Source organism: Candidatus Accumulibacter propinquus, from assembly GCF_056856495.1.
On record NZ_JBSEHC010000001.1, the window covers coordinates 288,358 to 403,026 of the forward strand.

At 62.3% G+C, this 114,669-nt stretch carries 101 protein-coding genes, 1 tRNA gene, 3 pseudogenes and 1 riboswitch (2 of these 106 cut by a window edge); of the genes and pseudogenes, 57 read left to right on the forward strand and 48 right to left on the reverse strand.

Translation table 11 applies throughout. From position 1 onward, the window contains the following. A protein-coding gene (locus tag AC15MQ_RS01290; protein ID WP_287669416.1) for a serine/threonine protein kinase crosses the window boundary here: on the forward strand, positions 1-228 show its end. Its footprint begins 2,187 nt before the window's first position; the window shows 228 of its 2,415 coding nt (coding positions 2,188-2,415); the start codon falls outside the window, past its left edge; the stop codon is at positions 226-228. Between the two features lie 36 nt (positions 229-264). On the opposite strand, the gene AC15MQ_RS01295 is transcribed toward AC15MQ_RS01290, so the two are convergent. Then, positions 265-1,059 carry an outer membrane protein assembly factor BamD gene (locus tag AC15MQ_RS01295; RefSeq protein WP_287669414.1) on the reverse strand — a complete coding sequence of 265 codons (795 nt, stop codon included), beginning with the start codon at positions 1,057-1,059 and terminating at the stop codon, positions 265-267. 1 nt (position 1,060) lies between these two features. Here AC15MQ_RS01295 and rluD point away from each other — a divergent pair, with 1 nt between their 5' ends. After that, the gene (rluD, locus tag AC15MQ_RS01300) at positions 1,061-2,200 is read left to right on the forward strand and encodes a 23S rRNA pseudouridine(1911/1915/1917) synthase RluD (RefSeq protein ID WP_287669685.1); all 1,140 of its coding nucleotides are present in this window, start codon (positions 1,061-1,063) and stop codon (positions 2,198-2,200) included. 49 nt (positions 2,201-2,249) lie between these two features. Beyond that, positions 2,250-3,074 (forward strand): peptidoglycan editing factor PgeF, encoded by an 825-nt coding sequence (gene pgeF / locus AC15MQ_RS01305; RefSeq protein WP_287669412.1) that lies wholly within the window; start codon positions 2,250-2,252, stop codon positions 3,072-3,074. On the opposite strand, the gene AC15MQ_RS01310 is transcribed toward pgeF, so the two are convergent. Beyond that, positions 3,075-3,296 carry a hypothetical protein gene (locus AC15MQ_RS01310; protein ID WP_287669410.1) on the reverse strand — a complete coding sequence of 74 codons (222 nt, stop codon included), beginning with the start codon at positions 3,294-3,296 and terminating at the stop codon, positions 3,075-3,077. Positions 3,297-3,695: 399 nt separating this feature from the next. Between AC15MQ_RS01310 and phbB the strand changes: the two genes are divergently transcribed. Together phbB and phaR are read left to right on the forward strand one after the other, a co-directional pair. After that, complete coding sequence (phbB, locus tag AC15MQ_RS01315; protein ID WP_287654228.1) at positions 3,696-4,439, forward strand: acetoacetyl-CoA reductase; 744 nt, start codon at positions 3,696-3,698, stop codon at positions 4,437-4,439. Between the two features lie 142 nt (positions 4,440-4,581). After that, on the forward strand, positions 4,582-5,160 hold the full coding sequence (gene phaR, locus AC15MQ_RS01320) for a polyhydroxyalkanoate synthesis repressor PhaR (RefSeq protein WP_287669407.1): 579 nt from the start codon (positions 4,582-4,584) through the stop codon (positions 5,158-5,160). 169 nt (positions 5,161-5,329) lie between these two features. Here the strand turns inward: phaR and AC15MQ_RS01325 are convergent, their stop codons facing one another. From AC15MQ_RS01325 to AC15MQ_RS01345, 5 genes are all read right to left on the reverse strand, one after another. Next, positions 5,330-6,535 (reverse strand): sodium ion-translocating decarboxylase subunit beta, encoded by a 1,206-nt coding sequence (locus AC15MQ_RS01325; protein WP_287669405.1) that lies wholly within the window; start codon positions 6,533-6,535, stop codon positions 5,330-5,332. A 91-nt stretch (positions 6,536-6,626) separates the two neighbouring features. Then, complete coding sequence (locus AC15MQ_RS01330; protein ID WP_483079090.1) at positions 6,627-7,022, reverse strand: acyl-CoA carboxylase biotin carboxyl carrier protein subunit; 396 nt, start codon at positions 7,020-7,022, stop codon at positions 6,627-6,629. Between the two features lie 19 nt (positions 7,023-7,041). After that, positions 7,042-7,371: a hypothetical protein gene (locus AC15MQ_RS01335; RefSeq protein WP_332336389.1), complete on the reverse strand. Its 330-nt coding sequence runs from the start codon at positions 7,369-7,371 to the stop codon at positions 7,042-7,044. A 23-nt stretch (positions 7,372-7,394) separates the two neighbouring features. After that, positions 7,395-8,948, reverse strand: coding sequence for an acyl-CoA carboxylase subunit beta (locus AC15MQ_RS01340; protein ID WP_287654214.1), 1,554 nt, complete (start codon positions 8,946-8,948; stop codon positions 7,395-7,397). Between the two features lie 417 nt (positions 8,949-9,365). Then, positions 9,366-9,452: transfer RNA gene (locus tag AC15MQ_RS01345), tRNA-Leu, on the reverse strand. 39 nt (positions 9,453-9,491) lie between these two features. Between AC15MQ_RS01345 and rnr the strand changes: the two genes are divergently transcribed. Together rnr and AC15MQ_RS01355 are read left to right on the forward strand one after the other, a co-directional pair. After that, a complete protein-coding gene (rnr, locus tag AC15MQ_RS01350; RefSeq protein ID WP_483079091.1) occupies positions 9,492-11,663 on the forward strand; it encodes a ribonuclease R in 2,172 nt (723 codons plus the stop codon). Between the two features lie 180 nt (positions 11,664-11,843). Further along, complete coding sequence (locus AC15MQ_RS01355) at positions 11,844-14,669, forward strand: AMP-binding protein (RefSeq protein ID WP_483079092.1); 2,826 nt, start codon at positions 11,844-11,846, stop codon at positions 14,667-14,669. Between the two features lie 131 nt (positions 14,670-14,800). On the opposite strand, the gene AC15MQ_RS01360 is transcribed toward AC15MQ_RS01355, so the two are convergent. Further along, positions 14,801-14,944 carry a hypothetical protein gene (locus AC15MQ_RS01360; protein WP_287654218.1) on the reverse strand — a complete coding sequence of 48 codons (144 nt, stop codon included), beginning with the start codon at positions 14,942-14,944 and terminating at the stop codon, positions 14,801-14,803. A gap of 262 nt (positions 14,945-15,206) precedes the next feature. Here AC15MQ_RS01360 and AC15MQ_RS01365 point away from each other — a divergent pair, with 262 nt between their 5' ends. The 6 genes and pseudogenes from AC15MQ_RS01365 to AC15MQ_RS01390 all read left to right on the forward strand — a co-directional run bounded on the left by AC15MQ_RS01365 (position 15,207) and on the right by AC15MQ_RS01390 (position 24,371). Then, positions 15,207-16,367 (forward strand): efflux RND transporter periplasmic adaptor subunit, encoded by a 1,161-nt coding sequence (locus AC15MQ_RS01365; protein ID WP_332356998.1) that lies wholly within the window; start codon positions 15,207-15,209, stop codon positions 16,365-16,367. Between the two features lie 6 nt (positions 16,368-16,373). Beyond that, the gene (locus tag AC15MQ_RS01370) at positions 16,374-19,580 is read left to right on the forward strand and encodes an efflux RND transporter permease subunit (protein WP_483079093.1); all 3,207 of its coding nucleotides are present in this window, start codon (positions 16,374-16,376) and stop codon (positions 19,578-19,580) included. Further along, entirely contained in the window at positions 19,573-21,003 is a 1,431-nt protein-coding gene (locus AC15MQ_RS01375; protein WP_287669395.1) for an efflux transporter outer membrane subunit, read from the forward strand. Before AC15MQ_RS01370 ends, AC15MQ_RS01375 begins: the two co-directional genes overlap by 8 nt. Before the next feature lie 128 nt (positions 21,004-21,131). Beyond that, positions 21,132-22,023: pseudogene (ppk2, locus tag AC15MQ_RS01380) on the forward strand (polyphosphate kinase 2). Positions 22,024-22,102: 79 nt separating this feature from the next. Then, positions 22,103-23,629, forward strand: a complete 1,527-nt coding sequence (malQ, locus tag AC15MQ_RS01385) for a 4-alpha-glucanotransferase (RefSeq protein WP_483079094.1) — start codon at positions 22,103-22,105, stop codon at positions 23,627-23,629. 70 nt (positions 23,630-23,699) lie between these two features. Further along, entirely contained in the window at positions 23,700-24,371 is a 672-nt protein-coding gene (locus tag AC15MQ_RS01390; RefSeq protein WP_287669393.1) for a response regulator, read from the forward strand. A 72-nt stretch (positions 24,372-24,443) separates the two neighbouring features. On the opposite strand, the gene AC15MQ_RS01395 is transcribed toward AC15MQ_RS01390, so the two are convergent. Then, on the reverse strand, positions 24,444-26,354 hold the full coding sequence (locus AC15MQ_RS01395) for a PAS domain S-box protein (RefSeq protein WP_483079095.1): 1,911 nt from the start codon (positions 26,352-26,354) through the stop codon (positions 24,444-24,446). A 398-nt stretch (positions 26,355-26,752) separates the two neighbouring features. Between AC15MQ_RS01395 and AC15MQ_RS01400 the strand changes: the two genes are divergently transcribed. Next, positions 26,753-27,484 carry a Crp/Fnr family transcriptional regulator gene (locus AC15MQ_RS01400; RefSeq protein WP_483079096.1) on the forward strand — a complete coding sequence of 244 codons (732 nt, stop codon included), beginning with the start codon at positions 26,753-26,755 and terminating at the stop codon, positions 27,482-27,484. 94 nt (positions 27,485-27,578) lie between these two features. Here AC15MQ_RS01400 and fabR read toward each other — a convergent pair whose 3' ends face one another. Then, complete coding sequence (fabR, locus tag AC15MQ_RS01405) at positions 27,579-28,379, reverse strand: HTH-type transcriptional repressor FabR (protein WP_483079097.1); 801 nt, start codon at positions 28,377-28,379, stop codon at positions 27,579-27,581. 188 nt (positions 28,380-28,567) lie between these two features. On the opposite strand from fabR, the gene AC15MQ_RS01410 reads away from it, so the two are divergent. Continuing rightward, positions 28,568-30,391 carry an acyl-CoA dehydrogenase C-terminal domain-containing protein gene (locus AC15MQ_RS01410; protein WP_483079098.1) on the forward strand — a complete coding sequence of 608 codons (1,824 nt, stop codon included), beginning with the start codon at positions 28,568-28,570 and terminating at the stop codon, positions 30,389-30,391. A gap of 306 nt (positions 30,392-30,697) precedes the next feature. Here AC15MQ_RS01410 and cobT read toward each other — a convergent pair whose 3' ends face one another. Further along, positions 30,698-31,732, reverse strand: coding sequence for a nicotinate-nucleotide--dimethylbenzimidazole phosphoribosyltransferase (cobT, locus tag AC15MQ_RS01415; RefSeq protein ID WP_287653165.1), 1,035 nt, complete (start codon positions 31,730-31,732; stop codon positions 30,698-30,700). 65 nt (positions 31,733-31,797) lie between these two features. Here cobT and cobU point away from each other — a divergent pair, with 65 nt between their 5' ends. The 3 genes from cobU to AC15MQ_RS01430 all read left to right on the forward strand — a co-directional run bounded on the left by cobU (position 31,798) and on the right by AC15MQ_RS01430 (position 34,004). After that, positions 31,798-32,343 (forward strand): bifunctional adenosylcobinamide kinase/adenosylcobinamide-phosphate guanylyltransferase, encoded by a 546-nt coding sequence (gene cobU / locus AC15MQ_RS01420; RefSeq protein WP_483079099.1) that lies wholly within the window; start codon positions 31,798-31,800, stop codon positions 32,341-32,343. Positions 32,344-32,422: 79 nt separating this feature from the next. Beyond that, on the forward strand, positions 32,423-32,887 hold the full coding sequence (locus AC15MQ_RS01425; protein WP_287670594.1) for a universal stress protein: 465 nt from the start codon (positions 32,423-32,425) through the stop codon (positions 32,885-32,887). 631 nt (positions 32,888-33,518) lie between these two features. Continuing rightward, positions 33,519-34,004, forward strand: coding sequence for a hypothetical protein (locus tag AC15MQ_RS01430; RefSeq protein WP_287653162.1), 486 nt, complete (start codon positions 33,519-33,521; stop codon positions 34,002-34,004). Between the two features lie 93 nt (positions 34,005-34,097). Here AC15MQ_RS01430 and AC15MQ_RS01435 read toward each other — a convergent pair whose 3' ends face one another. The 4 genes and pseudogenes from AC15MQ_RS01435 to AC15MQ_RS01450 all read right to left on the reverse strand — a co-directional run bounded on the left by AC15MQ_RS01435 (position 34,098) and on the right by AC15MQ_RS01450 (position 35,537). Continuing rightward, positions 34,098-34,628 carry an HDOD domain-containing protein gene (locus tag AC15MQ_RS01435; protein WP_483079100.1) on the reverse strand — a complete coding sequence of 177 codons (531 nt, stop codon included), beginning with the start codon at positions 34,626-34,628 and terminating at the stop codon, positions 34,098-34,100. After that, the gene (locus AC15MQ_RS01440; RefSeq protein WP_483079232.1) at positions 34,552-34,716 is read right to left on the reverse strand and encodes a hypothetical protein; all 165 of its coding nucleotides are present in this window, start codon (positions 34,714-34,716) and stop codon (positions 34,552-34,554) included. Before AC15MQ_RS01440 ends, AC15MQ_RS01435 begins: the two co-directional genes overlap by 77 nt. A gap of 25 nt (positions 34,717-34,741) precedes the next feature. Continuing rightward, a pseudogene (locus tag AC15MQ_RS01445) lies at positions 34,742-35,053 on the reverse strand (HDOD domain-containing protein); the annotation flags it as partial. After that, positions 34,935-35,537 carry an adenylate/guanylate cyclase domain-containing protein gene (locus AC15MQ_RS01450; protein ID WP_483079101.1) on the reverse strand — a complete coding sequence of 201 codons (603 nt, stop codon included), beginning with the start codon at positions 35,535-35,537 and terminating at the stop codon, positions 34,935-34,937. The gene AC15MQ_RS01450 and the pseudogene AC15MQ_RS01445, both read right to left, overlap by 119 nt. 403 nt (positions 35,538-35,940) lie before the next feature. Here AC15MQ_RS01450 and acnA point away from each other — a divergent pair, with 403 nt between their 5' ends. Continuing rightward, positions 35,941-38,658, forward strand: a complete 2,718-nt coding sequence (gene acnA / locus AC15MQ_RS01455; RefSeq protein ID WP_483079102.1) for an aconitate hydratase AcnA — start codon at positions 35,941-35,943, stop codon at positions 38,656-38,658. An 82-nt stretch (positions 38,659-38,740) separates the two neighbouring features. Here acnA and AC15MQ_RS01460 read toward each other — a convergent pair whose 3' ends face one another. Next, positions 38,741-39,988: a glucose-1-phosphate adenylyltransferase gene (locus AC15MQ_RS01460; RefSeq protein WP_287670601.1), complete on the reverse strand. Its 1,248-nt coding sequence runs from the start codon at positions 39,986-39,988 to the stop codon at positions 38,741-38,743. 332 nt (positions 39,989-40,320) lie between these two features. Here AC15MQ_RS01460 and AC15MQ_RS01465 point away from each other — a divergent pair, with 332 nt between their 5' ends. The 5 genes and pseudogenes from AC15MQ_RS01465 to rimO all read left to right on the forward strand — a co-directional run bounded on the left by AC15MQ_RS01465 (position 40,321) and on the right by rimO (position 46,187). Next, positions 40,321-41,490, forward strand: a complete 1,170-nt coding sequence (locus AC15MQ_RS01465; RefSeq protein ID WP_287670603.1) for a GNAT family N-acetyltransferase — start codon at positions 40,321-40,323, stop codon at positions 41,488-41,490. Positions 41,491-41,511: 21 nt separating this feature from the next. After that, positions 41,512-43,002 carry a wax ester/triacylglycerol synthase family O-acyltransferase gene (locus tag AC15MQ_RS01470; protein WP_350496325.1) on the forward strand — a complete coding sequence of 497 codons (1,491 nt, stop codon included), beginning with the start codon at positions 41,512-41,514 and terminating at the stop codon, positions 43,000-43,002. Further along, complete coding sequence (locus AC15MQ_RS01475) at positions 42,999-43,946, forward strand: alpha/beta fold hydrolase (RefSeq protein ID WP_483079103.1); 948 nt, start codon at positions 42,999-43,001, stop codon at positions 43,944-43,946. The genes AC15MQ_RS01470 and AC15MQ_RS01475 overlap by 4 nt, the downstream gene beginning before the upstream one ends. Positions 43,947-44,043: 97 nt before the next feature. Continuing rightward, a pseudogene (locus AC15MQ_RS01480) lies at positions 44,044-44,643 on the forward strand (hypothetical protein); the annotation flags it as partial. 218 nt (positions 44,644-44,861) lie between these two features. After that, positions 44,862-46,187: a 30S ribosomal protein S12 methylthiotransferase RimO gene (gene rimO / locus AC15MQ_RS01485; protein ID WP_483079104.1), complete on the forward strand. Its 1,326-nt coding sequence runs from the start codon at positions 44,862-44,864 to the stop codon at positions 46,185-46,187. A gap of 409 nt (positions 46,188-46,596) precedes the next feature. Here the strand turns inward: rimO and AC15MQ_RS01490 are convergent, their stop codons facing one another. The 7 genes from AC15MQ_RS01490 to AC15MQ_RS01520 all read right to left on the reverse strand — a co-directional run bounded on the left by AC15MQ_RS01490 (position 46,597) and on the right by AC15MQ_RS01520 (position 53,968). Beyond that, positions 46,597-47,742, reverse strand: coding sequence for a nucleotidyltransferase domain-containing protein (locus tag AC15MQ_RS01490; RefSeq protein ID WP_483079105.1), 1,146 nt, complete (start codon positions 47,740-47,742; stop codon positions 46,597-46,599). Next, a complete protein-coding gene (locus AC15MQ_RS01495; RefSeq protein WP_287670611.1) occupies positions 47,735-48,652 on the reverse strand; it encodes an HprK-related kinase A in 918 nt (305 codons plus the stop codon). Before AC15MQ_RS01495 ends, AC15MQ_RS01490 begins: the two co-directional genes overlap by 8 nt. After that, positions 48,649-48,939 (reverse strand): HPr-rel-A system PqqD family peptide chaperone, encoded by a 291-nt coding sequence (locus tag AC15MQ_RS01500; protein ID WP_287653152.1) that lies wholly within the window; start codon positions 48,937-48,939, stop codon positions 48,649-48,651. Before AC15MQ_RS01500 ends, AC15MQ_RS01495 begins: the two co-directional genes overlap by 4 nt. A gap of 93 nt (positions 48,940-49,032) precedes the next feature. Continuing rightward, a complete protein-coding gene (locus AC15MQ_RS01505; protein ID WP_287653151.1) occupies positions 49,033-49,617 on the reverse strand; it encodes a hypothetical protein in 585 nt (194 codons plus the stop codon). A gap of 404 nt (positions 49,618-50,021) precedes the next feature. Then, positions 50,022-52,610, reverse strand: coding sequence for a [protein-PII] uridylyltransferase (locus tag AC15MQ_RS01510; protein ID WP_483079106.1), 2,589 nt, complete (start codon positions 52,608-52,610; stop codon positions 50,022-50,024). Further along, positions 52,610-53,410: a type I methionyl aminopeptidase gene (map, locus tag AC15MQ_RS01515; protein WP_287653149.1), complete on the reverse strand. Its 801-nt coding sequence runs from the start codon at positions 53,408-53,410 to the stop codon at positions 52,610-52,612. Before map ends, AC15MQ_RS01510 begins: the two co-directional genes overlap by 1 nt. Before the next feature lie 201 nt (positions 53,411-53,611). Beyond that, positions 53,612-53,968, reverse strand: coding sequence for a hypothetical protein (locus AC15MQ_RS01520; RefSeq protein WP_287670617.1), 357 nt, complete (start codon positions 53,966-53,968; stop codon positions 53,612-53,614). Between the two features lie 155 nt (positions 53,969-54,123). On the opposite strand from AC15MQ_RS01520, the gene gmk reads away from it, so the two are divergent. The 11 genes from gmk to frdD all read left to right on the forward strand — a co-directional run bounded on the left by gmk (position 54,124) and on the right by frdD (position 64,369). Continuing rightward, complete coding sequence (gene gmk, locus AC15MQ_RS01525) at positions 54,124-54,732, forward strand: guanylate kinase (RefSeq protein WP_287653147.1); 609 nt, start codon at positions 54,124-54,126, stop codon at positions 54,730-54,732. Between the two features lie 18 nt (positions 54,733-54,750). Then, a complete protein-coding gene (rpoZ, locus tag AC15MQ_RS01530) occupies positions 54,751-54,957 on the forward strand; it encodes a DNA-directed RNA polymerase subunit omega (RefSeq protein WP_287653146.1) in 207 nt (68 codons plus the stop codon). A gap of 74 nt (positions 54,958-55,031) precedes the next feature. Beyond that, on the forward strand, positions 55,032-57,194 hold the full coding sequence (locus AC15MQ_RS01535; RefSeq protein ID WP_483079107.1) for a RelA/SpoT family protein: 2,163 nt from the start codon (positions 55,032-55,034) through the stop codon (positions 57,192-57,194). Further along, positions 57,191-58,426 (forward strand): D-amino acid dehydrogenase, encoded by a 1,236-nt coding sequence (locus AC15MQ_RS01540; protein WP_483079108.1) that lies wholly within the window; start codon positions 57,191-57,193, stop codon positions 58,424-58,426. The genes AC15MQ_RS01535 and AC15MQ_RS01540 overlap by 4 nt, the downstream gene beginning before the upstream one ends. A 19-nt stretch (positions 58,427-58,445) precedes the next feature. Then, complete coding sequence (locus AC15MQ_RS01545) at positions 58,446-59,240, forward strand: enoyl-CoA hydratase/isomerase family protein (protein ID WP_287653144.1); 795 nt, start codon at positions 58,446-58,448, stop codon at positions 59,238-59,240. 9 nt (positions 59,241-59,249) lie between these two features. Then, positions 59,250-60,038, forward strand: coding sequence for a TatD family hydrolase (locus AC15MQ_RS01550; protein WP_483079109.1), 789 nt, complete (start codon positions 59,250-59,252; stop codon positions 60,036-60,038). A 223-nt stretch (positions 60,039-60,261) separates the two neighbouring features. Then, the gene (gene rquA, locus AC15MQ_RS01555; protein ID WP_287653142.1) at positions 60,262-60,984 is read left to right on the forward strand and encodes a rhodoquinone biosynthesis methyltransferase RquA; all 723 of its coding nucleotides are present in this window, start codon (positions 60,262-60,264) and stop codon (positions 60,982-60,984) included. 89 nt (positions 60,985-61,073) lie between these two features. Beyond that, positions 61,074-62,861 (forward strand): fumarate reductase (quinol) flavoprotein subunit, encoded by a 1,788-nt coding sequence (frdA, locus tag AC15MQ_RS01560; RefSeq protein WP_483079110.1) that lies wholly within the window; start codon positions 61,074-61,076, stop codon positions 62,859-62,861. Further along, on the forward strand, positions 62,854-63,609 hold the full coding sequence (locus AC15MQ_RS01565; RefSeq protein WP_287653140.1) for a succinate dehydrogenase/fumarate reductase iron-sulfur subunit: 756 nt from the start codon (positions 62,854-62,856) through the stop codon (positions 63,607-63,609). Before frdA ends, AC15MQ_RS01565 begins: the two co-directional genes overlap by 8 nt. Further along, complete coding sequence (locus AC15MQ_RS01570; protein ID WP_287653139.1) at positions 63,606-64,004, forward strand: fumarate reductase subunit C; 399 nt, start codon at positions 63,606-63,608, stop codon at positions 64,002-64,004. Before AC15MQ_RS01565 ends, AC15MQ_RS01570 begins: the two co-directional genes overlap by 4 nt. Next, on the forward strand, positions 64,001-64,369 hold the full coding sequence (frdD, locus tag AC15MQ_RS01575; protein WP_287653138.1) for a fumarate reductase subunit FrdD: 369 nt from the start codon (positions 64,001-64,003) through the stop codon (positions 64,367-64,369). The genes AC15MQ_RS01570 and frdD overlap by 4 nt, the downstream gene beginning before the upstream one ends. A gap of 104 nt (positions 64,370-64,473) precedes the next feature. Here frdD and AC15MQ_RS01580 read toward each other — a convergent pair whose 3' ends face one another. Beyond that, positions 64,474-65,277, reverse strand: coding sequence for a flagellar brake protein (locus AC15MQ_RS01580; protein ID WP_287653137.1), 804 nt, complete (start codon positions 65,275-65,277; stop codon positions 64,474-64,476). A gap of 73 nt (positions 65,278-65,350) precedes the next feature. Then, positions 65,351-65,677, reverse strand: a complete 327-nt coding sequence (locus tag AC15MQ_RS01585) for an EscU/YscU/HrcU family type III secretion system export apparatus switch protein (protein WP_287653136.1) — start codon at positions 65,675-65,677, stop codon at positions 65,351-65,353. Between the two features lie 264 nt (positions 65,678-65,941). Next, a riboswitch (cyclic di-GMP riboswitch) is annotated at positions 65,942-66,029 on the forward strand. A gap of 73 nt (positions 66,030-66,102) precedes the next feature. Here AC15MQ_RS01585 and AC15MQ_RS01590 point away from each other — a divergent pair. From AC15MQ_RS01590 to AC15MQ_RS01605, 4 genes are all read left to right on the forward strand, one after another. Continuing rightward, positions 66,103-70,641 carry a M10 family metallopeptidase C-terminal domain-containing protein gene (locus AC15MQ_RS01590; RefSeq protein WP_483079111.1) on the forward strand — a complete coding sequence of 1,513 codons (4,539 nt, stop codon included), beginning with the start codon at positions 66,103-66,105 and terminating at the stop codon, positions 70,639-70,641. Positions 70,642-70,746: 105 nt separating this feature from the next. After that, complete coding sequence (locus AC15MQ_RS01595; RefSeq protein WP_483079112.1) at positions 70,747-71,859, forward strand: DegT/DnrJ/EryC1/StrS family aminotransferase; 1,113 nt, start codon at positions 70,747-70,749, stop codon at positions 71,857-71,859. 23 nt (positions 71,860-71,882) lie between these two features. After that, positions 71,883-72,119 carry an acyl carrier protein gene (locus AC15MQ_RS01600; protein ID WP_483079113.1) on the forward strand — a complete coding sequence of 79 codons (237 nt, stop codon included), beginning with the start codon at positions 71,883-71,885 and terminating at the stop codon, positions 72,117-72,119. After that, positions 72,109-72,852, forward strand: a complete 744-nt coding sequence (locus AC15MQ_RS01605; RefSeq protein WP_483079114.1) for an SDR family NAD(P)-dependent oxidoreductase — start codon at positions 72,109-72,111, stop codon at positions 72,850-72,852. The genes AC15MQ_RS01600 and AC15MQ_RS01605 overlap by 11 nt, the downstream gene beginning before the upstream one ends. A gap of 17 nt (positions 72,853-72,869) precedes the next feature. Here AC15MQ_RS01605 and AC15MQ_RS01610 read toward each other — a convergent pair whose 3' ends face one another. From AC15MQ_RS01610 to AC15MQ_RS01675, 14 genes are all read right to left on the reverse strand, one after another. Then, positions 72,870-74,423 carry an amino acid adenylation domain-containing protein gene (locus AC15MQ_RS01610; RefSeq protein WP_483079115.1) on the reverse strand — a complete coding sequence of 518 codons (1,554 nt, stop codon included), beginning with the start codon at positions 74,421-74,423 and terminating at the stop codon, positions 72,870-72,872. An 11-nt stretch (positions 74,424-74,434) separates the two neighbouring features. Further along, positions 74,435-75,109, reverse strand: a complete 675-nt coding sequence (locus tag AC15MQ_RS01615) for an acetyltransferase (RefSeq protein ID WP_483079116.1) — start codon at positions 75,107-75,109, stop codon at positions 74,435-74,437. 23 nt (positions 75,110-75,132) lie between these two features. Next, positions 75,133-76,056 (reverse strand): glycoside hydrolase family protein, encoded by a 924-nt coding sequence (locus AC15MQ_RS01620; protein WP_483079117.1) that lies wholly within the window; start codon positions 76,054-76,056, stop codon positions 75,133-75,135. Between the two features lie 39 nt (positions 76,057-76,095). Continuing rightward, positions 76,096-76,875, reverse strand: coding sequence for a TylF/MycF/NovP-related O-methyltransferase (locus AC15MQ_RS01625; protein ID WP_287653128.1), 780 nt, complete (start codon positions 76,873-76,875; stop codon positions 76,096-76,098). A gap of 12 nt (positions 76,876-76,887) precedes the next feature. Continuing rightward, the gene (locus AC15MQ_RS01630; RefSeq protein ID WP_483079118.1) at positions 76,888-77,901 is read right to left on the reverse strand and encodes a methyltransferase domain-containing protein; all 1,014 of its coding nucleotides are present in this window, start codon (positions 77,899-77,901) and stop codon (positions 76,888-76,890) included. A gap of 4 nt (positions 77,902-77,905) precedes the next feature. Beyond that, positions 77,906-79,012 carry a class I SAM-dependent methyltransferase gene (locus AC15MQ_RS01635; RefSeq protein WP_483079119.1) on the reverse strand — a complete coding sequence of 369 codons (1,107 nt, stop codon included), beginning with the start codon at positions 79,010-79,012 and terminating at the stop codon, positions 77,906-77,908. Further along, positions 79,009-79,740: a WbqC family protein gene (locus AC15MQ_RS01640; protein WP_483079120.1), complete on the reverse strand. Its 732-nt coding sequence runs from the start codon at positions 79,738-79,740 to the stop codon at positions 79,009-79,011. The genes AC15MQ_RS01635 and AC15MQ_RS01640 overlap by 4 nt, the downstream gene beginning before the upstream one ends. Continuing rightward, the gene (locus tag AC15MQ_RS01645; protein ID WP_483079121.1) at positions 79,737-82,622 is read right to left on the reverse strand and encodes a tetratricopeptide repeat protein; all 2,886 of its coding nucleotides are present in this window, start codon (positions 82,620-82,622) and stop codon (positions 79,737-79,739) included. The genes AC15MQ_RS01640 and AC15MQ_RS01645 overlap by 4 nt, the downstream gene beginning before the upstream one ends. Positions 82,623-82,626: 4 nt before the next feature. Continuing rightward, positions 82,627-83,751, reverse strand: coding sequence for a flagellar hook-length control protein FliK (fliK, locus tag AC15MQ_RS01650; RefSeq protein ID WP_483079122.1), 1,125 nt, complete (start codon positions 83,749-83,751; stop codon positions 82,627-82,629). Between the two features lie 4 nt (positions 83,752-83,755). After that, complete coding sequence (locus AC15MQ_RS01655; protein ID WP_483079123.1) at positions 83,756-84,046, reverse strand: flagellar protein FliT; 291 nt, start codon at positions 84,044-84,046, stop codon at positions 83,756-83,758. Beyond that, positions 84,043-84,456 carry a flagellar export chaperone FliS gene (gene fliS, locus AC15MQ_RS01660; protein ID WP_483079124.1) on the reverse strand — a complete coding sequence of 138 codons (414 nt, stop codon included), beginning with the start codon at positions 84,454-84,456 and terminating at the stop codon, positions 84,043-84,045. Before fliS ends, AC15MQ_RS01655 begins: the two co-directional genes overlap by 4 nt. Positions 84,457-84,465: 9 nt before the next feature. Next, positions 84,466-85,884 (reverse strand): flagellar filament capping protein FliD, encoded by a 1,419-nt coding sequence (fliD, locus tag AC15MQ_RS01665; RefSeq protein ID WP_483079125.1) that lies wholly within the window; start codon positions 85,882-85,884, stop codon positions 84,466-84,468. Positions 85,885-85,920: 36 nt separating this feature from the next. Continuing rightward, positions 85,921-86,289: a flagellar protein FlaG gene (locus AC15MQ_RS01670; protein ID WP_483079126.1), complete on the reverse strand. Its 369-nt coding sequence runs from the start codon at positions 86,287-86,289 to the stop codon at positions 85,921-85,923. 87 nt (positions 86,290-86,376) lie between these two features. Continuing rightward, a complete protein-coding gene (locus tag AC15MQ_RS01675) occupies positions 86,377-88,452 on the reverse strand; it encodes a flagellin N-terminal helical domain-containing protein (protein WP_483079127.1) in 2,076 nt (691 codons plus the stop codon). Positions 88,453-88,989: 537 nt separating this feature from the next. On the opposite strand from AC15MQ_RS01675, the gene surE reads away from it, so the two are divergent. The 4 genes from surE to rpoS are packed head-to-tail and all read left to right on the forward strand — an operon-like array spanning position 88,990 to position 92,346. Continuing rightward, the gene (gene surE / locus AC15MQ_RS01680; RefSeq protein WP_483079128.1) at positions 88,990-89,733 is read left to right on the forward strand and encodes a 5'/3'-nucleotidase SurE; all 744 of its coding nucleotides are present in this window, start codon (positions 88,990-88,992) and stop codon (positions 89,731-89,733) included. Continuing rightward, positions 89,733-90,392, forward strand: a complete 660-nt coding sequence (locus AC15MQ_RS01685; RefSeq protein ID WP_483079226.1) for a protein-L-isoaspartate(D-aspartate) O-methyltransferase — start codon at positions 89,733-89,735, stop codon at positions 90,390-90,392. Before surE ends, AC15MQ_RS01685 begins: the two co-directional genes overlap by 1 nt. Beyond that, entirely contained in the window at positions 90,389-91,390 is a 1,002-nt protein-coding gene (locus AC15MQ_RS01690) for a peptidoglycan DD-metalloendopeptidase family protein (protein WP_483079129.1), read from the forward strand. Before AC15MQ_RS01685 ends, AC15MQ_RS01690 begins: the two co-directional genes overlap by 4 nt. 2 nt (positions 91,391-91,392) lie before the next feature. Continuing rightward, positions 91,393-92,346 (forward strand): RNA polymerase sigma factor RpoS, encoded by a 954-nt coding sequence (gene rpoS, locus AC15MQ_RS01695; protein ID WP_483079130.1) that lies wholly within the window; start codon positions 91,393-91,395, stop codon positions 92,344-92,346. On the opposite strand, the gene mltB is transcribed toward rpoS, so the two are convergent. The 4 genes from mltB to AC15MQ_RS01715 all read right to left on the reverse strand — a co-directional run bounded on the left by mltB (position 92,343) and on the right by AC15MQ_RS01715 (position 97,333). Continuing rightward, complete coding sequence (gene mltB / locus AC15MQ_RS01700) at positions 92,343-93,356, reverse strand: lytic murein transglycosylase B (protein WP_287670666.1); 1,014 nt, start codon at positions 93,354-93,356, stop codon at positions 92,343-92,345. The genes rpoS and mltB overlap by 4 nt on opposite strands. A 131-nt stretch (positions 93,357-93,487) precedes the next feature. Then, complete coding sequence (locus tag AC15MQ_RS01705; RefSeq protein WP_483079131.1) at positions 93,488-95,443, reverse strand: transglutaminase TgpA family protein; 1,956 nt, start codon at positions 95,441-95,443, stop codon at positions 93,488-93,490. Beyond that, positions 95,433-96,407: a DUF58 domain-containing protein gene (locus tag AC15MQ_RS01710; RefSeq protein ID WP_483079132.1), complete on the reverse strand. Its 975-nt coding sequence runs from the start codon at positions 96,405-96,407 to the stop codon at positions 95,433-95,435. The genes AC15MQ_RS01705 and AC15MQ_RS01710 overlap by 11 nt, the downstream gene beginning before the upstream one ends. Further along, entirely contained in the window at positions 96,407-97,333 is a 927-nt protein-coding gene (locus tag AC15MQ_RS01715) for an AAA family ATPase (RefSeq protein ID WP_483079227.1), read from the reverse strand. The genes AC15MQ_RS01710 and AC15MQ_RS01715 overlap by 1 nt, the downstream gene beginning before the upstream one ends. Positions 97,334-97,451: 118 nt before the next feature. Here AC15MQ_RS01715 and AC15MQ_RS01720 point away from each other — a divergent pair, with 118 nt between their 5' ends. The 4 genes from AC15MQ_RS01720 to AC15MQ_RS01735 all read left to right on the forward strand — a co-directional run bounded on the left by AC15MQ_RS01720 (position 97,452) and on the right by AC15MQ_RS01735 (position 101,329). Then, positions 97,452-98,378 carry a histone deacetylase family protein gene (locus AC15MQ_RS01720; RefSeq protein WP_287653110.1) on the forward strand — a complete coding sequence of 309 codons (927 nt, stop codon included), beginning with the start codon at positions 97,452-97,454 and terminating at the stop codon, positions 98,376-98,378. A gap of 147 nt (positions 98,379-98,525) precedes the next feature. Further along, positions 98,526-99,404, forward strand: coding sequence for a 4-hydroxy-tetrahydrodipicolinate synthase (dapA, locus tag AC15MQ_RS01725; protein ID WP_287653172.1), 879 nt, complete (start codon positions 98,526-98,528; stop codon positions 99,402-99,404). 15 nt (positions 99,405-99,419) lie between these two features. Further along, on the forward strand, positions 99,420-100,562 hold the full coding sequence (bamC, locus tag AC15MQ_RS01730) for an outer membrane protein assembly factor BamC (protein WP_287653109.1): 1,143 nt from the start codon (positions 99,420-99,422) through the stop codon (positions 100,560-100,562). Continuing rightward, the gene (locus AC15MQ_RS01735; protein ID WP_287653171.1) at positions 100,562-101,329 is read left to right on the forward strand and encodes an MBL fold metallo-hydrolase; all 768 of its coding nucleotides are present in this window, start codon (positions 100,562-100,564) and stop codon (positions 101,327-101,329) included. The genes bamC and AC15MQ_RS01735 overlap by 1 nt, the downstream gene beginning before the upstream one ends. Positions 101,330-101,400: 71 nt before the next feature. On the opposite strand, the gene AC15MQ_RS01740 is transcribed toward AC15MQ_RS01735, so the two are convergent. Further along, on the reverse strand, positions 101,401-101,712 hold the full coding sequence (locus AC15MQ_RS01740; protein WP_287653108.1) for a hypothetical protein: 312 nt from the start codon (positions 101,710-101,712) through the stop codon (positions 101,401-101,403). Positions 101,713-102,075: 363 nt separating this feature from the next. Between AC15MQ_RS01740 and AC15MQ_RS01745 the strand changes: the two genes are divergently transcribed. Beyond that, positions 102,076-103,326 carry a NupC/NupG family nucleoside CNT transporter gene (locus AC15MQ_RS01745; protein WP_287653107.1) on the forward strand — a complete coding sequence of 417 codons (1,251 nt, stop codon included), beginning with the start codon at positions 102,076-102,078 and terminating at the stop codon, positions 103,324-103,326. A 77-nt stretch (positions 103,327-103,403) separates the two neighbouring features. Here the strand turns inward: AC15MQ_RS01745 and AC15MQ_RS01750 are convergent, their stop codons facing one another. After that, positions 103,404-104,282: a polyphosphate kinase 2 family protein gene (locus AC15MQ_RS01750; protein ID WP_287653106.1), complete on the reverse strand. Its 879-nt coding sequence runs from the start codon at positions 104,280-104,282 to the stop codon at positions 103,404-103,406. Between the two features lie 276 nt (positions 104,283-104,558). After that, complete coding sequence (fur, locus tag AC15MQ_RS01755) at positions 104,559-105,032, reverse strand: ferric iron uptake transcriptional regulator (RefSeq protein WP_287653105.1); 474 nt, start codon at positions 105,030-105,032, stop codon at positions 104,559-104,561. A gap of 178 nt (positions 105,033-105,210) precedes the next feature. Here fur and AC15MQ_RS01760 point away from each other — a divergent pair, with 178 nt between their 5' ends. From AC15MQ_RS01760 to AC15MQ_RS01780, 5 genes are read left to right on the forward strand one after another with little or no spacing between them, the layout of a single operon-like run. Further along, a complete protein-coding gene (locus AC15MQ_RS01760; protein ID WP_287653104.1) occupies positions 105,211-105,693 on the forward strand; it encodes an outer membrane protein assembly factor BamE in 483 nt (160 codons plus the stop codon). A 1-nt stretch (position 105,694) separates the two neighbouring features. Next, the gene (dapB, locus tag AC15MQ_RS01765) at positions 105,695-106,501 is read left to right on the forward strand and encodes a 4-hydroxy-tetrahydrodipicolinate reductase (RefSeq protein WP_287653103.1); all 807 of its coding nucleotides are present in this window, start codon (positions 105,695-105,697) and stop codon (positions 106,499-106,501) included. Positions 106,502-106,521: 20 nt separating this feature from the next. Continuing rightward, positions 106,522-107,241, forward strand: a complete 720-nt coding sequence (locus tag AC15MQ_RS01770) for a TIGR04283 family arsenosugar biosynthesis glycosyltransferase (protein WP_287653102.1) — start codon at positions 106,522-106,524, stop codon at positions 107,239-107,241. Further along, positions 107,216-107,869 carry a TIGR04282 family arsenosugar biosynthesis glycosyltransferase gene (locus AC15MQ_RS01775; protein WP_483079133.1) on the forward strand — a complete coding sequence of 218 codons (654 nt, stop codon included), beginning with the start codon at positions 107,216-107,218 and terminating at the stop codon, positions 107,867-107,869. The genes AC15MQ_RS01770 and AC15MQ_RS01775 overlap by 26 nt, the downstream gene beginning before the upstream one ends. Beyond that, entirely contained in the window at positions 107,866-108,645 is a 780-nt protein-coding gene (locus tag AC15MQ_RS01780; RefSeq protein ID WP_483079134.1) for a DUF3047 domain-containing protein, read from the forward strand. The genes AC15MQ_RS01775 and AC15MQ_RS01780 overlap by 4 nt, the downstream gene beginning before the upstream one ends. Before the next feature lie 5 nt (positions 108,646-108,650). Here AC15MQ_RS01780 and AC15MQ_RS01785 read toward each other — a convergent pair whose 3' ends face one another. Together AC15MQ_RS01785 and AC15MQ_RS01790 are read right to left on the reverse strand one after the other, a co-directional pair. After that, a complete protein-coding gene (locus AC15MQ_RS01785) occupies positions 108,651-110,570 on the reverse strand; it encodes a GGDEF domain-containing response regulator (RefSeq protein WP_287670688.1) in 1,920 nt (639 codons plus the stop codon). A 147-nt stretch (positions 110,571-110,717) separates the two neighbouring features. Continuing rightward, positions 110,718-111,074 (reverse strand): cupin domain-containing protein, encoded by a 357-nt coding sequence (locus AC15MQ_RS01790; protein ID WP_332336288.1) that lies wholly within the window; start codon positions 111,072-111,074, stop codon positions 110,718-110,720. Between the two features lie 331 nt (positions 111,075-111,405). Here AC15MQ_RS01790 and pxpB point away from each other — a divergent pair, with 331 nt between their 5' ends. The 4 genes from pxpB to zapE all read left to right on the forward strand — a co-directional run. Beyond that, complete coding sequence (gene pxpB / locus AC15MQ_RS01795) at positions 111,406-112,173, forward strand: 5-oxoprolinase subunit PxpB (RefSeq protein WP_332336287.1); 768 nt, start codon at positions 111,406-111,408, stop codon at positions 112,171-112,173. After that, on the forward strand, positions 112,170-113,207 hold the full coding sequence (locus AC15MQ_RS01800) for a 5-oxoprolinase subunit C family protein (protein WP_483079135.1): 1,038 nt from the start codon (positions 112,170-112,172) through the stop codon (positions 113,205-113,207). The genes pxpB and AC15MQ_RS01800 overlap by 4 nt, the downstream gene beginning before the upstream one ends. Further along, entirely contained in the window at positions 113,207-114,016 is an 810-nt protein-coding gene (locus AC15MQ_RS01805) for a LamB/YcsF family protein (RefSeq protein ID WP_287653095.1), read from the forward strand. Before AC15MQ_RS01800 ends, AC15MQ_RS01805 begins: the two co-directional genes overlap by 1 nt. Positions 114,017-114,129: 113 nt before the next feature. Then, a protein-coding gene (zapE, locus tag AC15MQ_RS01810; protein WP_287653094.1) for a cell division protein ZapE crosses the window boundary here: on the forward strand, positions 114,130-114,669 show its start. It continues 573 nt past the right edge of the window; the window shows 540 of its 1,113 coding nt (coding positions 1-540); the start codon lies at positions 114,130-114,132; its stop codon lies beyond the right edge, outside the window.

Below are 114,669 nucleotides of genomic sequence, written 5' to 3' on the forward strand. Positions count from 1 at the left end.
AGCGACACCAACGACCCGAAGATCGCGGCGCGCATCCCCGGGTGGTTTCGCAAGGCGGTGGCTGCCGAAACATTCCTGGTCTTCCCGCTCTGCGTCAAGGGAAGCGGGGTGGCCATGATCTACGCCGATCGCGCACAGGCGGGCGAGATCGTCATTTCCGAGAAGGAATTGTCCTTGCTGAGGACCTTGCGCAACCAGGCGCTCCTGGCCATCAAGCAGTCCATATGATTCAGCCGTTTGCGATCAGGTATCAGGTCTGGCGGCCTACCAGAGTTTCCACCACGGTTCCTTGCGCTCCAGTCCGCGCACGTAGTATTCGCTGTTGGGAAAGTTCTTCCGCATGACGCGTTCGGCGTCATCGCGCAGATCGTTCAGTGCAAGCGCATCATAGGCCTTGACCATGATGAAGAGCGCCTCTTCGGTGGCCGGTGCCCCTGGGTAGTTGGTGACTGTGTACTGGGCACGGTTGGCTGCAGCCAGATAAGCACCGCGTTTCATGTAATATCTGGCGACATGCAGTTCCAGTGAGGCCAGGGCATTGACCAGATACTTCATCCGCAGGATCGCATCGGGTGTGTACTTGCTCTCCGGAAAGCGTGTCACCAGTTCCCGGAAGGCATCAAACGACTCGCGGGCACCTTTCGGATCGCGTTCGGTCATGTCCTGGTTGCTGATGGCACCCATGATGCCCAGGTTTTCGTTGAAATTGATGAGCCCGCGCAGGTAGTACACGTAGTCGACGTTCGGGTGATTGGGATGCAGCTTGATGAAACGGTCGCAGGCGGCAATCGCCGACGCCGGCTCCTGGTCCTTCCAGTAAGCGTAGGCGATGTCGATCTGTGCCTGCTGTGCGTAGCGCCCGTAGGGATAGCGGGATTCCAGCTTCTCGAAATACTTGATGGCCTTGGCGTAAGAGCTTTCGTTCAGCGCATCCTTGGCTTCCGCATACAGTTTGTTTGCCGACCAGCCAGACGTCTCATCCTTGTCTTCCGGGAGTAGCCCACAGCCAACGATCAGAGAGGCGACAAAAAGAGTGACGATAACCGCTACACTACGCATGATGGAAAACCCAAAGAATAGGAAGTCTGTAGCCGACGCCGCTATCCAGGACATCGGGCACGGCGATTATAGCTCAAACCCCCGAATCACCCTGAGCGTGCCCAGAGACTGCGGCGGTCAACGCCTGGACCAGATTCTTGCACGGCTGCTGTCGCGCCATTCGCGGAGCCGTCTGCAGGTCTGGATACGCGAGGGCAGGGTTGTCGTAAACGGTATACCGATCCTGGAGCCAAGGCAGAAGCTGTGGGGCGACGAACGCATCGAACTGGCCGAAGCGCCTGACGAACGCACAGAATCATCGATGCCCGAGGACATCCCTGTGCCGGTGACGTACGAGGACGAGACCTTGATCGTCATCGACAAGCCGGCCGGACTGGTAGTACATCCAGGCAGTGGGAACTGGAGTGGCACTCTGCTCAATGCACTGCTGTACCATGCCCCTCAACTCGACAAGGTGCCGCGGGCCGGTATTGTCCATCGCCTGGACAAGGATACCAGTGGCCTGATGGTCGTCGCCAAGACGCTGGAGGCGCAGACCCACCTGGTGCGGCAATTGCAGGCGCACACCGTCAAACGCTATTACCAGGCGCTGGCGAGGGGGCTTGTCGAGCGTTCCGGTACGGTGGATGCGCCCATCGGCCGGCATCCGACATTGCGGACCAGAATGGCCGTGGTGAGAACCGGCAAGCCGGCGCGTACCCACTATCGAGTCGTGGAGCGGTTTCTCGCCTGCACCTTGATCGAATGCGCGCTGGAGACGGGGCGGACGCACCAGATACGCGTGCACCTGACATCCGCCGGGCATCCGCTGGTGGGTGACCCGGCGTATGGCGGCGGTGTCAGCCGCGTTCCGCGCGGACCGCACTTTGCTCGCCAGGCGCTGCACGCGTGTCGTCTGGAGTTGGTGCACCCGCTGACGGGTAGAGCGATGTTATGGAAATCCTGCTTGCCGGAGGACATGGCCACGCTGATCGAGATGCTGCGGCTAGAGACACTGGAGGCCCTCAGTGACGAAGCGGATCTCGAAGATGTCCAGAATGGTGACGATGAAGATGACTGGGACGAGGATCAGGGCGAGGGTCCGGAGGTAATCTACGTCGCCGGTGACGATTCCGATGACGAGGATCCGGATGAGCAATAGGACCTTGCGTGACTGAGGGCCTTGCGTGATTGACCGTTGAGCCGATTCCATGCAACCTGATGCCTTGATCAACGAGGACTGGATCATCCCCGACTGGCCAGCACCGGCGCGAGTGTGCAGTCTGATCACGACTCGCCTGGGCGGCGTGAGCGTTAACCCGTACGCCAGCCTCAATCTCGGCGATCACGTCGGTGATGATCCCCTGGCGGTGGCAGCAAACCGACGGCGGCTGAACTGTCGGCTGCCGGCGCCGCCGTTCTGGCTCAACCAGGTGCACGGCACAGCGGTCGTTGACGCTGCCATTTCTGCAGCCTCGACGCAGATTCCGACCGCCGACGCTGCATTTACGCACCAGGCTGGTATCGTCTGCGGGGTGATGACGGCAGACTGCCTGCCGGTGTTGCTCTGTGACCGCTCCGGCACCGTTGTGGCAGCCGCGCACGCCGGTTGGCGCGGCCTGCAGGCCGGCATCCTGGAGCGAACCGTGGCGGCCATGGGCTTGCCCGGTACGCGCCTGCTTGCCTATCTGGGTCCCGCCATTGGTCCGCAGGCTTTCGAGGTTGGTGCCGAGGTGCGCAGCGCTTTTGTCGAGGCCGACGCGGAGGCGGCTGGGGCATTCAGGCGTTTGCCGCGCCGGAACGAAACACCTGCAGAGGATCTGATCGGGCAGTCCGGGCATGGTGTAGGCGTGCCTGTGGGCGGGTGGTTGGCGGATATCTACCTGCTCGCACGACAATCCCTTGGTCGACTCGGTGTCGAGTCCATTTACGGAGGGGGTTACTGCACTGCGTCTGAGGAGGCGCGTTTTTTTTCGTACCGGCGCGACGGCGTGACCGGACGAATGGCGTCGCTCATCTGGCTGTCCGCGGAGTAGTCACTGCGCGGGCTTGTCGGCATCGGCGCCGCTTGTCGTTCGACTGGCATCTTGTGATAGGCGGGCTGCGCGCCGCCGCACGGGACCACCGAAGAGCCGAAGCAAAAGCGCTATCGGCACCACCCCGTAGAAAAGCAGGGTCAAAATCCCGGCGACGAGGCTGCTCTCGGCAAGCGCCATCAACACGGTAACGTACAGCCAGGCAATCACGACGATGTGCATGAAGCGATTATAAGTCGCCGCACTGATGCACGGAGGCCCGGGGCGCAGCCAAGTCACTCAATTGGTCATTCTTGCATTGACAGCGCGGTTGCTGCAATGCAGAATCAATGACGATTTTGGGTTGCCCGTTCTCAAGTGGCGCAGTCGGGAGATGTCGGGGAAGTCGCAGTGGGAGAGTGTGGCTGCGGCGGTATGGACGGATGCGCGCCGGGAAGCGACCGGCAGGTATTCCGACGAGCCATGTGGTACTCGTAACGGTTGGGCGGACGACTCTGTCTTTCGTTCGACTGGTGCATACAGGCGGACTACGATCAAGGCCCCGGGTATTAAGCAGAGGTTGTAATCCTGGCGGTGTCACACCGCCAATTGTTTCAATCGTCAACAGGAAAGGAAAGAGCTATGACGCAACGTGTTGCTTTGGTTACAGGTGCTATGGGTGGAATCGGTACGGCCATCTGCCAGGAACTGGCCAAGGCTGGTCACAAGGTAGTTGCTGCCTACCATCCGCAGTTCGACAAGCCGGAAGAGTGGGGCAAGGCCATGGCAGACGCTGGCTTTAACGACTTCATTACTGTGGCCGGCGACGTCTCCGACTATGATTCATGCGTTGCTCTGGCTGCGGAAGCTGAAGCCAAGGCGGGTCCGATTGACATTCTGGTCAACTGTGCGGGAATCACTCGTGACAAGATGTTTGCACGCATGGAACTGGCGCAATGGAATGCCGTGATTTCAACGAACCTTGGCAGCCTGTTCAACATGACCAAGCAGGTCTCGTCCAAGATGGCCGAGCGCGGCTGGGGCCGGATCATCAACATCTCATCGGTCAATGGCCTGCGTGGTCAGGCCGGTCAAACCAACTACTCGGCAGCCAAGGCGGGTGTCATCGGTTTCACCAAGGCTCTGGCTGCTGAACTTGCCGCCAAGAACGTGACGGTCAACGCCATTTGCCCCGGTTATGTGGCGACCCAGATGGTGATGGCCATCAAGCCGGAAATCCTGCAGAGCATCGTCGATACGGTACCGATGAAGCGTCTGGCCAAGCCGGAAGAGATTGGTGGCGCCTGCGTTTACCTCGCCTCGGACATCGCCGGCTTCATGACCGGTTCGACGCTGAACATCTGTGGTGGTCTCTACTATCAATAGACGCAGGATTTTGTTTTACAGCAGTCAGGACAGGCTCCAACAGGAGCCTGTTTTTTTTGGCTGGCGTATAATTGTGTTGCATTGCATCATAGTGCGCGAAAGAGCGTTCGCCGAGTGATCTGTACATGGAGGAAGGGTCGTCATGCCCGAGCAGTTGCGCCTGATCAAGAAATACCCGAACCGTCGTCTTTACGACACCAAGACGAGCGCCTACATCACCTTGAGCGATGTCAAGGATTTGGTGCTATCGAGAGAAAACTTCAATGTCCTCGATGCCAAGACCAGCGAAGACATTACCCGCAGTATCCTGCTGCAGATCATCCTTGAGGAAGAGGCGGCAGGTGTCCCGTTGTTTACCACCGATCTGCTGGCGCAGATGATCCGCTTCTACGGCCACGCGATGCAGGGAATGCTTGGCAAGTATCTGGAAACGAACATGAAGTCGTTCGTGGACTTCCAGAAGAAGCTGCAGGAACAGTCGCAGCAGCTCTACGGAGAAAGCAACAGCCAGATGATGCAGAACGACATGTGGTCGCAGTTCATGAACTTCCAGGGTCCGGCGATGCAGACGATGATGGCCACCTATATGGAGCAGAGCCGGAAGATGCTCCACCAGATGCAGGACCAGTTGAAAACGCAGACTCGCACGCTGTTCACCAGCTTGCCGCTTCCCGGCTTTCCATCGGATGCGGGGAAGCGGCCGACTGACGCCGAGAAGTAGGTTTCTTCAACTGGCATTGTCAGCCCGCCAAAGCGTTGCTGTCCGGAGTCAGCCTAGCGACCCGTGAGTGGCCAGCCGGTTGATCCGGGTTTGCGACAGCTTGCTTGTGCGGCGACAAGCAAGCTGTCGGCGTCTTGCCGGCGGTTGGTTCGCTGCTTTCCAGGGCCGGCTAGCGTAGCATAGAGATGAAGGTTGCCGCGATGATCGCCGAGGTGATTACGCCGCTGATATTCGCGCCCAGCGCCTGAGGCATGACGATGGCTCCAGCGTTGGCCGCGCTGGCAACCTTCTGCACGATCTTGGCCGTGGTCGGTACGCAACTGACCCCGGCAATCCCAATGATCGGGTTGAACTTGCGGCCACTCCAGAAATAGAGAATGTAACCGCCCAGAAGGCCGCCGAGGGCCGAGATCGTCAGGGCCAGCATCCCCAGCAGGAGCAGCTTGAGCACCGTCGGCTCCAGCAGGGTATTGGCCTCGCAGAGCACGCCCAGTGTCAGGCCGAGGAAGAAGGTTGCCGCGTAGAGAAACACCTCCCCGAGCAGTTTGGTAAACGCGTCGATACCGCTTTCGCGCACCGCGACGCCGAGAAACAGCGAGAAGAACAGCGGCGCAGCCACGGGAAACAGCAGGCATAGCAGCGTGCATGCCACCACGGCAAAGGTGAGCTTCTGCGAGCGGCTGATCTTCGGTCCGCGGTCGGCGGCCATGCTGATCCCGCGTATGCGCTCGGGTACCAGCCACTTGATCAGGTAAGGGTAAGCGCCATAAGTCAGACCGAGATAAAGGTAACCAACGACCGTGATCGGCACGAAGAGATCCTTGGCCAGCACCAGCGAGGTGAATAGCACCATCGGCCCGTCAGCGCCGCCGATGGTGGCGACGGCAGCGGCCTGGCCCGGATTGAGGCCCAGCCAGACGGCAATCGGAAAAACGGCGATGGTTCCCAGTTCGGCGAAGAGGGCAATGAACATGCTCTGGAAGGGGCGCGCCATCACGTAGCCCACATCGAGCAGGACGCCGATCCCCATAAACACCAGGCAAGCGATCAGACCATTGCTGAAGGTCAGCGTGTAGATCGGTTGTAGCCAGTCGATCTGCATGACGTTCATCAGTTCGATCGGATCGGACATCAAGGGGTCGACGAACAGTGTTCCCATCTTGTTGCCGTCGAGGAACATCACCCCGGCGTTGACCGACGACATGCCCAGGCCCATCGGGATCATCAGCAGGGGTTCGAGGATGTTCCTGGAGCCCAGATAGATCAGCAGGAAGCCGAGCAACATCAGGAAGATGCGCCCGAACATGATTTTCGGCTCGGACGCCACCAGCGTGGCAATGCCCTGGAACAGATCGAGAAAATGAATGCCTTCCATACGCTTCAGTCCTCGCGCCAGGCGGCAGGAATCATCCGCCCGCGCATCGAGTTGCAGACGACAGGAACTCGCTCCTGCCTGTTGGCCTGGCTCAAGCGATGGTCAGCAGCGGCTGACCGCCCTCGACCGCATCGCCGGGTGCGACCAGCACGCGTGTGACCTGACCCGCGCGCGTCGCCATGACCGGGGTTTTCATCTTCATGGCTTCGAGGACCAGCAGCCGATCACCGGCCGCCACGGTCTGGCCGACCTTGACGTCCACTTCGACCACGACGCCACCCATGCCGGCCAGTTCGTCGCCGGCTCCGGCAACCGCGGCTGGTCGCGGCGCCGCCGCGGCCGGTGCGGTGCTGGTGGCGCTCCCTGCGGCCGCTACCGCCATCGGAGCGGCCGGAGCGGATTGCTGCGCCGCCTGGCCGGCAGTGAGTTCGAGAACGCTGACCTCGTACTCGCGTCCGTTGACGGTCACCTTGAATTGTCTGGGCATTGTTTGCTCCTTCTACCTTCTATCTGGGGCCTCGGCCCGTGGGCCCCGGCGTATGGGAATGCTGGGCGGCGCGTGCGCCTGCTGCCCAGCCATGGCTGGTTGGTGCAATGTGCAAGATGTGGTGCGCGCCGATGGCCACGAAGATCGCCGCCGACAGCGCGGCGACGTCTTCATCCGGAACGCCGAGTCCGATGGGGCAGACGGTTCCCGTCGGCACGTCGATCGGCTTCGCCTTTTCGATCCGGCCGGTCACCACAACCAGCACCTTGATCAGGACGGCAACCACCAGCGAGATGACAATGGCGATGCCGTAGACTTGCAGCGCCTTGAAAATGGCGTCAGACACCATGGGGGTCTTCCTTCCGTTGCCGATTACATGGGAATGTTGCCGTGCTTTTTCGCCGGCCTGAGTTCACGCTTGTCGAGAATCTTGCGCAGTGCGAGGGCGACCATCCAGCGCGTATCCTGAGGTTCGATCACGTCGGTGATGTAGAAATTGCTGGCCGATACATAGGGCGACGCGAATTCGTCACGGTATTCCTGCGCCAGTTCAGCAGCCTTTGCCTGGCGATCCTCGGCCTGATCGAGTTCCTTGCGGTAGAGGATCTTGACCGCGGCCTCGGCGCCCATCACGGCGATCTCGGCTGTTGGCCAGGCGTAAACCATGTCGGCTCCCATTTCCTGGCTGCACATGGCAAGGTAGGAGCCCCCATAAGCCTTGCGCAGGATCACCGTGATTTTCGGCGCGGTGCACGATCCGTAAGCAAATAGCATTTTCGCGCCATGGCGAATGATACCGCTGCGTTCCTGCTCGACACCAGGCAGAAAACCCGGCACATCGACCAGAGTCACCACCGGCACGTTGAAGATATTGCACGTTCGTACGAAGCGGGCCACCTTGTCGGCCGCGTTGAGGTCGAGCGCGCCGGCCATCACCATAGGCTGGTTGGCAACGATGCCCACGACGACGCCGCTGATGCGGGCAAAGCCGACGATCACGTTGCGGGCGAAGCCGGCATGGACTTCGAGCAGTTCACCCTGGTCCACGACACGGCGAATGACTGCATACATGTCGAGCGGGTCGGATGGGCTGTCCGGAATGCAGTCATTGATTCCGGGGTCTTCTCTTTCCTCGATCGGAACGGCGAGATCGTGCGGCGGATCCTCGGTATTGTTGGCCGGCAGATAAGACAGTAATTGTTTGACCAGTGCGATCGCGTGCCGGTCGTCCTCGGCAACGAAGTGGGCGTTGCCGCTGACCGTCGAATGCATCTCGGCGCCGCCGACTTCAGCCATCGTCGTCGCGCGGCCGGTGACCGCCTTGATCACTTCAGGGCCAGTGAGGAACATGTGCGCGTTGTTGCGGGTCATGATCACGAAGTCCATCAGCGCCGGCGAGTAGGCGGCACCGCCCGCGCACGGACCGCAGATCACCGCGATCTGCGGCACCACCCCAGAGAGCAGGACGTTGGCGTAGAACACATCGCCGTAGCCGGAGAGCGCATCGACACCTTCCTGAATGCGCGCACCGCCTGAATCCTTGAAGGCCACCAGCGGTACACCGATCTTCAGGGCATGGCGCATGATCCGCGTGATCTTTCGGGCCTGCATCTTGCCCAGTGTCCCGGCGACGACGCTGAAATCCTGGCTGAACGCTGCGACCTGTGTATTCCCGACGTAGCCGTTGCCGGTAATCACCCCGTCGGCGGGGAGGGATCGCCCGGCCATGCCGAAGGATGTCGCGTTGTGCGCGGCATGCAGACCGAGTTCCTGGAACGTGCCCTCGGCAAACAGGGTGTCGAGGCGCTCGCGAGCCGACAGCAAACCCTTGGCGTGCAACGCCTCCAGCTTCTCTGGACTGACGTTTTCAGTGAGCTTGTCGCGCTTCGCGCGCAGCTTTTCTATCAACTCCGGTCGTATCGTCATCTGGATTCCTAACAGGTGGCTAAGTTGGAACTGGTTCTCATTCTCGCAGCAGTAAGCTGCTGGCGACCTTCCGGCACCGTAGTATCCATATTTTCACGCGCGTTGGCTAGTAGTGAGAAAAATTTTCGGAGACTTTGGCCAGCATTCTCGATGCGTCGCCGTAGCACTTGACCTGAGAAGCGCCCGGCTCCGGGCCATGCAGTGAAAGCCACGAGGGCCCAGCGGTTCGAGCCGATGCGGCCGCCTGCGGGGAATGCTGGGAGGGGAGTTATGCCTGTTCGTCACGAGGGGGCAGGCGTGATGGCGTACAATGAGTACAGGCCGGGTTGCACACCGGCCTGCTGCGTGCGGTGCAGCCTTGAGGGGGGTCGTCAGAAAACGAAAAAGCCCCGAAAATCGGGGCCTTCGTGTATTGCCTGGTGCCCAAGAGAGGAATCGAACCTCCACGGTGTTGCCACCACTAGGACCTGAACCTAGCGCGTCTACCAATTTCGCCACCTGGGCATTTCCAGCGAAGTCCGAATTCTATAGGAACATGAAGGAATGTCAATAATGAAACTGTCGACCGTTCGCCGCCGCGATCCCTATCTGGAACGCGAACTCAAGCGCTACGAGAATCCCTTGCCTTCCCGCGAATATATCCTGCAGGTCCTTGAGGAACAGGGAAGGCCAGTGCCCTTCGAGGAACTCCGCGAACTTCTCGATATCGACAAGCTTGAACTGGACGCGTTCCAACGCCGCTTGCGGGCGATGGAACGCGAAGCCCAACTGTTGCGCAACCGCAAAGGCTCATACATCCTGCCGGAACGTGCCAGCCTGATTGCCGGGCGCGTCGAGGGACATCCCGACGGTTATGGCTTCCTCGTCCCGGATGATGGTAGCGAGGACCTCTCCCTCGAGGCCCGTCAGATGACCAAAGTCCTGCATCGCGATCGCGCGCTGGTGCGCGTGATCGGGGTCGATCGCCGCGGGCGCCGCGAGGGAGTGATCGTCGAGGTCCTGGAGAGGGCCAATACCAGGGTCGTTGGCCGCGTGCTGATTGAGCATGGCATTACGCTGGTGGTCCCGGAAAATCGCCGTATCAACCAGGACATCCTGGTCGCGCCGGGCGGTGGCGGCACGGCCATATCTGGCCAGGTGGTTACCGTCGAGATCATCGAACAGCCAGACCGGCATTCAAAGCCGATCGGGCGCATCGTCGAGGTGCTCGGCAACTATGCAGACCCCGGCATGGAGATCGAGATCGCCTTGCGCAAGCATGACTTGCCATTCGAGTTCTCGACCAGGACGCTTGCAGAAGCCGATGCCTTGCCGGAGACGTTGGTAGCCAGCGATCGGGAAGGCCGCACGGACTTGCGGGACCTGCCGCTGGTGACCATTGACGGAGAAACGGCAAAGGATTTCGATGATGCGGTTTTCGCGGAGAAAAATGGACGCGGATGGCGTTTGCTGGTGGCCATCGCTGACGTCAGTCACTACGTTCTGCCGGGCACGGCACTTGATCGTGACGCCGGCGAGCGTGGCAACTCGGTCTATTTCCCACGCCGGGTGATTCCGATGTTGCCGGAGAAGCTTTCCAACGGTCTGTGTTCGCTGAACCCCGACGTCGACCGCCTGGCGATGGTTTGCGACATGGCTATCGACCACACCGGCGAAATCACCGACTACCGTTTCTATCCGGCGGTTTTCCGCTCGCACGCGCGGCTGACCTATGAACAGGTCTGGAACTGGCTGGACGGTATGACGAAGCCGGAGAGCGATCTTCACCGGCTTCTGCAGCCGCATCTGCAGGCGCTCTACGCCTTGTTCCAGGTCCTCGGCGAGGCACGCGGCAAGCGCGGTGCGATCGACTTCGAAACCATCGAAACGATGATGCTGTTCAACGCGCAGGGCAAGATCGAGAACATCGTTCCGGTGCGCCGCAACGACGCGCATCGACTGATCGAGGAGTGCATGCTGGCTGCCAATGTCTGTGCTTCGGCTTTTCTCCAGAGCAACCGGCAGCCCTGCCTGTACCGGATTCATCAAGGTCCGACACCGGAGAAACTCGAGGCACTGCGCAACTTCCTCAAGGAGTTCGGTATCGGCCTTGGCGGTGGGGACGATCCGACCGCCAAGGATTATGCCCTGTTGCTGGACAGCATCAAGACCCGCCCCGATGCGCAGTTGCTGCAGACGGTCATGCTCCGCTCGCTGCGGCAGGCGATGTACAGTCCCGACAATGTCGGCCACTTTGGCCTGTCGTACGAACACTACACGCATTTCACCTCGCCGATACGTCGCTATCCCGACCTGCTCGTGCATCGTTCGATCAAGGCGGTGCTCGCCGGGACGCACTACGCGCCCGGCAAATGGGACGACATCGGGCTGCACTGCTCGATGACCGAACGGCGCGCGGATGAAGCGACACGCGATGTCGGCAACTGGCTCAAGTGTTACTACATGCGTGACCGTATTGGCGAAGTGTTCGCCGGGACGATTGCGGCGGTGGTCCCTTTCGGTGTCTTCGTCGCCCTCGACGAGGTGTATGTCGAGGGTCTGGTCCACGTTTCCGAGCTTGGCGAAGATTACTTCCAATACGACAGTACCAAGCACCAGATGCTCGGCGAGCGCAGCGGCAGACGCTTTCGTCTCGGTGACCGCCTGCAGGTGAAACTTGTCCGAGCCGACCTGGAAACCGGACGGATCGATTTTGTGCTCTCCGATGCTTCGTGATCGATGCCCTGCGAAGGAACGTGGGTGGTCGCGCCCAGTCTGGTAGACTCGCGCCGGTTCGATGATCGCCGGAAGGCTGACGGCGGTACCCCGAAGGTCTGCCGACCGTCGTAGCCGGAGGCGAAGGGGTCGGTCGCACACGATCCGCGGCAGCCAGTTGGGAGACAGGGAGTTGCGACAGTGAACGGAAAGTTGGGGGAAGGGCTGCCGGCGGAGCTATCGTCCGAGGTTTCGGCAAGACTCTTGCGGGTGGTGTCGGTAATGGTCGAGGAGACCCGCCCGGGACGTGTCGAACGCGTGCACATGCACAGCCATCTGGAGCGTGAACTGGGCCTGGATAGCCTGGCGCGCGTCGAACTGCTGTTGCGCGTGGGTAGCGAGTTCGGCAAGTCGCTACCCGAGTCGGCACTCGCTGAAGCAGAGACGCCGCAGGACCTGCTGCAGTTCATTGTCCGGGCTGGGGATGATGGTTTTTCGGCGGCGACCGTCGAGTTCGCCCCAGCCGCCGGTCCGACCAGCTTTCCCGAGCAGGCGTGTACGCTGGTCGAAGTCCTCGAATGGCATGCCGTGCGCAATCCGCAGCGTCTACACGTGTTGCTCTATGGCGATGGTGGCGGCGAGCAGGGCGCTCCGGAAAGCATCACCTATGGCGGACTGCTCGAACAGGCGCGCCGGGTAGCCACCGGCCTGGTGACACGCGGCTTGCTGCCACGTCAGACGGTTGCCCTGATGTTGCCCACGGGACGCGACTATCTGACGAGCTTTTTTGGTGTCATGCTGGCCGGCGGCATTCCGGTCCCGATCTATCCTCCGGCACGGCTGGCGCAGATCGAGGATCACCTGCGGCGGCATGCACGCATCCTGGACAACGCCCAGGCCGTGTTCATCATCACCGTGCCACAGGCGAAAGGGGTCGCCGCGCTGCTGCGTGCCGAGGCACCGACGTTGCGCGAAGTCCTGACCCCTGAGGAACTCGACATCGAGGCGATCAGCCTGCTCTACCGCGCCACAGCAGACGACATTGCCTTCCTTCAATATACCTCGGGCAGCACCGGTGATCCCAAGGGCGTGGTCCTCAGCCACGCCAACCTGTTGGCCAATCTGCGTGCCATGGGCGAGGCTGTCGGAGTCTGCAGCGAGGACGTTTTCGTTTCCTGGCTGCCGCTCTATCATGACATGGGCTTGATCGGTGCCTGGTTCGGGTCGCTCTATTTCGGCATGCGTCTGGTGTTGATGTCGCCGCTGGCCTTTCTTTCGCGTCCCGTGCGCTGGCTGCGGGCCATCTCGCAGCATCGCGGTACGCTTTCACCGGCACCGAACTTCGCTTACGATCTGTGCGCGAGAAAACTGGCCGACGCTGACCTTGTGGGACTCGATCTGTCGTCCTGGAGGCTGGCACTCAATGGTGCCGAGCCCGTGAGTCCTGCAACCCTGGAAGCCTTTGCCGAGCGTTTTTCGCCGTATGGCCTGCGCGCGGAGGCGATCACCCCGGTGTATGGCCTTGCCGAATGCTCGGTTGGACTGGCCTTCCCAGCACTGGGACGCGGCCCGCGGATCGACAACATCGAGCGCGAAGCCCTGGTCAACCGCAAGTGCGCGATCCCCGCCGCTAGCGGCGAAGCCGATCTGGTGCGCGTGCCGGCCTGTGGTCGGGTCCTGCCGCGGCATGAGATCCGCCTGGTCGATGAGCATGGGGACGAGTTGCCCGACCGGCGCGTCGGGCGCTTGCAGTTTCGCGGTCCGTCGGCGACGGTAGGCTATTTCCGTAATCCGCTGGCGACGCAAGCCCTTTTCCGCGATGGCTGGCTGGACTCCGGCGATTTCGCCTATACCGTTGACGGCGAGATCTATCTGACCGGCAGGGTCAAGGATCTGATCATCCGCGGCGGTCGCAATCTCTATCCCTACGAACTCGAGCAGGCGGTCAGCAACCTGCCGGGAGTCCGGCGCGGATGCGTCGCGGTATTCGCCAGCACGGATCCGGCCAATGCCACCGAGCGGCTGGTTGTGCTGGCCGAAACACGTGAGCAGGATCCCGGCCTGCGCGAGGCGCTGCGGCAGGCGATCAACGCAGCTGCGGTCGACGCCATCGGCATGCCGGCTGACGAGGTCGTGCTGGCGCCACCGAATTCGGTGCTCAAGACATCGAGCGGCAAGATCCGCCGCAACGCATCACGTGAAGCCTTCGAGCGCGGTTTGATCGGCGCCAGCGTGGTCCCTGATCGACAGCAGCTATGGCGCCTTGGCGTGGCATCACTGCGCGCGCGCCTGGCCGAGTCGGTGGGGCGTTTTGGCCGGTGGACTTTTGGCGTCTGGTGCTGGACGATCTTTCTCCTTCTGGCGGTGCCGGTCATGCTGTCGGTACTGGTCCTGCGGGCGCCGACGATCGGGCGCCGTATCGTTCATCGCTCAGCCCGGATCTTTCTGGCGCTGGTGGGCATGCCCGTGGGCACCATCCCGGACAGGGATCTGCCGACAGTACCCCACCTCCTGCTGGTTAACCACTGCAGCTATTTCGACGCGCTGCTGCTGTGCGCGGCCCTGCCACCCAGTCGGGCTTACAGCTTTGTGGCCAAACGCGAGTTCGTCGATCAACCCTTGCTACACGCTTTCCTGCGCGCGCTCGGGACCCTGTTTGTCGAGCGCTTCGAGGCGTCGAAAAGCGTCGAGGATGTTGATGGCATCGTCGCTGCGCTGCAGCGAGGGCAGCATGTGGTGATTTTTCCCGAAGGCACATTCTCGCGTGAAGCGGGTCTCAAGCCCTTTCGCATGGGGGCGTTTGTCGCCGCAGCGCGGGCCGGGGTACCGGTGTTGGTGAGCGGCCTGAAGGGCACCCGGGCAGTCCTGCGCGATCGGACGTGGATGCCGCGGCGCGGCCACTTGGCCTACGAAATCGGGCCGCTGCTGGAACCGACCGGAGAAGACTGGACGGCGGCGGTGCGCCTGCGCGATGCAACACGTCGGGAGATGCTGCGGCTCTGCGGCGAGCATGATCTGGAACGGTGACCACCGGCAGACCTGTGGGGCGCTTCGCCGCGTAGCAAACGCCGTTCAACGCCGGGGCGTCAGGCCATCGGCGAAAGATGGTCGGTGGGCCCGGTAGCCAGAACGGTGTCAGATCGAACCGGGCGGGATGTTCAGACCCGGCAGCGGTGCACCGCCTTGCCAGTGGAGATGTATGGTATGGCCTTCATCGCTTCGAGACTGGCATGGACGATGCGGTCCCCCGGTGTTTCGGTGCGGGCGAGGATGCTGCACACCGTGCCAGCCGTTTGGTTCAACGCTGGTTTCTCCGTTCTGCTTGCCGCATAATGCGCTACTTCATGGTTGCATCCAACGCCGGTATTTTGCTCTGACCAACGGGATGGGCAGGCAATAGCCGCGTAACGTCGATCACTTTCCTTGTGCCGTGGGAATCCATCGACCGTAGAAACCTAGAGCCACACCTTCATTCCTCAAGCTGGAGCCGTCATGACGTCTACCCCATTCCCCGTTTCATCCGCAGCTCGCACTCGCCGTCGTGCGGCCGCCGGGCTGGCCGGTGTGGCCTTCCTGATCATTGCCGGTTGCGACAAGGAGAAGCCCGCCGCCCCGCCGTCACCAACCGTCGAGTTGGTCACCGTCACGCAGCAGGACGTGCCGATCTACATGGAATGGATCGGGTCGCTCGACGGCGACGTCAATGCCGTCATCCGCCCGCAGGTGACCGGCTACCTCGTCAAGCAGAACTACCGCGAAGGCGACCTGGTGAAGAAAGGTCAGCCGCTCTTCGAGATCGACCCCCGCACCTTCGAAGCCGCCGTGGACGAAGCCAAGGGCGTGCGCGCCCAGCAGTTGGCCCGCTACGAAACGGCCCGTGCCAACCTCGCCCGCGTCAAGCCGCTGGCGGCCAAGAACGCGGTCAGCCAGAAGGACCTCGACGATTCCACCGGCACCGAACAGTCTGCCAAGGCGCAGCTCGAGTCCGCCGACGCGGCGCTCAAGACCGCGAAACTGAATCTCGGTTTCACGCGCATCACCTCCCCGGTCACCGGCATCGCCGGCATCGCCAAGGCACAGATCGGCGATCTCCTGAGCCCGAGCATGGCGACCGAACTGACCACCGTGTCGACCGTGGAACCGATCAAGGTCTACTTCAACATCAGCGAACGCGAATACCTGAAGATGGCGACCGCGGCGATCGCCAGCGGCAGCCGGCCGGAGAAAGTGCCGCTCACGCTGATCCTGGTCGATGGCTCGGTTTACCCTCAGCCGGGCAGATTCTCGATCCTCAACCGGCAGGTGGACACCAGCACCGGCACCTTCAAGGCGGCCGCGCTCTTTGGCAACCCGGACAACCTGCTGCGCCCCGGCCAGTACGGCCGGGTGCGCGCCACGATGTCGGTCCAGAAGGGCGCGCTGCTGGTACCGCAGCGTGCGGTCACCGAACTGCAGGGCAAATACCTGATCGCCGTCGTCGGCCCGGACAACAAGGCCGACATCCGTCCGGTCAGCGTCGGTGAGCGGATCGGGACCGACTGGATCATCACTCAGGGGCTGCAGCCCGGCGAGCAGGTGATCGCCGAAGGCACACAGAAGGTGCGGCCGGGAATGACCGTCAATCCGAAACCCTTTGTCCCGGCCGCGCCGGCGGCGCCCGCCGCAGCCAGCCCGGCCAAGGCCGACGACAAGCCGGCGGCGCCTGCGCCCGCCGCCAAGGGGTAAGGCACCATGTCCAAGTTCTTCATCAACCGGCCGATCGTGGCCATGGTCATCTCGATCCTGATGACCATCGTCGGCCTGGTCGCCATGTCGGGCCTGCCGACCGCCCAGTTCCCGAACATCGTTCCGCCGCAGATCCAGGTCAGCAGCACCTACACCGGCGCCGACGCGCTGACCGTCGAACAGGCGGTCGCCACGCCGATCGAGCAGCAGATGTCCGGCGTCGACAACATGGACTACATGTACTCGATCAACGCCAACAATGGCCAGTCCACCCTGTACGTCAACTTCGCGCTGGGCACCGACGCCAACACCGACCAGTTGCTCGCCCAGATGCGCGAAGGCCAGGCCGAGTCGCAACTGCCCTCGGACGTGCGCAATTACGGCGTGACGGTCCAGAAATCGACGTCTTCGCCGCTGATCATGTTCGCGCTCTACTCGCCGAACGGCACCTACGACAATGTTTTTCTCGCCAACTACGCGTACATCAACATCAACGACCAGATGACGCGCGTCAAGGGGATCGCCAGCGTCACCGTTTTCGGCGCCGGCCAGTACGCGATGCGACTGTGGGTCAAGCCCGACCAGTTGGCCAAGCTGAACATCACGGTTCCGGAAATCATCAACGCCGTCCAGAACCAGAACACCGTCAATCCGGCCGGGACGATCGGCGGCGAGCCGGTGCCGGCGGGGCAGTCGTTCACCTACGCGGTGCGCGCGCAGGGGCGGCTGCAGAGCACCGAAGAGTTCGGCAACATCGTCCTGCGCGCCAACCCCGACGGTTCGGTGGTGCGCGTCGCCGACGTGGCGCGAATCGAGCTCGGTGCGCAGACCTACAGCCAGCAGGGCCGGCTGAACGGCAAACCGGCGGCGCTCGTCGCGCTGTACCAGATGCCCGGCGCCAATGCGCTCGACGCCGCCGACGGCGCCAAAAAGCTGATGGAGAAGATCAAGGAGAGTTTCCCGCCCGACCTCGAATACGTCATCGCCCTCGACACGACGCTGTCGGTCACCGAAGGAATCAAGGAGATCGAGCACACGCTGATCGAAGCGCTGGTGCTGGTGATGATCGTCGTCTTCGTCTTCCTGCAGGGCTGGCGGGCGACGCTGATCCCGCTGCTGGCGGTGCCGGTGTCGCTGGTCGGCACCTTCATGCTCTTTCCGATGTTCGGTTTCTCGATCAACACGCTGTCGCTGTTCGGTCTGGTGCTGGCCATCGGCCTCGTCGTCGATGACGCGATCGTCGTCGTCGAAGCCGTCGAGCACCACATCGAACATGGTTTGTCACCCAAGGACGCGACACTGCGGGCGATGAGCGAGGTGACCGGGCCGGTGATCGCCATTGCCGTCATCCTGGCGGCGGTTTTCGTACCGACGGCTTTCATTCCCGGCATCACCGGCCAGCTCTACCAGCAGTTCGCCGTGACCATCGCCATCTCGGTGATCATCTCGGCCTTCAACGCGCTGACGCTCAGCCCGGCGCTCTGTGCGCTGCTGCTGCGACCCAAGGTCAGGGGTAGTGGCCCGTTGCAGAAATTCTACGACGGGTTCAATCGCGCTTTCGGCCGGGTCACCGGCGGTTATGTCGGTGTCTGCCGGCTCGCCATCCGCCGCAGCGTGATGAGCCTCTTTTTTCTGGTGGCCGTCGCGGTTGTGGCGGGTTTCTTCGGCAAGCTCGTCCCTGCCGGCTTCCTCCCGGATGAAGACCAGGGTTACGTCTTTGCCGCGATCCAGCTCCCCAATGCCTCATCCTTGCAGCGCACCTCGGATATTGCCGCGCAAGCCGAAGATCTGATCATGAAGGTGCCAGGCGTCCAATACACGACCACCGTCATCGGCTACAGCATGCTGAGCCAGGTGACCAATACCTACAGCGCTTTCTTCTTCATCACGCTCAAGAACTGGGGCGAACGCAAAGCACCCGACGAACAGTACACCGCGATCAAGGCCGAGTTGACGAAGCGGCTCGCCAGCATCCCCGGCGCCATTGCTTTTGCGTTTCCGCCACCGGCCATTCAGGGGGTCGGCACCTCCGGCGGGGCGACTTTCATTCTCGAAGACCGCGCTGGAAAAGACATCGCCTTCCTTGCCGCGAACACCACCAAGTTTATCGAAGCGGCGAAAAAGCGCCCCGAGCTGGCCAGCGTTTCGACCACCTTCCTGCCGATCGTGCCGCAGCTTTTCATCGAAGTCGATCAGGACAAGGTATTGAAGCAGGGGGTCATTATCAGCGATGTCTACAAGACGCTGCAAAGCTTCCTCGGCAGCGGTTTCATCAACTACTTCAACCGCTTCGGACGCCAGTGGCAGGTCTATGTGCAGGCCGAGGGCGAATACCGGACCAACATCGAGAACGTCGGGCGCTTCTACGTGCGCAACAACAAGGGTGAAGCGGTGCCGCTCTCGGCGCTGACCTCGATCCGCAACATCTCGGGTCCGGAATTCACGATGCGCTACAACCTCTACCGCAGCGCACAGATCAACGCTTCGGCAGCGCCTGGTTACAGTTCGGTGCAGGTGATGCGGGCGCTCGAAGCAGTTTTCGCCGAGACGATGCCAAGCGAAATGGGTTACGACTACTCGGGCATGTCGTTCCAGGAGCAAAAGGCCCAGCAGGGCGTCTCGCCGATGGTCATCTTTGGTTTCTCGCTGCTCTGCGTCTTCCTGATCCTGGCGGCGCAGTACGAAAGCTGGTCGCTGCCTTTCTCGGTCCTGCTCGGTACGCCGATCGCCGTCGCCGGCGCCTTCGCCGCGCTGCTGTGGCGCGGCCAGGAACTCAACGTCTATGCGCAGATCGGCCTGGTGATGCTGATCGGTCTGGCGGCCAAGAACGCGATCCTGATCGTCGAGTTCGCCAAGATGGAATACGAGAAGGGCGAACTGTCGCTCGCCGAATCGACGCTCAAAGGCGCGGAACTGCGCCTGCGGCCAATCCTGATGACTTCGTTCGCCTTCATCCTCGGCTGCGTTCCGCTGGCCATCGCCAGCGGCGCTGGTGCCATTTCCCGACAGGTGATGGGCAGTGCGGTGATCGGCGGCATGCTGGCCGCTACCTGCATTGCCATCTTCATCATTCCGGTGACTTTCTACGTGGTCGAAAAGATCAGTCACAAGGGCGACACCGGGGTCGGTCACCACGCTGGGGAGAGCGTCGCCGCGGCCACCGAGAGTTCCACGGTACCGATTGCTGGAAAGGAGGGAGATAGCCATGCGTAAGCCCTTGTTGGCCGCACTGCTGGCGCTGCTGGTCGGTGGCTGCATGGTTGGACCCGATTACGTGCGTCCAACTATCGACACGCCGACGGCCTGGCGTCTGAGTGACCAGGACGCCAGGGATCTGGCCAATACTGCCTGGTGGGAGCAGTTCGGCGACCCGGTACTCAACGAACTGGTCAGCGCCGCCCTGCTTGCCAACAAGGATCTGCTGATTGCCAGCGCGCGCATCGAAGAGTTTGCCGGCCAATATGGATTCGTCCGTTCCGCCCTCTTTCCGCAGGTTGGCGCCGGCTACGAGGTGAGCCGACAGAAGGGCGTCGCTCCGGGCGCATCGACCTCCTCGACCTACAACAACTATCAGGCGGTGCTCAATGCCAGTTGGGAGATCGATATCTGGGGCCGCATTCGCCGCCAGACCGAAGCGGCGAGGGCACAGCTCCTGGCCAGCGAGGACGGCCGGCGAGCGGTCATCCTCTCTCTGGTCGGTAGCGTTGCCGGTGCCTACGTCAACCTCCGCGACCTCGATCGCCAGTTGGAAATCGCCAGGGCGACGGCGAAAAGTCGCGGAGATTCGTACGAGATCTTCAAGGAGCGTTACGCGGGTGGCATCATCTCGTTGCTCGAACTGAGTCAGAACCAGTCCCAGTACGAGGAAGCTCTGGCCACCATCCCGGCCATCGAGAAGTCGATCGTACAACAGGAGAATGGCCTGAGCGTGTTGCTCGGTCGCAACCCCGGGCCGATTACCCGCGGCAGGAACATTGATCAACTGTTGCTCCCGGCCATTCCAGCCGGTCTACCCTCGGATATTCTTGAGCGACGGCCAGACATCCAGCAGGCGGAGCAGAGCCTGATTGCCGCCAATGCCCTGATCGGCGCGGCCAAGGCGGCTTACTTTCCGACCCTCTCGCTGACCGGCCTGTTCGGCTACGCCAGCAACAGCCTTGGCAATCTTTTCGACAGCCAGTCGAAGGTCTGGCAGTACGCTGCACCGATCAGCATGCCGATCTTCACGGCCGGCGCCATCGCCGGTCAGGTGCAGGCGGCGGAAGCGCAACAGCAGCAAGCATTGTTTGCGTATCAGAGGGCCATCCAGCAAGCCTTTCGCGAAGTCAATGACGCGCTGATCGACCAGGACCGCACGCGTGCCCAGTTGCAGGCGCAGAAACGCCAGGTGGGAGCTCTGGAGCAGTATGCGGGGACGGCGCGGCTGCGCTACGAAAACGGCTACACCAGCTATATCGAAGTCCTGGATGCGGAACGTAGCTTGTTCAATGTCCAGTTGCAGTACACGCAGACGCAGCAGACCCAGTTGCAGGCGATGATCAATCTCTACAAGGCAATGGGCGGCGGCTGGGTGGTCGAGGCGGAGAAAGTCGCCGTTGCAGGAGGAGTGAGGCGGGACGAGGTCCTCCCGCAGTAGGCCTGGCAGGTGCCGGCGCAGTGGTCTTCCCGTCGGCGTGTTTTGGCATGCCTGACTGCTCGGCGCCCGCCTGTGGGGTCGCCAGCCAGCCATGGCAGTCCATCGAAGCGTATCAAGAGGAGAAGTCAATGAGCAAGAAAGGCAAGTCGGCAAAGCGTGTCAAGGCCGAGCAAGTGATCAGCCCTGGTCCCGAGTCGCCGGCAGAACAGACCGAGGGCGAGCCCCAGAGCAAGCCAGCGAAAAGAATGTCCGAGCGGGTATACCTCAAGGAACTCGAAAAACTCGAGGCCGAGTTGGTACACCTGCAAACCTGGGTGATCGAGAAGGGCCTGAAGGTGGTGATCCTCTTCGAAGGCCGTGACGGGGCCGGCAAGGGCGGCACTATCAAGGCGATCACCGGGCGCGTCAGCCCGCGCATCTTCCGGGTTGTCGCCCTGCCGGCTCCGACCGAGCGCGAGAAGACCCAGATGTATGTACAGCGTTACCTGCCGCACATGCCGGCAGCCGGAGAGGTGGTGATCTTCGACCGTAGTTGGTACAACCGCGCCGGTGTCGAACGCGTCATGGGCTTCGCCAGCGACGAGCAGGTGCAGGGTTTTCTCAAACTGGCGCCCCTCTTCGAAAAGCTGGTGGTCGGCAAAGCCAACAACATCATCCTGCTCAAGTACTGGCTCGAAGTCGACATGGATGAGCAGACGCGCCGCCTGGAGGCCCGCATCACCGATCCGCGCAAGCAGTGGAAGCTGTCGCCGATGGACCTCAAGTCGTACAGCCGCTGGTACGATTACTCGCACGCGCGCGACGAAATGTTCAAGGCAACGGACACCGAGTGGGCGCCCTGGTTCGTCGCCCGCTCCGACGACAAGAAACGCGTACGCCTGAACATCATCAAGCATATTCTGAGCAGCATCCCGTACGAGGTCGTCAAGCAGCCAAAGATCACCCTGCCGAAACGGCAGAAAGCCAGGCGACTATCAGGAAGCCAATCTGCCGCTGAAGTATGTTCCGGAAGTCTATTGAGTCTTCGGTCGGGCGGTTTTCTGACCCGCCCGAACCCCTGCAGCTAGCGACGACATCAAGCTCCAGACAAGGGATCAGCATGACCTCACTTCCCCGCCGTGGCGGGATTCTGCTTCACCCGACCTCGCTGCCCGGCCCGCATGGTTCGGGCGATCTGGGACCGGCCGCTTATCACTTCGTCGACTGGCTGGTTGCCGCTGGTCAGTCGTGCTGGCAGGTGTTGCCGCTGGGTAGCGCCGGGCCGGGCAATTCACCCTATATCAGCCCTTCGGCTTTTGCCGGTAATGAACTGCTGATCGATCTGTGCCAACTGCGCGACGCCGGCTGGCTCAGCGACGCCGATCTGGCGTCAGTACCGGCTTTTCCGGAAGGCCGGATTGACTACGGTGCGGTGCGGTGCTTCCGGGTTGCCCATTTGCGACGGGCCGCCAAACGTTTCTTCGGGCGCAAGCCTGCCGCCGAGCGCACGGCTTTTGAAGCCTTCTGCACCGATGAACACGCGTGGCTCGACGACTACGCACTGTTCATGGCCCTGGACATTGCCCATGGTGGAGACGGCCGAATGTGGCAGGATTGGCCGGCCGCATTGGCCCATCGACAGCCGGCGGCACTACGCGAAGCACAAGCCCGGCATGCCGAAGAAATCAGGTTCTGGCAATTCTGCCAATGGCGTTTTTACGAGCAGTGGGGGGCACTCAAGACCTACGCCCGTTCGCGCAGCATCGAGATCGTCGGTGACCTGCCGATCTTCGTTGCCGCACACAGTGCCGATGTGTGGTCCAATCCCGGGCTTTTCGAACTCGACAAACAGGGTCATCCGCGCGTGGTGGCCGGGGTCCCCCCGGATTACTTCAGCGCCACCGGGCAGCGCTGGGGCAACCCGCTCTACCGCTGGTCGGCGCACGCCGCCGAAGACTATCGCTGGTGGGTCGAGCGGATGCGGCAAACGATGAGGCTCTGCGACATCGTACGTATCGATCACTTTCGTGGCTTCGAGTCCTTCTGGGAGATTCCCGCCGAGTCCGCGACGGCAGTCGACGGACAGTGGCGGCCAGGGCCGGGGAAAGACGTGTTCACCGCCATGCGTCGCGAGTTGGGCGACGCCCAGGGGCGGCTGCGGATCATCGCCGAAGATCTCGGCATCATCACCCCTGAAGTCGACGCTCTGCGCCAGGCGATTGGTTTGCCCGGCATGCGCATCCTGCAGTTCGCTTTCGACGGCGACGCCAGGAACCCCTATCTGCCACACAATTACGACGCCAATACCGTCGTCTATACGGGCACCCACGACAACGACACGAGCCGTGGCTGGTGGGAGTCGCTTGGCCACCCGGAGCAGGAGTATGTGCGCTCTTACCTGGGTGTTGGCGAAGAGGCCGGAGATGAGGTGCACTGGCACCTGATCCGCCTGGCCTGTTCGTCGGTGGCATCGCTTTGCGTCATCCCGATGCAGGATGTGCTCGGCCTCGATTCGGCTCATCGCATGAACGAGCCGAGCCGTAGCGAGGGATCCTGGGAATGGCGGTTCAGTTGGCAGCAGGTCGAGGCGGAACACGCCGGAAGGCTTGCCGCACTGGCCAGACTGTACGGACGCCGGCGGGGCTGATCGAGGATAACGCCGGCCAGCAGGGAACGCGGGCCTCGCGATTGCGGTCGGCGGCAAGAAGGGAGTGTACATGGGTGGGCGCGGCATCACTTTCAATTCGACAGCAAACCCCGTCAGGGTGATGGTGGTCGACGACCACCCGGCGCTACGCGCCGGCCTGCGCAGCCTGATCGATTCCGATCCGGCGTTGCGTGTGCTGCTGGAGGTCGGCAGTGGCGAAGCGGCCTACGCCGAATACCGTACGCAGCGTCCAGACGCCGTAGTCATGGATCTCAGCATGGATGGCTTCGGCGGCATCGAAGCCATCCGTCGCATCCGTGCACTCGACCCGCGGGCAGCCATCCTGGTCTATAGTGTGCATAACTCGCAGGTGCTGCTCGAACGGGCGCTCGAAGCCGGCGCGCTGGGTTTTGTCACCAAGGGCAGCAAGGTCGATACCCTGCTGGAGGGACTCAAGCGGGTCGCGCGTGGCGAATCCTTTGTCAGCGGCGACATGTTGCCAGCGCTTCTGGACCGCCACCGCCCGTCGGCGGCTAACCAGTTCAAGCAGCTGACGCAACGCGAGTTCCAGATCTTCAAGCTGCTCAGCGAGGGCCACACGCTGTCCGAGTGCGCGAGTATCCTCCACCTGAGCAGCAAGACCGTCAGCAACCATTTCACTCAGATCAAGGCCAAGCTCGCGGTGGCCAGTCCGGCAGAAATGGCTCGAATGGCGATACGGCAGGGCCTGGTCGAACCCTGACGAGCGTGGCGGCAGCGGTCGCCCCTGTGCGTGCACCCGCGCAAAGGTTTTGGACTTGCCCTTGAAGTCGTGTCAGCGACTCATGAATCGCCTCTCGCCAGTACGCGGGAGCAGGTTCAGCGGCGAGGGGAAACGGTCATGGTCTTGCTGTTCCTGCGTATCTGGCTCACCGTCGTGACCAATCGGCAGCAGGACGCACACGCGGGTGCCGCAGCCGTGCGGGCTGCGAATCTGCAGTGAACCACCGAGGCTCAGGACGCGTTCGCGCATGCCGAGCAGGCCGAATCCGGCATGCGGTGCAGCGACCTCCAGCCCGACGCCATCGTCGCGGACGACCAGACGCAGCTTCCCGCCGGTCGGCGACGGCCGGCTGGCGAGGATGACCCGTAGCCGGTGGGCTTGCGCATGCCGGGAGACATTGTTCAGGCATTCCTGCACGATGCGATAGATGGCCACCCGCAACTGCGGCGCGTCGCAGACCAGGTCGCGAGCCAGGGAGGCCCGCCACTCAATCTCCGGATGTTGCTGCCCCCAGGCCTCGAGCAGGGCGGCAATGGCCTCGACGATACCGGCTGCGTCGAGAACGTTCGGATGCAGGCCCTCCATCAACCGGTGCGACACCGTGTAGATCTCACTGGCGCAATCGTCGATCGCCTGCGCGGCGGCCTTGATGCGCTCACCGTCGGAGACGCCATTACGCCGGATGGCGCCAGCGAAGGCACGGATCGCGGTCAGGTGTTGCGAGAGTTCATCGTGCAGTTCGCGTGCCAACTCCGCACGCTCGCGTTCCTGCATGGCGATCAGTTGTCGCACCAGGCGCGTGTTCTCGTCCAGCAGCGCCTGCGTCGCCGCCTCGGCGCGCTTGTTTTCGGTAATGTCCTGCACCGTGCCGACCAGGCGCAAAGGCATCCCGTCCCGGGTGCACTCGATCTGACCAAGGCCATGCACCCAGCGCACGGCGCCATCGCGGGGTCGTACGATCCGGTATTGCCGGTCGAATGGCAGGCGCTCGGCAATCACCTGCCGGCCGTAGTCGAGCATGGCCTGACGGTCGTCGGGATGCAGCAGCCGTCCCCAGCCATCGACGGTATGTTCATACTCGGGGCCGATACCGAAAATGCGGTCGAGCATCGGGCTGCCGACCCAACGCCCGGACGGCAGTTCGATAATGTAACTACCGACGCGGCCGACTTCCTGAGCGCGTTGCAAGGCCTGCTCGCTGCTCTTGATCGAGGTCACGTCCACGACCTCGACGAAGAACCCGCGTACCTCGCCATCGACGATGTCGGGAAGGTAACGGGCCAGCGCATAGCGCACCGAGCGACCGTCTGGTGATGGTATGGCGCGCTCGAATTGCTGTGCGACGCCATTCAGTACCGCCTCGATATAGGGCAGGTTGAGCCGATAGCGCTCCTCGCCGATCACTTCCCGGATATGTTTACCGGGGATAGTCGCCGGTTCGACACCGAACCAGTCGCGATAGGCGTGGTTGGCGAAGCGGTTGTGCAGTGTGCGGTCCCAGTAACCGATCATCGACGACACGCTGTTGAATACCGCTTGCAAGTGGTGTTCGTGATGGCGCAGGTCGGCGCTGCACTGTTCGAGCGCGCGTTGGTCGAGCTTGCGCGCGGTGATTTCCCGATGCCCGACGACCATCCCCTTGACAGCGCCCTGCAAGGGGGTAACGTGCAGCTCGAACCAGTGCTCGCCGTCGGGAGTGTTGAAAGGGTACTCCAGGGTGAACAGCGTCTGCCGTCCCGCCAGGACCGCTGCGCTGCCCTGCAGCGCCGCACAGGCAAACGAATCGCTGGCGGCAGCGCGTCGCAACGTCGCCAGATAATCGATACCAATCCCCGCCGCAAGGTCAGCGCTGCCGCCGTTGTTGTCGGCAAAAGTTCGCCACGCCTGGTTGACGCTGATGATCAGGCCCTGTTCGTTGACCACGGCGATCGAGTCGCACAGTGAGTCGATCACTGCGGACATCCGGTCCTCCCCGTTCTGGCCTGGCGGAAGCCGCCGAGGGCTTGGTGTCGGTTCCGCTGCCAACGACATTGGTGTACAGCGCCCGCGTCGCGCGCGCAGCAGCGGGCCGTGCGGCGGCTGGCTTTCACGGCGCTGTCTTCCCCTATGCGAGCAAACAGCATGTCCGGTAAATGGCTGGTGGAGGGTTCAATCACCCACGCATTATGACTGAAACACAGGTGTACTGTGACTGCCGCACCCACGACCCGGTGGTGGCGCCTGGTGCTGGTGAATCGACCGGTGTGCCGAGCAGGAGAATTTCCCGCTCATGACGGGAGCTTTTCCACTGGCGGCGGTTCTCGCTGCCCGACAGCATGGCAACCTGCAATAACACAGGTTTACGCCAGGATGGAAATCCTTTGCAGACACACGTAGCGGCATCTGGCAACCTACGGCACAATCATCTGCTGGCCGCACTGCCCGAGGCGCAATGGGCACGCTGGTCACCGCAGCTCGAAGCCGTGGATATGCCAGCAGGTAGTGTTCTCCACGGGTCCGGTGCCAGATTGACGCACGCCTATTTTCCGACGACAGCCATCGTTTCGCTACAGTCCTTGATGAACGACGGCGCTTCGGTCGAGATCGCCGTTGTGGGTCGCGAAGGCTTTGTCGGCACTTCGCTGTTAATGGGCGGCGAAACGATGCCAAGCTGCGCGGTGGTACGCAGCGCCGGCCAGGTGTTTCGAATCAAGTCGGCCCTGATGATCCAGGAGTTCAACCGCGCCGGACCTACGTTCCATTTGCTCTTGCGTTATACCCAGGCGCTGTTAACGCAGATCGCGCAGACAGCGGTGTGCAATCGCCACCATTCGCTGGACCAGCAACTCTGTCGCTGGCTGCTGTCGAGCATGGATCGTCTGTCCTCGAAGGAAATCGTGATGACGCAGGAACTCATCGCCAGCATGCTTGGCGTCCGCCGCGAGGGCATCACCGCAGCTGCCGGTCATTTACAGCAGGCCGGCCTGATCGAGTACCGGCGTGGTCACATCACGGTGCTCGACCGTCGAGGGTTGGAGCGGCGCACTTGCGAGTGCTACGGGGTAGTCAAGAAGGAATACGATCGCCTGCTCCCCGCACGAATTGCGACCTGAATGCATTGACATCAGACGCAAGGGGAGGGGGCACGTACGCGCCGATGATCCAGGAACCGGCTACCGCGTCATCTGATGGTTGGCTACCCGAACATCACGCTGCGTGATCAATATGGGTCAAGAGGCCATCACGACAGTTGGCAGCACTCGGCCCTGATGTCTGCTTGGCGGCGTTACTCTTGCTCAAGGCATCATTCCAGCAGGTCGCCCCGAAGAGAATGATCTTGAGTTGCTGAACGAAGTTTTCCAACATTTCGGATTCCAGCAGTGGTTGGTCGGGCGGCAAGTCGAGAATGTCTGTCGCTGCGGCGAGCATGGCCATCACCAACATGCCGCACACCATTTGCAGACTTGCTGTCGGCAAATTTGCGTATAAACCACGCATGCGGAAATCCTGCGCCATCTCATTGGTGAAATGCGTGACATCATTTCGAATCGCCAAACGCAGTATGCGACTGCCCCCTGATCGTTCGCTGGAGATGAACATGAACTGCAACCGGTTCAATTTTACGTATTCCTGATAGACGCTGACTGAACGCCGCAGCATGTCGCGTGGCGCCACATCCATCTTGCGTGCCTCACGCAGTAGTCGGCGCAGCGTAATTCCCACCTCTTCAACCAGCACCAGGCCCAACTCATCGGTGTTGCGAAAGTGACGGTAGAAAGCCGTCGGCACCACGCCGGCTTCGCGTGCGATTTCACGCAATCCGAGGCTGGTAAAGCTGCGTCCATCGCCCATCAGCGTCAGTGCGGCCTGTAACAGACTCGCTCTGGTGAAATCCTTGCGCGCACTGCGCGAAAGCGTATCGGAAATATTCGGTGCGGCGACCCTGGGTGGCATGAATGTACTCTGCAACTTGTGAAATGAAACGATTGTAACGGTAATTAAACTCAATAGACTGTTAAATTGATATTAATATACATATGGATGTTGAAACAATCTCAATTTTCCAAACTTGGCAGGATTATACAGAGTACAATCGTTCACTATTCTCCGTCGTCCTGAAGACGTCATCCGCCACCGCATAGCCCTTTGCTGCAGTGACGTTGAGCCTTCTCCTTCCTGCCTCGAAAGAACGCACCATGCCGACCTACAAAGCTCCCCTGCGTGAAATGCGCTTTCTGATCAATGAGGTGTTTGACTACCCCGCGCATTATGCGGGGTTATCAAACGGCGGCGAGGCGACGCCCGACGTGGTCGATGCCATCCTTGAAGGCATCGCCGTCCTGTGTGAAAAAGTCCTCGCACCGATCAATCTTTCCGGCGACAAAGAAGGCTGCCGCTTCAAGGCCGGCGAAGTCAGCACGCCAACTGGATTCAAGGAGGCCTACCGGCAGTTCGTCGAAGGTGGCTGGCAAGGGCTTTCATTCCCGATCGAATACGGTGGTCAGGGGTTGCCGACGTCGATCAGCCTGTTCAAGACCGAGATGATGGGCGCGGCCAACTGGTCGTTCAACATGTATCCGGGCTTGAGCCTGGGCTGTATCAACACCTTGTTGCAATACGGCACCGAGGCACAAAAAGCACGCTATCTGCCGGCACTCGTCAGCGGCGAGTGGACCGGTACCATGTGCATGACCGAGCCGCAGTGCGGCACCGACCTGGCGCAGATCAAGACCAGGGCCGAGCCCCAACCCGACGGCAGCTACAAGATTACCGGCACCAAGATCTTCATCTCGGCCGGCGAGCACGATCTGGCCGGGAATATTGTGCATGTCGTCCTCGCCCGCGTGCCGAGTGCACCGGCCGGCACACGCGGCATTTCGTTGTTCGTGGTGCCGAAGTTTCTAGTTACTGAAGACGGCTCTGCCGGTCAACGCAATACCGTCACTTGCGGCGCGATCGAACACAAGATGGGAATTCGCGGGTCGGCGACTGCGGTGCTGAATTTTGACGAGGCGATCGGCCATCTGATTTTTGAACCCAACAAGGGCCTGGAAGCCATGTTCACCTTCATGAACACGGCACGACTCGGGATAGCAATTCAGGGCGTTGCCCACGCCGAAGCGTCGTTTCAGGGTGCTCTGGCCTATGCCAAAGAGAGACGATCCATGCGCGCCCTCTCGGGAAAGAAGGATCCTGAGGCCAGTGCAGACGCCTTGATCTGGCACGCCGATGTGCGACGCATGTTGCTGACCCAAAAAGCCATCGCCGAAGGTGGCCGGGCGATGCTCTATGCCGCTGTGCAAACAGCAGACCTGATGTTTAACGCGGCGTTCGAAAAGGACCACGCCAATTTCGAACACTACGACAACGAGCTTGGTTTCTATACCCCCATCCTGAAAGGCTTCCTCACCGAAATGGGCCTCGAAGCCGCCAATCTGGGCATGCAAGTCTTCGGGGGGCATGGCTACATCCACGAGCACGGCATGGAGCAGATCGCCCGCGATGCCCGCATCGCCACACTCTACGAAGGGACCACCGGGATTCAGGCGCTTGACCTGCTTGGCCGCAAGGTATTGATCGGCACCAGAGGAAAGTGCGTACGCGATTTCACGCGCATCATGTTGCGCCTGGCAAGGAGGCATGTGTTTGCATCGGGCCCCATCGGCAGCATGGCACGCTCGACCTTGCGGCGCGCCATCGAGTGGAATATTCTCACCTTGCGCATCCTGCTGCGTGCGGGCAAGGATCGCGATCTCGTGGGTTCTGCCAGCGTCGACTACCTGATGTATTCAGGTTACGTGATGATGGGTTACTACTTCGTCTTGCAGGCTGAAAAAGCACAAACACTGTTACTCAACGGCAAAGGGAACGAGTCCGCGGATTTCTATCGCGCCAAGATTCAAACTGCCACATTCTACTTTGACCGTCTACTACCCCGAGCTGACGCCCACCGCAAGAGCGCACTGGCACCGACGCATTCGCTGATGCAGATGGACAACGGGCATTTTGCGTTCGTGTGATGTAGGCGGAACAAGCGCGCGCAAGTACGAATCATCCCGTTCAATGGCAGGCAGCAGTGCTCTCGCGCATGGGTAAATCGCGCATCAACTCACGAGTCGGAGAGCGCGGTTACCCGACGATCATCAACTGCACCCAGCGCCAAGTGTTGGCAAGCGACCAGCTATTGATCTGCGGCAACTCGGTCGGGAAGTATCGACACGGCGCTGCGGATGCTCGCCGATCAGCGTCGCAGTCAGACGGCCGGTGGCGAGGTGTTGCCAAAATTGCCGATCAGCAGTACACCTCCAGCGAACCACAGTGTAGCCTCAGGCCTGTCCGCTGACGCCGGCCGACGCGAAGCTGGCCATTTCGTTGAGGAAAGCGGCGGCGGCGCGCACCAGCGGCCAGGCGAGAGCGGCGCCCGTTCCCTCGCCGAGGCACAGGCCGAGGTCGAGCAGAGGTTCGGCCTGCAACGCCCGCAGTTGGACGACATGGCCCGGTTCCGCCGAGCGGTGGCAGAAGATGCAGTAGTCGCGAAGCGATGGCGCGATGGCGGTGGCCACCAGCAACGCCGAGGTGACGATGAAGCCATCGATCAGCAGCAGTATCCCGCGTTCGGCTGCGGCGAGCATCGCGCCAGCCATCATCGCCATCTCGAAACCGCCGAATTCGGCGAGCACCAGTAGCGCATCGGCATCGGGTGGTAGCGCCGCGCGGCCCACCGCCTGCGCCAGCAAGGTCCGTTTGCGTGCCAGTCCGGCGGTGTCGAGGCCGGTGCCCCGCCCGACGCAGTCGGCCAGCGGTGCGCCGGTCAGTTGCTGCGTCAGCAGCGACGCGGCGGCGGTGTTGCCGATGCCCATTTCGCCGAAGGCCATCACCCGGCAACCTTGGTCGGCCAGGCCGCGGGCGATGGCGGCGCCGCGTGCCAGCGCCAGGTCGCGCTCTGCGGCGCTCATCGCCGCCTGTTCGATAGAGTTGCGCGTGCCGAAGGCGATCTTGGCGTCGACCAGGCCATCGCGTGCGCCGAAATCGTGTGCCACGCCAGCGTCTATCACCTGCAACTGCAGGCCGTTGTGGCGGGCGAAAACATTGATCGCCGCGCCTCCGGCGAGAAAGTTCTCGACCATCTGCCAGGTCACTTCCTGCGGGTAGGCCGAGACACCGGCACGGGCGGCGCCGTGGTCGCCGGCGAAGACGAGCAGATGCGGGTGATCGAGACTCGGGCTCAGTGACTGCTGGACCTGGCCGATCTGCAGGGCCAGGCGTTCGAGCTGGCCGAGTGAACCGGGTGGCTTGGTCTTGCCGTCGATCCGGGCCTGCAGGCCCGGCATGGTTGCCGGTGGCGAGATGGAGAAATGCATGCGCTGACAGGCCTCGGCAAAAGCCGCAGATTATACGCATCGCCGGCCATGCTAAGCTGTGCGGGATGCGAGAACTGATCCTTGGTGGCGCCCGTTCGGGCAAGAGTCGATTGGCCGAGATCCGTGCCACGGAAAGCGGCCTGCGGGTCGTTTATGTGGCGACGGCGCTGCCACTCGACGCCGAGATGTCGCGGCGTATCGAACATCATCGCGCAAGGCGCTGTCCCGACTGGGGGCTGGTCGTCGAGCCGCTCGATCTGGCCGCGGCATTGCGTCGGCACGCGGCTGCCGACGTCTGCCTGCTGGTTGACTGCCTGACGCTGTGGTTGTCGAATGTGCTGTTCTCCGGCGAAGCCGCCTGCCAGGCCGATGCCGGCGAAGCGATTTGCTGCCAGCATCTGGCCGGCGCGACGCAAGCCCTGATCGATCTCCTGCCGCAACTGCCCGGGCACGTCATCCTGGTCTCCAACGAGGTCGGCTGCGGCATCGTGCCGATGGCGGCACTGTCACGCCTCTTTGCCGACGAACAGGGACGCCTGAACCAGCGGGTGGCGGCGGCATGCGATCGAGTGACGCTGGTAGCGGCAGGCTTGTCGCTGACCCTCAAATAGTGCCCACTGTTCGCGACCGCTCGATCGGTGTTATTGTTGAACTGGTCTGACAACTTTGCCCAGAGAGGATCCGAGACAAATGTACAAGCGAATCATGGTTGCCGTGGATGAGAGCTTCATGACCGACCAGGTCCTGCACGCGGCGATCGAACTGGCCCAGGTCACGGGTGCAAAGCTGGCGATCTGTCATGCGATCGACGAGACGATTCTTGCCCAACGTGAAGTGGCGATGATGCTCCCGAACAGCGTCGGCAAGACCGAGGCACGCTTGCGTCTCGGTGCGCAGGCTTTTCTCGACCGCCTGGCAGCAACGGCGCGTGCGGTGGGGGTCGACGCCGAGGTCAGGATCGTCGAATCGGAGCAGAAGCATGTTTCGGACATGCTGATCGAGGCCGCAGCCGAGTGGCAGGCCGACTTGCTGGTGGTTGGTACGCACGGCCGGCGCGGCATCGAACGTTACTTCGTGGGTAGCGCAGCCGAGCGCCTGGTGCGCAAGGCGCAGGTTTCGCTCCTGTTGGTACGCGGCGAAGATCCGGACGAGTAGTTCGCCAGGGCGCCGGTTGCTGCGCAGGCGACAGTCCCCTGGTAAAGCGGCCCTTCGAGTCAAGGCAAGAATCAAGTCTGTTCAGGCTGGGCTCCCGACTTCAGTAGCAGTTGGACGGCGCTGCCCCGGTTTTGCCTGCGCTCTGGTTGGTGCTGTGGCTGTGGCGCTTGCTTCCGAGGGGGGCCAACGCGCCGGTCAAACCTATCGCCGAGGACTACACGTTCCCTCCTTTCTCCGCCAGCAGGCCGGCTTTTGTAACGCCGATATGTCCATGCGCTGAGAACCGAAGATCTCCTGCGCAAGAGCCCAACGGGCACGCTCTGCCCGAGACACGCCTGCAATTTGCTCAAGCCACTTCTGGATGCGATTCATGGTAAGCAAGTCCTCCAAAGGAATGAGTTGATCAGGATCCGCAGCAACGTGCGAAAGATTAATCGAAAGCTGTACAAATGTACAGCACTTGTTGTGCATGGCTTCTGCACGACTTTCACGCAATCGATCTGCAGCGACTGATTGGCAGGATCGGAATCACCGTTTGGCGCGAGGTTGTTGTTGTTTGCTGCACCGCAACAAATTGTGTTATAGTAAATTTGTTTGCCGGTTGTGCGCCGATGCCGCAGAAGGTGTGGATATGTACATCGTTGATGATCCGACGCTGGCGCTGATCGCCCGTTTTGTCGGTGGCCTGTCGAATTCCGATATTTCCGATGCGGAGTTCTTTCGGCAGCAGGTGGCCGCCATCGTCGACTATGTCGGGAAATTTCCGCCGGAAGAGCGGGACCTGCGGGCGTTAGCCTGGATTGAAGCCAACGCCAGGCAATATCGTCAACAATGGCAGAAGCACGTAGCGGTCAATCGGCTGGCGATGACCCGCTGTGCGGATTGTCCGCTGGCCGGTGGCGACAAGCAAATTCCCTGTGCAATTCATTCCCGGTGGCTGGCGTTGTTGCGGCGCTACGCCGCGGACGAACTCTCTTCACACGAGTATGTGACCAAGACTCTGGTCTTGCTGACTACCCACAAGGACTGGCTGAGGGTGAGCGAAGCCCGCCATTTCCTGCCGTCCCCGCGCCAGGCGGTGCTCAACCCCGAGGTCGAAGCGACGGCGCTGGACTAGGCGCCAGACCCTGCCCGCGGAGCGGCTTGCTGCCACCCGGTGGCTGTCGTCGAAGGCGCGTTGGGCCGGCACGGGACGACGTTTCAGTCAATCTCAGTGGATTGCCCCGACAAAGGCCTCGATGTTTGGTTGCGCTTCGCGCAGATGCCGAAGACAGTCGTCCCAAATCTTCGGGCTCAGGTTGAGGGTTTCGAGCAGCGCTGTTCGCTCTTCGTCGTGCGTGCCAGGCGGACCCTGGACGCAGAGGGCGGCGTGCGCCGCCTGGTCGGAAAGGCCGATCACCGCACAGAACGGCCGCTCGTCGCCGGCCGCAACCGGATCGTGGTGGTGGGCGATGCCGGCAACGTACCTGGCCGGCAGATCCCAGCGTTCGGCAACCATTTCGCCCACTTCGGGGTGGGTGAACTCGAACAGTGTCCTTTCCGCCTCAAGGCTGCTCAAAGCGGATCCATGCTGCAGTTCGAGGACCCGTTGGTAGGCCGATTCCGCCTGGACAGCGAAGATCAGTTTGCCGATGTCGTGCAGCAGGCCGGCCATGAACGCTTCATCAGCGGCGCAATGCACCTGCGGGGAAAGGAAACGTGCGGCTGTCGCCGTGGCGATCGAGTGTTTCCAGAAGTCCACTCAGGTTCAGCCGCTCGGTGCGGAAGGCGTCGAAGGCGCCGACCGAGATCAGCATGCCCTGCACATTGGTGAAGCCGAGGACGCGCACGGCTTCGGCGATGGTGCGCGACGCGCCGGGAGAAACCGAAAAACACCGAGTTTGCCACTCGCAGGATCTTGGCCGAGATCGCCGGGTCGTGCACGATCACTCGTTCCACAGCCTTGGCATCGGTGTTGGGATCCTGCAGCAACCTGAGCGCCTGCATGACGATCGCCGGCAGGGTCGGGACTTCGTAAACATCGATTGGCTTGAAGCGGGCCATCGGTTCAGCGGTAAGCTTGTTCCCGCCCGAGGTGTCGCTGATGTCCAGCAGGCTGGGCGACAGCCCGGGATGCAGGAGCTGGAAGACATGCACCGGGTGCGGCAGGTCCCGCAGGCGCAGCATGCCGGTATCGCGCAGGCTGGTGCCCGAGGACAGGGATTCTCGCACCAGGGCCTGCGGTCGCCGAGGTCAGCAGCGTCTGCCCGCCGCGGGTTACCGCCAGCAAGCGGGCGCAGCGGTTGACTGTCGTGCCGAAATAGTCGCCATGGCTCAGGTACGCCGGACCGGTGTGCAGCGCGACGCGCACCCGCAGGCTGGCTCGTGTCGGCCACTTCTCTGCGGCAAGGCTGGTCTGGATCTGGCAAGCTGCTCTGAGCGCGTCGGCGGCGTCGTCGAAAGTAACGCAGAAAGCGTCGCCGACAGTCTTGAAGACACAGCCACGGTGGCGCTCGATGGCCGAGGAGAGCAGCACGTTGTGGCGTTGCAGACTGAAACGCATCGCTTCGGACTCGCGCTCCCAAAGGCTCGTCGAGCCCTCGATGTCGGTAAACAGGAAGGTGAGCGTAATCAGCGACGCATCGCCCAAGGTCATCTCTGCTACAGCCATTCGCAGTCTCGCTCGTTCATCCGCGGGGAATCGTCGGCTGCCGCCCGATGATCGCCGTGCGGCGGGGGAATATGAGATTCAACACACGAGAGTATCCCGGCTTCTGGCGGTTGCCGTCAATCGCCGATTGTCGGCAACCGCCGCGTTGGCAAGGATCGAGATCCGTACGTGGCCCATAGTCGGCAACCGCTGGTCGCCCGGGCAAGCATAATCAATCGCGCGGTGAGCGTCGGCTGCATCGCGTCGCCGATGCGACGACAAGTCCGCGCCGTTGGCCGTTTCCCTGGCCAGACCGAAGCGCGCTGCGGCGTGGCCAGCAAGCGCCGCATGCCGGGGAACGAGCAGCGCTGCCTGGTGTCACTTGCGTATCCACGTCAAGTGCGGACCTGTTCGGAGGCCGGTAATGCCCCAATCGCCATTCGGTACCTTGTCGCGTTTCATGCCTCCCGGTCAGGCGGAGGCCTGGTTTTATTCATTGCCGGCTTTGATTGCCGCCGATATCGGGCGGGTGGCGCGCCTGCCGGTGTCGCTGCGCATCGTGCTCGAAGCGCTCTTGCGGCATTGCGATGGCCAGCGAGTTACCGAGCGGCATATTCTCGACCTCGCCGAGTGGCAGCCCCGAGCGGTGCGCAGCGAGGAGGTTCCTTTCGTCGTCGCACGCGTCGTGCTGCAGGATTTCACCGGTGTACCGCTGCTTTGCGACCTCGCGGCGATGCGATATGTGGCGCAGGCGCGTGGGCTCGATCCGCGGCGTATCGAGCCGCTGGTGCCCGTCGACCTGGTCGTCGACCATTCGGTGCAGGTCGATTACTACGGCACGTCGCAAGCCCTGCAGCAGAACATGGCGCGGGAGTTCGAGCGCAACCGTGAGCGCTACCAGTTCATGAAATGGGGCATGCAGGCATTCGCGACCTTCCGCGTCGTGCCGCCCGGCGTCGGCATTGTCCATCAGGTCAATCTTGAACACCTGTTCCATGGCGTGCGCCAGCAAGCCATTGGCAGCGGGCGGCTGTGTTTTCCCGACACGCTGGTCGGCACTGATTCGCACACCACGATGATCAATGGCGTTGGCGTTGTTGGCTGGGGGGTCGGCGGCATCGAGGCCGAGGCAGCGATGCTCGGTCAACCGGTGTATTTTCTGACGCCCGACGTGGTTGGCGTCGAATTGAGTGGTCGTTTGCGCGAGGGCGTTACCGCCACCGATCTGGTGCTGACGGTGACCGAACTGTTACGCCGCGAAAAAGTGGTCGGCACGTTCGTAGAATATTTCGGCGAGGGTGCCGGCAGCCTGTCGGTGACCGACCGCGCGACCCTGGCCAACATGGCGCCGGAATACGGGGCGACGATGGGCTTCTTCCCGGTCGACGAGAAGACCGTCGACTATATGCGCGCCACTGGTCGCAGCGAAGAGGATTGCGTGCTCTTCGAGGCCTATTTCCGTGCTCAGGGCCTGTTCGGCATGCCGCGTGCCGATCAGATCGATTACTCGCGCAGCCTGCGCCTCGATCTGTCGACCATCGTGCCCTCGTTGGCCGGCCCCAAACGGCCGCAGGACCGGATCGCGCTGCCGGCCATGGCCAGTCGCTTCGATGCCTTGTTGAGCGCGCCCGAAGCCGCGGATGGCTTTGACCGTCCGGCCGCGAGCCTTGGGCAGCGCTACCCGACCGAGCGGATGGGCATCGATCTCGGCCACGGCGACGTGCTGATCGCGGCGATCACGTCCTGCACCAACACCAGCAATCCGGCGGTGATGATCGCCGCCGGCCTGCTCGCCAGAAAGGCGGTCGCCAAAGGCCTGCGCGTGCGGCCGCACATCAAGACTTCGCTGGCGCCCGGTTCGCGAGTGGTCACCGATTATCTGGACAAGGCCGGTCTGCTGGCGCCGCTCGCCGAACTCGGCTTCGCGCTCGTCGGTTACGGCTGCACGACCTGCATCGGCAACGCCGGTGACCTCGATCCGGCGTTCAACAAGGCGATCGTCGAGCACCAGTTGATCGCCGCGGCGGTGCTCTCGGGCAATCGCAATTTCGAAGCCCGCATCCATCCCAACCTGCGCGCCAATTACCTGGCTTCGCCACCGTTAGTGGTGGCTTTTGCCATTGCCGGTCGGGTCAACATCGACCTCGACAGCGAAGCACTGGGAGTCGGCAGCGATGGCCGGGAGGTCTACCTGCGTGACGTCTGGCCGACGTCGGAAGAAATCAACGCCGTGCTGCCGTTCGCGCTCGACCCCGAAACCTTCCGCCGCCGGTACGCCGACGTGACCGCCGACCAGGAACTGTGGAAAGCCATTCCCGCGCCCGTCGGGGAGGTCTACAACTGGCCGCCATCAACTTACATCGCCCGCCCACCATTCTTCGAACTGCCCGAAGAACTGGCAGGCGACATCCGCGGGGCACGCATGCTGTTGCTGCTCGGCGATTCGGTGACAACCGACCATATCTCGCCGGCCGGCTCATTCGGCGAGGCGACACCGGCCGGTCAATGGCTCAGGGAGCAGGGCGTCAGCCGTGCCGAATTCAATTCCTACGGCGCACGCCGTGGCCACCACGAGGTGATGATGCGTGGCACTTTCGCCAACGTCCGCATTCGCAACCTGATGCTGCACGTCGATGCCGCGGGGCGCCGACCGGAAGGCGGCTACACGCTGCTCGACGGGCAGCAGACAAGCGTCTTTGCCGCCGCGATGAGCCACCGTCAACGCGGTACGCCGACCATCGTCGTTGCCGGCGAGGAGTATGGCACCGGCTCGTCGCGCGACTGGGCGGCCAAGGGGACGCGTCTGCTCGGGGTGCGGGCGGTGATTGCGCGCAGCTACGAAAGGATTCACCGTGCCAACCTGGTCGGCATGGGCGTGCTGCCGTTGCAGTTCGTCGGCGACGATTCGGCAGCGTCACTTGGCTTGCGCGGCGACGAAAGCTTCGACATCCTTGGCCTTGGCCCGGGGCTGCTGCCGATGCAGAAGCTCACGCTGGTGGTTGCGCGTGCTGACGGTCAGCGTTTCGAGCGCCAACTGCTGTGTCGCATCGACACACCGATCGAGGTTCGCTACTACCGGTCAGGCGGTATCCTGCCCTTCGTGCTCGAAGAACTGCTTGGTGAGCGCACGGCGAACCATTGAACGGCGCTGCGGACGGTGCCTGGGAGCACCGGCTCATTGGGAAAACGGCATTGTCGGTTCCGGTGGCAAGTGCCGGCTGTGTTCAGAGGTAGCGGAATGCCATCTCCTCGGCACGGGTATCCGTTCCCACCCCTCTGGGTACGACCACGATGCCCGAGTCGGTGACTGTAAACCGCCGCCGGTCGGCGTCCATGTCGTAGCCGATCCGCTCTCCGGCGTTGATCGTGTTATAGCGGTCGACGATGGCGCGCCTGAGTCTGACGCCTTTGCGCAGGACGGCGTAGTCCATGACAATGCACTCGTCGAGTTCGACATCCTCTTCCATCAGTACTTCGCGACGAACGATCGAATTGCGGACGCGGGCCCCTCTTATCAGACCGCCGGAGCTGATGATGCTGTTGTCCACTTCGGCATGCACGAACTTCGGCGATGGTCCCTGATAGTTGCTGGAACCGATTCGCCACTTGGGATTGAACATGTCGAACTTCGGTTCGGCACCCAGGAGGTCCTGGTGGGCTGCGAAGTAGGCATCGATCGTTCCGACGTCGCGCCAATAGCCACGTTCCTCGTAGTCGCGTGTTCCCGGCACGCGATTCCCGGAGAAATCGTAGGCAAACACCCGCCTGGTTTGAATCAGGCGCGGCAGCAGATCCTTGCCAAAGTCCTTCTCACCCAGGTGGTGACCCTCGCGCAACGCGGTGCTCAGCACCTCGGTAGTGAAAATGTAGTTGCCCATCGACGCGAAGGCGCGTGTCGGATCGCCGGCCATGGAAGTGGGATCGGGTGGTTTTTCCCGGAAGCCACGCACGCAACCGTCGCCGCCGGCGTCGATGATCCCGAATGCCGAGGCCATGCCAATCGGTACCGGCAGAGCTGCGATGGTTACGTCGGCAGCGTGTTGCAGGTGGAAGGCAACCATCTGGCGGACATCCATGCGATAGAGGTGGTCGGCGCCGAAGACCACGACCAGGTCCGGAGAACGCTTCTCGATCAGTCCGAGGTTCTGATAGACCGCGTCGGAGGTTCCCTGAAACCATTCCGGGCCTTCCCGCATTTGCGGTGGAACCACGGTGATGAACTGCTCGGGGAAGATCGGGGCCAGTACCCAGGAGCGGCGGATGTGTTCGATCAACGACTGCGATTTGTACTGGACCAGGAGGTAAATGGCGAAGATCTTGGAATTGACCAGGTTGGAAAGCACGAAGTCGACGATGCGGAAGCGGCCACCGAAAGGAACAGACGGCTTGGAGCGGTGTTGGGTCAGCGGATGCAGACGGGTGCCTTCGCCGCCTGCCAGGACCAGAGCCAGAATATTGGGCGCGATTGTCATCTCCTCGTTTGTCCCCGTAAGACAGTAGGGATCGCGCGCTGCCGCTGCAAGGCAGTGACCAGCGCGCCGCCGCATCGCCCTTGCCAGGATCCGCACAAGTCGGTTCGAGCGTTTGTTGAAGTTAAACTCGACCATGCGATCATCGGGAAGTTCCTTCCGTTCCCCGTCGCGGCGCGATTGTTGCGTGTCAGGCATGCGCTATCGCGCTCGACCGGAGCGCAGTTGTCATTCTGCTTCGTGCTGTGGCAACATCAGGCGTCGGCAGCGCCGTCGGCGACCGATCCCGTTCGTGCCGATCCCTGGGCGCTGCACCAATCAGTCCGGAGACCGGCTTGCCGTCGCCACTCGTGATCAGCAGTATCCCTGCCGCCAATGCGGTTGCACGCGAGGCGTGGACCCGCCTTTGCCCGGTCGGGCATCCTTTCCTCAATGCCGATTTTCTGGCAATCATCGAGCGCCACGGGGCGGCAGCGCCCGCCTGGGGGTGGACCCCCCGGCATCTGGTGGCAAGCGACGAGCGGGGTGCGGTCGTCGGTCTGCTGCCGTTGTACGGCAAGACGCATTCGCACGGCGATTTCATCTACGACTGGGCGTGGGCGGCGGCTTACCGGCAGATCGGCCGCCAGTATTACCCGAAGCTGATGAGCTGCATACCGCACACGCCGGTTGCCGGGCCGCGCATCCTGGTCGGGCAGGGGCCGGACGCTGTTGCCATCCGGCAGGCCCTGATCGATGGCGCGCGCACGCTGGCGATCCGCTCCGGTGCTTCGTCGTGGCACGTGGCGTTGCCCGGTGACGACGAAATCCCGCTGCTGGAGCGTGCCGGACTGTTGCTCAGCCATGATGTTCAGTTTCATTGGGAGGACCCCGGCTGCGGTGACTTCGATGGCTACCTGGCCACTTTCAGTGCCGCCAAGCGGCGCAAGGTCAGAGCCGAACGGCGGCAAGTGCAGGACAGCGGATTGTCCGTCGAGACCCGCCATGGTGATCAGATCGAGCCCGCCGAATGGCCGCTGTTGCATGCGCTCTACACCAGCACCTTCGAGAAATTCAACAATCACGCTGCTTTCTCTGCAGCCTGCTTCGCCGAACTCGGGGCGAACCTCGGTCGACGGATGGTTGCATTCATCGCCCGCGACCGCGGTCAGCCGGTGGCCGTCGCCCTCTGTTTCCGCAGCGACGACGCGCTCTACGGGCGCTATTGGGGTTGCCGCGAGCACTACCCCAGTCTGCATTTCGAACTCTGCTTCTATCAGGGCATTGCGTATTGTTTGCGCGAAGGCCTGCGGCGCTTCGAACCCGGCGCCGGCGGCGAACACAAGCTCGCACGCGGCTTCACGCCGATCGTGGTGCACTCGGCGCACTGGATCGCCGACCCGTACATGCGCCAGTTGCTGGACCGGCATCTGGCATTGCAGCGTGGGCAGGTCGCCGACTACCGCGAGCAGGCGGCTGCGCATCTGCCGTTCCGGCGTGACGACTCGCCGCCATCAGCAGGTTGAGGCAGCGTTGAGGGATTGCCAATGAGAAACATGAGTGGCCTGGATGGAGCGTTTTTGCACCTCGAAACACCGTCCACGCCGATGCACGTGGCGGTTCTGTACCTGATCGAGCCGCCGCCTGCGGCAACCGGGGATTTCGGCAGCGAGATCAGACGACAACTGCTGCCGCGCCTTGCTCTGGCGTCGTTCTTTCGCTCCCGGTTGGCGCCGATGCCCCTGAATCTGGCCAACCCGGTGTGGATCGACGGGGGCATCCCCGATTTCTCGCAGCATCTGCGCCACATCGTCCTGCCCGCAGCGGCCGGCTTCGGCGAACTTGAGGCGTGTGTCAGCGGATTGCACTCGACCCTGCTTGATCGTCAATACCCGTTGTGGGAGTTGACGATCATCGAAGGACTGGCCGGTGGTGAGGTTGCCCTGTACCTGAAAATCCATCATGCGGCGCTTGATGGGGTCTCCGGCATGGCTCTGGTCGCGGCGCTGTTCGATTCCGGCGCCGTGCCGCGCGCCGTGCCGCCGGACTGGCGGGAAGGCATCGGCGAGGCTGAAGTTGTCGGTACAAGAGAGCGGCTCGGCGCCGCTTTTGGTCATGCCGCCGGGCAATGCCTGAAGTTTGCCCGGCATCTCCCGCGGACACTGCAGGTGTTGGCCGGCATGCTCAAGTCCGCGGGCCAGGTCACCGCGAACGACATGCGCCAGGGCAGGCTTCTTGGTCCGAAGACCACTCTCAACGGTCCGATCGACGCTGCGCGGGGTTTCGCTGCGCTAACGCTACCGTTTTCCGGCGTCAGGGAGATTGCCTGCCGGCACCAGGCGACAGTAAACGATGTCGTGCTGACGCTGTGCAGTGGCGCCTTGCGCCGCTACCTGCAGGAACATGGTGGCTTGCCGAACAGGTCGCTGATTGCCACCATGCCGGTTTCGCTGCGCACAGCCGGGGATACCGCAACGGGTATCCAGGCGACGCTGACTCTGGTCAGCCTGGCGACTCACCTGGCCGATCCGCTGCAGCGCCTGCATGCGGTGCGGGCCGCCGCCGGTGCCGCCAAGGACTGGACCACGCGTGCCCACTCGATCATTCCGACCGACTTCCCGTCGCTGGGGGTCCCCTGGATCGTGGGTGGGCTGGCGTCGCTGTATGGCCGCTCGGGTTTGGCGAAGGCGTTGCCGCCGCTGGCGAATCTGGCGATTTCCAACGTGCCGGGACCGCGTCAGGCGCTCTATCTCGCGGGCGGCCGGATCCGTGCCTGCTGGCCCTTGAGCATCGTCGAGCACGGACTCGGCCTCAACATCACCGTTTTCAGCTACTGCGATGCGCTGGACTTCGGCCTGACGGTCGCGGCCACCGCCGTTCCGGATGTGCAGGTGCTGGCGCGGGCCCTCACTGCCGCCTACGACGAGTTGCAGCATCTGCCGGCGGCGGAGCCGCAGTCGGCGCATGTTCGGCGCCCGGCGGCGCGACGCAAGGAGTCAAGGCAGGTCCCCACCCAGCCGAAGGCACGGACTCCGTGAGCGCCGTCCTGCCGACCGCCGGTCAGGCGACGGTGCGCGTCAACGGTATCGAGATTTGCTACGAGGTCCTCGGTGATCCCGGCGCGCCGGCGATCCTGCTGATCATGGGTCTCGGAATGCAACTGATCGCCTGGCCCGACGCTTTCTGCGCCAGCCTGGTCGAACAGGGTTTTCAGGTGATTCGTTTCGATAATCGCGACGTCGGTCTCTCGACGCATATCGCCTGGGCGCAGCCGCCCCGACTCCTGCCGGCGATCGCACGAGGCGTGCTCGGGCTGTCCGTGCGCTCGCCCTATCGGTTGCGCGACATGGCCGACGATGCGCTTGGCCTGCTCGATGCGCTGCAGATCGAACGTGCGCATCTGGTGGGTGTTTCGATGGGCGGCATGATCGCCCAGTGCATGGCGGTTCATCACCCGCACCGGTTGCTGAGCCTGACCTCGATCATGTCCGCCACCGGTAACTGGAGGGTGGCTTTCGGCAAGCCGGCGGCCCTGCGCGAGTTGCTGCGCCGACCGGCAGCGCCGGATGACCCGGCAAGTCAGTTGGATCGGCTGTTGCGCGTTTTTGCGGTCATCGGTAGTCCGGGTTTTTCCACCGATCAGGTCGAGTTGCGCCGGCAGTTGGCGCGGGCCATGGCGCGTGCACACGATCCGCGCGGACAATGCCGGCAGTTGCTGGCGATCATTGCCGCCGGCGACCGGCGTCGCGAACTGGCGCGAATCCGCGCTCCGACACTGGTCATCCACGGTGCCGACGACCCGCTGCTACCGGCGGCAGCGGGACGCGATACGGCGAAATCGATTGCCGGTGCCAGGCTGCAGATCATCAAGGGGATGGGGCACGATCTGCCGCCGGGAGTGCAGACGTTGCTGCTGGAGGCGATCATCCAGCACTGTCGGGCAGCAACAACGCCAGGTCTTCGATCGGCAAAGGACGGCTGAACAGATAACCCTGACAGGCATGGCATCCGTGTGCTTCGAGTAATTCGCACTGCGCCTCGGTTTCCACGCCTTCGGCAGAGTAAACAAGGAGAATGCCATGTCTTACCCAGAGTTTTTCGATGCCGTACCGCGCTTGAGAATGCGCGACCCACTCGCAGCGTTCCTTGGCGCCGTCGAGGATGGCGTGATCGAGTACGGCTACATTGATGCGGTCAAGCTCGCCGGACATTCGTGTCCGACGGTGGCGAGCGCGTACTGGCTGACCTACCGGGCGCTGGGCACGCTGTATCGCGGAGAACTCCCGGAACGTGGCGGCATCCGTGTCGAATTTCGCGAAGATCGAACGTTCGGGGTGACTGGCGTCATGGCGAACATCGTGTCGCTGCTCACTGGCGCGACCAGCGACACGGGTTTCAAAGGCTTGGCCGGACGCTTCGACCGGCGCAACCTCCTGCTCTTCAACGTCGACCTGCAGCTCGACATGCGTTTCACACGCACCGATACCGGTGCTCATGTTGACGTTGCCGCGCATGTCCGACAAGTACCCAGCGATCCTGCGATGGCCTTGCTGCTACAGCGCAGCCTGAGTGGGCAGGCCGATCCCGAGGAGCAGCGACGCTTTGGAGCAATCTGGCAGGATCGGGTGCGGCGTACCTTGCTCGATCACGGCCAAGACAACAAGGTGTTCGTGATTCACTGTCTTCCGGGCGATACGACAACTGTCCCCATGAACAACGGCGAGTGCGCGCGAGGCGAGTCGATCGCGCAATACTCATCGCCGCCTTGCTACGCCCACGAGTTTTCCGGCTTCTTTGGGGAAGATGAGGCCGGCGATTGCTGAAGCGTGTTGTGGGTTTCGGGTCGGAGCGGCGAGTGGGGCTGTATACTCTGCCCTTTCAATCTGAGCCGTAGTTCATGTCCAAACCGAAAAATGTCGGGTTCGTCTCGTTAGGGTGCCCGAAAGCCCTTGTTGACTCGGAACAGATTCTCACCAGGCTGCGCGCTGAGGGTTATCTGATCTCGCCTTCGTACGAAGGGGCCGATCTGGTGGTGGTCAATACCTGCGGCTTCATCGATGCCGCCGTCGAGGAGTCGCTCGATGCCATCGGCGAGGCGTTGACCGCGAACGGTAAAGTGATTGTCACCGGCTGCCTGGGGGCCCGGGAAGAGGTGATCCGCAAGGCGCACCCGCAAGTGCTGGCGGTAACCGGTCCGCATGCGGCGGACGAGGTGCTGCAACACGTGCATGCCCATTTGCCGCAGCCGCACGATCCGTTCACCAGTCTGCTCCCTCCGCAGGGCATCAAACTGACACCGCAGCATTTTGCCTACCTGAAGATCGCCGAAGGCTGCAATCACAGTTGCACCTTCTGCATCATTCCGGCGATGCGTGGCCCATTGGTCAGCCGGCCGATCGGCGACGTGCTGCAGGAAGCCAGGACCCTGGCCGAAGCGGGTGTGCGCGAACTCCTGGTGATCTCGCAGGACACCAGTGCTTACGGGGTGGATGTCAAGTATCGAACCGGCTTTGTCGGCGGTCGTCCGGTCCGAACCCGGCTGCGCGAACTCTGCGAGGCCTTGGCGGAGTTGGGTATCTGGGTACGCTTGCATTACGTCTATCCGTATCCCAGCGTGGATGCGTTGGTGCCGTTGATGGCCGAGGGCAGGCTGCTACCGTATCTCGATGTGCCCTTCCAGCACGCCAGCGCGCGTATCCTGACGGCCATGAAGCGTCCGGCGAGTGCCGAGAATAACCTCGAACGCCTGCGCGCATGGCGGGCTGTTTGTCCCGAATTGACGATTCGCAGTACCTTCATCACCGGTTTTCCCGGTGAAACCGAGGCCGATTTCGAAGAACTGCTGGCTTTCATCAGCGAGGCTCGTCTGGATCGCGTTGGCTGTTTTGCCTATTCTCCTGTTGACGGTGCGGCCGCCAATGACTTTTCCGGCGCGGTTCCGGACGAGGTTCGCGAAGAGCGCCGGCAGCGTCTGATGGAATTGCAGGAAGATATTTCCGCGGAGTTGCTGGCGGCGAAGATCGGGCGTGAAATCGAGGTCCTGGTCGACGAGGTGGACGATGAGGGAACGATCGCCCGGTCCACCGCAGACGCGCCGGAAATCGATGGCCTGGTTTTCCTCAATGACTTCTTCGACGCCGAGGCCGGAGATTTCCTGCGCGTGCGCGTGCTCGACGCGGACGAGCACGATCTCTACGCCGAAGTCATTGCCAGTGTGGTCTGAGTGATCCAGGGGCGGCGGTGTTTTCCGGCAACTGCGTGCTGTTCTGCATGCCGTCGCTCGTCCTGCGCCAGCTGCGACGGGGAATAGCAGCCTGTTGATCTGTACAAAAAATAAACGGCTGGATGGTGGCGCATGAGCCAAGCCGAGACGTAGTCCAGCGAGGCGGCAGGTGATTCCGGTAAGCCGAATTCACCAAATCCCCGAATCTGGGCACAGAGGCGTCCTGAACTAACTGGCAGCCACGTTGGCATATGCCGGCGATCAGACTTGGCCCGAAAGGCTCAATTCCCCGTTGCGTAGGCAGGCAGCCGTTGCTCGTCGTAACGGCTTGCCCGACTTGCCTCATGTGTTGCAGTGAGTGACTTCCGATGTTCGCACCCGCGCCATGGCGAGCGTCTCTGATTGCCGGCTACTGCTGTTTGAGGTCGAGTTGGGCGAGGTCGACGCGCTTGCGGACGCCGCGAAAGCGTAGCCACGCCTTGAACCAGAGATGCCGGGTCAGCAGGATCGGTGGCATCCGTAACCAGTGGGCGCGCACGTAGATCAGCCAGCGGGCGAGGCTTGTCGAGCGGCTGGGATGGTCTGGATGTCCAGGCAGCAGCGCCCGATTGATCAGGCTCTCCATCAGTTTCCGGATCGGCCAGAGGGGCGCGGCGCTCGCAAGGTTTTGCAGCGTCTCGGCGGGGACTGGCGTGGCGAACAGACGCTGAGCATGCTGCAGCCCGTAGAACAAAGGACGTTCGAAACCCAGTTCATGTGCGCGCGCCACCAGGTTGGCCCAGAAGCCGGGCTGTTGAGCGAAGTGGCAGAGCAGATCATGAACATCGACCAGATCTCGCAGGCGCAGACCTTCGTCCGGATCGCCCTCGAGAAACAGATGCACCAGCGCATGCAGCACCATGTCGGTCGGTGCGAGTACACGCAGGCGTGGCTCGGCAAGTGGTAGCGCCGCCGCGAACAGCGGTGCCGGGTCGGATTTCAGGTGGCTGGTTCTCGGCAGGAGTCGGTGGTGGATGTCGATTTCGGTGCCTCGCTCCTGATGACGGAGCGGAGGGATTTCATGCATCCATACACGGTAGTATCGGTCGTCGTAAGGGTCGATCTGGGTCTTGAACCAGCCGCGGCCGATCAGTCTGTCCTCGACTTCCCGGATCTGGTCCTCGGGTACCAGGAGGTCGACGTCAGCGAAGATCCGGCCGCGTGCCGGGGGAAGCCCAGCCAGCAGATAGCCGGCCCCCTTGAGCAGGATCAGCGATACCTGGGTGCCCTTGAGCGCCCAGACGATGCGGTTTACTTCCCACGACACCAGGGTTTTTCGATGCTCGATGACGTTGCGGGCAGCTTTCAAGTGGTTTGCCGCTCTGGGCGGGATGTCCCCGAGCAGACCCGCACGCGAGAGGTCGGACTCCAGCCTTCCGAGCAGCCTGGCGCGACGCGCGACGCGCAGCAGCAACTCCCAGTCGGCTGGTGGCAACGCGGGCAGATTCTCCGGCGACTTCAGGGCTTCGAGCAGCAGCTTCTGCGCGCGTTGGGTTGCGTTGGCCAGCTTAGGCATCGAAGGAACGGGACAATTCGTCGAGTGCAGCCATTGCCTCGTCGAGGTTGGAGTATCTCAGGGAGTAGCAATCGCAGCTATTGACCATGTCGATGACAAGACGAAAGGCGATTTCGTCCAGGACCTCGTAATTGAAGGCGTTGGTCGCGACCATCAGGAAGGCCTGGCTCTTCGGCATGGCTTCCAGAGTGAACGGCGCCCCGGCGATCCAGCGTGGAAAGACGAAGCAGCGGGGTCTGGCCGGCTCCTGTGCTCGTTTGATGCTGTCCACGGGGGGGCGTACGTGCGCCACTGTGCCCTTGCGGGTCGCCTGGAACGATGGCCCAATGATCGCCTCCGGCCGGAAGTGTCTGATCACGTCGATGGAGTCGTTCTTCAGAGAAATCAGCCGCGGCAAGGGCAACAACATGCCATCCTCGGGCCGCACCAGGCCGAACTCGTCGGAGAGCAGGCGCCAGCCCGAATGCACCAGCGCGGTACACAGTGTGGACTTGCCATGGCCGGGCCAGGCCGGGAAGAGCATTGCTTGGCCGTTGCGTTCGACCACTGCTGAATGCAGCATCAGCAGGTGATGCGCGCGCGTGGCTACACACCAGTTGATGCCCCATTCCAGGGCTGGAAAGGCATGCTCCACGGTGTAGGGGGCGAAAGGGGAATGTCCATCGATGGCGAAACAGGCCTGTGGACGTAGCCAGCGGCGTAGTCCGGGCGGACTGTTCATGTCGACGTGAAAGTCGCTGATGACCGCCGCGTTGAGCAAGGGATACGGCTCATAGAGCTGGTACGCGAGGGCGGCGAAAGACTTGAGATTCGAGCGAATCCTGAGGTTGAAGGGGCCGAATTGAATGCCCAGCCCCTTGCCCGCCAGGAGCTCCTGGAATTCCTGGCGACTCAGGTCACCGATAATCATTGAGTGGCAACGGTCTCGTCCAGGTACTCAATCAGGCCCAGTTCTTCGAGTCTTCGCGTCGCGAAGTCAAACTCGTCGGCACCCAACTCGCCGGGCGCGGCGTCGAGAGCGACCTCGGTCCAGGCTTTAACCTCCGCAACCGACCGCGGACCTTCTTCCAGGCAGCGCAGAATCAATGCCGTGGTTTCATTGAAAACGTGGGTTTCGGCCGATGAAGCTTGAAAGACCAGGTAATGATCATCCCATTCCTGCCACAGCAGTCTGCGACCAGCAGACACCAGCATCATCGAGTCTGCCTTACGGAAGCTGAAGCCGCCCGCTGGGACGGGTCCAGGCGCCGGTCATTCCCCGTCCGGGCAATTGCCCATCGCAAGAACTTGTCAGGCGGTGAGGGAGGATGCGCTGGCTGAACTGAGGATCGCCACGTTGGTGCTCTTGAGGTTGCCGCAAGCATAGGGACCGCCGGGATAGGTCGGGGCGATTTGACCGACGCGGGTTCCTGATTCGATCTTGGTGGGGCCGCTCAGAGGATATCCTGTGCACACCTGCTGGTCGGTGAAGCACACGTCGGTATCATTGAGACCGACACGATCGATCTGGCCACTGCTGTCGATGGAGATGATTTTTGCTCCGGTGCAGGATGCAGCCGCCAGCGCGCCACTACGCAAGGTGAGAACCATCGGCGCAACCGCCGCTACACCACGAACCAGGCGCCTTCTCCTGATGTCAGGCTGCACAGCGGCAAGCTGCACGGGGTTCCCGGTCATTGTTTTTGTCGGCGAGGACCCGAGGGTCTGTAACGCGTTGCCATCTGCTTCCGTACTCTTCATTGCAGCTTCTCCCGAACGACTCTGAACGCGGTCCAACCGTGTCAAAAGCAGCTCCTTTGTATCGTCATTTTCGGTAGCCATCTTGCCATCCTCGTCAGTTGTCTCGTCCCGCCGGTACGAATCGATGAATTTCACTTCAGTCTCCACCGCTGCAGGCACTAAGCCAATACCGAGACCGATTCATTTGTGCACCCATGTATTTTAGTGCTGACCAAGCGGAGTGCTTGCGGACTTCATCACGCTTTTGCCCGATGGGCAGAATCGAGTCGATCTAGGCCCTGGGTTTTGTGCCTCCGAGTCAGGTTTCGTCAAAGAATAAGCATATTCTGTACCAATTGTTGTGCTTTCAGAATACAGCCAACTAAATCATTGCATTAGCCTTGATTTCCGAATCGCTGGAAGGGGGTGGCTGATGCGTGTGTAAAAAAAACCGACACTTTGAACCGTCGTTTGTCCTGCCATCGTTTCGCCCTGGTGCCTGCCGCGGGGATTTTCTGACGGGCAGCCAAGCCCGGGGTACCGCCGGTGCGCAAACATGCTCAGAGTTTGAGTCGCTCCAGCAACTCGCTTTCCAGCTTGATGCGGCTGGCGCTGTCGCCGAGGTCTCCGCCGCTGAGCAGAAAGGTATCTTCAACCCGTTCGCCGAGCGTCGAAATCTTGGCTGTGTGCAGATTGGCACTGTGTGCAGCCAAAGTCATGGCAACCGTATACAGCAGGCCGGGGCGATCGGCTGCACTGACCGAGAGGACATAGTGCAGGCCCTTTTCGTCGGGTTCGATGGTGACCAGCGGCTGCACCGGGAAGTGCCTCACCTGACGCGAGATTCGCCCGCTGCCTGGTGCCTCCGGTGGGCTGAGGCGACTGAGACGCGCGCTCAACTCGTGCTCGATGTAAGTGATCATCGCGCGGTCGCTGCCGCGATCGCTGAGGTCGAGCAGCATGAAACTGTCCAGCGCGTAGCCGTGACGCGTGGTGTGGATCTTGGCATCGACGATGGTGTAACCGGCACGGCTGAAGAACCCCACCAGCCGTGCAAACAGGTCGCGCTGGTCGCGCGTGTAGATCATCACCTCCAGCCCTTCGCCCTGCGGGTTGACGCGTGCCTTGACCACCGGTTCCTCGACACGGGTTCGATAGTGCAGGGCGCGCGTGTGCCAGGCGATTTCCTCCGCCGAATGTCGGAGAAAATATACCGTGTCGAGTTGCCGCCACAAGCGTTGATGCACCGCGTCGGGGAGTGCGAAGTAGCGCAGCAGGCGCAGTGCTTCTTGCTGACGTTCCTCGATGAGTCCTTGTCTGACGGGCACCTGGCCGCCGGCGAGCAGGGTCCGGCAGGTGCTCCGGAAGAGTTGCTCGAGCAGTTGGCCTTTCCATGTGTTCCACACTTTCGGGCTGGTACCGCGAATGTCGGCGACGGTGAACAGATAGAGGGCCACCAGTTGCCGCTCGTCCTTCACCGTCGCGGCAAATGCGCCCACGACGTCAGGGTCGGCGATATCCTGTTTCTGGGCAACGCTGGACATCAACAGATGACGCCTGACCAGCCAGACAATCAGTTCGCTGTCCTCTGCGTCGATACCGTGATCTGCACAGAACTTCGCGGCATCGACGGCACCAAGTTCCGAGTGGTCGCCACCTCGCCCCTTGGCGATATCGTGGAACAGCGCTGCGACGTAGAGCACCCAGGGACGAGGGAAATCACTGATCAGCTCGCTGCACAGCGGATACTCGTGAGCGAACTCGCCGGCGAGAAAGCGGCGCAGGTTGCGCAGGACCTGCAGGCTATGCTGGTCGACGGTGTAAACGTGGAACAGGTCATGCTGCATCTGGCCGACGATCCTGCCGAAATTGGGCAGGTACCTGCCAAGCACTCCGAACTGGTTCATGCGCCGGAGTTCGTGCAGTACCCCGCGCGGTTGTTTCAGGATCTCCAGGAAACACGCACGATTGCCGGGCGAGCGGCGGAAGCTGTCGTCGATCAGCATGCGGGCATGCCACAGGGCGCGCAAAGTGCGCGCCGTCATCCCCTGCAGCTGGGGATGCCTTTGCATCAACAAGAAGGCCTCGAGCATGGCGCCAGGGTTGCTGCCGAAGAGATCCTCATCGACCACATCAAGCAGATCGTAGGTGTTGCGGAAGCGCTCATTGATCGCTTGCGGCAACTGCTGCGGTGGCGGCGATATCGCGGCGCCAAGGTTCAGCAGCAGGATGGTGTTGATCTGTGTGACTTCCTTGGCCGTTCGATAATAGCCTTGCATCAGTCGCTCGCTGGCGCGGCGGGTGGGCGTGGGCTCGAACCCCAACTGTTCTGCGAGCGCAGTCTGGTAATCGAAGAGGAGGCGATCTTCGCGCCGGTTGACGTGCAGGTGCAGACGGGTTCGCAGACGCTGCAGGAAACTCACGCTGCGCTGCAGTTGCTGCTCTTCCGCCGGGGTGATGAAACCGTGCTGGGCCAGATCTTCCCAGGAATTTCCATAGCCTGCGGCGCGGGCAATCCACAGGATCGTCTGCAGATCGCGCAAACCCCCCGGTGCCTCCTTGCAGTTGGGTTCGAGGCTGTACGGTGAATCCTGGTAACGGCGGTGGCGCTCGTCCTGTTCCAGGCGCTTGGCTGCGAAGAATGCCTGCGGCTCAAGGTCTTCCATGAGTTGCTCGCAGAGTTCCTGAAAGACCGCGCTGTTGCCGGTAAGCAGACGTGCTTCGAGCAAGGCCGTCTGAATCGTCAGGTCGTCCAGGGCGGCGCGCCTGCACTCATCGAGAGTACGCACGCTGGGGGCGATCTCCAGGCCGATGTCGTAGAACAGAGCCACTGCCCGCTCAAGGGAGGTGGTCAAGGCCTCGTCGGGTGGATTCGGCAACAGAAGCAGGATATCGACATCGGAGGCTGGGTACAGTTCGCCGCGTCCGTAGCCCCCGACCGCGACCAAGGCCAGCGAGGAAGGCAACTCCAGGGCCTGCCACAAGTCGCAGAGGATGCCGTCGATCAGTTGGCAGCGCTCGTGCAACAGGCGCGGTGCGTCGCCTTCGCAGAGATAGCGCTCACGCACCGTTCTCTGACCCGACTGCAATCGTGCCCGACAACAGGCAATGAGCGCCTGACGGTCGAAAGTGGCAGTGCGCGTGGTCACTATCTGATCCAGTCGGGCTTGGGGCGTGTGCCCTCCGATACGGTGAGGACTTCGTAGCTCGTTTCGGTGACGAGGATGGTGTGCTCCCACTGCGCCGACAGGCTATGGTCTTTGGTGACGATGGTCCAGCCGTCGGCCATGGTGCGGATCGCTGCTTTGCCGGCGTTGATCATCGGCTCGATAGTGAACACCATGCCGGACTCGAGTCTGATGCCGGTATTTGGGCGACCGTAGTGAAGGACTTGCGGCTCTTCGTGGAATTTCGCGCCGATGCCGTGCCCACAAAACTCGCGGACCACCGCATAGCCCGATTGCTCCGCATGTTGCTGGATGGCATGCCCGATGTCACCGAGGTGGGCGCCCGCCCTGACCTGTGCGATGCCCAACCAGAGGCATTCGAAAGTGACCTCGCAGAGTCTGCGCGCCTGCACCGACGTCTCGCCGACCTGGAACATGCGGCTGCTGTCGCCGTGGTAACCGTCGCTGATTACGGTGACGTCGAGATTGACGATGTCGCCGTTCTTGAGTTGACGGTCGCCGGGAACGCCATGACATACCTGATGGTTGATCGAGGCGCAGATCGACTTCGGATAAGGTCTGTAGCCGGGTGGAGCATAGTTGAGCGGCGCCGGGATGCAGCCTTGAACATTCACGATATAGTCGTGACAGAGCTGGTCGATCTCGCCAGTAGTGACTCCCGACCTGACATGCGGCGCGATGTAGTCGAGGACCTCGGCCGTCAGGCGGCCGGCAACACGCATTTTCTCGACTTCTTGGGGGGATTTTTTACTGATGCTCATGCGTTCAGGTCGCCGGCAGGGGGAGGAGGGGGGAAGGATAAAGGAAGCGGGGAGCTTAGGCAATTTGCCGCCTGGTGAGTGCAACCCCGCCGGACTCGGCAGGGTTGCCATCGCGGGACGGCATGGCCTGTCAGGCTCTCCAGTTGCGAGTTTCTGCAAGGGGGTGGTTGCCGCCGCACAGTCGCACGAGCTTATCGTTTTCTACTTGGTGATCGCGGCGTTGCGACCGGAAAACTGGTCGCTAAGACGAAAAGCCGCATCACTGAACTGCCCCAGCGGTTTGTCCGTGCAATAGCGGTTTACATGCTGTTCGACCGTTCCACTCGAAATCGCCGAAACCTGCTGGCTTGGGTTGGCGTAGTTGTGACCACTGAGCACGCCGCGTACCCAGGCGACGTAGAGTGCTCGTTGCTCGACATCGTCTTTCGACGCAGACCAGGCACGGCAGGACATGTCGTCAAAGCCGAGAATCTTGAGCGGCACTGCAGCGCCGGCATTCGTTGCCAATAGCGCGGCAAGCGGTAGGGCAGTGTGCAGCATCAACTTCCATCGGAACATCAAGGGGCTCCTCGCACGGTGAACGGATCGATCCCGCAATTTTCGTCGGTAACGCGGGGCCAGTCCATGCCCATCGGAGCGGCTGGTGGCGAGGATCCGAAAATCGATGTCGCCGCAGGTACAATTGAGGCCATATATTTGCTGGCGAAAGTACCATGAGCGGACACCTCTACATTGTCACGGCCCCATCCGGTGCCGGGAAGACGACTCTGGTGCGCCTGTTGCTGGAGAACGATCCGGGAATCTGTGTGTCCATTTCTCACAGCACGCGCAGCCCGCGAACTGGTGAGCGCGACGGCGTCCACTATCACTTTGTTGCCGTGCAGGATTTTCTGGAAAAAGTCCGTAAGGATGAATTCATCGAGTGGGCCCAAGTGCATGGCAACTACTATGGCACATCGAGGAACGGTATCGAGTCGGCCTTGCAGGTTGGCCAGGATGTGCTATTGGAGATTGACTGGCAGGGGGCGCAGCAGGTGCGCCGATTGTTCCCGGCGGCGATCGGCGTGTTCATTCTACCGCCCTCGCTCGACGCGCTGGAGCGTCGTCTTTGCGAGCGGGACACCGACAGCGCCGCTACGATCGCTCTGCGCGTGGCCGCGGCGCGCGATGAGATGCGGCATGTGGCCGAATTCGACTATGTTATTATCAACGACGATCTGCAGCGCGCGCTGCATGACCTGTTGGCGGTGATTCGCGCCGCACGACTCCGTTACGCTGCGCAGCGCCGGCGCCATTCCATCCTGTTCGCAACAATGCTCTGACTCTCCTGGGAGATTTGCATGGCAAGAGTGACCGTAGACGATTGTCTGCACCGTATTCCGAACCGTTTTCAGATGACCTTGGCGGCCACTTACCGCGCCCGTCAGATCACCGCTGGCGCATCACCTCTGGTCGACCCGGGTCGGGACAAGCCGACGGTAATTGCGCTGCGCGAAATCGCCGGCGGCCGGGTCGGTCTGGAAGTCCTCAACCGCGGTCAGGCCTGACTTTCACCCCACCGGTTGGGCAGTGTGTGATCAGGGATCCGGTTGCCGCAGCCAGCCTGTCCGGTGAATTGCCGGTGGCTGACAACGCCCCGCTGTCGCCTCATCCAGAGGACGATCCCGCTTATCAGGTTTTTATCGACACTCTGAGCTATCTTCCGCCTGAAGAAATTCAGGTCGTACGGGAGGCGTATCTGTTCAGCGAGGCTGCACATCGTGGGCAGCTGCGCCTGTCTGGAGAACCCTACATTACTCACCCCCTGGCGGTAGCCGGTGCGATCGCCGAATGGCAGATGGATGTGGAGGGGGTGGTTGCGGCGCTGCTGCACGACGTGATGGAGGACACGTCGGTGGGCAAGGTCGAGATTGCCGAGCGCTTTGGCAAACCGGTCGCGGATCTGGTCGATGGACTGTCGAAGCTCGACAAGATCGAGTTCCAGTCGCACGAGGAGGCGCAGGCGGAAAACTTCCGCAAGATGCTGATGGCCATGGCACGCGATTTGCGTGTGGTGCTGATCAAGCTGGCCGACCGCCATCACAACCTGCAGACGATGGCTGCCGTCCGCGCCGACAAGCGCCGCCGTATCGCCCGCGAGACACTGGAGATTTACGCACCGATCGCCAGTCGGCTCGGCCTCAACAAGCTTTTTCGCGAGTTGCAGGATCTCTCGTTTCAACTGATTTATCCGATGCGCGCGCGCGTTCTGGCGCGCGCGCTCAAGGCGGCGCGTGGCAACCGTCGCGAGTTGCTGTCGCGAATCCTGGAAGGCCTCACCGGCAAGCTGGACGAGGCGGGCATAGAGGCGCGGGTGTTCGGTCGCGAGAAGGGGCTGTACTCGATCTATCGCAAGATGCTGGACAAGCACCTGTCCTTCTCGCAGGTGCTCGATGTTTACGGCTTTCGAGTGCTGGTGAATGATGTCCCCACCGCCTACCTCGCTCTCGGTGCGCTGCATGGCCTCTATAAACCGGTGCCAGGGAAGTTCAAGGACTATATCGCGATTCCCAAGCCCAACGGCTATCAGTCGCTGCATACTACGCTCATCGGTCCGCACGGCACCCCATTCGAGTTGCAGATTCGCACCGAGGCGATGGACAATGTCGCCCAGGAAGGCGTTGCCTCGCATTGGCTGTACAAGGACAGCGAGGACTTCGGTGCCGAACTGCAGCAGAAGACGACCAAGTGGTTTCACTCGCTGCTCGACCTGCAGAGTGCGACCGGCGATTCGTCCGAGTTCTTCGAGCACGTCAAGGTGGATCTCTTTCCGCACGAGATCTACGTGTTCACGCCCAAAGGCAAGATCATTGCCCTGCCGCGCGGTGCCACGGTGGTCGATCTGGCGTATGCGGTGCATACCGATATCGGCAACCACTGCGTTGCTGCGCAGGTCAATTTCAAGCTCATGCCATTGGCGACCGAACTGACCAACGGTGACCGGGTCGAGGTAGTCACCGCCGCCGATGCCCACCCGAGCGTGGCCTGGATCAGTCACGTCAAGACTGGCAGGGCGCGCAGCAAGATCCGCCATTACCTGAAAACGGCACACCATGACGAGTCGACCGCGCTTGGCGAGAAGATGTTGAACCAGGAGTTGCGGGCGCTTGGCGTGGTTGCCTCTGAGCTGCCGGTTTCGAGTTGGAAGAACGTGTTGCGAGATTCCGGCAACAAGCTGATCAAGGAAGTGTACACCGATATCGGGCTGGGCTTCCGCCTTGCCGGGGTGGTTGCCCGTCGCCTGCTGGCGCGCGAGGATACGCCACAACCGGCCGACAAGTCGCCGGCGTCCCTGGTCATTCGTGGCACCGAAGGCATGGCCGTGCAGTTCGCGCCCTGCTGTCAGCCGATCCCGGGTGATCCGATCATCGGCTCGATCTGGAAGGGCAAGGGTCTGGTCATCCATACCCATGATTGTCCGGCCATCCGCAAGGCGCGTAGCGCCAAACCGACGAAGTGGCTTGACGTCGAGTGGGAACCGGAGCCCGGCAAGCTGTTCAGCGTGCGCTTGCTGATCATGGTACAGAACACGGTTGGCGCTCTTGGACGCATCGCCACCGAGATATCACGTTCCGGCACCAACATCGAGCACGTCAATATGGAAGAAAAGCATCCGGGACTGTACACCACGCTGCACTTTACGGTGCAGGTCGCCAGTCGCACTTCCCTGGCGCGTCTGATGCGCAGCGTGCGTCGCATTCCAGAAGTCGTGCGCATTACTCGGGATCAGGGGCTCTCTGCTTGAAGGTTCTGGTGATCGGTGCGGGTGTCGTTGGCGTCACCAGTGCCTGGTATCTGGCCAAAGCGGGGCACCAGGTGACGATGCTCGATCGTCAGCCTGCCGCAGGACTGGAAACCAGCTTTGCCAATGGCGGCCAGATTTCAGTCTCGCACGCCGAACCGTGGGCCAACCCGCATGCCCCGCTGCGTGCCTTGTCCTGGATGCGGCGCGAGGACGCGCCATTGCTGTTCCGCCTTCGCTGGGATGCGGCCTTGCTGGACTGGAGTCTGCGTTTTCTGCGCGAGTGCAGCACACGGCGGACGCGCGACAACATGCGCCAGATCGTCAACCTGGCGCTCTACAGCCGTCGCCAGTTGCAGGCGCTGCGCGCCGAAACCTCGCTGGTTTATGACCATCTCGAACGCGGCATTCTGCACGTATATACCGACCGTCGCGAGTTTGCCGCGGCCATCGAGGCGGCGGTGCTGATGCGCGAGTTTGGCTGCGAACGACGCACGGTGAGCGTCGACGAGTGCATCGCCATCGAGCCGGCTCTTGCAGAAGCACGCGCGCTGCTGGTCGGCGCGGACTATACGGCAGCCGACGAATCCGGTGATGCGCATCGTTTCACCCAGCAGCTTGCGGCCCGCTGTGCGGCGCGCGGCGTCGTTTTTCACTACGGTGCCACGGTCGATCGGCTGATCGCCGCAGCGGGCCGGATCGACGGCGTGCTGGTCGGTGGCCAGCGGCATCAGGCCGACGTCTACGTCGCCGCACTCGGCAGTTACACGCCGCTGTTGCTGCGCCCGCTTGGTTTGCGACTGCCGGTTTATCCGGCCAAAGGCTATTCGGCTACCGTGCCGCTGGCAGCGGACAGCGTCGCGCCAAGCGTCAGTCTCACCGACGACGGTCACAAACTCGTATTTTCGCGTCTTGGCCAGCGCCTGCGAATTGCCGGAACAGCCGAATTCAATGGGTACAATACCGAACTCAATCCGGTGCGTTGCACTGCGCTGATGCTGCGGGCCGGTGAACTGTTTCCGGCTTTGCGTCCCGCCGGGGAGGCCGTATTCTGGTGTGGTCTGCGCCCGGCGACACCGTCCAACGTGCCGCTCATCGGCCGTTCGGCAATTCCCAATCTTTACCTCAACACCGGCCACGGTACGCTAGGCTGGACAATGGCCTGCGGCTCGGGCGCTGCCTTGGCCGATATCATCAGCGGCCGCTCGCCCGAGTTGTCCTTCCGGTTCCTTTAAGTGCATACAGGAGAACAGCATGAGCACAGTGATTTACGAGGTCAGTGGTCATGTCGCCACGTTGACCCTCAACCGGCCGGAATCGCTCAACGCACTCAATCTGGCGATGATCGACGACCTGCGCACGACGACAGCACGTGCCGCTTTTGATCCCGACGTACGTGCGGTCGTGTTGCGCGGCGCCGGTGATCACTTCATGGCCGGCGGCGACCTCAAATGGTTTCGTGACCAACTGGCGATGTCGCCGCAGCAGCGGCAAATACGCTTCGAAGAAATGATCGCCGTCGTGCATACCACCATCCTCAACCTCAAGGGCATGCCGAAGCCGGTGATCGCCGCAGTGCATGGTGCCGTTGCGGGCTTCGGAATGTCGCTGATGATGGCCTGTGATCTGGTCGTTGCAGCCGACAATGCTTACTTCACTCTGGCCTACAGCAACATTGCCCTGTCCCCGGACGGCGGTGCGACCTGGTCCTTGCCGAGGCAGGTCGGCCTCAAACAGGCGATGGAGATCGCCCTGCTCGGCGACCGCTTCGACGCCACATGTGCTCGCGAACTGGGGCTGGTCAATCGCGTTGTGCCACTGGCGCAGTTGACAGCCGAGGCCGAGGGGCTGGCACAGCGTCTGGCCGCCGGTCCGGCCGCTGCATTGGCACGCACCAAAGCCTTGCTGAATCAGTCGCTGGACACCGCTCTGGAAACTCAATTGCACGCCGAACAGCGCGCCTTTGCAGCCTGTGGTGCGCATCCCGATTTCAACGAGGGTTTGGCCGCCTTCTTCGAGCGTCGCAAGGCATCCTACGATCGGGGTTGAGCTTCGGCGATGCTGATTGACACGCATTGCCACCTTGCTGCGGCCGCGTTTGCTGGTGACCGCGACGAGGTGGTTGCCTTGGCACGGGCATTGGGGGTGTCAAGCATGCTCGTCCCGGCGGTCGATGTAGCGAGCTTCACCGAAGTCAGGGAATGCTGTGCGCGCCATGCAGGATGTGTCCCGGCCTTCGGTATCCATCCGCTTTTCGTCAAGTCCGCCGGCGAGGCCGATCTGGCGGCATTGCGCGAGTGGCTGCAGCGTGTTTCGGACGGACCGCAATGGCCGGTTGCCGTCGGTGAAATTGGCCTTGATTTCTTTGTCGCTGATCCGGATGTCGAGAAACAGGAGTATTTTTTCGTCGAGCAACTCAAGATTGCCCGTGCAACGGACCTGCCGGTGCTTTTGCACGTGCGCCGCTCGGTGGATCAGGTGCTCAAATATCTGCGCCGCATCACCGTCCGGGGTGGGATTGCTCACGCCTTCAACGGCAGCCGCCAGCAGGCGGACGAATTTGTCCGGTTGGGTTTTCGACTCGGCTTTGGCGGTGCTTTGACCTACTCCGGTTCGACGCGTATTCGCCACCTCGCCGCTACGCTGCCCCTGGCTTCGATAGTGCTGGAAACCGATGCCCCGGACATGCCGCCTGAGTGGCTTGCGGGCGGCCGGAACACGCCGGCGCAGTTGCCGCGGATCAACGCCGTGCTGGCCGAATTGCGCGGCATCGACGCCAACGATCTGGCGCGGGCCACAGCGCTGAATGCCCTGGCCGTGTTGCCTCGGTTGCGTTCGGCCGATTGATCGGGTAGGGTACGGCCTGACGGCTCCGGGATGCCCAAGTTCAGAGCGGGTGAACGGTGGGCCAGAGAATCAAAAGAATATCAACCATGGAACTTCTCGGCCGGCGCGGAATCAATGCGGCACCTCCGGTCAGGCTCCCTGACCTCGAAAGGCATATTGCCGAACGTAAACCCTGGCATCCTCCATTATGAAAAATCGCTTCGATAGACCTGTGGCCACGTGTGTGGCTGTAAAGAAGGCCGTGCCTGTCGTGCCGCACTACCTGCAGGCCCACTATTGGTGGGCCTATGTTCATCCGCGCGCGGTACATGTCTTCGAGCGGCAATGGCTGGTGAACCTGATTCTCTGGGGTAACTACAAACGCCTGTGCAATGCGGTGCTGCATGATTACGAACACCGCTTGCCTGGGCGCACGCTGCAGATTGCCTGTGCGTACGGCGACCTGACGCCGCGGCTGGCCGACTGCGTAACCTCCGACGGGTTGCTGGAAATCGTCGATATCCTGCCGATCCAGTTGGAGAATCTGGCCAGCAAGCTGGGACGCGATGCGCCGATCAAACTTCACTGCATGGATTCTGCAGCACTGGGTTTTGCCGATGCCAGTTTTGACCGGGCGTTGTTGTTTTTCTTGTTGCACGAGCAGCCGCAGGCCGTACGCGAGCGAACGCTGGCCGAGGCGCTGCGGGTTGTTCGTCCCGGTGGTACGTTGACCATTGTGGACTATGCTCCGCCCAGCCGTTTCAACCCGCTACGGTACTTCTGGAAGCCGGTCCTCGACCGGCTGGAACCCTTTGCCCGCGACCTCTTCAGCGAGGAGGTCACGGCCTGGCTCCCGAAGGCAGGGGGCTTCGTCTCGATTGGCAAGCAGCGCTTCTTTGGTGGCATGTATCAGATGTTGACGCTAGAGGTTGCCGAAACAGGGCATGAGCGACAAGCTGGCGGGTAGATCAGCAGCGGGTCTGGCCGGTTTGGTGCGGCCGGGCTTTTCGGACAATGATCGTGGCCGGCGATGCCCGGTACGAGAAAGGATGAAGCGTGGAGATATACAAGGCAGACGTCGTGATCGTGGGCGGCGGTGGGGCGGGGCTGCGGGCAGCGATCGCTGTGGCCGAGTCTGATCCGGCCCTCAGGATTGCGCTGGTATCAAAGGTGTATCCGATGCGCAGCCATACCGTCGCCGCTGAAGGTGGTTCGGCGGGGGTCAAGTTGCCGACCGACAGCCTCGACTATCATTTCAACGATACCGTTGGCGGTGGCGACTGGCTTTGCGAGCAGGACGTGGTGGAGTACTTCGTGGCGCACTGTGCCGAGGAATTGACTCAGCTCGAGCACTGGGGTTGTCCGTGGAGCCGTACGCCGGACGGTCACGTCAATGTGCGTGCCTTTGGCGGCATGAAGATCGAGCGTACCTGGTTTGCGGCCGACAAGACCGGTTTCCATATGCTGCACACACTGTTCCAGACCTCGATCAAATACCCGTCGATCAAGCGTTTTGACGAACATTTCTGCGTTGATCTGGTGGTCGAGGACGGTCGCGTCCAGGGCGTTGTCGCGATCGAGATTGGTTCCGGTGAATTTACCCTGGTCGAGGCCAGATCGGTGGTCATCGCGACTGGCGGTGCCGGGCGGGTCTTCCGCGAGAACACCAACGGCGGCGTGGTGACCGGCGACGGCATGGCTCTGGCCTACCGGCACGGGGTACCCCTGCGGGATATGGAATTTGTTCAGTATCACCCGACATGCATGCCGGGTACCGGCCTGCTGTTTACGGAAGCATGTCGTGGCGAGGGGGGCTTTCTGGTCAACAAGGACGGCTATCGCTATCTTCAGGACTACGGCCTTGGGCCGGCCGAGCCGACGCCGCGCAACAAGGCGATGGAACTCGGGCCGCGCGACCGCTTGAGCCAGGCCTTCTGGTACGAGCAACAGAAGGGTCGCACCATCGAGGGGCAACACGGTTCGGTGGTGCATCTCGACCTCCGCCATCTCGGCGAAGCCAAGCTGCGCGAACGCTTGCCGCAAATCTACGAACTGGCTGAGCAGTTTCTCGGTGTCGACCCTGCTCGCGCGCCGATACCGGTCCGCCCGGCGGTGCATTACACCATGGGCGGCATTCTCGTCGACGGTCTCTGCGCGTCGCCGCTGGCTGGCCTCTATGCCGCCGGTGAGTGTTCCAGCGTGGGTATCCACGGTGCTAACCGGCTCGGCTCGAATTCCCTGTCCGAACTCTGCGTTTTTGGCAAGGTGGCAGGCGTCGAAGCGGCGCGTTTTGCGCGATCTGTAGCGCCGGGAAATTCCGCGAGCCTGCACAAGCAGGCGCAGGCCGTCGAGCAGCGGGTGCTTGCACTGAAAACCAGAACCGGCGGCAGCGAACGCATAGCGACCTTGCGCAAGGAGATGGCGCAGACCATGGAAGATGGCTGCGGAATCTACCGTTTGGCGGAAACGATGCAGAAGACCTGCAGCAAACTCGAAGAACTCAAGGAGCGCTTCGGGAAAGTCAATCTGGAAGACAAATCGAGCGTCTGGAACACCGAATGGCTGCTGGCGATCGAACTCGAGTACCAGCTCGATGTAGCGCAGACGATGGCTTATTCGGCCTTGCACCGGCGAGAATCGCGTGGTGCCCACCAGCGGCTCGACGGCTTCGAGCAGCGCGACGACGTGAACTTTCTGAAACATTCGCAGGCGCATTATGTCGTTGGCGGCCCTCCACGCATCGACTATGGCCCGGTCAAGATCACCAAGTCCCAGCCAGGTACCCGCGCCTATGGTGCAGCAGGCGAAAAGGCCGAGCAGGAAAGGAAGGCGTCCCATGTCTGAACACCAGAAGACGATCGAAATCGAAGTTCTGCGTTATAACCCCGAAACGGACAAGGAACCGCACCGACAGGTCTTCGAGGTGCCGTTTACCGATGACATGTCGGTGCTGCAGGGGGTGCAATACATCAAGGACTACCTCGACGGTTCGCTGAGCTTTCGCTGGTCGTGCCGGATGGCCATTTGCGGCAGCTGCGGGATGATGATCAATGGTGAACCGAACCTCTCCTGCCAGACATTTCTGCGGGACTATTATCCGGCCCGCGTGCGGGTCGAGGCCCTCGCGCATTTCCCGATCGAGCGCGATCTGGTGATCGGTATGGAAGGTTTCATCGAGAAGCTGGAAAGTATCCAGCCCTACATTATCCCGAAGGAAGCGCGTACCCTGGCGCAGGGCGAGTACCTGCAGACGCCGGAGCAATTGAATGCCTACGAGCAGTTCAGTTCGTGTATCAACTGCTTGCTCTGCTACGCAGCCTGTCCACAGTTCGGCCTCAATTCCAGCTTTGTCGGGCCGGCTGCGATTGCTTTGTTGCATCGCTACAACGTCGATTCTCGTGACGGCGGCAAGGCCGAGCGCATGGAACTGGTCAATGCCGAAGAGGGTGTATTCAACTGCACTGCCGTGGGTTATTGCTCAGAGGTCTGCCCTAAACATGTCGACCCGGCCAACGCCGTCAACCAGAACAAGACCAATAGTGCGATGGATTATTTTCTGCGTTTCCTTGCTCCGAAGGGAGGTGCAAAGTGAACAAGCGTCGTCCCTATGTTCGCTCCATGGATGGTTGGTGGCGGAAGAATCCCTACTTTGTCGAGTACATGATTCATGAGGGAACGGCCCTCTTCGTCGCCGCCTACGCCGCCATTCTGCTGACCGGTCTGGTCCGTCTGTCGCAGGGGGAAGCCGCCTGGACGGCTTGGCTCACTGCGCTCAAGAACCCGTGGTACATCGGTTTCCACCTGCTGGCACTGGTTGCCATCGCTTATCATACGTACACGTGGTTCAAGATCATGCCGCGGACCATGCCGCCGGTGGTCGTCGGCGGCCAGCGTCTGTCGGCCTGGGCAATTACCGGCAGCGGGCTTGCCGTGGCGGCTGCGGCCAGTCTCGGATTGCTCGCTCTGGTATGGGGGATGGCACGATGAAACCGACGCTGAAACGTTCCAACGCACCGATTTTCTGGGCACTGTTCGGAGCCGGCGGCATGTTGTCGGCGCTGTTCGGTCCGATGCTGGTGTTCATTACCGGCATTGCGGTCCCACTTGGCCTGCTGCTCCCGCCGGATACCATGAGCTATCCGCGCATGCTTGCCTTTGCCCAGAACTGGATCGGCAAGGGCTTTGTCTTCGCGGTCATCGCACTCTTCCTGTGGCACGCCGCTCACCGCATCTTTCACAGTCTGCACGATGTCGGTATTCACGCTGGCACCGGCGCCAAGTTGCTTTGCTATGGGTTGGCCATGCTGGGTACGGTCGTCGCAGCGTACGCCTTGCTGACGATCGGTTTCTAGGGGCTATTTTCTAGGCGCGGCGGCGCGGACCCGCCGCGCCTACCCTGCTTCAAGCATTCATTGATGTAGGGTAGGATTGGCTTTATTGGAGCGCCTCCATCTCCCTAGCCCATGCCGCTGATCCGGGCTTTGCGCTCGCGCTCGACACGCGTGATATAGCGTTGCACCATGCTCATCCTCACTCCCGGCAAGGAAATGAATTCGCAGCCGACGCGAATGTAGCGGGAACCACTCTTGGTTGTGACGTCAAACTTGTTGCGCACGCACAGGTTGGCGACCAGCAGGCCCTCGTCAGGAAGCGTCATCTTGCAGTCGGTCAGAACGGCACCACGCTGGAGGAGCGCTGCCAGGCTAGGGGTCGCCATCAGGCCAACGCCGCCGCCGCTGAGGTCGAGCAACGATGCTTCCAGGACCAGGGCGCTACCATCGGCGCGCCTGAGCGTGGCGACGAACTTGACCGGTTTTGCAACGGGTGTCGAGAGCCTGAAATACTCGCGCCGCTGCAGTCGCAGCACTTGGTCAGGCAATTCGGCACGGAACGCCGGATGTCCGGCATTCCGTGTTTCGGCAAGGTGGCGCAAGGTGAACTGCACCTTCACCTTATCCACTGCGGCGGTCAGAATAAGCTGCTCGGCCTGCAGGGCCTGACTGTTGATGGTGTCTTCACGACCACCTTCGAGGATGAGGTAACCGCTTGCCGTATCGATATTCAGCACTGAGGTGAGCAGAAAGGACCTGCCCTGGTTGAAGTAGACGCTGACCAGTGCCCGTCGCTCGATCAGCGCGCGCAGGACGGCAACGATCTCTGCTTTGGAATGCAGGAGGTATTGACTGTAATCCTCAGGCCGTTCGATCTCGAATCGAATCGGCGTCTGTTCTGCCTGTGCCTGAACGTCAGTTTCTTCCATTGGTTCTTCCGGAATCAGCTGGAGTCGGCAGTTTAAAGCAAAACCGCTGCCGGGGTCACCGACCACGCCAACATCACCGTTCCGGCTTCTCTTCTGTGGGGGCTGTGAGGAGTGGTGCGGGCCGTCGTGAAGAGCCATTCTCGAGCTGGTAAAGCCAGGCCAGCAGTTCGGCTACTGCCAGGTAAAGTTGTGGCGGGATACGCTGATCGAGATCCACCTGCATCAGCAGCGACACCAACTCTGCGGATTCATGCACATAAACCCCGTGCTCATGAGCACGGGCGATGATCTGTTCAGCTACCAGTCCGCGCCCTTTGGCGACGACACGCGGTGCTGCGTCGGTTTGGCTGTAGGCGAGCGCGACGGCATTCTTGAGCGACTCAGCGGTTGCTTTCCGCACACGCCTCCCTTCCTGTACGCGCCAATCCGGGCGGCGGCCCCCTGTCCAGGTGCGGACCGCGCGAGGACTCGATCGATTCTCTCTGGTGGCCACGGTGGTGCCGGCGTCCAGGGACATCGCGGTAGGTGGTGGTGATCATGGGACCACATCTTACCGCGTGCGAACCGATTTCGGTATTTTGCCGCACCCGACCGTCGGCGAGTAGCGAGAAAACAGGCTTCAGGGTATTGACAGGATGAGCATAAGGTGTAAGCTGAACACCATCTTATCCAAAGGCAAACGGGGAGAAATCTCCGGACGCAAAGCCGAGGGCCCTCACCTGAAATTCAGGAAGGGCGGCCGGGTTGCATAGATTCAGCGCAGTTTGCTGGGTATCTCCTGAGCGCCCTCGACATTGCCGCCTTCTTACTTGAAGGAGTGGTACTGTGGCGCTAGCATCCTGGACCCAAGAGCAAATTCTTGCTCAACTCGATACCGGCTATCATTGGTCTGGAAGTACGATTACGTACGCCTTCCCGACAACGTCAAGCGGCATCTATGGTAGCTCGGAACTCTCGGGCTTTCAGGGTCTGAATGCCACTCAACAGGCCGCCGCCACGCTGGCACTGCAAACCTGGGATGACCTCATCGCCCCGGACTTCCTCAAAGTTAGCTCCGGTGCGTCGAATATCGAATACGGGACGAGTACCACCGGCATTGGCTATGCCCATGCCTATCTGCCGACGACCGGCAGTGTGTGGTTCAATCGTGCGTATGCGGACTTGATGGCGCCTCAGGTCGGCGCGCACTCTTTCCTGACCTACATCCATGAGACAGGGCATGCTCTCGGCCTGGATCACATGGGCGACTACAACGGATCAGGTACCTGGACGCCGTCGAGTTACCAGGATAGTGGTGTCTATTCCGTGATGTCCTATTTCGGACCCAACTGGGGTTCGGGTTCCTCGAGTGGGGTGGGTCTGGTGGCCTGGGCTGACTGGATCGGTGCCGACGGAAGGCTGTATTCACCCCAGACTCCGATGCTCAACGACATCATGGCCCTGCAGGCCATGTATGGCGCCGAGACGACAACGCGTACAGGCAACACCACCTATGGATTTAACAGCACGGATTTCGGCACCTTGTCCGCGATCTACAACTTTGCGGTAAACCTCCACCCGATCCTGACGATTTACGACTCTGCGGGTACTGATACGCTTGACCTGAGCGGATGGTCTACCTCCAGCACCATCGATCTCGCGCCAGGTGCCTATTCCTCATGCAACAGCATGACCAACAACATTGCAATCGCATACACCTGCGCGATCGAAAATGCGGTCGGTGGCGCCGGTGCCGACACGATCAGCGGTAACGCCCTGAACAACGTCCTTGACGGTGGTATGGGGAATGATTCGCTGTCGGGAGGCGGCGGTGACGATGTTCTCGTGGCGGGGGCCGGCAATGACCGTCTTGATGGGGGAACGGGTAACGACACCGTGGTTTTTTCTGGCGCTTTTTCTGAATACAGTTTCTCATATATTGTCAGCCAGGGTTTCACCTTCGTCGGTAGCGCCACCGGTTCGGACATCGTCAAGGATGTCGAGACCTTTGTGTTCTCGAACGTGACGAAGACCGCCGGCGAGTTGTCGGATGGTGCCGGTGTTGCACTGGACCCCGTCACGGTGTCGATTGCGGCCAGCGCACCGTCGGTGCTCGAAGGCAATAGCGGGTCGACCGCCTATGTCTTCAACGTCAGCCTCAGCGCAGCGGGCAGTACGGCGCAAACCGTGAACTGGCGAGTGGCCGGATCCGGCGTGTCGGCGGCCGCTGCTGCCGACTTTACCGGTGTGACCACGGGCAGTGTCACCTTCCAGGCCGGCGAGACGACAAAGGCGATCCAGGTGCTCATTGCCGGAGATACGCAGGTGGAGTCTGACGAGGGCTTGACCGTCAGCCTGACCAGTCCGTCGTCGGGGCTGGTACTGGGAACCTCAAGCGCCACGGGGACGATCCGGAACGATGACGTCGTCGTGGTTCCTGACGATTACACGATGACCACCGCGACCCGCGGATTAGTTACCGTCGGAGGTAGCGCAGTATCCGGTGTCATCGAGACGGCGTCCGATGGCGACCTCTTCAAGGTCAGCCTGACCGCCGGGTATACCTATGTGTTCAACCTCAAACGCGTTGGCGGGGCTCTCGATCCGTATCTTGAACTCTATGGATCAACCCTGACGGCAATCACCCAGAATGATGACGCGAGTGCGTCGACCACCGACTCGCAGATCATCTATACCGCGACGGTGAGCGGCACCCATTACCTGGCAGCCAAGGGCGATGCTCTGTCCACCGGCAGTTACTCGATCAGCGCGCTTCCCTGTACCGGGCTGACGCTCAACGGCGATGACAGCGCCAACACCCTGAACGGTAGCTCAGGTATCGACAGGCTCTATGGCCTTGGTGGCAACGATACGCTGAATGCCGGGCTGGGCAATGATCTGCTTGATGGTGGCACTGGCGCCGACCAGATGCTCGGTGGAAGTGGCAACGATGTCTACCTGGTTGACGACAGCGGTGATATCGTGACCGAAAGCAGCACCACGGGTGGCATTGATCTGGTGCGTGCATCGGCTTCCTGGGTAATGTCGGTCAACGTCGAGAACCTGCAACTGGAGGGAACCGCCGACCTCATGGGGACCGGCAACACGTTGGCCAACAGCATTACCGGCAACAGCGGAAACAACGTGTTGAATGGCCAGGCCGGTATCGACACCATGAACGGTGGCGAGGGCTCCGACATCTACCTGATCGGGGCTGCTTCCGAGCATGCGGCCGCAGAAATCTCCGACAGCGGCAGCACGGGTGTCGACGAGGTGCGATTTGCGGCCACCAGTGCCGGCACGCTGAAGTTGTTTGCGGGTGACAGAGGCATCGAGCAGGTGGTGCTTGGTACTGGAACAGCAGCGGTGGCGACGACCACCGGCACGACTGCCCTCAATGTCGACGCGTCGGCGCTAACCAAGGCCATCACCCTGGTCGGTAACGATGGTGCCAATATCCTCACTGGGACAGCCTACGCTGACCGGATCAAGGGCGGCGGCGGCGTCGACGTCTTGAACGGCCTGGCCGGGGTTGACAGCATGGATGGTGGCGAAGGTTCCGACATCTACCTGATCGGGCTTGCCTCCGAGCATCTAGCGGCGGAAATCTCCGATAGCGGCAGCGCCGGGGTTGACGAAGTGCGATTTGCGGCCACCAGCGCTGCTACCCTGAAGCTCTACGCGGGCGACAGTGGCGTCGAGCGGGTGGTACTTGGCACCGGAACAGGCGCTGCGGCGACGACTACCGGTACGGCTGCTCTCAATGTTGATGCTTCGGCACTGGCCAATGGTGTCGCCATGGTCGGCAATGCCGGGGCAAACGTTCTGACCGGAACGGCATACGCTGATCAGATCGATGGCGGCAGCGGTGACGACATCCTGAGCGGTGGGGACGGCGTCGACAGCATGAATGGCGGCGCTGGTTCCGATCTTTATCTGATCGCACTGGCCTCCGAGCATGTTTCCACAGAGATCAACGATACGGGCGGCAGCGGAGTCGACGAACTGCGATTCACGGCCTCCAGCGCCAGCACGCTGAACCTCTTTGCCAACGACAAGGGCATCGAGCGGGTGGTGCTGGGCACCGGCACCGGCGCCGTAGCGACGACCACCGGCTCGGCTGCCCTTAACGTCGATGCGTCGGCGGTGACCAAAGGCATCACCCTGGTCGGCAATGCCGGCGCGAACGTCCTGACCGGAAGCGCGTACGCCGACCGGATCGAGGCTGGAGGCGGCGCTGACCTGTTGATTGGTGGAGTCGGTACCGACAGCATGAATGGCGGCGAGGGTTCCGACCTCTACCTGATCGCTCTGACCTCCGATCATCTGGCGGCGGAGATCGCCGATACCGGCAGCGCGGGTGTCGACGAAGTCCGCTTCACCGCCACCAGCGCCGGTACGCTGAAGCTGTACGCCGGCGACACGGGCCTGGAACGGGTGGTCCTTGGCACCGGCAGTGACGCGCTGGCGGATACCACGGGCACGGCCGCCCTCAATGTCGATGCGTCCGCAGTGCTCAAAGGCATCACCCTGGTTGGCAATGCCGGTGCCAATATCCTGACCGGAACGACCTATGGCGATCGGATCGAGGGTGGCGACGGTGCCGACCTTTTGAAGGGGCTGGCCGGTACCGACAGCATGAATGGTGGTGAGGGTTCCGACCTCTACCTGATCGCGCGTGCCTCCGAACATACGGCGGCCGAGTTCGCCGATACCGGCAGCACGGGGATCGACGAAGTGCGTTTCGCAGATACCACCGCCGGTACCCTCAAGCTGTACGCGGGCGACAGTGGCATCGAGCGGGTGGTGCTTGGCACCGGCACCGGTGCGGTAGCGACAACCACCGGCACCGTTGCCCTCAATGTCGATGCTCTGGCGATGGGCAACGCGATTACTCTGGTCGGTAACGCCGGCGCGAACCTCCTGACCGGAACGGCTTATGCCGACCAGATCGATGGTGGAAACGGCGCCGATCGGATCATCGGCGGCAGCGGCAACGACACGCTGATCGGTGGGCAGGGCAACGACTCGCTGACGGGCGGCGATGGTGCGGATGCGTTTGTGTTCAATACGGCTCCGAATGCGGCAAGCAACAAGGATACCCTGATCGATTTCCAGGCAGGAACCGACCATATCGACTTCAGCCTGTTGCTGTTCCCGGCGCTCGGTGGGTCAACCGGCGATCTGGGCGTCGAGCAGTTCTGGGCTGCTGCCGGCGCCATCAAGGGGCACGACGCGGATGACCGGATCGTCTATAACACCACCAGCGGTTCGCTGTATTATGATGCCGATGGCAGTGGCAGCGGCGCTGCAGTGGAGATCGCGCTGGTCGGTATTTCGACCCACCCGACCCTTGATCATGGCGATTTTCATCTGATTGCCTGAGTGGCCGGGGCATGGAAATGGTGGCGCGAATCGAGGAGTATTCCAATTCGCGTCATCGCGTGCATAATGAGATGACGCGAGACGCGACCACCAGCCCCGGAACTCATGCCAGAGCAGCCCATATTCCTTACCCGGCCGTACCTGCCTCCGCTGGAAGAGTTTCTCCCCTATCTGGAAGAGATCTGGGCAAGTCGGCGGCTTACCAACGGCGGCCCATTCCACCAACAGTTCGAGGAAGCACTCCGGCAATACCTGGGGGTACCGCAGGTGTGCCTGTTTGCCAACGGCACGCTGGCATTGATGACGGCGCTGCAGGCACTACGCATCACGGGCGAGGTCATCACCACGCCCTACACTTTCGCCGCCACGACACACGCCCTGTTGTGGAATGGTATCAAGCCGGTATTCGTCGATATCCGAAGGGATACCTGCAACCTTGACGAGGAACTCGTCGAGGCTGCAATCACCCCGCGCACCACCGCCATCCTGCCCGTGCATTGTTACGGTAATCCTTGCGCCAGCCTGCGCCTGCAGCAGATCGCGGACAGCTACGGACTGAAACTGATCTACGATGCGGCGCATGCTTTCGGTGTGTCGGTTGATCGGCACTCGTTGCTTGAACAAGGCGATCTGGCAATGCTGAGCTTCCACGCCACCAAGGTGTTCAACACCTTCGAAGGTGGCGCCATCATCTGTCATGACGCGAAGCTCAAGCAGCGCATCGATTACCTCAAGAATTTCGGTTTTGCCGACGAAGTCACGGTCGTGGCTCCCGGCATCAACGGGAAGATGAGTGAGTTTCAGGCCGCCCTCGGCTTGCTGCAACTCAAACACATTGATCAGGCCATAGCCGCGCGCATGCGCATTGACAGGCGCTACCGCGATGCTCTGGCGAGCGTCGCGGGCGTACGCTGCCTGGTGGCAGCCGACGGGGTCAAGCCGAATGGCGGCTATTTCCCGATACTGATTGGCTCGGAGTACCCGCTTTCACGCGACCAGCTTTACGACAGATTCCGAAGCCGGAACATTCACGTCCGACGTTATTTTCATCCTCTGATCAGTGACCTCCCGATGTACCGGGGAATTGCCTCGGCTGCACCCGCCAACCTGCCGGTGGCGACGAGCATTGCCAAACAGATTCTGTGCCTGCCGATCTATCCTGATCTTGACCACAAGGTCGTCGATCGTATCAGCGAAATCGTTTGCTCACCTTACTGAACCACGCTCAGCGTGCACCTATAATGAACGAACTCTTGCGACTTGTCGCTTCTGCCCTGAAATTGTCGGTCGGCGACATCGATCCCGGCATGACCATGAAAACCACCGCTGCCTGGGACTCGCTGGCGCACATGGAACTGGTGATCAGTATCGAGGAACATTACCAGATCGTACTTGATGGTGATCAGATCGCGGACATGACCTCGCTCGCCGCGATCATCGGACTACTACGGCAAAAAGGTCTGCTCGATGGAGCTTGATGGTGCTGTCGTGATTGTCACCGGTGCGGCCCAGAATATTGGACGTTGCATTGCGCTGACCCTGGCTGGCGCGGGATGCAAAGTCGCTGCCCTGGACCTCAACGGTGAACTGCTGAACACGCTTGTGGCAGAACGGATCACGGTCTTCCCGTGTGATGTCGCCGATGCGGATCAGGCTTCAACCGTAGTCGACACCGTGATGCAGGCACATGGTCGTATCGACATGCTGGTGAATGCGGCAGGCTGGATTTGCAGCGCACCGCTGTATAACCTGCTCGACCGAACTGGCGGGCGCCACGACCTGGGTCTCTGGGAAAAGGCCTTGCGTCTGAATCTCACCACAGCCTTGGTGATGGGCGCATGCGTTGCCGAGAAGATGATTCGCCGCCGCACGCGTGGTGTGATCATCAATATCAGTTCGGTCGCCGCCCGTGGCAATGCCGGACAAAGCGCCTATGCGGCAGCCAAGGCTGGCAGCAACGCCCTGGCACTGTCGTGGGCGAAGGAACTCGGGGGCCTGGGGATTCGCGCGCTGGCGATTGCGCCGGGCTTCATCGATACCTCTTCAACGCACGCGGCAATGAGCCAGGAGCGTCTCAGGGACTGGGTCGGCAGAACGGCGCTGCGGCGTTTGGGTACGCCCGAGCAGGTGGCACAGTGCGTGATCTTTGCGGCCGAGAACGATTACCTGACGGGGACCGTGATTGAACTCGACGGCGGCTTGAAACTGTGAGCGAAATCGTTTCCGTGCTAGAGCCTGGTCAAGCGAAGCGCCAGCGCCTGGCGGTCGACCTTGCCGTTGGCATTGCGTGGCAGGTCCGTCAGCACCTCGACCTGTGCTGGAATCATGTAGGCAGGCAGCCGGTTTCTGAGCCCATCGCGGATGCTGCCTGCGTCAATTGGCAGCGGTGAACTGACAAACGCCACGATGCGTCCGTGTTGATCACGGACGCGCTGATAAAAGGCTGCAGCCTGGGTGACATTCGGCAGTGCGTGCAAGGCAGCTTCAATTTCTTCGAGTTCGATGCGGTAGCCGAGGTGCTTGATCTGATTGTCGCGGCGTCCAACGAACCATAATAATCCGCCATCATCCTGCCGTACCAGATCGCCGGTCCGGTACAGCCGTTCATGAAAGTGCACACTGAGCGGATTGTCGAGGAAACTGCGCGCGGTGCGCTCGGCGTCGTTGTAATAGCCCATGGCCAGTTGTGGGCCCAACAGACAAAGCTCCCCGACTTCGCCGCTTTTTGCCACGGCCAGTTTCTCGGTCAATAGCAGACATGAGAAATTCGCCGCCAGTTTTCCCAGGGGCGCCAGCCCTTGCAGATCCCTGAAATCCGTCTGACCCAGCGTATAGGCCGAACAGATGCAGGTGCATTCGGTTGGTCCGTAAACATTGACCAGGCGGGTACGCGGATGAAAGAGGTCGAACAGTCTCTTGAGCTCTGTCTTGGGGTAACCCTCGCCGCCAAAGATGAGGCAGCGCAGCGCTGGCCATGTGCCCGTCGGAAGCTGGCGCATGGTCATCAGATAGATCAGCAGAGAAGGCACGGAAAACCATACGGTACAGCCGAGCTCAGCGACACGTCGCACCAGCGCAGGCGCCGAGGCGACAATCTCACGGGGCAGCGGCGCCAGAGCAGCACCGTTGAACAGCGATGCGTAGAAGTCGAAGACCGAGTTGTCGAAATACATGGGGTTGACGCCGGTCAGCACATCATCTCCGGTAATGGCGAACTCTGCGCGCGCCCACTTGACAAGATTGAGGACGCTGGCATGGGAGATCACGACGCCCTTTGGTGTTCCGGTTGATCCGGAAGTGAACATCAGGTAGGCCGGGTCGCTGCCGGTGGTTTGATCCATCTCTACGGGGGGATGATCTGGCAGTTGTGCCTGCGTTTCTGGATCGGGCAGCATCAACAGCGGTGTGGCGTTCGCCTGACAACACTCCTCGATGTCCTTGGGCAGAGGGTGGTCGCTTATCACCATGCGCGGTTGGCACGTCGTCAGAATCCTGCCCAGGCGCTGCGGAGGGTTCTGATCATCGAGATTGACGTAAGCCGCGCCGATCTTCAAGGCGGCCAGCATCAGTGCAAAGCCTTCTGTCGACTTGGCGTGGAACAGTGCCAGGATGTCCCGTCGGCGCAGCCCCTGCACCTTCAACCAATGGGCTATCCGGTTCGAGCGGCGATCGAGGTCGGCGTAAGAAATTGACCGTTCGGTGCCGAACACCAATGCGGGTCGCTGGGCATGGCTGTCGGCAATTTCCGCAAAAGCCCGCCCGAGGTTATACGCGTAAGGCATGGCTATGGCGCTTAGCGCAGTTTCGAGATGCGCAGGAACTGGTCACTGTCGAGGCGGAACAGCTCAGTGTCACGTTCGACGAGAACGCTCTTGCTGGCTACCGATCGGGTCAGCAGCGTGCGTGCCCCGAGGATACTGTCAGAACCGATCTCCACTTCGTTACCAACCGTCGCGTTGAGCGCCAGAAAGCAGCGCTCCCCGACCACGCTGCCGCCACCGATCACGGTACCCGCGGCGACCCAGCAATGATCGCGAATCTCGGCATGATGCCCGACCACAACGTTGCTCCAGAGCGCGACGTTGTCACCGATGCGTGCCCCTGCTTCAAGCGATACCCCATCGGCAACAAAGCAGTTTTCACCTACGACGGCATTTTGTCCTGGCCAACAGCGCGAACTGACGTAGCTGGCAAGCGCATAGCCCTTGCCTCGTGCTTCGACAAAGAGCCTTTCGCGCAGGCGATTCAGTTGATGGTAGCCAACAGCGATATGCAGGAAGTACCGGTCTGGAGGGAAAAGGCGTGTCGCGTCTTCAAAAGAGACCAGCGGCAAGCCACGATATTGTGCGTCAGTGCCAAGCACCCCTTCACAGGTGTAGGCGGAAATCTCGTAATCGCTGTCGCGATTGAAGTAATCCGACATCACGTCGGCGATCTTGCCGGCGCCAAAAACAAGCAGCTTCTTCATGGTCGTCCGATTTTCTGCAAGCGCTAGGGAAGTAGCTCGGCCCAGCCAAAGCCTTCTCGGCCGAACTCGTTACCGCAGTAAATCAAAAGCGTTCTGCCGTCGAGATCAACAACATGCGGATAGCAGACCATCTCCGAATCCCAGCCGCTGATCGCCGGCTCAATACCTGCCTCGTCATCGGTGCGCTGCCATACCCGCAAGTCGTCCGAGCAGGCGTGGCCGATGCGGTAGCCGCGCGTGGCGTTGCGGAAATCAAGGCCATGCCGGTAAGAGAACAGCATGTGATGCCGACCCTGATGCTCGAATACCGAGGCGCTGGTCTGGCACTCGAAATCGACGCGTGCGGGCAGCACCGGTTTGCCGTCGCGCTCCCAGTCGATACCGTCACGCGATGTGGCGTGCATGACGACGTAGATGGATTCCCGACAGCGACCCGTATCCAGCCAGGCGGTGCCGGACAGGTACCACATATGCCACCGCCCCCCTTCCTGGCGGCGCACGATCGGGCAGGCCTGCAGGTAAGGCTCGGAGGCTGACGGGCCAATGATCGGTCCCTTGCCGATGCGCGCAAAGTGTCTGCCGCCGTCACGACTGACCGCCAGACCGATTGCCCAGTTGTAGGGAACGGCAACGCTTCGCGTCCACCCGCAATAATACAGCCAGATTTCGTCACCGACCGGCAGCACGCTTCCAGCCATGACGCCGAACTGGTCGAAGGAGCCCAGTTCGCCGAGTTCGATGACCGGCCGCGGCGAAACGGCCAGTATCTGCCGGGGATCGCCGCGGTCAAGATCCACGAAGCCGGTATGGCTCAGGCACGAGCCGTCTGCCGCACGTTTCGGGCGGCAACTGAAATATACGCGCAGACGATCATCCAGGAGCAGGGTTGTCGGCACCTGCGCGTACTCATGCATCCACGGGAAGCGCCCCTCGGGTCGAAAAAGCATTCCCAGCTTGCGCCATTGCAACATCCTGTTCACTCTCTACTATGGCTTGATGAAATAGGCATTCGGATAAATCGAAAAGGGAAACTTGGTCATGCGGGGGACGGCGTGCCCGATCTCGGCAAAATAGGTCTCCAGCGCGTTTCCCTCGCCCGCCCAGGGGGGAGAAGCATAGGCGTTGAAAGCGACGACGCCGCCTGTAAGAACCAGCGGGTAGAGATGGCGGAGGCCCGCCAAGGTGGGTTCAAAAACGTTGACGTCAAAATAGAGCAGACTCAGGCGGGTTCCCAAGGCGTTTCTTGCGAACTCCTCGACCGTTAACCGGATGTCTCCCTGGATCAGCTTGCAGCGCTCGACGCCGCGCAGAAAGTTGTCGTTGTTATGGAGGTCGACCATGCCCTGCAGGTACTCTTCGGTGGGTTTCATGGCACCAATCAAGCGGTCTACCCAGGGTTTGCAGTCACCGTCCTCGGGAGTAAAGGACTCGTAACCGCCGCAGCTTTCGAAACCGTAGACCTTTCGCCCGCGATCTCCCGGATTGAAGGTCTCAAGCAGTTTGCTCCAGGTAAACATACCGGCACCAAGGTACACGCCCAGTTCGGCAATCGAACCGGGCATGTCGGCCACCAACTTGAACAACTCGTAATGGGCCAGCAGTCGCGCCAGTTCACGTCTTCTGATGAAGGCTGGCGCGTGCATCATCACCTCTTTCAAGTCCAGCTTCGCCAGGCCGACGCAGCGCGCCAGATCCTGCCAATGCTCGGTTTCGTAGCGCTCATAGCGCGCTCGGCAGTTCTCGTCAATCTCCGGTTTGCCGCTCATTTTCTCGCTTCCCTACTCGGACTCGAGGTCGCGCGTGGCAGCACTCCTGACCACGTCGTCGAGCCAGCGATGCATGCTCTTGCCACTCTTGGCAGAAGCCTGTTGAGCCAGCGATTTCGCTTCCGCGGTAACGCCTTCCAATACACCATGGTAGCGGGTCCGGTGGCTTCCTCCCCGTATCCCTGGGATCTCGAAATCGAGATCGGCGAATGGTTCTCCGTCGCCGACCCGATATTCGAGGACATAGAACACGCCTCCGATGATCCACTCCAGCTTCACTTCACGGCAGGACACGGGCAGGTGCTGCAGCGGCAGGTCGTAGCGATACAGCGGGTTGGAGTTCATCAGGATGGCGCCAAATTCTGTATTCCTCAGCCAGACCGGCATGCTTTCGTCACCGACGACGATCTTTGCCCCGATCTTGGCAACCCGGTTGACTTCGCGGAAGAACCCGCCAATATCGGAAAAGGTGTTCAGGCCGCCGAAATGAAAAACAGCGTCGAATACCCGGTCCGGAAACGGCAGGCTACAGGCGTTGCCGACGTGGAACTCGGTGGCCACCGGGTATTGGGCGAGTTTGCTGAAGCTCTTGCGCAGGATGGCTAGCGAAATATCCTGCAGGTACAACTGGCCTGCCGGACCCAGTCGCTCGGCAATCAGCACCGAGTCCCTGCCCGATCCGGCTCCCAGTTCGAGTACGCAACTCCCTTCACGGAGGTCAAGCTTGTCGACCAGGCGATTTCTGACCGCACTTTCGTCCTCGCGAAAGGTATCGAAAGTCAGGTGCAGATTCTCGTCATAGACGTCGGCATTGGCGTCGTACCAATGCTTTGCCTCCATGTCGCTGCTGGCGAGTTGTCGTGGCCAGGTCAGGTCAGGAATTCCGTGTGATATTTCAAACACCTCACCGCACCGGCACGAGAGGGTACCGCTCAGGACCTGTTCGCCGCTGTCCTCCAGCATGTCGAGGCGCAGGGGCGCCTTGCACTGCGGACAAACGTAGAACCGCGATGCGGATAATCTCATTCTCCTACTCCTCCCTATTCGCGTCGCCGCGAAACTTCATGAACAGCGCTTTGCCGCACACGAAGGCGCGTTCAATGCGTTCAGCGTATTCCTCGATCAGCTCGTTGCCGACCCGGAGGGGGCCGTCGCCGTGCGACCACACATAGTCATCCAGGATCAGCCAGGCCCCCGGAAGCAAACGGCGTAGCCAGAGATCGCAGTCGTTTCTGACGGCATCGTAATCATGATTGGCATCAATGTGCAGAATGGCAATTCGCCGGCAGTAGGGCACCGCCCTCGCATCCTGAGACAGAATCGGGCAGCCCTCGGCGTATACGGGAAAAGCTTGTGCGGATGGCATTCGCAGATGGGCATGGTCGCTGCCGACGAACGGCGCCAGGTTGACGAAGAAGGCCTCGGCCAGGGCATCGTAGTCCCAATCGTCGACCAGACTGCGGATAGCTTCGGGCGAGTCTCGATGGACCGCATTCGCCGGAAGCCAGGGGTCAACGGTCAGCAAGGGGCCAAGGCCGTAGCGTCGGGACAGATAAAGCAGGACAAACGCCGTTCTCCCCATCAGCGATCCCAATTCGACCACATCTCCGGCTGGCGCGCTGGCGACAATGCCCATCATCGCCGCCAGTTTCTCGTCGTTCGACTCACCGTAGATCAGGGCGGACTGGCGAAACACGGCGGCGATTTCAAGCTCCGGTAGTACCTTCGAGACATCAGCGCAGGCGATGACCAAAGGCCGCAGTTGCCTGGCGCGCGCCATCAAGCGCTGGTGCTGTGACATTTGCTGGTGAATCGGCGAGTCTCCGAGCAGTTCAATAGTCAGCCGCTGCTCAATGCAGAACTGGCGCAGGAAAGCGTAAACGCTGGCCACTGAACAATGGATCCGCGCAATCGAATGCTCGGCGATCAGCGCCAGAAATGCCGCCGGGAAGTCCCTTTCGTAAATGGTCGGCAAGCTGACGACGGCCGTGCCGTTGAACAGCGACACATCCGCGGCCACCGATGCCGCGGCGACCGTTTGCTCCCCACGTTGCTGTGCTGCCCGCCAGTAGTCTGCGGCCAGTTGGTTTACGGCAGGAAAGATCAGCGTTGCCGACGGCACCAAAGAATCCCTCACCTTGGAAACTCGCTGCCGGTCGCGTCGAGTCGGTAACCCGACAACTCTTGTCGCGTGGCTGTGTGTCCGAGCTGCATCAACATGTCCATGATCGAAAGCCAAGGTAACCATTGCCTGGCAAGTTGCGGGTAGGGTCGTTCCTGCGGGACGATGAACCCAAGGCGAACGCCGCGGCTCGCGAACGCGGCACTGTCGTAGAGATCCCTGCCGCCTGGCAGGTTGATGTATTCGCACGCGCCTGCACGCCGGCATAACTCCAGTATGCGGTCCTGGCCGCGCTGCCGATGCTCGGGGTCGACCGCAGACGCCAGGCAGACCGGGGTCACGATGCCGAGATGCCTGGCCACGGCCTGCATGCTGAGCAGCAGAAAAGGCAGCAGGGGACCACCACATGAGGACAGCAGCGGCGCGAGAAAGTCCATGGTTTCCTCGAAGCAGGGTGCCTTCCGGTAACTCTGTTCGAGCGTCAGACGAAAGGCCCTGAGCCAGGCGGCATCGACGGCGAGCTCCAGTTCGCTGATCAAGCGATGGTGTGATGCACGCCTTACAGGCAGCGTGAACAGATGGGCTGCGCCATGGACCACAATTCGGTTCCGGTTCACCCAGCCCCTGGGGGTATACGCGACGTCGTCGAGAGCGATGAATCGATCGGCAGCGGCGAGGAGTTGCCAGTAGCCGATGTACGGCATGAAGTAGGGCTGCATCACCGCCAGCCTCGGCTTGTTCAAGTAAGATCCTGCGCATCTACCGCAAAGGATTCCGCGGGAAGCTGCGCACACCAGCGTCTCCACATGATGCGCAGTGCCCTTTCCAGCCCAGCGGCGACCAATTGCGGTTGGCCCATTGCCGATTGGCGCAAACGTTGCCGCAATTCGGTCCGGAGTCGGGCCAATGACTCCGGATTGACTGTCCACGCCACGCCCTGGTTCACGAACTCTGCCGGGTCGGCAGCTATGAATGTCTCCAGTCCGACATGGCCGAGGACCGATGCACCGGGTCGCCCGGGCACGGTTGAGCCGGCCATGGTCAATGTGGGTACACCCATCCACAAGGCGTGCAGAGTGGTTGTCCCGCCGGTGTAGGGGAAGGTATCGAGGCAAACATCGACATCCTGGTGCAGCGTCAGATAGGTTTTCATGTCGCAGCGATAATGCAGGCTCAGGCGGTCGCGGCTGATTCCGTTGCGCGCAAAGTCCTCAATCAATTGGTCGGCACGTCCGTCAGGCCGCATCGCCCCGAGCAGCATCCGCGAGTTGGGCACGGCTCTTAACAGTTGCGACCAGAGAGCAATGACCGAGGGACTGATCTTGGTCGGTCGATTGAAACTACCGAAGGTGACATGGCCCCTGCTCAGCGCCGGCAGCGGACTCACCGCCGGCGCATCGGCAAACGGCAGGAAAGGCGCGCTTGCCGGGAGACGCACGATTTTTTCGGTGAACTGTTCGTCAAACTCGCCGAAAGGCAGAAAGAAGCGATCCGCGAGGTAGTAGTCCATGGCCTGCAGGCCGGTGGTGCCTGGGTAGCCAATCCAGCTGGCCTGCAGCGGTGCCGGTTTGCGGGCAAAGGTCTGCAGTCTATGGTGGGCCGTATGGCCGCTCAGGTCGATGAGAATGTCGATTCCGTCGGCCCGGATCCGATCGGCGAGAGTGGTATCGGCAATGCCGGCAACCGGGTGCCAGTGAGGAATGTGTTCTCGCAGGCGCAGCGTCACATGGTCCTCGACGGTATGGCTGTAGTAGGCATGCAGTGACAATTGCCGGAAGTTCTTCAGTTCGGCGAGAACCGGTTCGATGAAATTGGCCACGGCGTGATTGCGAAAGTCTGGCGAAAGAAAACCGATCTGCAGGCAACGCTCGGGGTCACGAGAATTGCTGTGCGGCGTCCAGTGGGCACGCAGAGGGGCTTCGAACTGTTCGCCAAACCGACAATGCTCGGCAAACAGTGCCGCTGCATCAACGCTTTCGTCATGGGTCAGACAAAAGAGCAGGTTGCTGTACGCGCGTGCGCTCTCGGGTCTGATTGTCAGGGCCTGCCGAAAACCTGCTTCGGCTTCGGCGTATCGGCCGAGTGCGATGAGGGTGGTGGAGAGATTGAGAAGCGCATCGGTCAGGTCGGGCATAAGCTCCAGCGCGCGGCGGTAGCTGGCTTCGGCTTCGCTCAGTCGTTCCTGGTCACTCAGAATGTTGCCAAGGTTGAAATGTGCTTTGGCAACCTCTGGCCAGTACTCCAGCGCGCGCCGCAAGCAGTCTTCGGCTTCTTTGAGGCGTCCCTGCTTTCTGAGTGCGGAACCCAAGGCAACGAGCGGGAAGAGGAAGTCCGGTTTGCAGCCCACCGCGCGACGCCACGCGGTTTCGGCTTCCTCCAGGCGTCCCTGGTCACCGAGCGTGTTGCCAAGGTGATAATGCGCCTCGGCGAAATCCGGTTGCAGTTCCAGAGCGCGGCAGAGGGCACTTTCCGCCTCGGTCAGTCTACCGAGATCTCTCAGCGTTTCTCCCAGATGGTTATGTGCTTCGGCATCATCCGGCCGGTAAGCCAGCGCCCGTCGGTAGCTGGCCTCGGCGTCGTTGGGGCGGTCCTGCGCCTTCAGATTTCTGCCTAGCGCGAGATGCGCTGCGGCGAGGTCCGGTTGCAGTGCCAAAGCTCGCCGGTAGCTGACTTCGGCCTCGGCAAGGCAACCCTGGTCTGTGAGCGCGTTGCCCAGATTGCAGTAGGCAAGGGAATACGATGGCTTCAAGGACACCGCTCTGCGGTAACAGTTCTCGGCTTCCTTGTACCGCCCCTGCGCACAGAGGCAATTGCCAAGGTTGTAATGTGCTTCGGCCAGGCTCGGCTTGATTCTCAGCGCTCGGCGGTGGCAAGCTTCCGATTCCTTCTGCTTTCCGAGGTCTGCAAGTGCCAGCCCCATGGTGCTCTGCACCTGCTCGTCTCGTGGCAGCAAGTCTGCCGCCTGGCGCAGAGCGACCAGCGACTCGGTGTTGCGTCCCTGTAGCTTGAGCAATGTCCCGAGCGCTTTCCACCCAAAACCATGGCCCGGAAAACGCTCGGTCAGTTCTCTGGCGAAAGTTTCTCCCTCGCTGTAGTGCCCGGCGTTAAAAAATGTCAACAGCTTGCTCTCATCCTGAGCGGAAGGCTTGCCGTCGCGGCCCGCAGCACCTTTCGCGGAGTGCCTGCGGGCTGGCCTGACGGGCTTGGCGTCGGGCGCCTGCTCCAGTGGTGTGCCATCGGTCAGGCGCAGAGCCAGAGCATCCACTTCGGCACCGGCCAGGCCATGCTGTTGGCCGAGTGCGAGCACCTGTCTTGCCGTGTCCACCTGTTCGGCCTGTATCAGGGCTTCAAGGTAGCTCAACCAATAGGGGCGTGACTCCGGGCACGCTTCGATGGCGGCAAGGAAATAGGGCAGGCTTGTGGCCGGTCGCAGCCGCTGGATCTCCAGAAGACCAAGTTGATAGTTCGCCTCCGGGTGATCAGGCCGTGCCTGCAGGATTGCTTGACAGAGTTGCTCGGCTTCGCTGAACTGTCCGGCATCGTGGCATGCCAGCGCCTTGGCCAAGGCCGGTGCAAGCACTGCGTCAAGGGCGGCGGCAGGGCTGCGCCCGGCATCTTCCGGCATGGAGTCATTCTGCAAACTGGATATCCGCCTGTATTTCCTGTGGTGAAGCGACCCCCAGTGACGTGAGATCCAGCCCGGCCTGTTCAAGCTGACTGCGCAAGGTGGCCGTTCCACCGCGCAGCAACTCACGCGTTTCGGCGCTGGTGGCGCGCATGGCCAAGGTGAGCTGCTGTCCCTGAACATGAAGTCGGGCCTCCACTTCTCCGAGCCGGGGCAGCGTCAGCCGCAGCCGTGTCTGCCATTTCTGGCTATCGTCGTCACCACTGCTCTGCTGGCGCTCGTTGTCGGTTTCGATTTCCCACTGCATCTGTTGGCCAGGCCAGACCTGCCCTTGCCAGGAAAAATTCTGGGTCGCGAAGGCCTCAAGTTGCTGTTGGACAAGCGACTGGGCCTGTGCGGCCACCGCTTGTGACGGCTGCGCCGCGCCGGTGTTTGCTTCTGGCGTCTTGGCGACCACCGGCGCGGTGTCGGCGGGCGAGCCGCTGATGACACTGGTGTCGCCGATGGTAGATGGTTGCTGCAACTGCGGCAGCGGCGTCTGTGGTGCCAGTTTTCCTTGTGGCTCCTGCAAGAGCTGCTCCTTGCTGTAGCGGCCCTCGACCCATTCGGCCTGGTGCGACTCGTAGAACATGCCGCTGGTCGTGATCGCCTGTTTGAGCAGCGGCAACAGTTCCTGGGCGTCAGTGGGTGGGCTGGTAGAGATCGGTTGATTACCATTGAGTGGCAGCGCCACAGGGCCACCTTTGCCGTCGCGCGGACCGCCCAGGAGATTGCTGATCAACTGCCCGGTACGGCTCAGGCTGGTCGCGGCGGATCCATCCTCGTCCCTGCCGCTCTCCGATCCGGCAGTTGCAACGACGGCCAGGGTCAGCTTGCCGTCACTTTCGGTGACTTCGAGTTCGATCGTGTCGCCGCTCTTGGCCGCAAAGGGCAGGGCAAGCGTCACGTTGCGCTGGTTGATCAGCGCGCGGTAGCTGCCGTTAGGCATCAATGACTGGATTTCCGCCAGCAGCCGTTGCCCGGCGACCAGGCCGGACAGCTTGTCGGTGATCTCCTGTGCCGGCGGCGCCGGTCGCAAGGCGATGTCGGCCGCCGGCTGCAAGCGATTGGCTACGTCGGCGCGGATCATTTGTTCAGAGGGCCGGCTGAGCCGCGCGTAGAACGACCTGCAACTCGCTCATGCGGGTGTCCAGCAGTGGCCGCAGGTTCTCGTCGCAGCGCAGGCAATTCTCGATCAGGACGCGCGCTCGCGCCTGCAACCCGGCAGGAAGGTCGGCGGTCAGCCCGGCGGGCAGGCTTTCGGTAAGCGCGCGGCGTGCCGCTTCGAGGCTGGCCAGTGTCTCCCAGTCCTCGGCACCTGCGGCGCTGAGCATGCTCTCGGAGAGGGCCAGCAGTTCCTCCAGCGCCTGCAGCACGGCAATCATGCGACCGCTTGCTGTACCGCGTTCGGCGAAATGTCGCGCCACGCGCTGTGGATCTCTTCAAGCAGGCCCGAGACCTCTTCCAGCGCATGCAGATCGTTGTTCAGGTTGGCGCGGAGCAGGCGCAAGACCAGGTAGTCGTAGAGGGCATCCAGGCGTTCGGCGATTTCGCCACCCTTCTCCAGATCGAGGCTCACCTTGAGCCCGTTGCCGATGATGTCGATGGCTTTTGAAATCGCCTCACCCTTGGCGGCGATCTGTTGTTGTTGCATTGCGGCGCGCGCATTCCCGATCGCAGCCTGGGCGCCTGAGAAGAGCAGCAGGATCAGCCGGTGCGGGTCGGCGACCTCGATGGCCGCATCAACGCCTACCTTCTGATAGGCTGAAATCGCTTTTCGTGCATTGCCGAACATGGGGGACTCCTAGCTGTAACTGGGCAGATTGGCGAGCTGTTGCGTAAGGAAATTGCTGGTCTTGGTCATTCCCGAGATAAGGGTGTCGAGCGAGGTAAATTGCTTGCGATAGCGCGATTCGATCTGGGTCAGGCGACTGTTGATCACTTCCGACTGCTTGCCCAGGGCCTTGATCGATGTGCTCAGGCCCTGGCTTCGGGCGGCAACCAGACCACCGGCGCCAACCAGTCCATCGGCGGCGGTCTTGAATGCGCTACCGTAGGCGGCGACCAGCTTGGCGACGCCATTGAGATCGCTGCTGATGGCTTTGGTCATTTTCGCCGAGTCTACAGTCAGTTTGCCGTCCTTTTGCAGAGTGATGCCGATGTCCGTGAGGTGCTGCAGCGCAGCGCCCGAGAGCTCTGTGGGAATGTTGCCGAGCACCGAGCGGATATTGTTCTGGGCCGCACGCAGCGTGCTGTCGCCGTTCAGCGTACCGGCTTTCTTGGTGGTTGCATCATAGCTGCCTAGACTGCTGGCCGTGGTCTGGAAGTCGTTCAATGCCTTGACCAGGGCGTTAACACCCGTGCTCAGGCTTGAATTGTCCTTGCTGATCGTCAGCGTGGTGCTGACTGAGGTGGCGGGTGCTTCCGGACCTTTCAGCAAGGTCAGCGTAACGCCGTCGATCGCTGTCGTGACAGTGTTGGTGGCGGCTGCTACGGCAATGCCGTTCAGTTTGAAAGTGGCGCCTTGTGCGGCCTGCGACTGGACAAAGGGGTCGGTGAGCGGCTGCGGAGTGGCGTTCGGGTCGTAGGCGAGGGCGGCGACTCCCGATAGTTTGATGAACTGGTTGCTGCCGGGGGTGTCTCCGGTCAATACCAGTTGCTTGCCGGCGGTACCATTGATCACCAATGCCGAAACTCCGGCACTGGCGTTGTTGATTGCATCGCGAATGGCTTCCGGTGTGGCGCCGTTGGCGATCGAGATATCGGTCGTCTTGCTCGGGGTGGTCGATCCGGCCTGCGTATCGAGCCGGATGGTGAGCGTGCCGCCGGTCGTGAGCGTGCCGTTGGTCCCAGAAAAAGGGGTGGCCGTGGTAGACGTCGCGAGGCTGTGTTGTTTGGCCAGTTGGGTCACTTCGAGACTATAAGTGCCAGCCACCGCGGTCGAAGCGGCCGTGGCTGAGGCGACCGTCGCGTCGGTCAGCGTCGACTTGAAAACCGAGAACTTTTGTATGGCGGTCGTGCCGCTCGCGGGGACGAGATTGCCCGACGCCGTCTGAATTGCCGAGAGCGCACCTTGCAGCGAGCCAAGCGCCGAGATCTTGGCCTGAAAGCCTGCTTCCTTCTTCGCGAGTTCGGTCAGGGGGCGTTGTTCCAGCGCCATCAGTTGACTGACGATGCTGTTGACATCGAGGTTCGAGCCTAGGCCCGGTGACGAGATCGTCATGGTGTTCTCCTGCGCCGCTTGAGCGCAAACTGCAGGTCAGGCCGTCTGTTTGACAAACAGGCCCTTGATGCTGTCGAGTGCCTTGGCAATCGCCAGCATTTCTTCGGAAGGCATCTGGCGAATCACTTCCTTGGTGGCGCGGTCGATGATCTTGACGACCAGTTGCCCGGTATCGTTGTCGACGCTGAACTCCAGGTTGCTGTTGATCGGTTCGACAAAGTCGCGGACGCTCTGGGTGGCGGCTTCCAGCTTTTCGCGGTCGGGTTGCTGTGCGCGCAGCGGCGACTGCGACGGGTCGGTGACTTTGGTCGCTGTTTCGCTGGGTGCCCTTGTTTCACGCATTGCCACGCTGAGTGCCGGGTTGACCGGGGGTGGCAGCGAAGCGCCAGTGGGTTGGATGTTCATCACACACTCCTTGGGGAAGAAACATCGGGGCGCGACCGCGTTGCCGCGACCGCGCCCCCGATCTTACCGCTATTCAACCCTATCCGGTTATCCGCGCAACAGCGAAAGCACGTTCTGCGGCAACGAATTGGCCTGGGCGAGCATTGCCGTGCCGGCCTGCTGCAGAATCTGCGAGCGCGTCAGACTGGCGGTCTCCGAGGCGAAGTCGGCATCAAGAATGCGGCTGCGCGAGGCAGAAAGGTTTTCCGACGTTGTGGCGAGATTGCTGACCACACTACCGAACCGGTTCTGTACCGCACCGAGGTTCGCTCGATTGGAGTTGATGTTGGCCAGTGCCGAGTCGATCGTGGCGATTGCGTTTTGTGCACCGCTGGCGGTGGTCAGATCGACACTCGCAATGCCGGCGCCAAAAGTCGCGGTGGCCGCTTCATAACCAGCGCTCAGGGCCGTGTTGGCGAGATCGGCACCACCGAGGGTGATCCCGGCGCTGCTGCTCGAAGACAGCTTGATGCCGCCATAGGTGTTGGTGACCGTGTTGGCGGTGAAGCCGGTGTTGGTTGCCGCGGCCGAGCCCTTGGTCTCGACGGTGATGGTACGGCCATCAGCTGCAGCCAGGCTGAGCTGATTGGTACTGGTGTCGAAGGTCGCGGTGACGCCGGTCTGGTTGGAAACGGCGTTGATCGCTGCAACGACATTGTTGCCTTGGGCCGCAACGTTGCCGCCGGCGGCAATCGCCCCGAGCTTGACACCGTTGATCTTCATGTAGTTGGTGGTCGTGCCGTCAACCGCTGCCGAGGCACTGATCACACCGCCGGTGACGCTGGTCTTGGTGGCCACGGCGGAGACGCCGGTTTGTCCGGTCACCGTGTTGAAAGCGGCGGCCTTGGAGATGGCGCTGTCCGAGCCAACCTTGGTGGTTCCGGCCGTCAGGCCTGATGCCAGCTTGGCACTTCCGGTAAGCTCGATCTGGATGTCTCGGCCATCCTTGGAAGCGAGGGTCAGGATGCCGGTGCTGTTCGATGCGACCACACCGGTTTTGTCAGTCTGGTCATTGATCGCGTCGCGCAGGGCGTCACCCTGGAGGGTCGCGGTCGCGCCGGGGGTAAACGCCGCATCGAGCTGCACACCGTTGATCTTGATCGAACCGCCAGTGCTCGACAGACCGGTGAGCGATGTGCCATTAGCGGTTGCTGTAACGGCGATGTCACTGCCATCGCTGCTGGACAGCTGTACGACGCCACCAACGTTTGCGGCGGTGACGTTGGTGAGGGGGTTGCCAGCGGCAAGACCGGCCTTCACGGCGGTGAACGCTGCAACCACGGCGTCAGCCTGATCGGCAGCGGTTGACGTGCCAGTTACACCGGTAATCACGCCGATGTCGACACCGTTGATAATCAGATCGTTGACTAAAGTATTTGAACCGGTGGCCGCCGTCGCACCGGTGATCGTTGAACCGCCCGCGGCAAGCGCAGGGTCGATGTCGACATTGGCCGCCGCAGCACTGGAAGAGGTGAAACTCACGGAACTGGACACACCATCGGTGACCGATGGCCCGACACCGTAACCATTGACCGTGATGCCGCCGGTCGAGATGGCGCCGTTGGTGACCGTTGCCGATTCACTCGTGGTGTAAGTCGAGGTCGTCCCGACGCCCAGCGAATTGGCCTTGGCGCTGGCGATCGAATTGATGGTGATCGATTCGCCGGTGTTTGCACCCACCTGGAAGGACTGCGAGTTGAACGTACCGTCGAGCAGCTTCACGCCGTTGAAAGCGGTCTGGCCGGCAACGGTATTGATCTGCTGCACCAGGGTGTCGACTTCCTGCTGCAATGCCGCGCGGTCGGTGGCGGTGTTGGTCGCGTTCGAGGCCTGCACCGAAAGTTCGCGCATCCGTTGCAGCGATTCGGTGATGCTCTGCAGGCCACCTTCAGCGGTCTGCGCCAGGGAGATGCCGTCGTTGGCGTTGCGTGAGGCCTGGTTGAGGCCGTTGATTTGCGAGGTCATCCGGGCGGAGATGGCCAATCCGGCGGCGTCGTCTTTGGCGCTGTTGATGCGCAGGCCGGAGGACAGGCGCTGCAGGGATGTCGTCAGCGAAGCTTGCGACGTGTTGAGACTACGTTGCGAGTTGAGCGACGATACGTTGGTGTTGATAACTTGGGGCATTTTCCTTCTCCTATCACTGTCGAATTGACTATTGGTTGCCGGGGTTCTGCCTTGCGAGGCGTTTCCTGGACCATCCTGTGTGGCGATCGTTTCGCTTACATCTTTTCTTACGACCCACCGCCGGAAAACTTTAGTGATTTTCTTCTGGCCTGCCGTATGACTGCTTTATCGGCGGTCCGCCGGCGAAGTTGAGAGCGGTCTGCAAGGATGCCGCGTGCATCGGTACGGCTGGTGTGGGCAATGCTCATCGTCAGGTCGTCTGTGGTAGCGTGTGACCGCTTCGGCTGCAAGTCTGTGTTCAGTGATCGTCGCAGGCGGTTATAATGGCTCCCGATTTCGGCAGTAGTGCTGCCTGCGCCCCAGGCCACCTTTCAGTACTCCTGCGCTCTACGAGCGCCGCCGGGTGACAACGGTAGAGGATTGCGGCCGACAGGCTGGCGATAGGGTAGGCGGTAGCCTCGCGGTTGGTCAGCAGGCCGGCAGTTCGCCGGTTTTTTTTGTCCTTTTGCCCGTGTAAGTCGATGTTCGTGGAGTGCTATGCGGATCCTGCTCTGTAACGATGACGGTTATTTCGCACCGGGGATCGAACATCTGGCGCGCGCGCTGTCCGATATGGCGGAAATCACGGTGGTAGCTCCCGAGCGCGACCGCAGCGGCGCCAGCAATTCTTTGACGCTCGATCGACCACTGTCGCTCAAACGTGCTGCCAATGGCTTCTACTATGTCAACGGCACACCCACCGATTGTGTCCACCTGGCCGTCACCGGCATGCTTGAAGGGCTACCGGACATGGTGGTGTCGGGGATCAACATCGGCGCCAACATGGGCGACGACACGATTTATTCGGGGACCGTCGCGGCAGCTACCGAAGGCTTCCTGCTCGGTGTGCCGTCGATGGCGGTTTCCCTGTGCAGCAAGATCGGCGAAAACTTTGCGACCGCGGCGCGGGTTGCTCGCGAACTGGTCGAAGTGTTGCAGAGACAGGGGCTATGCGAACCGGTGCTGCTCAACGTCAATGTTCCCGACGTGTCTTACGAGCACCTGCGTGGCACCGTGGTCACTCGCCTGGGCAAGCGGCACAAGGCTGAACCGGTGCTGCGTGCGTTGTCGCCGCGCAATGAAACCGTGTTCTGGGTCGGTGCGGCCGGTGCCGCGCAGGATGCCGGTGAGGGCACGGATTTTTACGCCGTGCACAACCATCAAGTTTCGGTGACTCCACTACAGATCGACCTGACGCACAACGGGCAATTATCGATGGTGCGCGAGTGGCTGGCGCGATGATGCCCGTGCGCCCGCATACCGGTTACGGGATGACCTCGCAACGCACGCGCGCGCGCATGATCGAACGTCTGCGCGAACAGGGGATCGTGGACGAAGAAGTGCTGGCAGCGATCGCCGCCGTGCCTCGGCACGTTTTCGTCGAGGAGGCGCTGGCCTCGCGCGCCTACGAGGATACAGCCTTGCCGCTGGGTTTCTCGCAGACCATCTCGCAGCCCTATGTCGTCGCGCGGATGATCGAAGCGCTGCGTGCCGGGCGTGATCTCGGCAAGACTCTGGAAATCGGGGCCGGTTGCGGTTATCAGGCTGCGGTGCTTGCGCAACTGACCGACGAGGTCTATGCGGTCGAAAGGATCGCGCCCTTGCTGGCCAAGGCCAAGCTCAACCTGCGCGCGATCAAGCAGCTCAAGGTCCGCCTGAAGCACGCCGATGGTCAGTTCGGACTGCCGGAAGCGGCGCCGTTTGACACGATCATCGTCGCGGCGGCGGCGGCGCACGTTCCGCGCGCACTCATGCAGCAACTCGCACCCAATGGCCGGATGATTCTGCCATTGGGTACGGCGACACAACAGCTTGTGCTGATCGATCGACGCGCCGAGGCTTACGTCGAAACCCGCCTGGATGCTGTTCGCTTCGTTCCGTTATTATCGGGAGTCGAATGAAGGATCAAGGTATTCTCTTTCGCTACGGCCTGGCTCTGGCCTGCACGGCGGTGCTCGTTCTCGACGGCTGCGCCAGCAAATCGCCGGCACCTGTCGTCGAACGTGGAGGGCAGGTGGGTGCGCAACAAACTCCTGGTGCCGCCCCGCTGGCCAGCAAGGACGTGTACCTCGTCAAGCGGGGCGATACGCTGTACTCGATCGCGCTCGATCATGGGCTCGACTACAAGGACCTGGTGGCGTGGAACGCCATCGAGAATCCGAACCGCATCCTGGTCGGGCAGCCGCTGCGGGTACGCGCGCCGGGTGCTGCAGCCGCTGCCGAAGGGGCCGTCGTCAAACCGGTTGCCATGACCTCGGGGGTCGAGCAGCGCTCCCTCACTGCCGGCGCCGGTGGCGAGGTTCTCAAGCGCGAGCCGAAGGCCGGCAAGGAGCCTTACTCCGAACAGGCCCTGGCACGTGCACAGGCACAGCCGAAGTTCGTCGAGCCGGTGGCGGTGGCCGTGGTTCCCATGGCAAAGCCCGAGGTTCGCAGCGAGGCAAAGCCCGAACCGCGTGCCGAGGCAAAGCCCGAAGGCAAGCCGGCGGAGGCTGCGGCTGAAACCAGGGTGGGCGATGCGGCGCTCGGCAGCGAGGAGATTACCTGGACCTGGCCGGCCAACGGCAAGCTGATCGGCACTTTCAGCGAGGGTGGCAACAAGGGTATCGATATCAACGGCAAGGCAGGCGACGCGGTGCTTGCCGCCAGCGGTGGCAAGGTTGTGTATAGCGGCACCGGTCTGCGCGGCTACGGCAAGCTGGTGATCGTCAAGCACAACAACACCTTCCTGACGGCCTACGCGCACAATCAGAACGTACTGGTGAAGGAAGGCCAGAGCGTCAGCAAGGGGCAGAAGATCGCCGAAATGGGCAATACCGACGCCGACCAGGTCAAGCTGCATTTCGAAGTCAGGCGTCAGGGCAAGCCGGTCGATCCGCTCAAACACCTGCCGCAACGCTGAGCATGTCGGAACCTTTCGATTCGGATCCTGAGCGGAACCCCTTCGAATACGATCTCCTGCAGCCGGAGTATTCCGGCGACGAGGCTGCACCCCCGCCCGATCCGGCGTATTCGCCCGAGGGGGAACTTCTCAATGACGTGACGCAGCACTACCTGAACGAGATCGGCGCCAAGCCGCTGTTTTCGCCGACCGAGGAGGCTGCCTGGGCACGGCGCGCGCGTGCGGGGGAGTTCGTGGCGCGGCAGAAGATGATCGAGCACAATCTGCGGCTGGTGGTCAACATCGCCAAGCACTATCTCAACCGTGGTGTTCCCCTGCTCGACATGATCGAGGAAGGGAACCTCGGTCTGATCCACGCCATCGAAAAGTTCGATCCCGAGCGTGGATTCCGGTTCTCGACTTACGCGACCTGGTGGATCAGGCAAAGCATCGAGCGCGCAATCATGAACCAGTCGCGCACGATCCGCCTGCCGGTGCATGTGGTCAAGGAAATCAACCTCGTGCTGCGCGCCATGCGACATCTGGAGTCGGACAACGGGCGGGAGATTCGGATCGACCAGATCGCGCATCTGATCGACCGTTCGGTAGAGGATGTTCGGCGCGTGATGACGCTCAACGAGCGTATCGCATCGCTCGACACGCCTCTGCAGGTGGACCCCAGCCGAACGATGGGCGACGTCATCGCCGACGAAGGCGCGCTTGATGTCGATGAGCTGTTGCAGTCCAACGAAATCGGAGACTTGCTGAAAAAGTGGGTCGGGCAGCTTGCCGACAAACAGCAGCAGGTGCTGCGACGTCGTTACGGTCTTGCTGACGGCGAGGCCTGCACCCTTGAGGAAATTGCACTCGACCTGAATCTCACCCGTGAACGCGTTCGCCAGATCCAGATTGAAGCACTCGACCATCTTCGCCGCATCATCAAGCGCGGCGGCGTGACTCGCGACAATCTGTTCTAACGACTGGTCGTGACGCGAGCGTGGGCTTCCCTGAGAGATTCTGCGAGCTGGAAGACGGCCATCGCGTAGAAGCTCGAGCGGTTGTAGCGGGTAATCACGTAGAAGTTGTCGAATCCGAGCCAGTATTCGGTTGCCACCCCAGGCGTCACCAGGTCGATCAGCGCCGCTGCTCGTTCCGCGTCAGCAACTGCGTGGACCCCGTAGGCGGCCATTTCCTGGACGCTCAATGCGGGTTTGATGCCAGCGGCGATGAGTGCCGCCGGATCGCCAGTGACAGTGGCCGGGACGGCTATCGGAGCGCCTTGCTGCCAGCCATGCTGCTGCAGAAAACGGGCGACGCTGCCAATGGCGTCGCTATTGCTGTTGCGCAGGTCGATACGATCGTCGCCATCGAAGTCGACGGCAAAGCGGCGCTGGCTGCTGGGCATGAATTGCGGGATACCGATGGCGCCGGCGTAGGAGCCCTTGATGGACAGTGGGCTGACGCCGTTCTCGCGTGCCAGGAGTAGAAACTGCTCCAGTTCGCTGCGGAAAAAATCGGCTCGCGGCGGGTACTGGAAGGCCAGCGAAGCGAGGGCTTCGAGAACCCCGAAGCTGCCCATATTCTGGCCGTACACCGTTTCTACCCCGATGATGGCAACGATGACTTCGGGCGGAACGCCATAGGTCGCTGCGGCGCGCTGCAGATCGACTGCATGTCTTTGCCAAAAGGCGCGACCGCCGTCGACGCGTGTACTGGTCAGGAAGCGCTCGCGATAGCGTTGCCATGAGCGCTGTTGTTCGGGCACCGCCGCCGGCCGGATGGCTCGCAGCACGACCGTGTTTGGTCGGATGGAGGCGAATTGGCGAGTCAGGTGGGCAATGTCGAAGCCGTGCTGTTCGTGCATGTCGACGATGAAGGCCCTGACCTCCGGGTCCTGGCTGAATGCTGGCCCCTGCTGGCTGTATCCGGGGTGTGGCAGCAGGCCGCCGAGCAGCCCGACCAGCAGGGTGGCAAATCTCTTGTTCAAACGGCTTTTCTCCTTTGGCGTCAAAGTTGCTTGGGTGGCGTCGGTATCGCGCCCGCTGTCGCTGGCGTGGGCCTGCTCGTGGTTGCGTCAAATCGGCATGCCTGTCCTGCGGGCTGCATGTGTTACGAAATTCACGTGCCTTGCGGAGGCAATCGGTGTATGCATTGTTGCAGTAGACGGAGTTGTTCGCCGCCGCCTCGGCCATACCGCAACTCGGCGTAGCAGCCGGCGGCTTCGTGGGTGAGTGCGGCAAGATCGGGTCTCGCGTCGGCGACACGTTGAGCGAAAGCGATGGGTCCTTCCCATTCGGCGCGTCTTACGCCGCGCCGGTCGAGTTGCATGCAGTATGCTTTCCAGGCGCGGAGCACGGGGTCGGCGGGGCGGCGCTTCGGCAGAGTCCACAACGTGACTGCCAGCAGCAGCACACCACAGAGCATGGCCAGCCAGGCGCTCATGCTCCGCCAGTCGGGGTCCGTCAAGCCCAGTCGTGCCAGCACCTCACGCTGGCGTTGCGGATTGTAACCGAGCACCCACTGGTTCCAGGTGTTGTTTGCCGCTTCCCAGCGATTGCGCAACTGGCGCATCCACTGTGCATCGAGTCGAACGAAGGTCGGCAGCGGTTCGCCCGCGGGCAGCGCGGCGACGATCCCTTGTTCGATGCGCGAAGGGGCGACCGCTGCGGTGGGATCGACGCGTACCCAGCCTTTCCCGGCAAGCCAGATTTCGGCCCAGGCGTGCGCGTCGGACTGGCGCACGGTGAGATAACCGTCTACCGGATTGACTTCGCCGCCCTGATAGCCCGCCACCACCCGCGCCGGAACACCCGCTGCGCGCATCAGGAATACGAAGGCTGATGCGTAATGCTCGCAGAAGCCGCGTCGCGCGACAAACAGGAACTCGTCCATCGCGTCGGGGCCAAGTAGCGGAGGGCGCAGGGTATAGTGGAACTGCTGATTGCGGAACATCGCCAGGGCCGCTTCGGCGATCTTTTCCGGAGGGCGCGATTTCCACTCGTCGGCCAGGGCGCGCGTGCGCGGGTTGAGCTTTGGCGGCAGGGTCAGTGCCTGCTGCAGCGCTTCCGACGTTTCACTGCGGTTGGCTCGGTAATCCAGTGTCGACGTAAACGAAAACCGGGAACGGACGCGCAGCGGTTCACGTGCCAGGACTTCGAGGGTGGGCGCCAGCGAACTGTCGGGCGGGAGGCGGGTGGGTACGTCGAGAGCCAACAGCCAGCGCTGGTTGTGCGCTTCGAGGATGCTCGAGTAGGCATGTGACGAGCCGATGGCCTCGATGACTGGAGCGGGCAGGGGGGCGTTGCGCGGGCGGGCGGTCCAGGTCAGCCCGTCGTAGGCATCGAATACCGGGCCGCGCCAGTAGAGTTCGGATTTCTCCGGCAACTCGCCGACGAACTGGCTGCGAAAGGCAATCGCGCCCGACTGGATCAGGTTGCTGATCGAGCCGGGTGACATCTGGTTGGACAGGCCGCTGAGTCCGGCATAGGCATCCTGCGGCAAGCCCCACAGTGGGCCGGCAACGCGCGGAAAAAGCAGATAAAGAATCAACATGAAAGGGAGCGCCTGCAGCAGCAGCAGACCCGCGTAACGGGCGATGGCGGCGAGCGGCTGGGCTCCCCCGTGGAGCCTGATCAGGGTGGCGGTCAGCAGCGCCATCGCCGTCAGCAGCCACAATCCGGTGGGAATGCTCTGCGAGTAGAAGTAATGGGTCAGCAGCAGGAAATAGCCGAGCATGATGATCACCAGCGCGTCGCGCGGGCTGCGCATCTCGAGTGGTTTGAGGGCCATGAAGACGACCAGCATGGCCACCCCCGCGTCCTTGCCGAGCAAGCTGTGGAATTGCCAGCCGATGCCGGCGACGGCGCCGATCACCAGCAAGGCCAGCGACCAGCGTGGCGGGAGTTGGCCCCCCTGAAACCACAGCCAGGCTCGCCAGAGCAGGGCGCCGCCGACCAGCAGCGATAGCCACAACGGCAGGTGCCCGGCGTGCGGCCCGGCGGTCGCCAGTGCGACCGCCAGCAGCCAGGGTACGGCAGCGTGTTCGACTAGTTGTTGCGGCGGCCTAGTGCCCACCCGTTGGCCTGCTTTCACCGTACAAGGCGAGGGCCTGCAGGCAACTCGCGCGGTGTGTATTGCCCTGGGAGGGCGCGATTTGCTGTCCCGGCAGCCGTAACCCGTAGCGCGCCTGCTGCTCGTCAGCGGCGAGAATCCAGCCGGCGAGTATCGACAGGCGATCCTCTTCGCCGCGGTCTACCGGGGTCAACGACCAGTCGAGCCACAGTTCGTCACTTGCTCCTCCCGAGAACTGCTTGACCAGCAGGACCTGCTCGTCGGAACGGCGGGCGACTGCCTTCCAGGCAATATGCCGTGTCGGGTCGCTGATCTGGCGGGGGCGCAGGCCGGCGAAGTCTTCCTGCCCGCTGTCGCCATGGTGATGGTCGGTCTGTGCTCCCGGCGAAGGTGGTGGCAGCGGTGTCCGGATCGGACGCGGATAGACCACGCAGGAGAACGGTGGATAGGGGTAACTCCAGGCCCGCAACAGGCCGAGCGGATACCGCGTCGCGAGCGTCACGCGGCCGGGGTCGACGCGGCCACGCCGCTGTGTCGCCCAGGGAATGGCGACTGTCGCGCGGCTTTCCGCGGCGAGGTCAAAGGTCACCATCGGCTGATCCCGGAAGGAAAACTCGAGCGCGCGTCGCGATTGCCGGCGAACATTTTCGAGCTCCAGCGGGAAGTGCGCCAGATCGCCGGCAAATGTGGGCTGCACGCGTCCTGGCGTCAGACGCAAGCCGAAAAGGTTGTGAAAGGTGTGCACCATCGCCACCAGTCCGAGTCCGGCGAGCAGAAAGATCAGCGCGTGTCCGAGGCTCAGGTTGTAGTTGATGGCTCCGATCAGCATCACCGCCAGGACGACGGCGAAAAGGATACCGCCAGGTGTCGGCACGATGAAGATTCGGCGTTGGCTGAGCACGATTGGCAGTTGCTCGTCACGAGCCACCCGGAACAGCCAGCGCTGGAAGCTCTCGGTCAGCCGCATCAGAGCAGCGGCACGGAGTGAATCAGCGCGGCGATATCTTCTGCACCGGCATGGCTGCCGCTGACCAGGCGCAGGCGGTGGCGGGCGACAGCCGGCAGGACGGCCTGCACGTCTTCCGGCAGTACCATCTGACGGCCGCCGGTGAAGGCCCAGGCGCGTGCAGCCGAAAGCAGTGACAAGGCGGCGCGCGGACTCAGCCCATGGACAAAGCGTGGCTGCTTGCGGGTGGCCTCAACCAGCAGTTGCAGGTAGTCGAGCAAGGCCGGCGAAGTGTGGATGGCCGCCGCCCGTTGTTGCAGTTGGGCGAATTCACCGGCACCGAGGCAGGCACTCAGTGCCGGCAACTGTGCACGTCGCCCGCCGCTTTCGAGCAGCGAGCGCTCGGCATCGTGGTCCGGGTAGCCCAGTTCGATGCGTAATAGAAAGCGGTCGAGTTGCGATTCCGGCAATGGGAAAGTTCCCACCTGATTGGAAGGATTCTGTGTGGCAATCACGAAGAAAGGTTGCGGCAGCGGGCGGGTTTCGCCCTCGGTGGTGACCTGCCCCTCTTCCATGGCTTCGAGCAGGGCGCTCTGCGTTTTCGGTGTGGCGCGGTTGATCTCGTCGGCGAGCAGCACCTGGGAAAATACCGGTCCGGGGAGGAACCTGAAGTTGCCGCGCTCGCGGTCGAAGATCGATACGCCGAGGATGTCCGCCGGCAGCATGTCGCTGGTGAACTGGACGCGCGCGAACTGGAAGCCGAGCAGGCGGGCGAGGGTGTGCGCCAGGGTGGTCTTGCCCACGCCGGGCAGATCTTCAATCAGCAAGTGGCCTTTTGCCAGCAGGCAGCAGAGTGCAAGGCGGGTTTGGGCGGGTTTTCCGAGAATTACGGCATTGGCGGCGGTAAGGATCTCGCCGACTGCAGGCGGGCTGGAAGTGGCTGGCATGGTTGGCATGGCTTGTCGTGGTGGCGCAATTGGGACGATAATAAACCATTAGCGAATAACTCGATTTACCGTGGATCCAGGCGCCCCGGCGACTGCCGTCTACGACAGAAAGGCTACAGTGACCAGCACTGCATTCATCAGCCACAGCGACTGCCAGTTGCACGACATGGGGTCGTACCATCCGGAAACTCCGGAGCGCTTGCACGCCATCAGCGATCACATGATTGCGCAAGGGCTGGATTCGTACTTTTCCTACCACGAAGCGCCGCCGGCGACCTTCCAGCAGCTCAAACGCGTGCATACCGCAGCCCATCTGGAGCGTCTGAAGCGTGCCGCGCCGGAGTTGGGTATCGTCCACCTGGACCCGGACACGGCGATGAACCGATATACCTGGCAGGCAGCTTTGCGCGCCGCCGGTGCGGGTGTCAAGGCGGTTGACCTGGTGATGGCCGGCGATGTCGAAAATGCGTTCTGCGCGGTTCGTCCCCCCGGCCATCATGCCGAGCGTGCGGCGGCGATGGGCTTCTGTTTTTTCAACAATATCGCCGTCGCTGCGGCGCATGCGCTCGAAGCGCATCACCTGTCGCGAGTGGCGGTGATCGATTTCGACGTCCACCACGGGAATGGTACCGAAGACTGCTTCAAGAAAGACCCGCGCGTCCTGATGGTCAGTACCTTCCAGCATCCGTTCTACCCCTACAGCGGTACCGTAAGTCCGGCTGCCAACATGCTCAACATACCGCTGGGGAGGGGTACCGACGGCGAGGAGTTCCGGCGGGTGGTGAGCGACCTCTGGATGCCGCGCCTGCACGAATTCCGGCCGGAAATGTTGTTCATTTCGGCGGGTTTCGACGGACATTACGAGGACGAGATGGGCGGCCTGAAACTGCTTGAGAAAGACTATGCCTGGGTCACCGAGCAGATGAAGCAGGTTGCCGAGGAGCATGCGCAGGGGCGTATCGTGTCGATGCTCGAAGGCGGATACTCGCTGTCGGCGCTGGCGCGAAGCGTAGTGGCCCATATCCGGGTCCTGGCGGCGATCTGACCCCTCGCCACAGCGGCAAGGGGTGCTCACCATCGTCGGAGAAGCACGTTTTTTCGTCGCCAATCGGCTGGCTTTCGGTTAGAATTCAGCGTTTTAATTTCCACGGCGAAAGCCCGCCGTGGAATTGTTCGGGCGCCCTCCATGACCATGATTACTGGATCGATCGTAGCGATTGTCACCCCGATGCACGCGGATGGGAGTCTTGACCTGCCTGGCTTGCGCCGTCTGGTCGATTTCCACGTGCAGGAGGGTACCGACGCCATCGTCATCGTCGGAACCACCGGCGAGTCACCGACGGTTAACCTGCAGGAACATTGCGAACTGATCCGGGTCGCGGTCGATCAGGCCGCCGGCCGCATTCCGGTGATTGCCGGTACGGGCGCCAACTCGACGGCTGAAGCGATCGAGTTGACCGGATTTGCGAGGCGAGCGGGTGCCAGTGCGGCCTTGTCGGTCGTGCCGTACTACAACAAGCCGACGCAGGAGGGTCTCTATCGCCACTTCCGCGCCATTGCGGAAGCGGTGGACATTCCCGTCATCCTCTACAACGTGCCGGGTCGGACGGTCGCCGATATGAGCAATGACACCGCCTTGCGCCTGGCGGAAATTCCGAACATTGTCGGGATCAAGGACGCCACCGGCAACATGGATCGAGGGATCGAACTGATTGAGCGCGCGCCTGATGGTTTTGCCGTCTACAGCGGTGATGATGCCAGTGCTTGTGCATTGATCCTGATGGGCGCGCGTGGCGATATCTCGGTGGTGGCCAACGTCGTGCCCCGCTTGATGCACGAAATGTGCGCCGCAGCGCTGGCTGGCGATGCGCGTCGCGCACGGGAATTGAATGCGCGCCTGCTCGGCCTGCATCGACAGATGTTCTGCGAGGCGAATCCGATTCCGGTCAAATGGGCGTGCCGGGAACTCGGGCTGATCGAAGGCGGGCTGCGACTGCCGCTGACACCCTTGTCGCCGGATTGTCACGCGCGTGTTCGTGCCGCCATGGTTCAGGCCGGCGCACTTGTCTAGAGTCAGGGTCGTCAAATGAGTCCTCCCGCTTCGCTCTGTCGAATGGGCATTCTGCTGGTCATGCTCACTGCCTGTAACGGATCCCTGCTCGAACCCAAGAGAATCGAGTACAAGACTGCGGGGAGCGGTAGCGCCGTACCGACGCTGGAGGTGCCGCCTGACCTGACCTCACCCACCCGTGATGACCGTTACGCCGTTCCCGATATCGGGGGCAAGGGGACGGCCACTTTCTCGGCCTACACTGCTGAACGTTCTCCGCAGGCCAGAGCGCAGCAGAACAGCGAAGTCCTCCCGGAAGTCGAGCAGGCGCGCATCGAGCGGGCGGGCACCCAGCGCTGGCTGGTGGCCACAGGTTCGCCGGACAAGCTCTGGGGTCCGGTCAAGGAGTTCTGGCAGGAAACCGGCTTCCTGATCAAGCTCGAACTGCCTGACGCCGGAGTAATGGAAACCGATTGGGCCGAGAACCGCGCCAAGATACAACAGGACTTCATTCGCAACCTGTTGGGGAAAGTGATCGACTCGGTCTATTCAACCGCCGAGCGCGACAAGTTCCGTACTCGTCTGGAACGGGGAAGCACGCCGGGGACTACCGACATCTTCATCAGCCACCGCGGAATGTACGAAATTTACGTTTCCGAAGGCAAGGATCAAACCAAGTGGCAACCGCGTCCGGCGGATCCTGAGCTGGAAGCGGAGATGCTGCGCCGCTTGATGATTCGTCTGGGTAGCGAAGAGAAGCGGGCCAATGCGGCTCTGCAAGCGGTACAGGAGAAGCCCGTCGAGCGGGCCAGGCTCTCGCGGGGCAGCGACGGCGCCGGTACGCTCGAGGTGGAGGAATCGTTCGATCGCGCCTGGCGTCGAGTCGGTCTGGCGCTGGACCGTGTGGGTTTCACCGTGGAAGACCGGGATCGTTCCAGAGGTCTGTACTTCGTTCGTTACGTCGACCCCGAAAGCGACAATGAGAAGAAGGACGATGGCTTCTTTTCCCGCCTGAATCCCTTCAAGGGAAGCGCTGCCAAGGCGCAAACGCAATTCCGCATCTTCGTTGGCGAGGCGGGTAGTCGGTCGACAGTGCAGGTGCTCTCGCTGGAGGGTGGCGTTGATCAGTCCGAAACCTCGAAGAAGATTCTTAACCTGCTCTACGACCAGTTGAAGTGATCCGTTTCGCATCGCTAGGCAGCGGCAGCAAGGGCAATGCCCTGATTGTCGATGCCGGCGAGACGAAGGTGCTGCTCGACTGCGGTTTCTCGACACGGGCGGCAACGACGAGGCTGGCGAGGTTGGGCGCTGCGCCGGCCGACTTGAACGCCATCGTGGTGACGCACGAACATGCTGATCACGTTGGCGGCGTCTTCGCTTTTGCCCGACGTCACCAACTGACGGTGTATCTGACGCATGGTACGCACGCCGTGGCGGCGCGGGGCCAGATGTGCCTGCCGGAATGCCGTCTGATCGACGGCCACACGCCTTTCGCGATCGGTGCTCTCGAAGTCCAGCCTTTCCCCGTGCCACACGATGCCCGCGAACCGGTACAGTACGCCTTCAGCGACGGCCGGCACCGTCTTGGCGTGCTCACCGACAGTGGTTGCATCACGCCCCATATCGTTGAAGTGCTGCGTGCCTGCGATGCGCTGGTGCTGGAGTGCAACCACGACCAGGCGCTGCTGGCAGCGTCGCGCTATCCGCCGGCGCTGAAGCAGCGGATTGCCGGGCGTTTCGGCCATCTGGAAAACGATCAGGCGGCGACACTGCTGCGGCAGGTCGATACGCAGCGCTTGCAGCATCTGGTCGCCGCACATCTGAGCCAGGAAAACAACCGGCCGGAACTGGCCGTCAAGGCGCTCGCTTCGGCTTTGGATTGCAGTGATGACTGGATTGGCGTCGCCGACCAGGAGGGAGGCTTCGGCTGGAGGCAACTGATCTGAGCGATCGCCGCTGTGTGAACACAAAAAAGCCGGCTGACGCCGGCTTTTTTGTGTTCTTGTATTGAAGAGAATTACTTCTTCATTGCATCCTTGGCAGCGTCGGCAGCACCATGCGCGGCGGCAGCGGCAACTTCCTTGGTCTTCTCGGCGGCTGCGTCGGCAACCGGCTTGGCAGCGTCCTTGACAGCGTCGGAAGCGGCTTGACCGGCGGCGGCAGGAGCACTGGCCGGAACAGCAGCGGCCGGAGCAGCGGCCGGAGCGGCAGCAGGTGCAGCGGCGGCAGGAGCGGCAGCCGGAGCGGCGGCCGGCTTGGCTTCTTCCTTCTTGCCACAAGCGGTAACAGCAAGAGCGATCAGCGCAGCAACGAGGAGGGAGTTCTTCATGTTGGGGTTCCTTATCGACAATGAAATGATTACAACGAGCCAGAAGTTTAATGGTTGACCGGCGAGCACGTCGACCAACGGAAAATTTTACCATTGATTTGCCCGGTTTCGCCGGGCTTTTTCCCGGGAACGGTCTGGCTCTGGCTTTATCGCCGAGCGGGTGGCGCTCCAGGGCGCGTGCGGGACGCGCCATAAACGCTCGCGCGGCGCATGTTTTCTGCCCACAAGCGAACGAGCCATGCCGGTTTCCGGGATAATGACGACTCGGAGTTCGTCGAAGAAAGAGAACGATCGGGTGAATGCAGCAGCGCCTGCCCAGGCCGGAGTGCGCGCCAACACGCTTGCGGGAAGCGTGCAGGCGACATGTTGAACCCTGTATTACAGGCGGCCGCCGGTTACTTCCTGCTCATCGGCATCGCCTGGGTTCTCTCATCCCGGCGAAGCGCCATCCCCTGGCGAACTGTGGTTGGTGGAATCGGCGTGCAATTGGCCCTGGCGCTGACGATCTTTCGCCTGCCTGGTGTCAGAGAGTTGTTTGCCGCCTGTAACGACATCCTGCTGGCCATTGCCGCGGCCACGCGCGACGGCACCCGGCTGGTGTTCGGTTTCCTCGGTGGCGCGTCGCTGCCCTACGCAGAAACCGCTCCGGGCGCCAGTTTCGTGCTCGCTTTTCAGGCCCTGCCCGTGGTGCTGGTGATGAGTGCCTTGTCGGCCGTACTCTATCACTGGCGAATCCTGCCGGTCCTGGTCAAGGGTTTCTCGGTGCTGCTCGAGAAGACGCTCGGGGTCGGCGGAGCGGTCGGCATGTCGAGTGCAGCCAATGTCTTCGTCGGGATGGTCGAAGCACCGCTGCTGATCCGCCCTTACCTGGCAAGTGTCAGTCGTGGCGAGATGTTCATCATCCTCACCGCGGGCATGGCGGGTGTGGCCGGTACGGTGATGGCCTTGTACGCCAGCATTCTCGGACCGGTCGTCCCGGATGCGTTGGGCCATATCCTGGCCGCGTCGTTCATCAGCGCCCCCGCGGCAATCATTTTCGCGGTCATTCTGGTGCCGCCCGAAGGGGTGCCGACCGGGCGGCATCTGGATTTGCCGCAGACCGACAGCAGCGTCATGGACGCCGTGACCCGCGGTACCGGCGAAGGCGCCACCTTGTTGATCAATATCATGGCCATGCTCATTGTGCTGGTGGCGCTGGTCAGCCTCGCGAATCAACTGCTGGCGCTGTTGCCGCGGGTGGACGGGGCGACGTTGTCGCTGCAGCGCCTGCTCGGCTGGTTGATGGCGCCGCTTGCCTGGATGGCCGGGATCCCGCTGCAGGAGTCGGCCGCCGCCGGTGCCCTGCTGGGGACCAAGACCGTGCTCAACGAGTTGGTGGCCTACCTGGACATGGCTCAACTGGGCGAGGATGTGCTCAGCGCCCGCAGCCGGGTCATCATGACCTATGCCTTGTGTGGCTTCGCCAATCTCGGAAGCCTCGGGATTCTCCTCGGTGGCGTGTGTGCGATCGCCCCGCAACGTCGCTCGGAAATCGTCGAACTCGGTCCGCGAACGCTGATTTCAGGGACCCTGGCGACACTCTCCTGTGGCAGCGTGGTGGCCTTGCTGTTGTAATTGGCGGGAGCGGGCGGTCCTGGTTGGCTGCTGGTGCCGGTTGTTCCTCCAGGTACTCGATCAACTCTACCGGCTGCTCATTCCTTGACCGCAGGCCTTGCTGACGCCTTGCCCCCCGCCTTCTTCTGCTCGGCGGCAGCGGCGTGATACTTCCGGGAGATCGCATCAAGATCGACGCGCGGCGGCGGCACCTTGAGATTCATGTCTTCCATGCTGTCGGCGATGATCTGCGAGATCGCGAGGTTGCGAAACCACTTGTGATTGGCGGGAATGACGTACCAGGGTGCGTTCTGGCTACTGGTCTTGCTCAGCGCCTCTTCGTAGGCCGCGACATAGTCTGACCACAGAGTGCGCTCGGAGTAGTCGGTTTCGCTGATCTTCCAGTTGCGCGCCGGGTCGTCGAGCCGCTGCTTGAAACGCGCGAGTTGTTCCTCGGGACTGATGTGCAGGAAAAACTTGAGGACGCGCGTGCCATTCTGGACCAGGAGCTTCTCGAAATCGTTGATCAGTGCGTAGCGCTGCGACCACACTGCCTGCGGCACCAGGTTGTGCACCCGCACGACGAGCACATCTTCGTAATGCGAGCGGTTGAAGACCACTACTTCACCTCTGGCCGGTGTTCGCTGATGGGCACGCCAGAGAAAGTCGTGCGCGGCCTCGTCGGCACTCGGCTGCTTGAAGCCGGCAACCGAAGTGCCCTGCGGGTTCATGCCGCTGAACAGGTGCCGGATGACGCCATCCTTGCCGGCAGCGTCGAGTGCCTGCAGGACGACCAGCAGCGACTGCTTGCCGTCGGCATAGAGCAGGGCCTGCAGTTCGGCCATACGTGCGACGTGCCGCTGGATTTCCGGCAGCGCCGCTTCGCCGGAAGCCTGATCGCCGGTTTGCTCCGGGTCGATCCCAGCCAGGCTGAGTTTCGTGCCCGGGTGTACGAAAAACTGTTTGCGGTAGTCCATGCTGCTCCCCTGGTGACTTTTCAAAAGGTCCCTGAATTCGCTTATCTGACTCGGTAATCCGTCAGTTCCTCACACGTACCTGGTCATGGGTTCGCGCGTGGCCGACGGTGTCGCGGAACACCCGCTTGATGAAGCGTTTGACTTCCGGCGCATACCAGACAGAAGACTTCGGAAACGTTGCCGGAGAAGGAACCCGTTCTGGCCATGCGCGTGTACGTGCCGAAGAGATCGACGGGCAATGAGGCTTTATCATGAGCGATCACCGAGGCAGGGCAACTAATCGGGACGCGCTTTGCTCATGCTCGCCGCGATGTTCCTGGCCGGACTGCCGCGATGCGGGCAGTCGGTTTTGGTGCATTCGGCATAGAGATAGAGGGCGTGTTCGCGAATCACGAAGCCGCGCTCCTTGGCAATCCGCGTCTGTCGGCGCTCGATCTCGGCATCGTAGAATTCCTCGACGCGACCGCAGTCGATACACACCAGGTGATCGTGGTGCTGGCCGGGGCTCAACTCGAACACCGCCTTGCCGGACTCGAAGTAGTGGCGCTCAAGCAAGCCGGCCTGCTCGAACTGGGTCAGCACGCGGTAGACGGTGGCTAGGCCGATGTCCAGGTTTTCGGCGAGCAGCAGCCGGTAGACATCCTCGGCCGTAAGATGGCGCACCTCGGTCCTCTCGAAGAGAGCGAGGATCTTGAGGCGCGGAATGGTGGCTTTCAGCCCCATGCTCTTGAGGTCTTCGGAGTTGCTCATCGGGCTTACCTTGTTCGGCTGCGAAGGGAGGGTTTTCAGTTATGATATACCCTTGCCGCCGCTTGTGAGGCACTGACACCAGCTTTCGAACGGCTCGACCCAGGCTTCGGTCGCGGTCGAGAAGCTTCCTGGCCACTGCCCGCCGGCTATTGATCCCCCGACACCATCCGACCAGAACATGATCTTCCCGCGCTTTGCCCCTGTCGTCATCGCCTTCGGGCTGCTCTCCGCCTGCTCGTCGGTGCCGCGTATCGTGAACGAGTACCGGATCGACGTGCAGCAAGGCAACGTCCTGACGCAGGAGATGGTTTCGCAGTTGCGCCCCGGCCTGACCAGGGATCAGGTGCGCTTCATTCTCGGCACGCCGGTGTTGATGGACATGTTTCACGCCAACCGCTGGGATTATTTCTACTGGCTGAAGAAGGGGAGCTCCGGAGAGGTCGACACCCGTCGCTTTGCGGTCTACTTCGATGCCGACGGCAAGCTGATCAGCGTGGCCGGTGATGTCGCGGCCGCGCAGCCGTCAGACTCGACGATCGTCTCGGAAACCCGCAACCGGGAAATCGATCTCGGTTCGTTGCCGACCGATGCGACGGTCACGATGCCGCCTCCCGAGGAGCGGGGTTTCTTTCGCAGCATGATCGATATCGTAGGATTCTGAAATGAATGGGATGCGGATCGCGATTACCGGTGCCGGTGGTCGCATGGGGCGAATGCTCATCGAGGCGACGCTGCACGATACCGAAGCAACACTGGTGGCTGCTCTCGACCAGCCGGGCGTACCCGCCGAGGGCAAGGACGCCGGCGAACTGGTCGGCATGCCTTGCGGCGTGCCGGTCAGCAGCGATCGTGACGCGGGCATCGCACTGGCCAACTGCCTGATCGATTTCACGCGCCCCGAGGCGACGCTTGAGCACCTCGCCATCTGTCGCCGGCATGGGGTGGCGATGGTCATCGGCACCACCGGTTTCGACGCTGCCGGCAAGCAGGCGATTGCGGCTGCGGCGCAGGAAATCCCGGTGGTCTTCGCTCCGAACATGAGCGTCGGGGTCAACGTTGTATTCAGGCTGCTCGACGTGGCGGCGCGGATTCTTGACCAGGGCTACGACGTCGAGATCGTCGAGGCCCACCACCGGCACAAGGTCGACGCCCCCTCGGGGACGGCGCTGCGCATGGGCGAGGTGGTGGCACAGGCGCTCGGCCGTGACCTCAAGGCGTGCTCAATCTATGGCCGTGAAGGCGTGACCGGCGAGCGCCTGCAGTCGACCATCGGTTTCGCCACCGTTCGCGGCGGCGATATCGTCGGCGACCATACGGTCATGTTCTGTGGCCAGGGCGAGCGCGTCGAAATCGGCCACAAGGCCAGCAGTCGCATGCCCTACGCGCTGGGCAGCCTGCGCGCCGCGCGTTTCCTGGCCGACCGGGCCTGCGGGCTGTTCGACATGCAGGACGTGCTCGGACTGCGCTGATCCCCTCGCGAGCGACTCCTGTGCCGAACAGGGACAACGCGACGGAGCGTCCCCTGCTGTCGCTGATTCTGCCGGTGCTCGACGAAGCGGCGACGCTTCCGGCCCAGTTGGCCCGCTTGCAGGACTTGCGACGCCGGGGTGCGGAAGTGCTGGTGGTCGATGGCGGCAGTGCCGACGCGACGCAGGTCCTGGCGCGGCCGCTTGTCGACCGGCTGATCGCCGCACCGCGCGGCCGCGCCGCGCAGATGAACGCCGGCGCCGGTGCCGCGCGTGGGCAGGTACTGCTCTTCCTGCATGCCGACACGACGCTGCCGCCGGCCGCCGACGCGCTGATTCACGCGGCGATCGCGGCGGGTGCGGCGTGGGGCCGCTTCGACGTGCGTATCGACGCCCGCCATCCCCTGCTGCGCCTCGTGGAACGGATGATGAACTGGCGCTCGCGGCTGAGCGGCATTGCCACCGGCGACCAGGCGATCTTCGTTCGCCACGACATCTTTACGCGCCTGGGCGGCTTTCCCGAGCTACCACTGATGGAGGACATCGCCTTCTCCAAACTGCTGAAGCGCATCGCGCGGCCGGCCTGCCTGCGCGCGCAGGTGCTCACTTCCGGGCGGCGTTGGGAGAAGCACGGGGTGTTGCGCACCATCGTGTTGATGTGGCGTCTGCGCGCGAGTTATTTTCTTGGCGCGGACCCGCAGCGGCTGGCTATCCGTTATGGCTATGCTCCACGGCAACGCTAGACCACCGGGCATCGCCCTGTTTGCGCGCGCACCGCAGGCTGGTGCGGCAAAGACGCGCCTGATTCCGGCGCTCGGTGCGGCCGGCGCTGCCCGCCTGCAGCGTCGCCTGACGCTGCAGGCGCTGGCCACGGCACAGCGCGCGGAACTGGGCAGGATCACGCTGTGGGCCACGCCGGACACTGGGCAGCGCTTCTTCCGCGCCGTGCAGCGTCGCTGCGACATCGATCTGCGCAGTCAGCCGGCGGGCGACCTCGGTGCCCGCATGGCCGCAGCCTTCGCGGCGCAGGCCGGCCCGCTGCTGCTGATCGGCTGCGACTGTCCGGTTCTGCGCGCCGCGGATCTGGTGATGGCGGCGCAGGCGCTGCGGCACCCGGGGCCGGATGGCAACGACGCGGTATTCATTCCCGTCGACGATGGCGGCTACATGCTCGTCGGCCTGCGCTGCCCGCAGCCGCGGTTGTTCGAGGACATCGACTGGGGCAGCGAGCGGGTGATGGCGCAGACGCGGCTGCGGCTGTCCGCGCTGGGCCTGCGCTGGCGTGAACTGCCCAGCTTGTGGGACCTCGATCGGCCGGAGGACTTGGCGCGTCTGGCGACGCTGCCGGGGTTCGCCGCGTGGCAGCGATGAACAGGCAGCGCCGGCGGGCGGCGCTGACCCTGCTGGCATTGCCCGCCATCGGCGCCACGGGCGTCATGCGCGGGTTTGCCGTCGCGGCGGCGAGCGATGGCGACGGCCCGCGGCGTATCGAGTTGCCGCGATTCTCCGCGGCGCCACCGGGCCAGCGCCTGCCGGCGGGATGGACGCATCAGACGCTGCCTTCGGTTGAGCGGCCGAACCGCTTCGACCTGGTTGCCGACGCGGGGGTGACGGTGTTGCGGGTGTTGTCCGATCATTCGGCGTCCAGCCTGGCGGTGGTGCTGCGCGTCGATCCGGCGGCGACGCCGTTGCTGCGATGGCGTTGGCGAGTGTCGAACAGCGTCGCCGCTTCGGATCTGCGGCGCAAGGCCGGCGATGACTACGCCGGCCGTGTCTATGTGCTCTTCGACCTGCCGCCCGAACGTCTGCGTGTGGCCGACCGATTGAAGATTGCCGCGGCGCGGCTGCTGCATGGCGCGGATCTGCCGGCGGCGGCGCTGTGCTACGTCTGGGGGACGGCGCAGACGAGCGGCGAGTCGGGGTGGAATGCGTACACCGATCGCCTGCGCATGCTGGTCGTCGATTCCGGGAACGGGCATGCCGGACAGTGGCGCGAAGTCGTTCGCGATGTCGCCGCCGATTTCCGTGTCGCTTTCGGTGAGCCGGTACCGGCCATCTCCGGTGTTGCCGTCGCGGCCGATACCGACAACAGCGGCGAGCGTGTCGAGGCGCGCTTTGGCGACCTGTGGTTCGAGGCGCGGCCCTGAAATTGTCAGGCGGCGACAGCGACCCGGTTGCGACCGTTTCGCTTGGCCTCGAAGAGCGCCGCGTCGGAGGCCTGGATCAGTGCCTGGCTGTCCATTTCGGCGCCGTGCAGGCTGGCCACGCCGATGCTCAAGGTGACCGGAATCGTCTGACCTTCCCAGAGAAAGCTGTATTTCTCGACCACCGAACGGATCCGCTCGGCGATCTGCACGGCGGCGCGCGCCGTGGCATTCGGCAATACGGCGGCGAACTCCTCGCCGCCGTAGCGAAACACCAGGTCTTCGGCGCGCGAGGCTCGCTTGAGCAACTCCGCGAGCTGGCGCAGGACCGCGTCGCCGGCGGCATGGCCGTAGGTGTCGTTGATGCGCTTGAAGTGGTCGATGTCGAGCAGCAGGCAGGCCATCGGCAAGGCGTTGGACTGCGCGAAGGCCCACTCCGAGGCCAGGAAGTCGAGCCCGTGGCGGCGGTTGGGCAGTTGCGTCAGGGGGTCGGTCAGCGCTTCCTGCAGAAGACGTTTGTGGGCGACGGCAAACTCGTCGGTTGAGCGCATGATGCCGCGCCGTTCGCGCTGGATCTCTTCGCGCAGACGCAGCATGCGGGTGGCGGTGTTCAACCGGACGCGCAGGGTCTGGATGTTCAGCGGCTTGACCAGCACGTCGTCGGCGCCGGCATCGATGGCCTCAAGGATGTGCTCCTCGCTTTCCGGGGAAGCCAGGAGCAGGGCGTAGGTTTCCTTGCCCGCCGGGGTCTGGCGAAGGATGCGGCAGAAAGCGGCCGGTTTCAGTCCCGGCATGGCCATGTCGGCAATCACGATCTGGGCCGGCTCGCGCAAGGCCTGCTTCAGGCCCTCGGGCGTGCTGTCCACGAGGACCGGCTGGTGGCCCAGGCTTTCGATCTGCCGGATCAGGGCGGGCAACTCCGCCAGCGGAATGCCGAGCAACTGGACGCGCAGGCGCGGCGCCGCGTCCTTGCCGTTCTGTTCCGGGCTGACGCTGCTGACGCGGCGGCTTGGCGGACTGGCCGCCAGGATCTCGGCGAAGGGCGGGATCTCCTGGGTACGCACCTGCAGCATGGCACCCCAGTCGCGCCAGCGGCGGGCCATCCGATCGACCATGTCGTTCAGCGCATCGCCGCTGATGCCCAGGCGCGCGGCGCGGGTCAGGAGGCCGGGCAGCAGACTCCAGCGCGATTCCTCGTCGGCCATGCACACTTCGGCCAGCGAACGCGCAAAGTTCAGCGAGTGGGTGAGCGTGAGCACGCGCGAGCCGTCGCGAAAACCGGCGAGGTCGGGTTGCTCATGATGGTAGGCGGCCTGAATCAGCATCTCCGGCAAGCCCCATTCGCCGAGCATCGTGGCCCCGAGCTGGTTGTGGTCCATGTCGAAACGCTGGCGTTCGAGAGCGGCGAGGTCCTGTTGCGTTTCCCTGGCCTTGAGCAGTACCACCGCGTACTCCTCGGGGTAGAGGGAAGCCATGGCCAGTTCGCCGACACGCGCCAGCAGGCCGATGGTGAACAGCTCCTCGCTGGAGATCTGCGCAAAGTGGGCGAGTTCCTGGCAGGCAATGCCGGTGGCCAGCGAATGCCCCCAGAAAGCCCCGTAGTCAAAGGCCGGGCATTGTCCGCTGGTGTGGCTGTGCATCACCGACAGGCCGATCACCAGGTCGCGAACCCGGAACGACCCGAGGGCGACGATCGCCCGCTGCAGCGAGACGATCGGCCGCGCCCGCCCGAAAGCCGCGGCGTTGGCAAACTTGAGCAGGCGACCGGCAATCGCCGGGTCTGACTGGACCAGCTGCACCAGATCGGAAACCCGGAAGTCGTCTTTCTGCAGCAGCTTGATGATCGAAAACGCGACCCCCTTCGGTGACGGCAGTTTGCCGGTCGCCTTCATCGAGTGATAGCGGCTGGGGTCGACAAATTTGATCAAGGAAGTCTCGACTTCAACATTTGCGGCCGATTATGCTACAAAAAAGCCACCTCCTGTCCGGCGCCGTTGTCGACGATCGTTCTGCGCCGGCGCGCGAGCGGGCCGTGGGCCGTGCCGACGACGCCATCGCGGCGACGCGCCTGCCGGTCAAAGCAGCTCGGTGTCTTCATGGCGGTAGGGCGGACTGCAGCAGCAGAGAATGTGCAGCGGCTCGTTGCCGGTGGCGGCGACGCAATGCGGCGTCTGCGGTGGAATCAGGATGGTGTCGCCGACGCCGATGCACAGCGTCTCGCCGGCAAGCGTCATGATGCCGGTGCCGCGTGTGACGTGGTACAACTCCTCGCTGCACTGGTGGCGATGCAGGCGCGTCTGTTCGCCGGGGCGGATGACCGCTTCGGCGAGGCTTTGTCGTACGTTGCCATGGCGCGCGGGATGCATCAACTCGCGTATCGCCGAGCCATCGCGGGTGGTGTAGACGACGATATCCCGGTAACTGGTTTTCATGGGTTTTCGCAGCTCGGCGCGTGCATCAGCCCCGGATCATCCGCGGTGGCCCGACCGATCCGGCGGTTCACCGGCGACGCCTGCCACTGCTCGGGGGAAAGGATCTCGAGGGCATCAGGTCCATACATGGGCGCAGTGTAACCCAAGGCAACCCGATGCCTTCGCTCCGCCACCCGAATCCACACCGGCCAGGGTGATTTTGGCGTGCGGCGCGCATCGGTCTTGTCCCGGGAGGCGAGCACAGGGAGAATGTCGCGATGGTTGCGCGGATACCGGCCATCGCGCCGGTTGTCGGTGGGCCGGGAATCCGACGGGAAGGGATAATGGCAGGATGAGCTTTCGTTTCCTCAACGCCGGCGATACGGCGCTGACCATCGAGTTCGGCGACGGTGTCGAGCGACGCCTGCTGGCCGCGGTGTCCGCCCTCGATGTGGCCCTGTCGGAGGCCATCGCGAGTGGTGGCCTGCGCGGAGTCGTCGAAACGGTGCCGACTTTCCGTTCGCTGACCGTCATCTACGACCCTTTGCTGACCAGCCGTGCAGCCATCGAGGCCGGCATCCGCGCCGCGCTCGGCGCACCGGTGACGCTGGACCGGCGCCGCGGACGCCTGTGGCAACTGCCGGTCTGCTATGGCGATCAGCTCGCCGCTGGTGGCCCCGATCTCGGCGACCTGGCGGCAGCCTGCGGACTGACGCCGGCAGAGGTGGTGCGCCTGCATGCGAGCCTCACCTGCGAGGTCTACATGCTCGGCTTCCTGCCCGGTTTTCCATTCATGGGCGATCTGCCGGCAGTGCTGTCGCGCCCCCGTCGCAGCGAACCGCGCCTGCGTGTGCCGGCAGGTAGCGTGGCGACCGCCGGCACGCTGACCGCCATCTATCCTTACGAGAGCCCCGGTGGCTGGCATCTGATCGGTGCCTGCCCGCTGCCCCTGTTTTCGGCGGCGTGGCCGCAGGCGGCGTTGTTGCGGCCCGGCGACCGGGTGCGCTGGCGCGCCATCGAAGTCGCCGAGTATCGCCAACTGGTGGCCGAGATGGCGGAGCGACGGGCGTCACCATGGCCACCGCGGGAGTTTCTGCTCGACGCGGCCGTCGACGGATGAGCGCGATGCTGGAGATCGTCAGCGCCGGGGCGATGGCGTCGATCCAGGATCTGGGCCGGCCCGGTTTGCGCCGGCTCGGCGTACCGCGTGCCGGCGCGCTGCAGCCGGACTGGCTGCGCCTGGCCAATGCCCTGCTGGGTAATGACGAAGACGCGCCGGCGATCGAGTTCTTTGCCGGCGGCTTGTCGGTGCGGGCGCTGGAGTCGCCGCTACGACTCGCTCTGGCGGGCCCCTTCGCGGCGGTGGTGGTGGCTGCCGGCAGCCGTCGTCGCCTCGAATCCTGGCGCAGCGTGATCCTGGCGCCCGGCGAGGTGCTGCGCTGCGGGATGCCGGTCGCGGGTCGGGTGGGCTACGTCGCACTGGCCGGGATACGGGTTGCGCGCCAGTTCGGGAGTGCTTCGACCTATGCACGTGCCGGTCTCGGTGGCCTTGACGGCAAGCTGCTGGCGCCTGGTGCGCGCATTCCGGCGACCGCCTGCCGCGGCGGCGGAGAACGGTGCCTGCGCCCGCCGCCCGCTGGCGATGGGTCGCCGATTCGCGTGCTGCTCGGGCCGCAGGACGACTACTTCGACGCGCCGTCGATCGCGGCCTTCCTGAGTGCGCCTTACCGGGTTTCGCCGGCGGCCGACCGCATGGGCATGCGGCTGCAGGGCGCCTTGCTGAGGCATCGCCCCGAACGTGGCGTCGAGATCACTTCGGACGCGACGGTGCCTGGTTCGATTCAGGTCCCCGCTCAGGGCCAGCCAATGGTGTTGCTCGCCGACGGCCAGACCGCCGGCGGTTATCCGAAAATCGCGACGGTGATTTCGGCCGACCTGCCGCGCCTGGCGGTGATGGCGCCCGGAGAAGCCGTACGCTTTGCGGCGGTCTCGGTGGCGGCGGCCGAAACCGCGGCGCGGGCGCGAGAGGCAGCGCTGCGCGCGCTGATTGACGACATCGGGCCATGCACGGAGTTTGCCGGGCAGGTCGATCTGCAGGCCATCTATGCCGCGAATCTGGTCAGCGGCGTAGTCGATGCGGCGGGGGACGAGTGATGACAGGCCGGATCAATCTCAACGCCGATCTCGGCGAAAGCTTTGGCGCCTGGGAGATGGGCAGCGATGCCGAACTGCTGCGTATCGTCGGCGCGGCCAACATCGCCTGCGGTTTTCATGCCGGCGATCCCCTGGTGATGCGGCGTACGGTCCGGCAGGCGCTGGCCGCCGGCGTCAGCCTCGGTGCGCATCCGGCGTTTCCCGACCTGCAGGGTTTCGGCCGGCGGGTCATGCAGCTTTCGGCAGCCGAACTGGAGGCGATGCTGATCTACCAGATCGGCGCTCTTGGTGGCATCGCACAGGCGGAAGGCGGGCGGCTGACGCACGTCAAGCCGCACGGCGCGCTGAACAACATGGCTTGCGAGGACGCTGCGCTGGCGGCCAGCGTGGTCTCTGCGATTCGCAGCCTCGATCGATCACTGATTCTGTTGGCGCCGGCGTTGTCGAAGCTGGCGCTGGCCGGAATGGCCGCCGGGTTGCCGGTAGCCACCGAAATTTTCGCCGACCGGGCGTATACGGACGCCGGCAGTCTGGTGCCGCGCAGCCAGCCCGGCGCGGTGCTGCATACCGCCGAGGCCTGTGTCGCGCAGGTCCTGCGCATGTGCGACGCCGGGGGCATCGTCAGCGCCGGTGGGCAGCGCATCCGCACGGACTTTCACAGCATCTGCGTGCATGGCGATGGACCCCAGGCGGTGGTCGTGGCGACGGCGGTGCGGTCGGCGCTGCTGGCCGCGGGCGTCAGTCTGTTGCCGCTCCCGGAGGTGCTGCAGGGGCCGCGTGATGGGGACGTTTCGCCGGCGATGGTCTAGAATGTCGGCGTCGTCGCGGCGAGCGGCGTGGCGCGGCTAATGTGCCGGGTGCCGATCTGCCTGCCGCGCCGTCCCCCCACCCCCGATCTCCTCCGAGTAGCGGAAAGACGCTGATGCCTCACAGAGTACTCAAAGTCCCCGAACGTGGCATGATCGACGCTTACGAGCGCCTGCTGGCGGCGCGTCATTTCACTGCCGATGCCGCGCAACGCGCGGCAGCCGAGCGTCTGCAGCGTCTCTATTATGATTTGCTGTCGTTCAAGGTTGGCCGGCGCAGTGCCCTGCGGCGCTTCTTCACCCCTCCTGAAGTACCGCGCGGAGTCTATTTCTGGGGCGGGGTAGGGCGTGGCAAGAGCTTCCTGATGGACTGCTTCTTCGACGCCGTGCCCTACCGTCGCAAGCGGCGGATTCATTTCCACGCCTTCATGCATGATGTCCATCGCCAGTTGAACGAACTCAAGGGCGGCAGCGATCCGCTGCTGCGGGTCGCGGAACGCATCGCCAGTGAAGTGCGCCTGCTGTGCTTCGACGAGTTTCACGTTTCCGACATCGCCGACGCGATGATCCTGGGGCGGCTGCTCGAAGCGCTGTTCGCGCGCGGCGTGGTGTTCGTGATGACTTCCAATTACCCGCCCGAGAAGCTCTATCCGAAC

Bases quoted from the DNA above. Each gene is read 5' to 3' on its own strand.
- dapA (WP_287653172.1), top strand. From the start codon at position 98,526: ATGATTACTGGATCGATCGTAGCGATTGTCACCCCGATGCACGCGGAT.
- AC15MQ_RS01610 (WP_483079115.1), bottom strand. From the start codon at position 74,423: ATGCCTTACGCGTATAACCTCGGGCGGGCTTTTGCGGAAATTGCCGAC.
- frdD (WP_287653138.1), top strand. From the start codon at position 64,001: ATGAAACCGACGCTGAAACGTTCCAACGCACCGATTTTCTGGGCACTG.
- AC15MQ_RS01780 (WP_483079134.1), top strand. From the start codon at position 107,866: ATGAACAGGCAGCGCCGGCGGGCGGCGCTGACCCTGCTGGCATTGCCC.
- AC15MQ_RS01310 (WP_287669410.1), bottom strand. From the start codon at position 3,296: ATGCACATCGTCGTGATTGCCTGGCTGTACGTTACCGTGTTGATGGCG.
- AC15MQ_RS01370 (WP_483079093.1), top strand. From the start codon at position 16,374: ATGTCCAAGTTCTTCATCAACCGGCCGATCGTGGCCATGGTCATCTCG.
- gmk (WP_287653147.1), top strand. From the start codon at position 54,124: ATGAGCGGACACCTCTACATTGTCACGGCCCCATCCGGTGCCGGGAAG.
- malQ (WP_483079094.1), top strand. From the start codon at position 22,103: ATGACCTCACTTCCCCGCCGTGGCGGGATTCTGCTTCACCCGACCTCG.
- pgeF (WP_287669412.1), top strand. From the start codon at position 2,250: ATGCAACCTGATGCCTTGATCAACGAGGACTGGATCATCCCCGACTGG.
- surE (WP_483079128.1), top strand. From the start codon at position 88,990: ATGCGGATCCTGCTCTGTAACGATGACGGTTATTTCGCACCGGGGATC.
- AC15MQ_RS01470 (WP_350496325.1), top strand. From the start codon at position 41,512: ATGAGAAACATGAGTGGCCTGGATGGAGCGTTTTTGCACCTCGAAACA.
- AC15MQ_RS01325 (WP_287669405.1), bottom strand. From the start codon at position 6,535: ATGGAAGGCATTCATTTTCTCGATCTGTTCCAGGGCATTGCCACGCTG.
- rpoS (WP_483079130.1), top strand. From the start codon at position 91,393: ATGTCGGAACCTTTCGATTCGGATCCTGAGCGGAACCCCTTCGAATAC.
- AC15MQ_RS01595 (WP_483079112.1), top strand. From the start codon at position 70,747: ATGCCAGAGCAGCCCATATTCCTTACCCGGCCGTACCTGCCTCCGCTG.
- map (WP_287653149.1), bottom strand. From the start codon at position 53,410: ATGAGCATCAGTAAAAAATCCCCCCAAGAAGTCGAGAAAATGCGTGTT.
- AC15MQ_RS01675 (WP_483079127.1), bottom strand. From the start codon at position 88,452: ATGCCCCAAGTTATCAACACCAACGTATCGTCGCTCAACTCGCAACGT.
- AC15MQ_RS01500 (WP_287653152.1), bottom strand. From the start codon at position 48,939: ATGATGCTGGTGTCTGCTGGTCGCAGACTGCTGTGGCAGGAATGGGAT.
- rnr (WP_483079091.1), top strand. From the start codon at position 9,492: ATGTCAATAATGAAACTGTCGACCGTTCGCCGCCGCGATCCCTATCTG.
- AC15MQ_RS01745 (WP_287653107.1), top strand. From the start codon at position 102,076: ATGTTGAACCCTGTATTACAGGCGGCCGCCGGTTACTTCCTGCTCATC.
- AC15MQ_RS01760 (WP_287653104.1), top strand. From the start codon at position 105,211: ATGATCTTCCCGCGCTTTGCCCCTGTCGTCATCGCCTTCGGGCTGCTC.
- AC15MQ_RS01390 (WP_287669393.1), top strand. From the start codon at position 23,700: ATGGGTGGGCGCGGCATCACTTTCAATTCGACAGCAAACCCCGTCAGG.
- AC15MQ_RS01460 (WP_287670601.1), bottom strand. From the start codon at position 39,988: ATGACAATCGCGCCCAATATTCTGGCTCTGGTCCTGGCAGGCGGCGAA.
- fliD (WP_483079125.1), bottom strand. From the start codon at position 85,884: ATGACGATCTCGTCACCGGGCCTAGGCTCGAACCTCGATGTCAACAGC.
- AC15MQ_RS01715 (WP_483079227.1), bottom strand. From the start codon at position 97,333: ATGCCAGCCACTTCCAGCCCGCCTGCAGTCGGCGAGATCCTTACCGCC.
- AC15MQ_RS01495 (WP_287670611.1), bottom strand. From the start codon at position 48,652: ATGATTATCGGTGACCTGAGTCGCCAGGAATTCCAGGAGCTCCTGGCG.
- AC15MQ_RS01550 (WP_483079109.1), top strand. From the start codon at position 59,250: ATGCTGATTGACACGCATTGCCACCTTGCTGCGGCCGCGTTTGCTGGT.
- AC15MQ_RS01565 (WP_287653140.1), top strand. From the start codon at position 62,854: ATGTCTGAACACCAGAAGACGATCGAAATCGAAGTTCTGCGTTATAAC.
- cobT (WP_287653165.1), bottom strand. From the start codon at position 31,732: ATGCATTTCTCCATCTCGCCACCGGCAACCATGCCGGGCCTGCAGGCC.
- AC15MQ_RS01625 (WP_287653128.1), bottom strand. From the start codon at position 76,875: ATGAGCGGCAAACCGGAGATTGACGAGAACTGCCGAGCGCGCTATGAG.
- fliK (WP_483079122.1), bottom strand. From the start codon at position 83,751: ATGATCCGCGCCGACGTAGCCAATCGCTTGCAGCCGGCGGCCGACATC.
- AC15MQ_RS01340 (WP_287654214.1), bottom strand. From the start codon at position 8,948: ATGACGATACGACCGGAGTTGATAGAAAAGCTGCGCGCGAAGCGCGAC.
- AC15MQ_RS01605 (WP_483079114.1), top strand. From the start codon at position 72,109: ATGGAGCTTGATGGTGCTGTCGTGATTGTCACCGGTGCGGCCCAGAAT.
- AC15MQ_RS01775 (WP_483079133.1), top strand. From the start codon at position 107,216: ATGGCTATGCTCCACGGCAACGCTAGACCACCGGGCATCGCCCTGTTT.
- rpoZ (WP_287653146.1), top strand. From the start codon at position 54,751: ATGGCAAGAGTGACCGTAGACGATTGTCTGCACCGTATTCCGAACCGT.
- AC15MQ_RS01750 (WP_287653106.1), bottom strand. From the start codon at position 104,282: ATGGACTACCGCAAACAGTTTTTCGTACACCCGGGCACGAAACTCAGC.
- AC15MQ_RS01375 (WP_287669395.1), top strand. From the start codon at position 19,573: ATGCGTAAGCCCTTGTTGGCCGCACTGCTGGCGCTGCTGGTCGGTGGC.
- AC15MQ_RS01520 (WP_287670617.1), bottom strand. From the start codon at position 53,968: ATGTTCCGATGGAAGTTGATGCTGCACACTGCCCTACCGCTTGCCGCG.
- phbB (WP_287654228.1), top strand. From the start codon at position 3,696: ATGACGCAACGTGTTGCTTTGGTTACAGGTGCTATGGGTGGAATCGGT.
- AC15MQ_RS01690 (WP_483079129.1), top strand. From the start codon at position 90,389: ATGAAGGATCAAGGTATTCTCTTTCGCTACGGCCTGGCTCTGGCCTGC.
- AC15MQ_RS01490 (WP_483079105.1), bottom strand. From the start codon at position 47,742: ATGCCTAAGCTGGCCAACGCAACCCAACGCGCGCAGAAGCTGCTGCTC.
- AC15MQ_RS01670 (WP_483079126.1), bottom strand. From the start codon at position 86,289: ATGAACATCCAACCCACTGGCGCTTCGCTGCCACCCCCGGTCAACCCG.
- AC15MQ_RS01335 (WP_332336389.1), bottom strand. From the start codon at position 7,371: ATGGTGTCTGACGCCATTTTCAAGGCGCTGCAAGTCTACGGCATCGCC.
- pxpB (WP_332336287.1), top strand. From the start codon at position 111,406: ATGAGCTTTCGTTTCCTCAACGCCGGCGATACGGCGCTGACCATCGAG.
- AC15MQ_RS01620 (WP_483079117.1), bottom strand. From the start codon at position 76,056: ATGCTTTTTCGACCCGAGGGGCGCTTCCCGTGGATGCATGAGTACGCG.
- AC15MQ_RS01710 (WP_483079132.1), bottom strand. From the start codon at position 96,407: ATGCGGCTGACCGAGAGCTTCCAGCGCTGGCTGTTCCGGGTGGCTCGT.
- fliS (WP_483079124.1), bottom strand. From the start codon at position 84,456: ATGTTCGGCAATGCACGAAAAGCGATTTCAGCCTATCAGAAGGTAGGC.
- rimO (WP_483079104.1), top strand. From the start codon at position 44,862: ATGTCCAAACCGAAAAATGTCGGGTTCGTCTCGTTAGGGTGCCCGAAA.
- AC15MQ_RS01685 (WP_483079226.1), top strand. From the start codon at position 89,733: ATGCCCGTGCGCCCGCATACCGGTTACGGGATGACCTCGCAACGCACG.
- AC15MQ_RS01600 (WP_483079113.1), top strand. From the start codon at position 71,883: ATGAACGAACTCTTGCGACTTGTCGCTTCTGCCCTGAAATTGTCGGTC.
- AC15MQ_RS01580 (WP_287653137.1), bottom strand. From the start codon at position 65,277: ATGGAAGAAACTGACGTTCAGGCACAGGCAGAACAGACGCCGATTCGA.
- AC15MQ_RS01450 (WP_483079101.1), bottom strand. From the start codon at position 35,537: ATGGCTGTAGCAGAGATGACCTTGGGCGATGCGTCGCTGATTACGCTC.
- rluD (WP_287669685.1), top strand. From the start codon at position 1,061: ATGGAAAACCCAAAGAATAGGAAGTCTGTAGCCGACGCCGCTATCCAG.
- AC15MQ_RS01425 (WP_287670594.1), top strand. From the start codon at position 32,423: ATGTACAAGCGAATCATGGTTGCCGTGGATGAGAGCTTCATGACCGAC.
- AC15MQ_RS01805 (WP_287653095.1), top strand. From the start codon at position 113,207: ATGACAGGCCGGATCAATCTCAACGCCGATCTCGGCGAAAGCTTTGGC.
- AC15MQ_RS01800 (WP_483079135.1), top strand. From the start codon at position 112,170: ATGAGCGCGATGCTGGAGATCGTCAGCGCCGGGGCGATGGCGTCGATC.
- AC15MQ_RS01655 (WP_483079123.1), bottom strand. From the start codon at position 84,046: ATGATTGCCGTGCTGCAGGCGCTGGAGGAACTGCTGGCCCTCTCCGAG.
- dapB (WP_287653103.1), top strand. From the start codon at position 105,695: ATGAATGGGATGCGGATCGCGATTACCGGTGCCGGTGGTCGCATGGGG.
- AC15MQ_RS01545 (WP_287653144.1), top strand. From the start codon at position 58,446: ATGAGCACAGTGATTTACGAGGTCAGTGGTCATGTCGCCACGTTGACC.
- AC15MQ_RS01295 (WP_287669414.1), bottom strand. From the start codon at position 1,059: ATGCGTAGTGTAGCGGTTATCGTCACTCTTTTTGTCGCCTCTCTGATC.
- bamC (WP_287653109.1), top strand. From the start codon at position 99,420: ATGAGTCCTCCCGCTTCGCTCTGTCGAATGGGCATTCTGCTGGTCATG.
- phaR (WP_287669407.1), top strand. From the start codon at position 4,582: ATGCCCGAGCAGTTGCGCCTGATCAAGAAATACCCGAACCGTCGTCTT.
- AC15MQ_RS01410 (WP_483079098.1), top strand. From the start codon at position 28,568: ATGCCGACCTACAAAGCTCCCCTGCGTGAAATGCGCTTTCTGATCAAT.
- AC15MQ_RS01395 (WP_483079095.1), bottom strand. From the start codon at position 26,354: ATGTCCGCAGTGATCGACTCACTGTGCGACTCGATCGCCGTGGTCAAC.
- cobU (WP_483079099.1), top strand. From the start codon at position 31,798: ATGCGAGAACTGATCCTTGGTGGCGCCCGTTCGGGCAAGAGTCGATTG.
- AC15MQ_RS01790 (WP_332336288.1), bottom strand. From the start codon at position 111,074: ATGAAAACCAGTTACCGGGATATCGTCGTCTACACCACCCGCGATGGC.
- AC15MQ_RS01430 (WP_287653162.1), top strand. From the start codon at position 33,519: ATGTACATCGTTGATGATCCGACGCTGGCGCTGATCGCCCGTTTTGTC.
- AC15MQ_RS01645 (WP_483079121.1), bottom strand. From the start codon at position 82,622: ATGCCGGAAGATGCCGGGCGCAGCCCTGCCGCCGCCCTTGACGCAGTG.
- AC15MQ_RS01740 (WP_287653108.1), bottom strand. From the start codon at position 101,712: ATGAAGAACTCCCTCCTCGTTGCTGCGCTGATCGCTCTTGCTGTTACC.
- AC15MQ_RS01615 (WP_483079116.1), bottom strand. From the start codon at position 75,109: ATGAAGAAGCTGCTTGTTTTTGGCGCCGGCAAGATCGCCGACGTGATG.
- fur (WP_287653105.1), bottom strand. From the start codon at position 105,032: ATGAGCAACTCCGAAGACCTCAAGAGCATGGGGCTGAAAGCCACCATT.
- AC15MQ_RS01630 (WP_483079118.1), bottom strand. From the start codon at position 77,901: ATGAGATTATCCGCATCGCGGTTCTACGTTTGTCCGCAGTGCAAGGCG.
- acnA (WP_483079102.1), top strand. From the start codon at position 35,941: ATGCCCCAATCGCCATTCGGTACCTTGTCGCGTTTCATGCCTCCCGGT.
- AC15MQ_RS01330 (WP_483079090.1), bottom strand. From the start codon at position 7,022: ATGCCCAGACAATTCAAGGTGACCGTCAACGGACGCGAGTACGAGGTC.